The 109,657-nt window shown below is 64.4% G+C and carries 84 protein-coding genes, 1 pseudogene and 1 riboswitch (2 of these 86 only partly in view); of the genes and pseudogenes, 40 read left to right on the top strand and 45 right to left on the bottom strand.

The window, feature by feature from the left end:
- The 3 genes from edd to zwf all read right to left on the bottom strand — a co-directional run.
- Positions 1–738 carry the 5' portion of a phosphogluconate dehydratase gene (gene edd / locus IM816_RS00515; protein WP_250339351.1) on the bottom strand. Its footprint begins 1,074 nt before the window's first position, so only the first 738 of its 1,812 coding nucleotides appear in the window; the start codon lies at positions 736–738; the stop codon falls past the left edge of the window.
- Positions 739–861: 123 nt separating this feature from the next.
- Entirely contained in the window at positions 862–1,563 is a 702-nt protein-coding gene (gene pgl, locus IM816_RS00520; protein WP_250339352.1) for a 6-phosphogluconolactonase, read from the bottom strand.
- Positions 1,560–3,032 (bottom strand): glucose-6-phosphate dehydrogenase, encoded by a 1,473-nt coding sequence (gene zwf / locus IM816_RS00525; RefSeq protein ID WP_250339353.1) that lies wholly within the window; start codon positions 3,030–3,032, stop codon positions 1,560–1,562. Before zwf ends, pgl begins: the two co-directional genes overlap by 4 nt.
- A gap of 236 nt (positions 3,033–3,268) precedes the next feature.
- Here zwf and IM816_RS00530 point away from each other — a divergent pair, with 236 nt between their 5' ends.
- Genes IM816_RS00530 through nagA form a run of 3 tightly spaced genes read left to right on the top strand, consistent with a single transcriptional unit; the run spans position 3,269 to position 6,238 of the window.
- Positions 3,269–4,021, top strand: coding sequence for a GntR family transcriptional regulator (locus IM816_RS00530; protein WP_072323298.1), 753 nt, complete (start codon positions 3,269–3,271; stop codon positions 4,019–4,021).
- A gap of 14 nt (positions 4,022–4,035) precedes the next feature.
- Positions 4,036–5,070: an SIS domain-containing protein gene (locus IM816_RS00535; protein ID WP_250339354.1), complete on the top strand. Its 1,035-nt coding sequence runs from the start codon at positions 4,036–4,038 to the stop codon at positions 5,068–5,070.
- Between the two features lie 22 nt (positions 5,071–5,092).
- Positions 5,093–6,238, top strand: a complete 1,146-nt coding sequence (gene nagA / locus IM816_RS00540; RefSeq protein WP_250339355.1) for an N-acetylglucosamine-6-phosphate deacetylase — start codon at positions 5,093–5,095, stop codon at positions 6,236–6,238.
- A gap of 275 nt (positions 6,239–6,513) precedes the next feature.
- On the opposite strand, the gene IM816_RS00545 is transcribed toward nagA, so the two are convergent.
- Entirely contained in the window at positions 6,514–9,537 is a 3,024-nt protein-coding gene (locus IM816_RS00545) for a TonB-dependent receptor (RefSeq protein WP_250339356.1), read from the bottom strand.
- A gap of 249 nt (positions 9,538–9,786) precedes the next feature.
- A riboswitch (cobalamin riboswitch) is annotated at positions 9,787–10,024 on the top strand.
- A 136-nt stretch (positions 10,025–10,160) separates the two neighbouring features.
- Between IM816_RS00545 and IM816_RS00550 the strand changes: the two genes are divergently transcribed.
- Positions 10,161–12,041 (top strand): TonB-dependent receptor domain-containing protein, encoded by a 1,881-nt coding sequence (locus tag IM816_RS00550; protein ID WP_250339357.1) that lies wholly within the window; start codon positions 10,161–10,163, stop codon positions 12,039–12,041.
- Positions 12,042–12,157: 116 nt separating this feature from the next.
- Entirely contained in the window at positions 12,158–15,346 is a 3,189-nt protein-coding gene (locus IM816_RS00555) for an efflux RND transporter permease subunit (protein ID WP_250339358.1), read from the top strand.
- 7 nt (positions 15,347–15,353) lie between these two features.
- On the opposite strand, the gene IM816_RS00560 is transcribed toward IM816_RS00555, so the two are convergent.
- Positions 15,354–16,283 (bottom strand): LysR family transcriptional regulator, encoded by a 930-nt coding sequence (locus IM816_RS00560; protein WP_250339359.1) that lies wholly within the window; start codon positions 16,281–16,283, stop codon positions 15,354–15,356.
- Positions 16,284–16,393: 110 nt separating this feature from the next.
- On the opposite strand from IM816_RS00560, the gene IM816_RS00565 reads away from it, so the two are divergent.
- The gene (locus IM816_RS00565) at positions 16,394–17,170 is read left to right on the top strand and encodes an SDR family NAD(P)-dependent oxidoreductase (RefSeq protein WP_250340662.1); all 777 of its coding nucleotides are present in this window, start codon (positions 16,394–16,396) and stop codon (positions 17,168–17,170) included.
- A gap of 20 nt (positions 17,171–17,190) precedes the next feature.
- Here the strand turns inward: IM816_RS00565 and IM816_RS00570 are convergent, their stop codons facing one another.
- On the bottom strand, positions 17,191–17,967 hold the full coding sequence (locus IM816_RS00570) for a DODA-type extradiol aromatic ring-opening family dioxygenase (protein WP_250339360.1): 777 nt from the start codon (positions 17,965–17,967) through the stop codon (positions 17,191–17,193).
- Between the two features lie 244 nt (positions 17,968–18,211).
- On the opposite strand from IM816_RS00570, the gene IM816_RS00575 reads away from it, so the two are divergent.
- Together IM816_RS00575 and IM816_RS00580 are read left to right on the top strand one after the other, a co-directional pair.
- The gene (locus tag IM816_RS00575) at positions 18,212–22,801 is read left to right on the top strand and encodes an RHS repeat domain-containing protein (RefSeq protein WP_250339361.1); all 4,590 of its coding nucleotides are present in this window, start codon (positions 18,212–18,214) and stop codon (positions 22,799–22,801) included.
- Positions 22,798–23,361: a hypothetical protein gene (locus IM816_RS00580; protein WP_250339362.1), complete on the top strand. Its 564-nt coding sequence runs from the start codon at positions 22,798–22,800 to the stop codon at positions 23,359–23,361. The genes IM816_RS00575 and IM816_RS00580 overlap by 4 nt, the downstream gene beginning before the upstream one ends.
- A gap of 191 nt (positions 23,362–23,552) precedes the next feature.
- On the opposite strand, the gene IM816_RS00585 is transcribed toward IM816_RS00580, so the two are convergent.
- Positions 23,553–23,882: a hypothetical protein gene (locus tag IM816_RS00585; protein WP_250339363.1), complete on the bottom strand. Its 330-nt coding sequence runs from the start codon at positions 23,880–23,882 to the stop codon at positions 23,553–23,555.
- Positions 23,883–24,445: 563 nt separating this feature from the next.
- On the opposite strand from IM816_RS00585, the gene IM816_RS00590 reads away from it, so the two are divergent.
- The 3 genes from IM816_RS00590 (at position 24,446) to IM816_RS00600 (ending at position 26,328) form a co-directional block, all read left to right on the top strand.
- Positions 24,446–24,739 carry a hypothetical protein gene (locus IM816_RS00590; RefSeq protein WP_250339364.1) on the top strand — a complete coding sequence of 98 codons (294 nt, stop codon included), beginning with the start codon at positions 24,446–24,448 and terminating at the stop codon, positions 24,737–24,739.
- Positions 24,727–25,128 (top strand): hypothetical protein, encoded by a 402-nt coding sequence (locus IM816_RS00595; RefSeq protein ID WP_250339365.1) that lies wholly within the window; start codon positions 24,727–24,729, stop codon positions 25,126–25,128. Before IM816_RS00590 ends, IM816_RS00595 begins: the two co-directional genes overlap by 13 nt.
- A gap of 864 nt (positions 25,129–25,992) precedes the next feature.
- Positions 25,993–26,328, top strand: a complete 336-nt coding sequence (locus IM816_RS00600; protein ID WP_250339366.1) for a hypothetical protein — start codon at positions 25,993–25,995, stop codon at positions 26,326–26,328.
- Positions 26,329–27,693: 1,365 nt separating this feature from the next.
- Here the strand turns inward: IM816_RS00600 and IM816_RS00605 are convergent.
- Complete coding sequence (locus IM816_RS00605) at positions 27,694–30,681, bottom strand: putative bifunctional diguanylate cyclase/phosphodiesterase (protein WP_250339367.1); 2,988 nt, start codon at positions 30,679–30,681, stop codon at positions 27,694–27,696.
- Positions 30,682–30,919: 238 nt separating this feature from the next.
- Between IM816_RS00605 and IM816_RS00610 the strand changes: the two genes are divergently transcribed.
- Positions 30,920–31,450: an acyloxyacyl hydrolase gene (locus IM816_RS00610; protein ID WP_072323285.1), complete on the top strand. Its 531-nt coding sequence runs from the start codon at positions 30,920–30,922 to the stop codon at positions 31,448–31,450.
- A 253-nt stretch (positions 31,451–31,703) separates the two neighbouring features.
- Here the strand turns inward: IM816_RS00610 and IM816_RS00615 are convergent, their stop codons facing one another.
- From IM816_RS00615 to IM816_RS00635, 5 genes are read right to left on the bottom strand one after another with little or no spacing between them, the layout of a single operon-like run.
- A complete protein-coding gene (locus IM816_RS00615) occupies positions 31,704–33,278 on the bottom strand; it encodes a DHA2 family efflux MFS transporter permease subunit (RefSeq protein WP_425602598.1) in 1,575 nt (524 codons plus the stop codon).
- 57 nt (positions 33,279–33,335) lie between these two features.
- Positions 33,336–34,547, bottom strand: a complete 1,212-nt coding sequence (locus IM816_RS00620; RefSeq protein WP_250339369.1) for an HlyD/EmrA/EmrK family protein — start codon at positions 34,545–34,547, stop codon at positions 33,336–33,338.
- 24 nt (positions 34,548–34,571) lie between these two features.
- Positions 34,572–36,032 (bottom strand): efflux transporter outer membrane subunit, encoded by a 1,461-nt coding sequence (locus tag IM816_RS00625; RefSeq protein WP_250339370.1) that lies wholly within the window; start codon positions 36,030–36,032, stop codon positions 34,572–34,574.
- Between the two features lie 22 nt (positions 36,033–36,054).
- The gene (locus tag IM816_RS00630) at positions 36,055–36,513 is read right to left on the bottom strand and encodes a MarR family winged helix-turn-helix transcriptional regulator (RefSeq protein WP_072323281.1); all 459 of its coding nucleotides are present in this window, start codon (positions 36,511–36,513) and stop codon (positions 36,055–36,057) included.
- A gap of 59 nt (positions 36,514–36,572) precedes the next feature.
- A complete protein-coding gene (locus tag IM816_RS00635) occupies positions 36,573–36,827 on the bottom strand; it encodes a hypothetical protein (protein WP_072323280.1) in 255 nt (84 codons plus the stop codon).
- A gap of 138 nt (positions 36,828–36,965) precedes the next feature.
- Here IM816_RS00635 and IM816_RS00640 point away from each other — a divergent pair, with 138 nt between their 5' ends.
- On the top strand, positions 36,966–37,757 hold the full coding sequence (locus IM816_RS00640) for an AraC family transcriptional regulator (RefSeq protein WP_218184760.1): 792 nt from the start codon (positions 36,966–36,968) through the stop codon (positions 37,755–37,757).
- 25 nt (positions 37,758–37,782) lie between these two features.
- On the opposite strand, the gene IM816_RS00645 is transcribed toward IM816_RS00640, so the two are convergent.
- The 4 genes from IM816_RS00645 to IM816_RS00660 form a co-directional block, all read right to left on the bottom strand.
- Complete coding sequence (locus IM816_RS00645) at positions 37,783–38,112, bottom strand: hypothetical protein (RefSeq protein WP_250339371.1); 330 nt, start codon at positions 38,110–38,112, stop codon at positions 37,783–37,785.
- A 145-nt stretch (positions 38,113–38,257) separates the two neighbouring features.
- Entirely contained in the window at positions 38,258–38,956 is a 699-nt protein-coding gene (locus IM816_RS00650; RefSeq protein ID WP_250339372.1) for a response regulator, read from the bottom strand.
- Positions 38,953–41,604, bottom strand: coding sequence for a sensor histidine kinase (locus tag IM816_RS00655; protein ID WP_250339373.1), 2,652 nt, complete (start codon positions 41,602–41,604; stop codon positions 38,953–38,955). Before IM816_RS00655 ends, IM816_RS00650 begins: the two co-directional genes overlap by 4 nt.
- A gap of 192 nt (positions 41,605–41,796) precedes the next feature.
- Entirely contained in the window at positions 41,797–44,214 is a 2,418-nt protein-coding gene (locus IM816_RS00660) for a S9 family peptidase (protein ID WP_250339374.1), read from the bottom strand.
- A 127-nt stretch (positions 44,215–44,341) separates the two neighbouring features.
- On the opposite strand from IM816_RS00660, the gene IM816_RS00665 reads away from it, so the two are divergent.
- Positions 44,342–46,444: a prolyl oligopeptidase family serine peptidase gene (locus tag IM816_RS00665; protein WP_250339375.1), complete on the top strand. Its 2,103-nt coding sequence runs from the start codon at positions 44,342–44,344 to the stop codon at positions 46,442–46,444.
- A 27-nt stretch (positions 46,445–46,471) separates the two neighbouring features.
- Here the strand turns inward: IM816_RS00665 and IM816_RS00670 are convergent, their stop codons facing one another.
- Both IM816_RS00670 and ligD read right to left on the bottom strand, forming a co-directional pair.
- Positions 46,472–47,377, bottom strand: coding sequence for a 1-acylglycerol-3-phosphate O-acyltransferase, YihG family (locus IM816_RS00670; RefSeq protein WP_250339376.1), 906 nt, complete (start codon positions 47,375–47,377; stop codon positions 46,472–46,474).
- 76 nt (positions 47,378–47,453) lie between these two features.
- Complete coding sequence (gene ligD, locus IM816_RS00675; protein ID WP_250339377.1) at positions 47,454–50,018, bottom strand: DNA ligase D; 2,565 nt, start codon at positions 50,016–50,018, stop codon at positions 47,454–47,456.
- 137 nt (positions 50,019–50,155) lie between these two features.
- Between ligD and IM816_RS00680 the strand changes: the two genes are divergently transcribed.
- From IM816_RS00680 to IM816_RS00700, 5 genes are all read left to right on the top strand, one after another.
- Complete coding sequence (locus IM816_RS00680; RefSeq protein ID WP_250339378.1) at positions 50,156–51,094, top strand: fimbrial protein; 939 nt, start codon at positions 50,156–50,158, stop codon at positions 51,092–51,094.
- Positions 51,095–51,141: 47 nt separating this feature from the next.
- On the top strand, positions 51,142–51,762 hold the full coding sequence (locus IM816_RS00685) for a hypothetical protein (RefSeq protein WP_250339379.1): 621 nt from the start codon (positions 51,142–51,144) through the stop codon (positions 51,760–51,762).
- On the top strand, positions 51,759–53,201 hold the full coding sequence (locus IM816_RS00690) for a S8 family serine peptidase (protein ID WP_250339380.1): 1,443 nt from the start codon (positions 51,759–51,761) through the stop codon (positions 53,199–53,201). Before IM816_RS00685 ends, IM816_RS00690 begins: the two co-directional genes overlap by 4 nt.
- A gap of 90 nt (positions 53,202–53,291) precedes the next feature.
- Positions 53,292–54,977: a copper resistance system multicopper oxidase gene (locus IM816_RS00695; protein ID WP_250339381.1), complete on the top strand. Its 1,686-nt coding sequence runs from the start codon at positions 53,292–53,294 to the stop codon at positions 54,975–54,977.
- Positions 54,974–55,897, top strand: a complete 924-nt coding sequence (locus tag IM816_RS00700; RefSeq protein ID WP_250339382.1) for a copper resistance protein B — start codon at positions 54,974–54,976, stop codon at positions 55,895–55,897. Before IM816_RS00695 ends, IM816_RS00700 begins: the two co-directional genes overlap by 4 nt.
- A gap of 96 nt (positions 55,898–55,993) precedes the next feature.
- Here IM816_RS00700 and IM816_RS00705 read toward each other — a convergent pair whose 3' ends face one another.
- The gene (locus IM816_RS00705; protein ID WP_250339383.1) at positions 55,994–57,544 is read right to left on the bottom strand and encodes an MFS transporter; all 1,551 of its coding nucleotides are present in this window, start codon (positions 57,542–57,544) and stop codon (positions 55,994–55,996) included.
- Between the two features lie 122 nt (positions 57,545–57,666).
- Here IM816_RS00705 and IM816_RS00710 point away from each other — a divergent pair, with 122 nt between their 5' ends.
- Complete coding sequence (locus tag IM816_RS00710; RefSeq protein WP_250339384.1) at positions 57,667–59,133, top strand: alpha-L-fucosidase; 1,467 nt, start codon at positions 57,667–57,669, stop codon at positions 59,131–59,133.
- Positions 59,134–59,212: 79 nt separating this feature from the next.
- A complete protein-coding gene (locus IM816_RS00715; RefSeq protein WP_072323265.1) occupies positions 59,213–59,479 on the top strand; it encodes a DksA/TraR family C4-type zinc finger protein in 267 nt (88 codons plus the stop codon).
- A 73-nt stretch (positions 59,480–59,552) separates the two neighbouring features.
- On the opposite strand, the gene IM816_RS00720 is transcribed toward IM816_RS00715, so the two are convergent.
- Positions 59,553–60,455: a LysR substrate-binding domain-containing protein gene (locus IM816_RS00720; protein ID WP_250339385.1), complete on the bottom strand. Its 903-nt coding sequence runs from the start codon at positions 60,453–60,455 to the stop codon at positions 59,553–59,555.
- Between the two features lie 208 nt (positions 60,456–60,663).
- Between IM816_RS00720 and IM816_RS00725 the strand changes: the two genes are divergently transcribed.
- Positions 60,664–60,948 (top strand): hypothetical protein, encoded by a 285-nt coding sequence (locus IM816_RS00725; protein ID WP_250339386.1) that lies wholly within the window; start codon positions 60,664–60,666, stop codon positions 60,946–60,948.
- A 35-nt stretch (positions 60,949–60,983) separates the two neighbouring features.
- Here the strand turns inward: IM816_RS00725 and IM816_RS00730 are convergent, their stop codons facing one another.
- The 7 genes and pseudogenes from IM816_RS00730 to IM816_RS00760 all read right to left on the bottom strand — a co-directional run bounded on the left by IM816_RS00730 (position 60,984) and on the right by IM816_RS00760 (position 67,274).
- Complete coding sequence (locus IM816_RS00730) at positions 60,984–61,856, bottom strand: hypothetical protein (RefSeq protein ID WP_250339387.1); 873 nt, start codon at positions 61,854–61,856, stop codon at positions 60,984–60,986.
- A gap of 119 nt (positions 61,857–61,975) precedes the next feature.
- Positions 61,976–62,395, bottom strand: coding sequence for a VOC family protein (locus IM816_RS00735; RefSeq protein WP_250339388.1), 420 nt, complete (start codon positions 62,393–62,395; stop codon positions 61,976–61,978).
- A gap of 30 nt (positions 62,396–62,425) precedes the next feature.
- Positions 62,426–63,217, bottom strand: a complete 792-nt coding sequence (locus IM816_RS00740; protein WP_250339389.1) for a helix-turn-helix domain-containing protein — start codon at positions 63,215–63,217, stop codon at positions 62,426–62,428.
- Positions 63,218–63,351: 134 nt separating this feature from the next.
- Positions 63,352–63,699 carry a hypothetical protein gene (locus IM816_RS00745; protein ID WP_250339390.1) on the bottom strand — a complete coding sequence of 116 codons (348 nt, stop codon included), beginning with the start codon at positions 63,697–63,699 and terminating at the stop codon, positions 63,352–63,354.
- A gap of 247 nt (positions 63,700–63,946) precedes the next feature.
- A complete protein-coding gene (locus IM816_RS00750) occupies positions 63,947–65,026 on the bottom strand; it encodes an alpha/beta fold hydrolase (protein WP_250339391.1) in 1,080 nt (359 codons plus the stop codon).
- A gap of 123 nt (positions 65,027–65,149) precedes the next feature.
- Positions 65,150–65,384 (bottom strand): annotated as a pseudogene (locus tag IM816_RS00755) (NUDIX hydrolase); the annotation flags it as partial.
- Positions 65,385–65,531: 147 nt separating this feature from the next.
- Positions 65,532–67,274: a sensor domain-containing diguanylate cyclase gene (locus IM816_RS00760; protein ID WP_250339392.1), complete on the bottom strand. Its 1,743-nt coding sequence runs from the start codon at positions 67,272–67,274 to the stop codon at positions 65,532–65,534.
- A gap of 29 nt (positions 67,275–67,303) precedes the next feature.
- Here IM816_RS00760 and IM816_RS00765 point away from each other — a divergent pair, with 29 nt between their 5' ends.
- From IM816_RS00765 to IM816_RS00785, 5 genes are all read left to right on the top strand, one after another.
- Entirely contained in the window at positions 67,304–68,527 is a 1,224-nt protein-coding gene (locus tag IM816_RS00765) for an alpha/beta hydrolase (protein WP_250339393.1), read from the top strand.
- 311 nt (positions 68,528–68,838) lie between these two features.
- Positions 68,839–72,576, top strand: a complete 3,738-nt coding sequence (locus IM816_RS00770) for a YobI family P-loop NTPase (protein WP_250339394.1) — start codon at positions 68,839–68,841, stop codon at positions 72,574–72,576.
- A gap of 616 nt (positions 72,577–73,192) precedes the next feature.
- On the top strand, positions 73,193–74,200 hold the full coding sequence (locus tag IM816_RS00775; RefSeq protein WP_250339395.1) for a two-component system sensor histidine kinase NtrB: 1,008 nt from the start codon (positions 73,193–73,195) through the stop codon (positions 74,198–74,200).
- Positions 74,197–75,582 (top strand): nitrogen regulation protein NR(I), encoded by a 1,386-nt coding sequence (ntrC, locus tag IM816_RS00780; protein ID WP_250339396.1) that lies wholly within the window; start codon positions 74,197–74,199, stop codon positions 75,580–75,582. Before IM816_RS00775 ends, ntrC begins: the two co-directional genes overlap by 4 nt.
- A gap of 4 nt (positions 75,583–75,586) precedes the next feature.
- Positions 75,587–76,042, top strand: a complete 456-nt coding sequence (locus IM816_RS00785) for a GNAT family N-acetyltransferase (RefSeq protein WP_250339397.1) — start codon at positions 75,587–75,589, stop codon at positions 76,040–76,042.
- Between the two features lie 14 nt (positions 76,043–76,056).
- On the opposite strand, the gene IM816_RS00790 is transcribed toward IM816_RS00785, so the two are convergent.
- Both IM816_RS00790 and IM816_RS00795 read right to left on the bottom strand, forming a co-directional pair.
- Complete coding sequence (locus IM816_RS00790; protein WP_250339398.1) at positions 76,057–78,552, bottom strand: EAL domain-containing protein; 2,496 nt, start codon at positions 78,550–78,552, stop codon at positions 76,057–76,059.
- A 78-nt stretch (positions 78,553–78,630) separates the two neighbouring features.
- Positions 78,631–79,758 carry a hypothetical protein gene (locus IM816_RS00795; RefSeq protein ID WP_250339399.1) on the bottom strand — a complete coding sequence of 376 codons (1,128 nt, stop codon included), beginning with the start codon at positions 79,756–79,758 and terminating at the stop codon, positions 78,631–78,633.
- 186 nt (positions 79,759–79,944) lie between these two features.
- Between IM816_RS00795 and IM816_RS00800 the strand changes: the two genes are divergently transcribed.
- Positions 79,945–81,231 (top strand): acetyl-CoA C-acetyltransferase, encoded by a 1,287-nt coding sequence (locus IM816_RS00800; RefSeq protein WP_250339400.1) that lies wholly within the window; start codon positions 79,945–79,947, stop codon positions 81,229–81,231.
- A gap of 40 nt (positions 81,232–81,271) precedes the next feature.
- Complete coding sequence (locus tag IM816_RS00805) at positions 81,272–81,829, top strand: energy transducer TonB (RefSeq protein ID WP_250339401.1); 558 nt, start codon at positions 81,272–81,274, stop codon at positions 81,827–81,829.
- A gap of 3 nt (positions 81,830–81,832) precedes the next feature.
- Here the strand turns inward: IM816_RS00805 and IM816_RS00810 are convergent, their stop codons facing one another.
- The 5 genes from IM816_RS00810 to IM816_RS00830 all read right to left on the bottom strand — a co-directional run bounded on the left by IM816_RS00810 (position 81,833) and on the right by IM816_RS00830 (position 85,827).
- Positions 81,833–83,770 (bottom strand): phospholipase D family protein, encoded by a 1,938-nt coding sequence (locus IM816_RS00810; RefSeq protein ID WP_250339402.1) that lies wholly within the window; start codon positions 83,768–83,770, stop codon positions 81,833–81,835.
- A 61-nt stretch (positions 83,771–83,831) separates the two neighbouring features.
- Positions 83,832–84,386, bottom strand: coding sequence for a YceI family protein (locus IM816_RS00815; protein WP_250339403.1), 555 nt, complete (start codon positions 84,384–84,386; stop codon positions 83,832–83,834).
- 9 nt (positions 84,387–84,395) lie between these two features.
- Positions 84,396–84,866 (bottom strand): SixA phosphatase family protein, encoded by a 471-nt coding sequence (locus tag IM816_RS00820; protein WP_072323244.1) that lies wholly within the window; start codon positions 84,864–84,866, stop codon positions 84,396–84,398.
- 61 nt (positions 84,867–84,927) lie between these two features.
- Positions 84,928–85,560 (bottom strand): nucleotide-binding protein, encoded by a 633-nt coding sequence (locus IM816_RS00825; RefSeq protein WP_072323243.1) that lies wholly within the window; start codon positions 85,558–85,560, stop codon positions 84,928–84,930.
- A 69-nt stretch (positions 85,561–85,629) separates the two neighbouring features.
- On the bottom strand, positions 85,630–85,827 hold the full coding sequence (locus IM816_RS00830) for an antitermination protein NusB (protein WP_072323242.1): 198 nt from the start codon (positions 85,825–85,827) through the stop codon (positions 85,630–85,632).
- 161 nt (positions 85,828–85,988) lie between these two features.
- Between IM816_RS00830 and IM816_RS00835 the strand changes: the two genes are divergently transcribed.
- Positions 85,989–87,071: a trypsin-like serine peptidase gene (locus IM816_RS00835; protein WP_250339404.1), complete on the top strand. Its 1,083-nt coding sequence runs from the start codon at positions 85,989–85,991 to the stop codon at positions 87,069–87,071.
- 113 nt (positions 87,072–87,184) lie between these two features.
- Positions 87,185–88,201: a hypothetical protein gene (locus IM816_RS00840; RefSeq protein WP_250339405.1), complete on the top strand. Its 1,017-nt coding sequence runs from the start codon at positions 87,185–87,187 to the stop codon at positions 88,199–88,201.
- Positions 88,202–88,313: 112 nt separating this feature from the next.
- Here IM816_RS00840 and IM816_RS00845 read toward each other — a convergent pair whose 3' ends face one another.
- A complete protein-coding gene (locus IM816_RS00845) occupies positions 88,314–88,799 on the bottom strand; it encodes a hypothetical protein (protein ID WP_250339406.1) in 486 nt (161 codons plus the stop codon).
- A gap of 395 nt (positions 88,800–89,194) precedes the next feature.
- On the bottom strand, positions 89,195–90,052 hold the full coding sequence (speE, locus tag IM816_RS00850) for a polyamine aminopropyltransferase (protein WP_072323238.1): 858 nt from the start codon (positions 90,050–90,052) through the stop codon (positions 89,195–89,197).
- Between the two features lie 315 nt (positions 90,053–90,367).
- Here speE and speA point away from each other — a divergent pair, with 315 nt between their 5' ends.
- The gene (gene speA, locus IM816_RS00855) at positions 90,368–92,257 is read left to right on the top strand and encodes an arginine decarboxylase (protein ID WP_250339407.1); all 1,890 of its coding nucleotides are present in this window, start codon (positions 90,368–90,370) and stop codon (positions 92,255–92,257) included.
- Positions 92,258–92,328: 71 nt separating this feature from the next.
- Entirely contained in the window at positions 92,329–93,189 is an 861-nt protein-coding gene (locus IM816_RS00860) for an NAD(P)-dependent oxidoreductase (protein ID WP_250339408.1), read from the top strand.
- Positions 93,190–93,788: 599 nt separating this feature from the next.
- Here the strand turns inward: IM816_RS00860 and IM816_RS00865 are convergent.
- The 3 genes from IM816_RS00865 to radC all read right to left on the bottom strand — a co-directional run bounded on the left by IM816_RS00865 (position 93,789) and on the right by radC (position 97,355).
- Positions 93,789–94,529 (bottom strand): SPOR domain-containing protein, encoded by a 741-nt coding sequence (locus tag IM816_RS00865; RefSeq protein ID WP_072323235.1) that lies wholly within the window; start codon positions 94,527–94,529, stop codon positions 93,789–93,791.
- Positions 94,529–96,217 (bottom strand): arginine--tRNA ligase, encoded by a 1,689-nt coding sequence (gene argS, locus IM816_RS00870; RefSeq protein ID WP_072323234.1) that lies wholly within the window; start codon positions 96,215–96,217, stop codon positions 94,529–94,531. Before argS ends, IM816_RS00865 begins: the two co-directional genes overlap by 1 nt.
- Positions 96,218–96,665: 448 nt before the next feature.
- On the bottom strand, positions 96,666–97,355 hold the full coding sequence (gene radC, locus IM816_RS00875; RefSeq protein WP_250340663.1) for a RadC family protein: 690 nt from the start codon (positions 97,353–97,355) through the stop codon (positions 96,666–96,668).
- 220 nt (positions 97,356–97,575) lie between these two features.
- Between radC and coaBC the strand changes: the two genes are divergently transcribed.
- From coaBC to IM816_RS00890, 3 genes are read left to right on the top strand one after another with little or no spacing between them, the layout of a single operon-like run.
- Entirely contained in the window at positions 97,576–98,787 is a 1,212-nt protein-coding gene (gene coaBC, locus IM816_RS00880) for a bifunctional phosphopantothenoylcysteine decarboxylase/phosphopantothenate--cysteine ligase CoaBC (protein WP_072323233.1), read from the top strand.
- Positions 98,784–99,239, top strand: coding sequence for a dUTP diphosphatase (gene dut / locus IM816_RS00885; RefSeq protein ID WP_250339409.1), 456 nt, complete (start codon positions 98,784–98,786; stop codon positions 99,237–99,239). Before coaBC ends, dut begins: the two co-directional genes overlap by 4 nt.
- Positions 99,240–99,293: 54 nt before the next feature.
- Positions 99,294–101,594 carry a phosphomannomutase/phosphoglucomutase gene (locus IM816_RS00890; RefSeq protein ID WP_250339410.1) on the top strand — a complete coding sequence of 767 codons (2,301 nt, stop codon included), beginning with the start codon at positions 99,294–99,296 and terminating at the stop codon, positions 101,592–101,594.
- Between the two features lie 8 nt (positions 101,595–101,602).
- On the opposite strand, the gene IM816_RS00895 is transcribed toward IM816_RS00890, so the two are convergent.
- The 3 genes from IM816_RS00895 to IM816_RS00905 form a co-directional block, all read right to left on the bottom strand.
- Positions 101,603–102,250 carry a DUF4124 domain-containing protein gene (locus IM816_RS00895; RefSeq protein ID WP_072323230.1) on the bottom strand — a complete coding sequence of 216 codons (648 nt, stop codon included), beginning with the start codon at positions 102,248–102,250 and terminating at the stop codon, positions 101,603–101,605.
- 98 nt (positions 102,251–102,348) lie between these two features.
- Positions 102,349–102,996: an orotate phosphoribosyltransferase gene (gene pyrE, locus IM816_RS00900; protein WP_250339411.1), complete on the bottom strand. Its 648-nt coding sequence runs from the start codon at positions 102,994–102,996 to the stop codon at positions 102,349–102,351.
- 12 nt (positions 102,997–103,008) lie between these two features.
- The gene (locus IM816_RS00905) at positions 103,009–103,509 is read right to left on the bottom strand and encodes a GNAT family N-acetyltransferase (protein WP_250339412.1); all 501 of its coding nucleotides are present in this window, start codon (positions 103,507–103,509) and stop codon (positions 103,009–103,011) included.
- 115 nt (positions 103,510–103,624) lie between these two features.
- Between IM816_RS00905 and IM816_RS00910 the strand changes: the two genes are divergently transcribed.
- The 3 genes from IM816_RS00910 to IM816_RS00920 all read left to right on the top strand — a co-directional run bounded on the left by IM816_RS00910 (position 103,625) and on the right by IM816_RS00920 (position 106,093).
- Positions 103,625–104,395: an exodeoxyribonuclease III gene (locus IM816_RS00910; RefSeq protein WP_072323227.1), complete on the top strand. Its 771-nt coding sequence runs from the start codon at positions 103,625–103,627 to the stop codon at positions 104,393–104,395.
- Positions 104,392–105,696: an AmpG family muropeptide MFS transporter gene (locus tag IM816_RS00915; protein ID WP_250339413.1), complete on the top strand. Its 1,305-nt coding sequence runs from the start codon at positions 104,392–104,394 to the stop codon at positions 105,694–105,696. Before IM816_RS00910 ends, IM816_RS00915 begins: the two co-directional genes overlap by 4 nt.
- A gap of 103 nt (positions 105,697–105,799) precedes the next feature.
- Positions 105,800–106,093, top strand: a complete 294-nt coding sequence (locus IM816_RS00920; protein WP_250339414.1) for a hypothetical protein — start codon at positions 105,800–105,802, stop codon at positions 106,091–106,093.
- A 178-nt stretch (positions 106,094–106,271) separates the two neighbouring features.
- Here IM816_RS00920 and IM816_RS00925 read toward each other — a convergent pair whose 3' ends face one another.
- Complete coding sequence (locus IM816_RS00925; protein WP_425602599.1) at positions 106,272–107,390, bottom strand: anhydro-N-acetylmuramic acid kinase; 1,119 nt, start codon at positions 107,388–107,390, stop codon at positions 106,272–106,274.
- A 3-nt stretch (positions 107,391–107,393) separates the two neighbouring features.
- Positions 107,394–108,851, bottom strand: a complete 1,458-nt coding sequence (locus IM816_RS00930) for an OapA family protein (protein WP_250339415.1) — start codon at positions 108,849–108,851, stop codon at positions 107,394–107,396.
- Between the two features lie 179 nt (positions 108,852–109,030).
- Between IM816_RS00930 and tyrS the strand changes: the two genes are divergently transcribed.
- Positions 109,031–109,657 carry the 5' portion of a tyrosine--tRNA ligase gene (tyrS, locus tag IM816_RS00935; RefSeq protein WP_250339416.1) on the top strand. The gene runs 579 nt beyond the window's last position, so only the first 627 of its 1,206 coding nucleotides appear in the window; its start codon is at positions 109,031–109,033; its stop codon lies beyond the right edge, outside the window.

The following is a 109,657-nucleotide window of genomic DNA, read 5'->3' on the forward strand; positions in this document are numbered from 1 at the left end:
CGCGCCGGGCAGATGCAGACCCATGATCTCCATCAGCATCTGGTTCGAGTTCGCGGTGCCGTAGAACGTGCAGGTGCCCGCGCCGTGGTACGAGCGCGCCTCGGCTTCCAGCAGTTCCGCACGCGTGGCCTTGCCGGCGGCGAAGGCCTGGCGAACCTTGGACTTCTCTTCGTTCGGGATGCCGGACGGCATCGGGCCGGACGGGACGAATGCGCCGGCAAGATGCCCGAAGCTCAGTGCGCCAATCAGCATGCCCGGAACGATCTTGTCGCAGATGCCGAGGTACAGCGCGCCTTCGTACATGTCGTGCGAGAGCGACACGGCCGTGGCCATGGCAATGAGGTCGCGCGAGAACAGCGACAGCTCCATGCCGGGGCGGCCTTGCGTCACGCCATCGCACATCGCCGGGACACCGCCGGCTACCTGAGCGGTGGCACCCAGCGCGCGCGCCGTCTGCCGGATCAACTCGGGATAGCGCTCATACGGCTGGTGGGCCGAAAGCATGTCGTTGTATGAAGTGACGATGGCGAGGTTGGCCGCGTGGCCATTGCGCAGCGCGTCCTTGTCGTTTTCCGCACAGGCGGCGAATCCATGGGCGAGGTTGCCGCACGACAAGTGGTGACGCTTGGCGCCCTTGCCGCGCGCGGCGTCGATCTTGGCGAGGTAGGCGGCACGCGAGGCGCGGCTGCGCTCGACGATGCGCTCGGTCACTTCGGCGAGGACGGGGTGAAGGGTCATGGCATGTTCCTGAGGCTTTGACCGCGCCGGACCCCACTCGGGGTCACGGCTTTCGGAAGGATCGCCGGCCCTTGCCGGACGACCCGTTGCCGCGCGTTGTCCGCGCGGCGTGGGGCATGGATGCTACGGCGCCCAGTAGACCTCGACGGGCACCTTCGACTGCTTCAGCACGGCGGCGATCGGGAAATCCGCACCCGCCTCGGCCTGGGCGAGCAGGTCTTTCTTGTCCTGCCCTTCGATGTGCAGGTAAAGCGTGCGCGTATCGAGCACCTTCGGCAGCGTGAGCGTGATGCGCGGTTCGCCCGCACCGCCCGCGCGCATCGAGATCACGGTCGCCTTGCCGTTCGGATCGAGCGCTGCGGCGAGGTTGTCGCCGCCCGGGAAGAACGATGCCGTATGCCCGTCCGGTCCCATGCCGAGGATCAACGCATCGAACGGAAGGCCGAGCGCATCGATGCGTGCGCCGACGTCGGCAAGCGCGGCATCCACGTCGTCCTTGTGCGCACGGTCGAACAGCGGCAGGAACGCGGCGGTGTGCGCCTCGTGATGCAGCAGATGCTCGCCCACCAGCCGCGCGTTGGAGCGGTCGCTGTCGGTATCCACCCAACGCTCATCCACGAGGGTGATGGTGACCTTCGACCAGTCGATCTCCTGTTCGGCGAGCAGCGCGAACATCATCTTCGGCGTGCTGCCACCGGATACGGCGAGCGTGGCTTTGCCGCGCGCTGCAATGGCGTCGTCCAGCTTGCTGGCGACATCGCGTGCGAGCTTGTCGGCGAGGGTCGGCTTGTCGGCGAATTCATGGCGTACGAGTTTGGCGTTCATGCAGCGTCCTCGGCCCAGGTGCGGCCATCGCGTTCAATGAGCGCCACGGCGGCGCTCGGGCCCCAGGTGCCGGCGGTGTACGGCTTCGGCGTATCGCCGCTGGCCTCCCAGGCATCCAGGATCGGGCCGGCCCAGTTCCATGCCGCCTCGACTTCGTCGCGGCGCATGAACAGGGTCGGGTTGCCGCGTACGACGTCGAGGATCAGTCGTTCGTAGGCGTCGGGCTGTTGCACGCCGAACGCAGCGGCAAAGCTCATGTCCAGCGGCACGTGGCGCAGGCGCAGGCCGCCGGGGCCCGGGTGCTTGATCGTCAGCCACAGCTTCACGCCTTCGTCCGGCTGCAGGCGCAAGGTCAGGCGATTCGGCAGGAGCGGACCGCTGGAGAGGTCGAAGATCGAATGCGGCAGCGCGCGGAACGTGACCACGATTTCCGACACGCGGCTCGGCAGCCGCTTGCCCGTGCGCAGGTAGAACGGCACGCCGGCCCAGCGCCAGTTGCCGATCTCCGCCTTGAGGGCGACGAAGGTTTCGGTCCGGGACTGGTCGCTACCCAGTTCGTCGAGGTAGCCGGGCACGCTCTGGCCTTCCGCCGCACCGGCGCGGTACTGGCCGCGAACCGTGAGTTGCGCGGCGTTGGCGCTATCGATCGGACGCAGCGAGCGCAGCACCTTGAGCTTCTCGTCGCGCACCGCATCCGGCGCGAGCGACGACGGTGGCTCCATGGCGAGCATGCAAAGCAACTGGAGAATGTGGTTCTGGACCATGTCGCGCAGGGCGCCGGCACGGTCGTAATAGCCGGCGCGGTGACCGACGCCGACCGTCTCGGCCACGGTGATCTGCACGTGGTCGATGTGCTGCGCATTCCACAGCGGCTCGAACAAGGCGTTGCCGAAGCGCAGCGCAAGCAGGTTCTGCACCGTCTCCTTGCCGAGGTAGTGATCGATCCGGTAGGTCTGCGACTCGCCGAAGACCTTCGCCACGGCGTCGTTGATGGCGTTGGCGCTTTCCAGGTCGCGGCCGATGGGCTTTTCCAGCACCACGCGGGAGCGCTCGCCGTTCAAGCCCAGCGAGCCGAGGCGCTGGCAGATGTCGGTGAAGATGTCCGGCGAGGTCGAGAGATAGAACACGCGGATGTGGGTGGGTTGTTCCGCCATCAACGCCGCGAATTCGTCCCAGCCGTCGGCCTTGCGCGCGTCCAGCGAGCGGTAGCCGATCATGCGGATGAAGGCATCCAATTGGGCCGGCACCACATGCGAGACGCCCTTCTCGACGGCCGCGCGGACCTGTTCGCGATAGGCGGCATCGTCCAGGCCCTCGCGGGCCACGCCGACGATGCGGCTGGACGGCTGGATCTGTCCATCGACGAAGCGGTGGTACATGGCAGGTAGCAGCTTGCGGACGGCGAGGTCGCCGGTGCCGCCAAAAATGACCAGATCGAACGGTTCGATCGGCAGGAGGGGAGCGCTCACGGGAGTGGCCTCTTGAGGGATCGGTGGAGTCCGGTCGATCGTACCAGTGACATACCAGGAGGTACCAGCCCCGTACCACTGGCTGCGGCGTTGCGCCCCGTTTTACGGATCGGTAACACCCAGAAAACGTCCGTATGACCGTTTTGGATCGTGCAAACGAGCGTTTGAACTTCCCGGTGGTCTGGCCGGTCTTGCACAGGGTTGCCGCAGTGGTCGTGGATTGGTATCTTCGGCGGATGGAAAACGCCCTCGTCGCCGAGTACCAGCGCCTTCAACACGATCCGGCTTCCCGGCAGCCGCTGGCGTACATGCGCCTGCGCCGTGCCATCCGCAACGTGATCGAAAAGGGCGAGGTCCAGGTCGGCCACGCGCTGCCCAGCGAGCGCGATCTCGCCCGGGCGCTCACCCTGTCCCGGGTGACGGTGCGCAAGGCGATCGGCGGTCTTGTCGAGGACGGCCTGCTTACCCAGCGCCACGGCGCCGGCACCTTCGTGTCCGAGCGCATCGTGAAGCCGCTCTCGCGCATGACCAGTTTTACGGAAGACCTGCGGGCACGCGGACTCAACCCGCGCTCGGAGTTCTTCGAGAAGGCCATTGGCGAGGTCACGCCCGAGGAATCCATGGCGATGAATCTCTCGCCGGGCACCCAGGTGGTCCGCCTGCATCGCCTGCGCTACGCAGGCGACGAGCCGCTCGCCATCGAGCGAAGCGCGGTGCCGCTGGATCTCCTGCCCGATCCGCATCTTGTGGAGGATTCCCTCTACGACGCCTTGGACAAGCTCGGCAACCGCCCGCGACGCGCCCTGCAGCGTCTGCGCGCCGTGGTGCTCGGGCCTGCGCAGACGCGTCTGCTTCGTCTCGGGGCCGGCAGTGCCGGCCTGAACATCGAGCGGCGCAGCTTCCTCGACGATGGCCGCATCGTCGAATTCACCTGCTCCTGGTATCGCGGCGACATCTACGACTTCGTCGCCGAACTGCAGAGCGACTGACGAGCCTCATCATCATGACGATCCAGCCGCAAGACACCCTGATGTTCCGCGAAGCGCACGAGACCGCCGCGGTCGTGGAACGGCAGTTGGCCGACAACGAGGCCGTGGTCAGCGCGCTGGCCGAGCGTCTGCGCGCCAACCCGCCGCGCATGATCATCACCTGCGCGCGCGGCAGTTCCGATCACGCCGCGATGTACGCGAAGTATGTTTTCGAGACCCAGCTCGGCGTGGTGACGGCGTCGGCATCACCGTCGGTGACGTCGATCTATCACGCGCAGCAGCGTCTCGATGGCGCGCTGTATATCGCCGTATCGCAGTCGGGCAAGAGTCCCGATCTGGTGCGCAACGCGGAGGCCGCCAAGAAGGCGGGTGCGTATGTCGTCGCGCTGGTCAACGTCGTCGACTCGCCGCTGGCTGCGATCGCGGATGTCGTGGTGCCGCTGCATGCCGGTCCTGAGAAAAGCGTGGCTGCGACGAAGAGCTACCTCGGTGCGCTTGCCGCTATCCTGCATATCGCTGCGCGCTGGAGCGGCAGCGCCGAGATCGGCGACGCTCTCGCTGCGTTGCCTGCGCAGTTGCGCGGCGGGTGGGACGCCGACTGGAGCGCGCTCACCGATGGTCTCGTCGATGCACATAACCTTTTCGTCGTCGGTCGTGGCTTTGGCTTCGCCGGCGCGCTCGAAGCCGCACTCAAGTTCAAGGAAACCTGCGGCCTGCATGCCGAGGCTTTCAGTTCTGCGGAAGTGAAGCACGGCCCGATGGCGCTGGTCGGTCCCGACTTCCCGGTGCTGTTCTTTGCGCAGAACGACGACACGCTCCCGGGTGTGCTCGACGTCGCTGCCGAATTCCGCAAGCGCGGCGCGAAGGTGTGGATCGCCGCCCCGGGTGCCAGCGGTGAAGGCGTGTTGCCTCTCGTCGCCACCGCGCCGATCAGCGCACCGCTCGTCACGGTGCAGAGCTTCTATCGCGCCACCGCCGCGCTGGCATTGAAGCGCGGCTTCAATCCCGACGTTCCGCCGCACCTGAACAAGGTGACGGAAACGGTGTGACGCCGCATTCCAAGGACATTCCATGACCATCGCCCTCGTCAACGGCCGCGTACTTACCGACAACGGATTCCAGGGCGGCTTTGCCGTGCTGGTCGATGGCGGCACGATCACCGGCCTCGCCCTGCCTTCCGATCCGCGTGTACGCGCTGCCGAGCGTCACGACCTCGGTGGGCAAACGTTGCTCCCGGGCTTCATCGATTGCCAGGTCAACGGCGGTGGCGGCGTGTTGTTCAACGATGCGCCCACCGTCGAAGTGATCCGCACCATCGGCGAAGCGCATGCGCGCTTCGGTACCACTGGCTTCCTGCCCACGCTGATCAGCGACGATCCCGACGTGATGGCGAAGGCCATCGATGCCGTGAACGCGGCGGTGGAGCAGGGCGTGCCGGGCGTTCTCGGCATTCATCTCGAAGGCCCGTTCATCGCACCGGAGCGCAAGGGCGTGCACGATGCGGCCAAGTTCCGCGTCGCGGGTGCGGACGACGTCGCCATGATCGCGCGCCGCCACGGCGGCGTGACCTTGCTCACGCTGGCGCCGGAACGCGCCTCGGACGACGTCCTCGCGCAGCTCGTCGCCAATGGCGTAATCGTGGCGGCAGGACATACCGCTGCCGATTACGACACCACGCGTCATGCGCTCGGCAGCGGCGTCCGTGGCTTCACTCATCTGTTCAACGCCATGACACCCTTCACCAGCCGCGAACCCGGCGTGGTCGGTGCGGCGCTCGAAGATGCGGCGAGTTGGTGCGGTCTGATCGTGGATGGTCACCACGTGCATCCCGCCTCACTGCGTGTGGCGATCGCGGCGAAGGCACGCGAGAAGATGATGCTGGTCACCGACGCCATGCCGCCGGTCGGTTCCGACAATCCGAACTTCGTGTTGAAGGGCGAGACGATCACGGTACGCGATGGCGTCTGCCAGACGGCTGACGGTACGCTCGCCGGTTCGGCGCTCGACATGGCGACCGCCGTGCGCAACACGGTGCAGATGGTCGGCGTGTCGTATGACGAAGCCGCTCGCATGGCTTCCACCTATCCTGCCGCGTTCCTCGGCCTGGGCAGCACCCACGGCCACGTCGCCGCCGGCTACCGCGCCGATTTCGTGGTGATGGACGACGCTTACCAGGTCACCGAAACCTGGATCGGCGGCACGAAGGTCTTCGGCTAAACCACACGGAAGCTGCCCCGGCGGCGATGAAGCTCGCCGGTGGGAGCCAGCCTGCTGGCGATAGCAACTTGCCTCGCCGCCACACCGCTTCGTTGGCTTTTCGCCGCCAGGGTGGCTCCCACAAAAAAAGGCCGGCGCTCCGCGCCGGCCTTGATAGGGAGATCGCCGGTGGGAGCCAGCCTGCTGGCGATGGCAACTTGCCTCGCTGCCACACCGCTTCGTTGGCTTATCGCCACCAGGGTGGCTCCCACCTGTGCTGTTTTGTGTCCTTCGTCTTAGAGCGAGAAGTCGTAACGCACGCCAAGCCGCAGGTAGCGCGGGTTCTGGAACGCGATCGGACGGCGGTAGTCGTCGCTGACCACCGGCACACCGTTCTGCACCGTACCGGTCTCGCCCACGTCGATCTGACCGACGGGACGCTGGCTGCCGACGACGTTGAACACCGTGGCAGAGAACGCCAGTGGCTGGTTCTGGCCTGCCCACATCGGGCGGTACTCGGCGTTGAGATCGAGGTTCCATGTGTACGGCAAGCGGCCCTTCGACCCGCGCGGCGACGGCTGGAAACCGCACTCGAAGTACGAGGCGCCGTATTGGATCGCATCGACCGGATCTAGGCCGATGCAGTTCTTCGGACGCCCCGTCGCAACGGCCAGGTTGCCGCCGAACAACCATTCCTGCGTGGCCTGCCAGTAACCGTACGCCTTCAACTGGTGCGTGCGGTCGTTCGGCAGCGGACCGTTCGCGTACTGCATGATTTCCGGCGCGTCCCAGTCCTGCGTCACCGACGGATCGAGCTGGCCGATGTCCGACTTCAACTGGCCTTCCGAGTTGCCGTAGCTGCGCGAGAAGGTGTAGTCGATGCGGCCGTACCAATCGTCCGCGAAGTGATGTTCCAGATAGAGATCGAGCGAGTAATAGCTGCGCTTCAGATCCGGGAACGGCACATTGCCCGGCGGCGGGGAAGTGAAGTCGTCCTTGGTCAGCTTGAACGGCACGTACTGGCCGCCGCCCACGTCCACGAGGAAGGTGTTCGACTTGCCCGGATTGAACAGATAGCAGCCGGGCAGCGACGCGTTGCTGATGTCGATGCCGTTGCGCGCGGCATACGACTCGAACGGGCGCGAATCGCAGAAGTCGTCGATCGAGCTCTTCAGCTTGCGGTACGTAGCCTTCGCACCGAAGCTCCAGTTCTCGTTGATGGCCTTGTCGAAGCCGAGGATGTATTCGTCCTGGTAATACGCGTCGATGCCCTTCGCGGCCACGGTCTTCGGATCGGGCGTCGTGCCGTCCTCGCCGTTGAGGTACGCGCGGCTGCCGAGCTGGGTCAGGCCGGTCGGCTCGCCGTTGGCAGCCACGCCGCTATAGGTGTAGTACTCGCTGTAGTACGTGGATGCCGACGCGCCGCGGATCGCGACGTTGGACGGAATGGCGAGGTGATAGCGGCCGGCGTTCGCGTAGATCTTGAACGTGGAGTCGCCGAACACGTCCCAGGTCGCACCGAGGCGTGGCGCAAGCTGATGACGCTGCTTCACATAGGTCTCGCCGTCGCCATTCAAGTTCTTGAACTGCTCGTTGCGCAGGCCGAGGTACACCATCCAGCGATCGGTGACCTGCCAGTGGTCTTCGATGTACTGCGCTTCCTGTTCGGTCTTCACGCTTGCGCCGGTTTCGAAGAGACGCTTTTCCGCGACGTACGTGGTACCGGGCGGCGGCACGATGTCGGGACGGCCCGTGACTGTGCCCGCATTGCGATAGACCCAGCGGTAGCCGCCTTCGTAGATGTTGCCGGAGGTCGATTCGAGCGTCTGGTTGTCCACACCGACGCGCAGATCGTGATCGCCCGCGCGGTATTCCACGTCGAGACGCCAGCCGTGCGTCTTGTCCTTGGCACCGGCATTCAGCACCGTGCCGTTGACGAGGCCGCAGCCGGTAATCGGATTGGCGATGCCGCGACGGTTGTCCGTGATCCACGGGCAGTTCGACGAACCGGCGTAGCCAAGATCGCGCTCGTGCTTCGTGGTGGTGTGACCGTACAGCGCGTTGATGGTCAGGTCGTCGGTGATGTAGCCCGTGTACTTGCCGATGTAGACGTCACCGCCCGGTGCCGAGCCCGCGCCCGCATCGAAGTTCTTGAGATTGTCGGTGCCGAGATACGCACCGCGGCTGCGCGTGTCGTAGTCGTACGCGTAGACGCTGCGTTCGGTGTTGGTCTTGTCGCCGATGCCGGTGACTTCGAGCAGATGGTTGTCGGTGATGTTCCAGTCGATCTTGCCCATCCACTTCGTGGCCTTCTGCGTCTGGTTCGTACGCTGCGGGGCCAGAATGCTGCTGGTGGACTTGGTATCGGTGCGGGTGAAGTCGCCCGCAGCGAACAGGAACAGCTTGTCCTTGATCAGCGGACCGCTGATGTAGGCGGTGTACTGGGTGTCGCTGCGCTCGTTGTCGCCGCGGTTCTGGTACAGCTGGCCGTTGGTGCGATAGATATTGCGTGGCGACTGGCGTGCGCCGTTCGGCTGGATGTACATGCCGACGCCGCCCTTCCAGGTGTTGCCGCCGCGCTTGGTCACGATGTTGATCACGCCGCCAGTCGAGCGACCGTATTCCGCACCGTAACCACCGGTGAAGATCTGTTGCTGGTCGATCGCGTCGTAGGGCAGGCTGGTGAAGCCCAGGCCGGTGAGCGCGTTGGTCACCGCATAGCCGTTGATGTAGTACTGGTTCTCGGACGCCGACGAACCGCCGAACGAGGCGACGTTACCGTAGCGGCTGTCGCCGGAAATGACGCCCGGCGCGAGCAGCGCGGCCGCTGTCACGTCGCGTGCGAGAGGCAGCTTCTGCAACTGTTCCGAGGTAAGTACGGTGCGCGAGTCGACCTGGGACACGTCGATCGCGGGGAGGACGTTGCCGGTGACCTGCACGCCTTCCAGGTTCTGCGCGGAAGTTGCAGAAGCAGTCGCTGCGCCGCCGAAGGACACGTCCACGCCGCCGCCGAGGTTCACCTGCACGTTGTCGCGGCTTTCCGCGACCTGACCGCCGCGCTGGACCGATACCTTGTAGCGGCCGACCGGCAGCGAGCTGGCGCGGTAGCGCCCATCGGCATCCACGCCGACGTCGCGGGTCAGACCCGTATCCAGGTTTTCGAGATGGACGACGGCGCCGTCCGGCTGCGCGACGCGGCCGAACACGACACCGGAAGCATTGGACTGGGCGAGCACGGCGCCACTGGCGAAGCAGAAGGCGAGGGCGGTGCACAAGGCGGTGCGCCGAATGGCGCCATTGCGAACGTTGGAGGCCTGCATGTGTTTGTCTCCCCGAGGAAAAGCAAGAAAGCCGGCTGCGAAGGTGCGAGCCGAGCTCCGGCGGTATTGCTGTCTCATCGCCCCGCTCCACCGGTCCCCCCGGACGCGGCTTCGTAGGCCATGCCTCCCGTTGCGCCATACCGCGCGCCCGACAGCAATTCCTTTCGCTTGTAATCGAATTATTTTGCGATGGTCAACCCTGTGTTAAGCAAAAATTAAATTTGTCGTGACAAACAAGCACTTGCCGGCTACCATCCGCCCCGTTCGGGTGTCCGCGCCGACGGTGGTTGGCGTGGATTAAACGGGAAGCCGGTGCGTTCTTTCGTAGGACAAGGCCGGCACTGCCCCCGCAACGGTATGCGTCCAGGCGGGCATTGCCCGTTCGCGGACTCGGTAAGACGCCACTGCGCGAGCGGGAAGGCACCGGGTCCGGCCATCGTCGATGGCTGACGCGAGTCCGGAGACCGGCCCGATGTCGACCCGCCACCCCGGCGGGCGTCCCTGTTTCGATCGATTCGCGGAGGGCGGATCCGGACAGCCGCCGGGTTCCCTCCCGTTTGCCGTTCGTCGCACGTCCTCCGATTGCCTGCATGAGCCGCTTTGCGGCGAAAGGAAGACGTTCCATGAAGAAGACCCTGCTCGCGGCGGCGCTTTTGTCCACGATGACGATGGCCCATGCCGCCGACGCGCCCGACCGGCTCGATCCGGTGGTGGTGACCGCCAACCGTGCACCCACGCCGCTGGACGAGGTGCTGGCACCGGTCACCCTCATCACCCGCGAGGACATCGAGCGGCTGCAGCCGGTGAGCGTGCAGGATCTTCTCGTTGGCCTGCCCGGCGTGGCGATCGCGAACACCGGCGGCATCGGCCAGCAGACCTCGTTGTTCATGCGCGGCACCAATTCGTCGCACACGCTGGTGCTGGTGGACGGCGTGCGCGTCGGCACGGTGGGTGCCGGTCTGCCAGCCTATGAGCAGCTTCCCGTGGAGCAGATCGACCACATCGAGATCGTGCGCGGTCCGCGTTCGACACTGTATGGATCTGACGCCATTGGCGGCGTTATCCAGATCTTCACCCGCCACGGCCAGACCGGTGAGGCGCCGACCCCGACGCTGTCCGTCACGGGCGGTAGCCACGGCTATACCGCGGGGCAGGCCGGCATTTCCGGTGGCGGCCAGCACGGCTGGTACAACGCCAGCCTTGGCGGGCAATACACGGCCGGGATCAACGCTTGCCGCGTCGGCGCCGCGGAGGCCATGGCGGGCTGCTTCACCGACGAGCCGGATCACGATGCCTCGCGCATGTATAACGGCGCCTTGTCGGGCGGCTATCGCTGGGACGATGGCACCGAGCTCACCGGTAGCTGGCTGCGCAGCAAGGGCGACATCGAGTACGACGGCGACTTCCAGAACTTCACGCGCCGCTCCCAGCAGGTGGCCGGTGGGAAGCTGGCTTTCGACGTGATGCCGGCGTGGCGCATGTCGCTCGCGCTCGGCCAGAACCAGGACCGCGCCGACAATTACCTCAATGGCGCCGACAAGACGCTCGACTTCGTGAACTACGGCGTGGACAAGGCGCGGGTGGGCTATCTCTACTCCAAGCGCAATCAGGCGTCCTGGCAGAACGACGTGACCCTCGCCGCAGGCCAGACCCTGACGGCCGGTGTCGACTACCAGCAGGAAACGTTGAAGAGCGATACCGACTACCTGGCCGACTCGCGCAACAACACAGGCATCTTCGCCCTGTACCAGGGTCTGTTTGGCGCCCACGAACTCCAGCTTTCGGTCCGTCACGACCACAACACCCAGTTCGGCAACCACACCACCGGTTCGGCGGCCTATGGTTTCCGCTTCGACAACGGCATGAAGCTCACGGCGTCCTATGGCACCGCCTTCCACGCGCCAACCTTTAATGACGAGTTCTATCCGTACGGCGCGCCCGTCAATCTGAATCCGGAAACCTCGCGTACTGCCGAGATCGGGCTGTCTGCGCGTCCCGGGATCTGGAACTGGGCGGTGAACGCCTACCAGGCCACCGTGAACGACCTCATCGGCTTCGATGCCAACTTCCTGCCGATCAACGTGAGCAAGGCACGCATCCGTGGCATCGAGGGGCAGGTGGGTGCGGACGTCGATGGCTGGCATGTGCGCGGCTACGTCACGCTCCAACAGCCGAAGAACCGCGACGGCGGAAGCCAGGACGGCAACCTGCTCGCGCGTCGCCCGGAACGCACCGCCCGCGTGGACCTGGACAAGGACCTGGGCGCATTCACGCTGGGCGGCTCGCTCAACGCGGCCGGCCACAGCTTCGACGACGCCGCCAACACGCGCCGGCTGGGCGGTTACGCCACCGCCGACCTCCGCGCGACATGGCACGTCGATGCCGACTGGAGCGTGCAGGGCCGCGTCGCCAACCTCGCCGACAAGCGCTACGAGACGGCGGCCTATTACAACCAGCTGGGTCGCACCTACTATCTGACCCTGCGCTACGCGCCCGCACACTGAAACCGGGAACCCCTGTCTTCCGGCAGGGGCCCCACTAAAGGCACACGCGACGAAACGCGCGGGACGTCATAAAGTCCGCGGGCGCGGGGTACCTTCCCGCGAACACAGGACGTGCCGTGAACTTTTTTGCTCCCTTCATCCGCCGGCCCATCGGTACCTCGCTGCTTGCCGCGGGGCTGACCCTGGCCGGTGCCATCGCCTATATGTTGCTGGGCGTTGCCGCGTTGCCTTCGATCGAGGTGCCGGCGGTGTTTGTCCAGACGCAGATGCCTGGCGCCAGCGCGCAGACGATGGCGTCCACCGTGATCGCGCCCCTTGAGCGACACCTGGGGCAGATCCCGGGCGTGGACCAGATGTACTCGAACAGTACGGAAGGCGCAGGGTTCGTACGTATCCGCTTCGATATGAACCGCTCGACGGACGCTGCCGCGCGCGACGTGCAGGCCGCCATCAACGCCGCCGCCGCGGATTTGCCGGCCGGCATGCCGTCGCCGCCGCAGTACTTCAAGTTCGATACGGGCCAGATCCCCGTCCTGCTCGTCGCGCTTACCTCGAAAACGATGCCACCCGACAAGCTCTACGACGTGGTCGACACGCTGATCCGGCCGGCGGTCGCGCAGATCGACGGCGTATCGCGCGTGCAGATCTTCGGCGGTACGCCGCACGCGGTCCGTATCGAGTTGGATACCAACGCCCTTTCGTCGAAGGGGCTCACCGCAAACGACGTGTCGAATGCACTGCAGGCCGCCAATGTGAACTCGCCGCAGGGTGTGCTCTCCGACGGCGACTCACAGATGACGGTGATCGCCAACGACGGCCTGCGCAGCCCCGAGGACTTCGGCAAGATCCTCATCGCCGTACGCAACAACGTCCCGGTGCGGCTCTCCGACATCGCCAAGGTGTACAGCGGCCAGCAGGACCAATACCAGAAGGCGTGGTTCCAGGGCGAGCGCTCGGTCACCATGCAGATCAGCAAGCGGCCGGAAGCCAACTCGATTGCCACGGCGGAAGCCATCCGCCAGGCGTTGCCGCGGTTCCGCTCGCTGCTGCCCGCCGATGCGGAAGTCACGCCCATCTTCGATCTCACCCAGACCACGCAGTCGGCACTGCACGAGGTCAAAGTGGCCTTGATGATCAGTATCGTCATGGTCGTGCTGGTGATGCTGGTGTTTCTGCGCCGGATGGGGCCGACAATGATCGCCACGCTCAGCGTGCCGTTGTCGCTCGCGGGCGCGTTCGTGGTGATGTGGTCGCTGGGGTACACGCTGAACACGCTGTCGCTCATGGCGCTGGTGCTGTGCATCGGCTTCGTCGTGGACGACGCCATCGTGGTCATCGAGAACATCGTTCGCCACATGGAAAATGGCGCGAAGCCTATGGAGGCCGCGCTGGAAGGTGTGCGCGAGATCGGCTTCACGGTGATCTCCATCACGCTGTCGCTCGTGGCCGTATTCGCGCCGTTGCTGTTCGGCAACAACATGATCACCAAGCTGCTGCGCGAGTTCTCCGTAACGCTTGCCGCGGCGGTGCTTATTTCCGCGGTGGTGTCGCTGACGCTGACTCCCGCGTTGTGCGCGCATTACCTGAAACACGACGCACCGGACCGCAAGCCCTCGCGCTGGGAGCTGGCGCTGGAACGTTTCGACCGCGGCTTTCTTCGCCTGTACCAGCGCGGGCTCGACTGGGCGATGCGGCATCGCCGCCTGATGCGCTGGCAGCCGTTGATTCTGCTCGTGGCGACCGTGGTGCTCGCCATCGCCGTGGTGAAGACGGCCGGCGGCAACTTCATGCCCGACGAAGACACGGGCATGCTGCAGTTGCAGGTCAGCGCGGATGCGAACATCTCTCCCGATGAGATGACCCGGCGCCTGCTCCAGGTGGCCGAGGTCCTGCAGAAGGACAGCACGGTTGCCGATGTGTCCACCATTCTCGGCGGTGACAACGGCGGCGCCGTGGGCAATCAGGGCCTGATGTTCGTGGACCTGAAACCCAAGGGCAGCGGTCCCGGCGAACGCCGGGAATCGCTGAAGGAGATCATGGATCGGCTCGGCAAGGAGTACGAGAAGATCTCCAACGTGCAGGTCTTCATGAACCCCGTGCAGTTCCTCGGCGGCGGAGGCGGCAACAGCAACCGCGGGCAGTACTCGTTCCAGTTGATCAGCACCAGTGGCGAAGATCTCCAACCATGGACGCTGAAACTCGTACGTCAGATGCGCAAGATGAAGGAGTTCCGTGACGTCGGCAGCGACTTCGACATCGTTGGCAAGCAACAGATGGTGAAGGTAGACCGCGACGCCGCGGGTCGTCTCCAAATCGGCATGGGCATGATCGATTCCGCGTTGTTCAACGCCTTCGGCCAACGCCAGGTGTCGATCATCTATTCCGATATCAACCAGTACTGGGTGGTGCTGACCGCTGCCGCGGCGCAGACCCTCAGCCCTGATGCCTTGCTCAACACCTACGTAAAGAACGAGGTGGGCAAGATGATTCCGCTGTCCGCGGTGGCGAAGATCGCACCCGTGGCGGTACCCAGCGCAGTCACGCACCAGAACCAGTTGGAGTCGGCAGACATCACGTACAACCTCGCGCCGAAGATCACGGCGGACAAGGGCAATACGCTGGTAGAGCAGGCGGTGCGCGCCATCAACCTGCCCGAAGGTATCCGGATGGATTTCACAGGCGCCAACCAGCGCCTGCGCGATGCGCAATCCAACGGCATGGTGCTGCTGATCGGTGCGATTCTCGCGGTGTACATCGTGCTCGGCATTCTCTACGAGAGCCTCGGTCACCCGCTGACGATCATCTCCACGCTGCCGGCGGCGGGCGCGGGCGCGTTCCTGGCGATGCTCATCACGCAGACGCAGCTCACGCTAATGGCGATCATCGCTGTGTTGCTGTTGATCGGCATCGTGAAGAAGAACGCGATCCTCATGGTCGATTTCGCCCTGGTGGCGCAGCGGGAGCAGGGCATGTCGCCGGTGGAGGCGATTCGCCAGGCCGCGCTGGTGCGCTTCCGCCCGATCACGATGACGACGCTCGTGGCGATGGGTGCGGCGTTGCCGCTCGCCATCGGCTTCGGCGTCGGTTCGGAAATGCGTCGCCCGCTCGGTATCGCCATCGTCGGCGGGTTGCTGGTGTCGCAGTTGCTCACGCTGCTGAGCACGCCGGCCATCTATCTGTGGAATCACGACCGCAAGGAACGCAAATACCGCCGCAAGCTCAAGCGCCGGTACAAGCGCTGGTTGAAGATTCGCAAGGCGCGCGAGAAAGCGCGGGCTGGATCGCTCACGCCCCGCCACGCGTGATGTTTCGCTAGGCGGCTTTCGTCGGTATCTCGATGCCGGCCGCCTGCGCCGGCAAGGCCTCCGAGATCCAATCCAGGAACGCGCGCAGTCGCGCGTTGTTCCGCCGCTCCGGTGGGTAGACCAGAAACACCGGAAGCGGCGGCGGCTGCATATCGGGCAGCAGCGAGACAAGTTGGCCGCTTTTCACGTAAGGGTCGGTGCTGAAGGCCAGCGTCTGCGCCAGGCCCAGGCCAGCCAGTACGGAAGCGGTGTGAGCGTTGCTCTCGTTCACCTGGACGGCGGCTGGCGCGTCGATCGACACGTCCTGGTCATCGACACGAAAGCGCAGCGGCAACGCACGACCGGTTCGTGCAGAGAAGTAACCGATCACGTCGTGCCCGTCGCGCAGGATATCGTCCGGCGTTGTGGGCGCGCCGCGTTGCGCGAGATACGCGGGCGATGCGGTAAACGCCCAGCGCAGCGAGGCGATCTGCCGCGTGACCAGGCTGGGGTCGTCGCCCGTGCTGCGGATGGCGCAGTCGATGCCCTCGCTTACGAGGTCCACGGTGCGATCGGTAACGCCCAACTGCACCCGGATCCCGGGATAGCGCGCGCGGAACTCGGGCAGCACCGGCAGGATGAGCCCTGCGGCGACGGAACCGCCGGTATCCACGCGCAGATTGCCGGTGGGCAAACCCCGCCCGGCGTTCAGCGCGGTCTCGAAATCATCCAGGTCGGCCAGCCAGCGTCGCGTGTGCTCGTAGTACGCAGCGCCTTCGGCCGTCACCGTCACGCGCCGGGTGGTGCGGTCCAGCAGGCGCACGCCCAGATCACGTTCGAGGCCCTGGATCAACTTGGTGACCGTCGACTTGGGCATTTGCAGCGCGTCAGCGGCCCTTCCGAAGCCGCCGGTTTCCACCAGGCGGTCGAAAACCCGGATGGCGAGGAGGCGATCCATGATTGTTTCTTCCTATGAATGAAGAAATCGAAAGCAGATTATTTATCCACCAGTCGCGAATAACTAGAGTGGCGTCCATCGGCCGCGCCGCGGCCTCCCCGGAGATTCCCATGACTTCCCTCGACACCAGCAAGATCCATGCGACCCGCCACGCCGGCAAGATCGCCCTTGTGACCGGCGGCAGTTCGGGCCTTGGCCTCGCCACCGCCGAACGCCTGATGCGCGAAGGCGCTACCGTGTACATCACCGGCCGCCGCCAGGCCGAGCTGGACGCTGTGGCCGCGCGCCTGGGTGTGACCGCGATCCAGGGCGACATTGCCAACATGCAGGATCTCGATCGCATCTTCGCCACCATCCGCGAAAAGAGTGGTCGCCTGGACATCCTCTTCGCCAATGCGGGCGGCGGCGAGTTCGCGCCGCTCGGCCAGATCACCGAAGCGCAGTTCGACAAGTACTTCGACATCAACGTCAAAGGCACGCTGTTCACGGTGCAGAAGGCGATCGAATTGATGGGCCCGGGTTCGGCGATCGTGCTGAACGGCTCCATGGTGTCGATCAAGGGTGCGCCCGCCTTTGGCGTCTATGCGGCGACGAAAGCCGCGGTGCGCTCCTTCGCTCGCACCTGGTCCAACGACCTCAAGGGACGCAACATCCGCGTCAACGTGGTCGCGCCGGGCACGGTGGTCACCCCAGGTTACAAGAGCGAGCTGGGCATGAGCGACCAGCAGATCGCCGAGTACTCGGACTATGTGGCGAGCGTGACGCCGCTGGGCCGCACCGGCGAGCCGGACGAAGTCGCGAAGGCGGTGTCGTTCCTGGCCTCCGACGACGCCAGCTACATCACCGGCGTAGAGCTCTTCGTGGACGGCGGTCAGGCGCAGATCTGATGGCGCACTCGGGGCGTCGCTTACGCGACGCCCCAGGCGAAGCAGTCCATCGACAGCACGCCGTAGGTAATACCGCCGTCGATCGCCATGGGCACGTCGCCCATCCCGGCGCCGGCGGCTACCAGCAACGGCAGGAAGTGTTCCTCGGTCGGATGGGCGCGCAAGGCGCTCGGGGCGTTGGTTCGATAATCCAGCAGCGCATCCACATCGCCCGCCATTACGGCCTTGCGTACCCAGCCAGCGAATTCACGGGCATAAGCTGCTACGTCACCATCGCGCCGCACCTCGTGCAGGTTGTGCGTGAGGCTACCCGAGCCCATAACGACGATGCCGCGCTCGCGCAACCCAGCCAGCACACGCCCCAGGCGCAACGCACCGCGCGTGTCGAGGTTGTGCGGCATGGACACCTGGATGACCGGCGTATCGGCATCCGGCCGCAGGTAACGTAGCGGCACCCACGCGCCATGGTCGAGACCGCGCTCGGTATCCACCATCGCGACGAAACCGCCATCGATCAGCAGCGCCGCCACTTCCGAGGCAAGACTCGCAGAACCGGGCGCGGGGTAGGTGAGGCTGTACAGCGGCGGGGGAAACCCACCGAAGTCATGCATCGTCGACGGCCACGCCGCGCCGGTCACACGAATGCCGCAGGTCTGCCAATGCGGCGAAACCACCACGATGGCCGTGGCACTCGCCAATCGCTCGCCAAGCTCGGTCAAGCGTGAGCCGAGCAGGCCCGGCTCAAGGGCGAAGGTGGGGGCTCCGTGAGAAACGAAGATCGCGGGGGCGCGGAACATGGCATCACCGGGTGGGGAACGTGGCACGTGCCACTACGGCGAATGTAGGCGCCTCAGGCGGTGCGTTAAATCGTCGTACGGCGAACGCATTGGCGCTGGTGGTGAACGACGGGGCATCGGGCCCGCTTTCGCCTCCCCATCGATTGCGAAACATCGTGCGTACTTTTCAGAATAATCCCGTATCTACCCGCGACATCGACCTCTACCTTGGCCCGCTCATCGACTGCCGGCCAGGAAGGACATCATGTCGCACCATCGTCTGCCACGTTCGCGGCACCGCGCGCTCACCCTCGCGGTCAGCCTAGCGTTGATTACCGGTAGCGCCTGGGGCCAAGAGCCGGAGCCGTTGCTGTTCCCTGCCTTTGTCGATGGACACCTTGTGCCCACGCCCGATGGGCCGGAACACCATGAAGGCGACCAGCTCGCAGCCGACGCACACGTCGCGGCAGAGCAGTGGTGTGCCAGGCAACCGTCGCTTTCTCGCTGTGACTACGTCACCCATGCAATGCGTGAGATTCCGGGCAAGGCCGAGCGGAACAGCGCCTATTCGGTCCTGGATATAACGCTACTTACGGAGGATTTCACGGGCTCTCGCGTCCGGACCATTAACGGCGATATCGTGATCGTCCGCAGTTGCCCGGTGGAGGCCACGCTCGTCAGCGATATCGGCGTCTATTACAGCAACCGCGATCGCTACTCCGGCGGAAATCCCGTGGCCTGCGTCTCGCCCGACGCGTTGCCCAAACCAGATAGCCTGGGCATTCCCGAAGAAAGCGGCGCCAACCAGTGCCCAATCGGTAACAGCCCGGTCGTCGGTAATCCGATCAATCCGCTCACTATGAGCAAGATCGAACAGGTGGTGGACTACCAGGGACCGGAAGCATCGGGTCTGGTGTTTGCTCGTACTTATCACAGTGGCGCCTTCCCCCTCGGGTGGACGTCCCCTATGGTTGGCGCGCGCTATCCCGCAGGCGCACGCATCGGTGCTCGCTGGCGGCATAGCTTCGATCGTGCGTTCGTGCGGCGCCCTTACTACGACACGAGTGGCCTTGCCTATGGAACGGCGTTGTACCTGCTGCGGGAGGATGGCCGTGAAACGCGTTTCGTTAAACAGGGCGATGGATTCGTGCCGACGGAAGGCGAGCGAGGCAAGCTGCGTGAACATCCCGAAGGGGGCTGGGTCTACACTTGGCCCGACCTGACCGAGGAGCGTTATGACGACCGCGGTCGCTTGCGTTCGCGTACCGATGCGAACGGCAACGTGCTGACGCTGCGCTACGACGACATCACCGTCGGCATCGGTCTGAAGGCAACGGTGCTCGTCAGTGTCACGGATCGGCAGGGGCGTGAGCTTCGCCTGAGCTACGATCGCCTGGGTCGCGTCGAAACGGTCGATACCCCCGACGGACGACTCAACTACAGCTACAGCGGCGACATACTTGAAGGCCTCGACGCCGACCTAGTGAAAGTCGGTTATCCCGATGGACACGACGTGCAGTACCGCTACGACGAACCGGGCCTGGGTGGAAAGCCGAATCACAAGCTCACGGGCATCATCGGTAAGGATGGACGGCGCTTTGCCACATTCCGGTACGACAGCCAGAACCGAGCCGTCGGCTCAGCACATGGCGACGATACGGAACGCACCGACCTGGACCCTGGCGCTGATCGTATCCGCATCATTCGCCCGGGCCAGCCTTACGCGTACCTGTTCCCAACCTACATCAACGGCACCATACGTCTCGGAAAGCGCCAAGAGGACGTACGCAATGAGACCGTGACGCGCAACTTCGATTATCTGGGTGGCGGCCTCGTCACCCTTCAGACTGACTACAGCGGTATACCCACCACTTACCAATACGACCGCAAGCGTCATTTGGAAATCGAGCGTACCGAAGCGGAAGGTACGCCCGTGCAGCGCACGATCGCCACGCGCTGGCATGCCCTCTTCGACAAGCCGACGCGCATCGACAACGGCAGCCAGTGGACCACCTTCGAGTACGACGACAAGGGCAACCTCATCGAGGAACGGCAAGGCGGCGCGGCCGATGCGGGTCAGGCCGGCAGCGAGCCATGGCCCGAGGAGCGCATTACTCGATTCGGTTACGACGCGGCCGGGCGACTCCTGACTATTGATGGTCCTCTCGCCGGTGAGGCAGACATTACACGGTATGCCTATCGCATGACCGACGATGCTGGCTGCGCCACGGGTGCCTCGTGTGCCTGGCGAGAAGGCGACCTGCATACGATCACCGATCCGCTCGGTCATGTCCAAACCGTGCTGGCCTACGATGCCGCTGGCCGGGTACTTGCCAGCACCGACACCAATGGTGTCCGTACTGAACGCACCTATGACGCGATGGGTCGCCCGCTCACGGTGACCGTGCGTGCGCGCCGCGATGGTAAGCCCTCGGCGCAGGACATCATCACCCGCACGACGTATACGGCCAACGGTGACGTGCACACGCTCACCGACCCTGACGGCGGCACGCTTACACATCGTTACAACGCGGCGCGTCGATTGATCGGACTGGTCGATACGGTGGGCAGAAAGCGCAACATCGAGCGCGACGCGCAAGGCTGGATTGCTCGCGACGCGTTTCTTCGTGTGGACGGTACCGAAGATCTGGAACGCGAATTCACATACGACAGCCGCGGTATTCCAAAGCGGATTCAATACTCTGGCTACCCGATCGACTACGAAGTCGATGCCAACGGGCGTCTTTTGCAGGCGAATGTCACAGCCAACGGCCCGCTTCTGAGACGGGATGCTCGTGGGCGAGTCGATCGCATTACCCAGGACGCGCAGCCGGAAGCGACGGTCGTGCGGCTCGAATACGACGGCACGGATCAAGTAAAGACGGTGGTGGACCCCAAGGGTCTGTCCACGGGCTATCTGCGTAATGGTCTCGGCGACCTGCTGTGGCAACGCAGCCCCGACACGGGCGACACGGCATTCGAGCATGATGTCGCCGGGCAGCCGGTGCGTGAAACACCAGCCGATGCACGAACCACCGAACGTACGTACGACGTGGCAGGCCGCTTGACCACCGTGACCTACAGCGATGGCGCAAGCGTTACGTATGCCTACGATCAACCCGACACGACATGCGTGACCGATGCAACGTATGCAGTGGGGCGTTTGAGCAAGGCAACAGATCGCGACGGCCACACCAGCTTCTGCTACGACTTTGCAGGACGGGTCGTGCAAAAGACTCAGGTGACCCGCGGGATTCGGCTCGACTTGCGCTATGCCTATACGCCGGCCGGCCGCCTCTCGTCCATGATCTACCCTGACGGGCGTATGGTCAGCTATACACGTGACGCCGCGGGACAAGTGACCGAGGTCAGCACGAAGATGCCGCTTGCCGCTGCGCAGCCCCTACTGAATGACGTGCAGTACGACGCCCTCGGGCAGACGTTGCGCTGGACAGCTGGTGCGCGAACGTTGATGCGCAGCTACGATTCGCTGGGTCTCGTCACCGGCGTGCATGATCTTCATGCGGGCGGGCTCAATCTCACTCTCGGCTACCTGAATAGCGAGATCAACTCCATCACAGTCGGCCTGGTTCCGGGTTTCATGTTCGCCGATGGCGCATCGCGCCTGACGATGGCGAGTTGGCTCGGTCTGCCGGCCGTCATGCATCAGTACAGCTACGACACCACCGGAAATCGCCTGAACTGGAATACGGGCGCGTTTCAGAAGCGTCGCTTCGATTACGCCACGGACAGCCACAGACTAGTAATGGCCGCCGAGGTACCGCGAGAATACGATGCGAAGGGCAACACCACGCGCATCGGCGAGCGTGAGTTCATCTACGACGCCAGCGGGCGCATGAGCCAGGCCAAGGTCAATGGCGTAGTAGAAATGAATTACGTCTACAACCCGTTCGGTCAGCAAATCGCCAAGTACATCGCCGGTCAGACCACTGTTTCACTGCACGACGAAGCGGGCCACTGGCTGGGCGACTACGACGGCGCAGGCCGTCCGATCCGTCAAGTAGCGTGGCTAGGCGACATGCCGATCGTGGCATTCGACGGCGATGCCATCCGCGACATCCAGCCCGATCACCTCGGCACGCCACGTGTGGTTATCGATCGTGCCACCGACAAGCCCATCTGGGCCTGGTCCATCGTCGGCGACGCGTTCGGCAGCGATGCCCCCAACGAAGACCCCGACGGCGACGGCACGCGATACGTCTTCGACATGCGTTTCTCCGGCCAACGCTTCGACGCCGTCACCGGCCTCCACCAGAACGGCTGGCGCGACTACGACCCACTCAGCGGCCGATACGTGCAAAGCGATCCGATTGGTTTGGCGGGCGGCATATCGACGTATGCGTATGTGGGGAGCAATCCGTATTTGCGGGTTGATCCGCGAGGGCTGGATGACTCGCAGTGTATGTTCAATCCATCAGCATGCGGATGGAAAAAGGCGCCCCAGGAATCCAACATAAGCATCGGCGCTGGTGCCTGGGGGAATCTCTTTGCAGGTTACGGAAGTGCTGAAGTCGGTCTCGCAGTGGATAGCACCGGAAATGTTTGTGTTTACTACCAAGTATGCCGTGGTGGAATTGTTGGGTTGCCGGTGCAGGGCGAAGCAGGTATCGCTCTCGGTGCGGGAACGGGTCGAATAGGAGTTGGGACGCAGACGTCTTATGGCACGACGATCATAGGGGGAGCCGGGGTGGCAGGCGGTGGCACGCTTCTTCGCAGTGCAGACGGCTTCTCAGGGTCAAGGAGCATCCTTGCTGTTGGTGGAAGCCCCGAAGGATGCGTGGCGGGCGCGGCGGCGGTTCAATGCACCACCGAGTATTTCAGGTGTCGAAAATGAAGGTGCCGCTCAGTGTGGCTATGTCGTTGATCCTGCCGCTGATCTTGTTGATATTTGTGAGCGCATTCATTCTCTGTCTTGGCGCGGAGTGGACCGAGGGTGTTCTAGCGGCATGTTTCACCCTGCTGGCCTCGATATTCGTTCCCTGCAGCCTCCTGGCAATGACCGGACGAATTCTTGACGATCGAAGGGAATCGTTGGAACAGGTATCGCTCTGCTCAAATGGTTCATTTCCGGAGCCCCTACTACGAGGCATATACAATGGCTGTGCCGGATTGCTCTGCGCCTCCACGGGTGTGCTAATAGTCGCCGCAGTGTTTTATTGGTCAGGTCGCGCGGAGATCTCATTCTTCTCGGTGCGCGGTATCGTGAACGACCCACTTCCCGTGTTGCTTGCCGCATGTATTGCAGGGTTCGCTTTTTCGGTCGTGTTATCTCGGCTCTGGTCGCCAAAAGTAGGACAGCTTGAAAGACTGCCACTCATATGCGCGGCCATTTTCTTGCTGACCGGCATCTTGAGCGCGGTCTTGTCTCTGATGTCCTCGTCAGGAGATCAATGAATGGAGTTCTTTCTCTCTACCCGCATAGCGCTGGCTAACTAGCAATGCGATTGCTCTCGATACTTGACGTTGCCTTGGAGGGTGACGGCTGGAAATTCCATATGCAGTCGCGGGAATTGCTAGTGAGTTCTGCGAGGCGCAACAAAATAGCGAGCAAATACTTTCGTGTTTTCGATAGGACTATGCGGCGCTTAACCGGCCTTGGCTGCTGCGTGCTTATGGCACTGACGATAGGGATCGATGGAGGCAATTCCGGGTTTGAGATAGGAGCTACAGCCCTCTGTCGGGCTTGGGTTCGATAGCTGCGCTGGTTGATGGATAACATGGAAGGAACGCTCGTGAAGCCAAATGTCCATAGGGCAAAACAGCAGGCAAATTGTCTTGTACGCCGCGTCGCCAGGTGGATTGCTGGCTTCGTTGCCCTGATGGTCCTCCTCTTCTGCGTTATCGGTTGGGCCGTTAACCACATGCCCTCTTCCGGAGAGATCAAGCGCTTCGTGGCGGGGCATGACGTTGTCCACGCGAGGGTCGGGCCTATTAAAGCTGACGACGTCGTCATTCACTCGTTGACGGAGTTCTCGACAAGTGGGGAACTTTCCGTGCATGCGGTGGCCGTTGCTACAGGATCGCAAGGGCAGGTTCGCGTCGCTATCGATGGGATCAGATCAGCTTCAGACGACCCTATTCGTATGGCATTGAGAGGGATTCAACCGGTCCATTGCCATTTGGTCTTCGTCTGCTCAGACGTTGAGCGCTGACCTGGGCAACGAGCCGGCTACAGCATCTACTCGTGCGTGGTGCACAAGAACCATGCGTGTGCGTCAAATCAAATGTGAATTTAGCGGATCGTGAGCTTGCGATTCAGAGAATGTTTTGATGCTAGTGCGAAGAAACGCGCCGCCGACCGGCCATTGCAGGATACAAAGTCGGGCCTTGGTGTCTGGGGTTGATCCTTCAAGCCCAAGAGCATCGGTGTTCGACTAGTTGCTTCGCCTGGCGTCGATTTTGGAGGTTACTCAAACTGGCCGTGACTAAAGGTAGTACGCAAAAGTGGTCGACCATCGCCATAACATGGACCGTTCTTGTGTTCGCGGGCATCAAGCTTTCGTTCCACCTTGACCCTCTTCACCACCCATCGAAAGAGGCCTTCTGCAGCGATCCACGTGTCATATCGGTATGGCCGGACGCAAATCCAGATGAACTGAAAACCTTCAAGTGGAAGGAGTACGGTGATCCCGATGAAGCCGGGATCCGCTTATCCGAGTATTGGTTTGAAGCGGATACACCGACGGGAGTACTGCAGGGCATCGTGAGGACAAAGAAAAGAGGTAAGGTGGTCGTTGAAGAGCCTACGGTGAAGAGCATATGGACGTACTGAGCCAGCTACATGACGTCTCCAATGGCGCCCTAGGACGGCATTACAGCGGAGCTCACGTCCATCGGGAAGACCGATGCGGGCTTGGCATGGTGAGGATCGAACTGCCCGCGACATGGGTTCTGGGGTTCTTCGGTAGTTTCTACGCACTATGTATTTACATGTATTTGAGCGATTGGTATCGCTGGCAAGATCAAGTCAAGGAGCAACCTCAGCCCACCATTGCCTCACTAAAACATCCGCTTGCCGAGGTTCCATTTGCCGAGCAAACGACGATAACCAGTGGCTTGGACCGTGACGCCAATGTCTCCGTAAATGGCCATTTCAAGAGCGAAATGGTGCCGCAGCGTATGGTGGACCTATTCAAGTCACAACTCGCCCAGAAGGGTTAGCGGCTGACGCAAGAGACCATCCGCGGCAAGACCCTGCTCAAGTTTTGTAAGGGAGGTGTCGCGGCGAGCATTCAGCCCGAGGCTACAGCAGGTGGATCAATGCATCTCGTGATGCGGTTCTCACACCGCAAGGCGATCATGCGAACCCGGGCAAGTGGCGATCGTGATATTCGTTGGAATCATCATGGCAGCCGCTCTGTTGGTGATCTCGGCCATCAACAAGAAGCGTCACCCATGCGCGCTGTTGGGGCTGTTATTGCTCGTTGCCATCGTCGGAGCGGTCGTCTATTTGACGGGTGACGGGAAAGACCGCTGCCTGGATGCAGGGGGAGCTTGGTCACAGGGGGGCAAATCATGTGCATTCAGATGACTAACGAGATCGAGTTCTATGATCCCAAATCTCAGGCTAGCATCGTTCTACCGGATATTGATCACGTTGTGCGACCAACGAGTTCGGATCGCGTGACTGTTCCTTCGAGGGTTACGCGGCACCGCAGTACGGATGGCGAAGAACTGATTCGGTATGCGCGAATAAGGGCGGAGAGCTGAGCGTGCAAACGTACCTTCTTTACGGCGTCGAAACGTGTTGTGCAAGCCTGGCGGTAGCGACGTGCTGCTTCTCTGCCGAGCGATTGGCGCATGGCGTGCTTTTGGATTGGAAGATGTTGGGCGGTCTCCGCATTCCATCGGCTGTGTCGATTGGCGGTTCGACCGCAGGCGTCTTAATGAGCGTCAACATCGCATGTCTTCTCCTGTCTGTGGCGATCGCAGCCAGGAGTGGTGGGTTACTCAAGGACGTAGGGCTGCTGGTATCCCTGCTTTGCGTTCAAGGAGTCCTTAGTGCCGTCCTAATGGAATGTTTGAGTGGATAAGGCTATGGCGCTAATACGGTGTCTTCCTGCGCAGGTTGCATGCTTCTTTGTCGCGGTGGGACTTCTATCCTTCGACAGAATCATTGTGCTCGCTCTGCGGCCGAATTCTTTGTTGGCTACGCCGAACTCAGGTTATTTTGTCGGCGCATCGGTGGAAAACCTGTGGCTGACGCTGGCCTATGGCTTCGTCGCGACTGTCATCTCGGCCAGTCTTGTGCTGCGAACACGAAAGAGCGGACGATTCTTCGTCAGGTCGCTTGCCGCAACTTTCTCGGTTGCCATATGTGTGTTCGCTTTCGCAATCACGATCGCATTTATGCGTCCCTAAGGCGCCGGCGTGTTCCCGAGATCTATGGCAACACCACACGCATCGGCGTACGCGACTTCGTCTACGACGCCAGGTCCGACGTCGCCCCAGATAACGCGGCGGGGTCGGCCCTAGCGACAGGTTTCTGCAATCTGGGCGTCTCGTTTCAGGTTCTCGAGAACAACCATAAGACGATTGATACGGGATTTTCTTGGTGATTGAGATAGCGAACAAGCTAGGCATAGCTCTCTTCTTGGTTATATTTTCCACCGCGCTTTATATGACAACCGCTGACTGGATTCGTGGGCAAAATATGCGGCGCCCGACAGTGGTCGAGCTAAGGGAAGTGCTCAGAAAATTACCTTTTTCGGAGTCTGCAACGATATCGAAGTCGTTCGACAAGGACGTGTCCGTGGTTGTGAGAGCGAAGTTCGCAATGCCATTGTCTCTGGCTGGGGTTGTCGCAACGTTCAAATCTGAGATGCCGGAATCTGGCTGGCTGTTGACTGACGAGAGAGACCATCCATACGTGTCCCTGACGTACTGCCGTGATGGAGTTGCCGCTGTGATTGAGCCCACTCCTAGTGAGCAAGGTACGACGGCATATATGACTGTCAAGTGGACTTATCAAACGGGTAGTCCGGACTATTGCGCTTGATTTTCCCGGCCGCTGCGTGCATGCAGGCTTCCACGATCAGGGTTGCATTTATGCGCCTTAGGTCGCCGCGGTATTCATGGTCGACATGTGGGGAGCGGGTTCCGCCGTGAGACCTTGGGCATTATTATTTTTGAAGATCACGCTGCTCTTGCTCATCGGGTGTTCGACGCAAGATGACGAAGTTGCGCGAATACCCTCGCCGGATCGCCTATCCGAGGCGGTCGTATTGGAACAGGGCGGCGGTGCCACGACCTCTTTCTTCTACGTCGTATGCCTGGTGGAGAGGAATCATGTGTGCCGACCGTCCGAACGAGTGGCAACGCTGTATGGCGCCGCGCGAAACGCTAGCGCTTACGGTGTGAACGTCCGTTGGCAAGACGGCCAGCATCTAGTGATCGAATACGCCAGCGCTAAAAGGGCAGAGCTGGTCGGGGATGAGCCCAGTCGCGGGCCTAAGGTTGCAGTGCAGTTGAGGCCTGGTGTTGTTGATGTAACTGCGCCGCCTGGTTCGATGATGCGGCAGAGGGCCTCGAAGCTCTCCACCGAGCGGCTCAACCACTGATGGTTGCCCTGGTCACTAGCCGGTAGCCCCGGCGCCCGTTTCATGTCCGAACGCGATCTGCATCATGCTTGGAGTAGCTGCGGCGGTGGACGTCGGCCGCATTGAAGCGATATGCACGGGTATGATCGGCGAACAATGCAGCAGGTGATGCTCCTGCGCCGTAGCATCAACTCAAAGGCGAACCCAGCGAATCATAAGCCTGCGCTACCACCGCATACCGACCATGCAACTCCTCGATCGGCACAGGTCGCGAGAAGAAGTAGCCCTGCATCGCATTGCAACCCTCGGCTAGCAGCCAGTGGCGTTGCCGGTCGGTTTCGACGCCTTCGGCGACGATTTCCAGGCTGAGGCTGCGGGCGAGGAAGATGATGGAGCGGCAGATCGACGCGTCGACTTCGTCTTGCAAAAGGGTGGAGGTGAAGTGGCGGTCGATCTTGATCTTGTCCAGCGGTAGCCGCGAGAGGTAGGTCAGGTTGGAGTAGCCGGTGCCGAAGTCGTCCAGCGCGATGCTGACGCCCATGGCGCGCAGTTCGTGCAACGTGCGGATGGCGCGCTCCGGTTCGTGCATGAACGCGCTTTCGGTGAGTTCGAGTTCCAGTGCCGAGGCGCTGGCGCCGGTTTCCGCGAGCGCCTGACGCACCTCGGCCACGAGATCGGTATGCACCAGTTGCTGCGCCGATACGTTGATCGCGATACGGCAGTGGGGGCCGATGGTTTCGAGAAGCAGGCGCTGGTGGCGGCATGCTTCGCGCAATACCCATTGCCCGACCTGCACGATCGCGCCGGTTTCTTCCAGCAACGGGACGAGACGATCGTTGCGCACGAGGTCGCCAGGTGCCGACGGCCAGCGCAACAAGGCTTCCACACCATTTACTCGCCCGTCGCTGCCCGAGTGCTGGGTCTGCCACGCGAGTGCCAGTTCGTTGTCGAGGTTTGTACCGGCGAGCCGCGTGAGCACGGTCAGTCGCGCCATGGCTGTCGCATGCATTTCCGCGGAGTAGCAGCGCCACGTATGTCGCCCCGAGCGCTTGGCGTCGTACATGGCCGTGTCGGCGTTGCGGATCAACGTATCCGCGTCGGCGCCATCGCGCGTCGCGAAGGCGACGCCGATGCTGCACTTCAAGCGCTGCAGCGTACCGGCTACTTCCAGCGGTTCCTCGATCGCGCGCTGGATGCGCGGCAGGATGTCGATGGCTTTTGCCGGCGAGCCCTCGAAAGGCAGCATGGCGACGAATTCATCGCCGCCAAATCGACCCACTTGTCCGGCACCGCCCAGCGCATCGCCGAGGCGCAGCGTCACGTCACGCAGTACCTGATCGCCCAGTGCATGGCCTAGCGCGTCGTTGATGACCTTGAAATGGTCCAGATCCACGAACAGCACCATCAGCCCCGTGCCGTCGACCGATGCGGCGGCCACCAGTTCGTCGAGCCGTTCGCGGAGGGCGCGGCGGTTCGGCAGTCCGGTCAGTTCGTCGTGGGTGGCTTGATGGTTAAGGCGCTCTTCGTAGCGGCGCTGGTCGGTCACGTCGCGCACGATGACGAGCGTGCCGAGTCCGCGCGGATCGCGGTACTCCGACAATGCCAGCTCGGCCTCGAAGGGCATGCCGCGCTCGGGATTCAGCCACGCCATGAGGCTGGTGCCTTCCGCGGTACCGCGCCGGACGGCGTTCAGCGCATCGGCATCGAGATAGTCCGCGGCGGCGCGGCCCACGAGCGTGGACTGCCCGTCGCCCAGACGTTCCTCTGCGAGCAGGTTGGCGTACTCGATCAGGTCGTTGCGCACGACCACGAGCGGCAAGGGCATCCGCGCCAGCAACTGCCGATAGGCCGCTTCGCTCGCGGCCAGATCGCGGTCGGTGTCCTGCAGACGTTGCCGCGTTTCGTGCAGGGCGGTGATCTCGCTGATGGTCCCCGCGAGGACCGCGTGGCCTTCTTCGTTGGTGATGCGCGACGCGCGCAGGTTGACGCGTACCTCGCGGCCGTCGGGGCGGCAAAGCCGATGTTCGCACTCGTACGGCCCATCGCCGAGTTTGAACAGGTCGAGCCATGCCACGATGGCGGGCTGATCATCCGGATGCACCAGCTTGTAATAGGTGCCGTGGCGTCCGCCCATGCGCTCCGGCGGCAGTCCGGTGATCTCATGGACCTGCCCAGACCAGCCGATGGTGCCGTTGGCGAGGTCGGCCTCCCAAAGGCCGATGTGCCCCGAGCGCTGCACGTCGCCCAGATGCCGCGCGCTGCGCGAAAGGGCGTCCAGGAGCCGGCCCTGACGGCGGTAGGCGCGCTCGAAGACCGCGGCGCATCCGTTGAGCAAGAGCACGAGAGCAAGGGTCGCCAGCATCGACGGCTGCGCCTGACGCAGCCACTCGTCACGGATGCTGGCGCAGTCCAGGCTCACTAGCGCGGCATAAGGGTGGTGATCCGATGCCGCCCACGAATAGAGGCGCTCGTCGTCGTCGTAGCCACCCGTGGTGCCGGCGTCGGGCGGCGGAAGAATCCAGGGCGTAACGATGTCGTCGCGGTTGCTGACGAACAGACGCCCGTCCAGCGAAAACACGCTCATGGCGGCGCTGGCGCCCAGCATGGAGTGCCGCATGCCATCGCGTACGCGCTCCGCGTCCACGAGCGTGCCGAAGGTTGCAGGGACCGGCACGCGAGAATCGACCAGCACGCGGAGCGAAGAGGGCGTGCGGCCCTCGGCAGGCGCCACGCCGACGCGAACTCGTGCGCCCAGCGCCAGGTGCCGAGGTAAGGCGACCACGTCGCGCCAGTTGAGCAGGGGCCCATTGGTCAAGGCCATGACGCCGCCGTCGGAGTCGAGTGCCACGAAGCTCGGCAGCTCGGGGTGCCGTGCCTGTACTTCGGCAAGGCGCGTGTGCAACAGCCCGGTGTCGGGGCTGTCCACGACGTTGCGCAGGGCCAGTAGCGGCCCCAGGCTCGCGTCGACGTATTGATCGATGAGACGTACCGTTCCCGCGACCGATGCCGCCGTCTGCCGCCGTGCGCTGCCGAGCATGCGCTGGTAGCCGTCGTATTGGAGGATGGCCACAAGCGCCACGACGCCCACGGACAACGCGACGGAAACGGACCAGGTCGCCAGGCGCACGTGGCGGGCGCGGATCTTCGTCGCTCCCTTGAACGTCTCGCCTTTCACGTCTCCTGTCCTCCGCCGCATTGACCCGAATGCCCGCCCGTACGCTGACAGGTCTGTGGGTTCTTAACGGCAGCGACCCGGGCGGCTTGAACGATGCGCCTTCACGGCAGGGGCCGCCAAGCCTTTCCGGCATGACCCAGAAAAAAATATGGCGCCGGCCTCTTTATTCACGCTCGCTGGACACTATTTACCGAACGATCCAGTTCATAAACGCCCCACTACAAGGACTACCCCCTCCATGCGATCGTCCCTCGCACTCGGCGCCCTCGCGGCCGCCTTACTTGCCGCTGTCAGTGTCCCCGCCGCCGCCCAAACCCACATCGAAGTGCAGGGCGGCCGCAGCTACATGGACAGCTACGGCACCAACGCTTTCTTCGTCGAGGCCGTATTCGACCCGCGCGCCATGGGCCAGAGCCGGTTCACCTGGTCGCCGGACGTGTCCCTGGGCTACATCGAGGGGCGTGACATTGGTCGGTATCGCGACTCGCACCCCGGCGTGACCAACGACGTCTGGGTGGGCGCCCTTGGCGCGCGCCTGCACTACGGTAGCGACGGCGACTGGTACCACCCGTTCTTCTTCAGCTTCCAGGTCGCGGGCACGGCCGGCGGCCGCACCCAGGCCCTGTCCAGTGGCTACGAGTTCGTCAGCACGCTCGGCTGGCAGTACAAGAACGTGAGCTTCCAGGTCCGCCACATCTCCAACGGCAGCTTCAAGGAGCCCAACCGCGGCGAGACGATGGCCCTGGTCGGTATCGGCTTCGACATCTGATCTGGTCCTTGGAAACGAAAAAGCCGGCGCTGTGAGGCGCCGGCTTTTTTTGTGGGTTTGAGAAAAGGCTTAAGGTCTTGCTGTTCTGTGGGAGCCGCCGCGGCGGTGAAGGGGCTTGCTGGTGGGAGCCACCCTGGTGGCGATGGATTTGCCTCACCGCTACACCGCTTCGTTGGCTTTTCGCCAGCAGGCTGGCTCCCACCTTCCCTCTGTTGGCTTCTCGCCGCCATGGCAGCTCCCACAACGCTCTTTCTCAGTGCCCCGAGGCCGCCGGTCCCGCCTTCGCCGCAAACGGTGGCTTCGCCAGCCACACCACGAAGATCAGCGCCATGAAGACGTAGCCGAGCATGTGGAAGACCTCGTTGAACGAGATCTGGTAGCCCTGCTGCGTGATCATCTGGTTCACCGCTGCCGCCGCGTATTGCGAGTCGCCGTGGCCGATCTGCGTCAGCGCCTGCTGTGCCGTCGGATTGAAGGGCGTGATGTTTTCCGCCAGCCGTTCGTGATGCACGATCGCGCGCCGATCCCATAGGAACGTGGTGAGCGAGGCCGCGAAGCTGCCGCCCAGCGTACGCAGGAACGTCGCCAGACCCGACCCCGCCGCGATCTCGCGCGGCTGCAGGTCGGACAGCAGGATGCTCAGCACGGGCATGAAGAACAACGCCACGCCGAGGCCCTGGATCAACTGCACCATCGCCACGCTGAAGAAGTCGATGTCGAGGAAGAACTCCGAGCGCATGAAGCAGGTGGCACCCATGACGATGAACGCGCCCGACGCCAGTACGCGCAGATCGAACTTGTGCGCGTAGCGGCCCACGAACGGCGTGAGGATCACCGGCAGGATGCCGAGCGGCGCGGCCGCAAAGCCGGCCCACGTGGACGTATAACCCACGTTGCGCTGCAACCACTGCGGCACGAGCAGACCGATCGCAAAGAACGCCGCGTACGCCAACACCAGACACAGTGTGCCCATGGCGAAGTTTCGGTGGCGGAACAGCTTGAGATTGACGATCGGGTCCTTGTCGGTCAGCTCCCAGATCAGGAACACCAGCAGGCCGATGGCCGCGATGATCGCGGTCACGACGATGAACGTGGAGGAGAACCAGTCTTCGTCATTGCCCTTGTCGAGCACGACCTGCAACGCACCCACGCCGATGACCAGGGTGATGAGGCCCACATAGTCGACCTTCGGCCGCTCGGTGGTCTCCGGGCGTCCCTTCATCTGGTTGGCCACGACGAAGCTGGCGAAGATGCCGATCGGCACGTTGATGAAGAAGATCCACGGCCAGGTGTAGTTGTCGGTGATCCAGCCGCCGAGGATCGGGCCGGCGATCGGCGCAACCACGGTCACCATCGCCAGCAGCGCGAGTGCCATGCCGCGTTTGGCCGGTGGATAGATCGAGATCAGCAGGCTCTGCGTGATCGGATACATCGGACCCGCCACCGCGCCCTGGATCGCGCGGAACAGAATCAGCATGCTCATGCTTTGCGCAATGCCGCACAGGAACGACGCCAGCGAGAACAGCAGGGTCGCCCAGACGAACAGCTTGGTCTCACCGAAGCGACGGGTCAGGAAGCCCGTAAGCGGCAGCGCGATGGCGTTGCTCACCGCGAACGAGGTGATGACCCAGGTGCTCTGGTTGGAACTGACGCCGAGGTTGCCGGCGATGGTCGGCAGCGACACGTTCGCGATGGTGGTGTCCAGCACCTGCATGAAGGTCGCGAGCGAGAGGCCGACCGTGGACAGCGCCAGATTGGGCGGTCGAAATTCGGTGCTCATGGATAAGCCTGGTCTTTGAGGGAGGGACCGGGACGGGGAGGCGGCCATCGTCGGTACTACCGTCGATGACCGCCGCCCGCTCCCACGGCGAGGGAGGCCGTTCCCTTACTTCGGAGCTTTCTGCTGGTCGCCGTCACCGACCGACGCGTTCTCGTGAATCACGCGTTCGATGTCCTTGTCGGCATCGGCAAGCTGCTTGTCGTAGACGGTGGTGGAGAACTCCGGCTGCGTCGGTGCCTGCTTCGCCAGCAGCGGGCCGCTCTGGTCGTGCAGCGACACCGTGACCTTGGTCGACAGACCCAGGCGCAACGGCTTCTCGTCCAGCTGCTTCGGATCGGTGAAGACCACGCGCACCGGCACACGCTGCACGATCTTGATCCAGTTGCCCGTGGCGTTCTGCGCCGGCAGGAGCGAGAACGCGCTGCCGCTGCCCACGCCGAGGCTGCGGACTTTCGCCTTGTAGACGACATCGCTGCCGTAGACGTCGGCGGTCACGTCCACCGGCTGGCCGATGCGCATATGGGTGAGCTGGGTTTCCTTGAAGTTCGCGTCGATCCAGACTTCATGGAGCGGCACCACCGCCATCAACGCGGCGCCCGGCTGCACACGCTGACCCACTTGCACGGTGCGCTTGGCGACGTAACCGTCTACCGGAGCGAGCAGCGTGGTCCGCACGTCATCGAGATATGCGGAGCGCAGCTTGGCGGCCGCGGCGCGCACGTCGGGATGGGACGCGACGACGGTGTCGTCGACCAGCACCTTGCTGCTGCTGTACGACTGCTTCGCGGACGCGAGGTTGCTTTCGGCGGAGGTGAGGGTGTCCAGTGCATGCGACAGTTCCTCGGCCGAGATGGCACCCGACTTCGCGAGGTCGCGACGACGGTTGTAGTCGGCACGGGCACGATCCACCGCGGTCTGACGCACCGCCACATCGGCCTGCGCCGAGGTCACGTTGTTGTACAGGCCGCGTACGCGACGCACGGTATTGGCGAGGTTCGCGCGCGCGCTTTCCAGGGCGACTTGCGCGTCGCTCGGATCGAGCTTCACCAGCACGTCGCCCTGGTGGACGAGGTCGCCGTCATCCGCGCCGATCGAGGTCACGGTGCCCGCGATCTGCGGCGTGATCTGCACGACGTTGCCGTTGACGTAGGCATCGTCGGTGTCCTCGTACCAGCGACCGTCGACGAAGTACCAGACGGTCCAGCCGATGCCGGCGAGGATGATGACGAGCAACAGGAGCTTGAGGAAGAAGCCGCGACGGCTCTTCGGTGGCGGCGCCACGACGGCGCCGGCAGGGGCGGTGGTTTCTTGGGACATCGTTAGCTGCCTCGGGACGTGTTCTTAGTTATGGGCCGGCGTGGCGGCGGCGACCGGTTGGTCGTCTGCCTCGGGGCGGAAACCGCCGCCGAGCGCCTGGATCAGTTGGACGGAGGTATCGACCTGCTGCGCGCGGAGCGCGGCCATGCGCTGCTCGGCCTGGAGCAGTTGCTGGCGCACGATGAGCGATTCCAGATAGCTGCCGACGCCCGCCTTGTAGCGCTGCTGCGAAAGGTCATAGGCCTGCTGCGCGGCGTCCTGCGCGCGCTGCTGCGCCTGGATCTGCGTACCCAGCGAGTCGAGCGCCGAAAGGTCGTCGGCCACTTCGTTGACCGCACCGACGAGCACCTTGTTGTACTGAGCCACGGCCAGGTCGTAGTCGGCGTCCTTACCGGCGAGGTTCGCGCGCAGGCGACCGCCGTCGAAGATCGGAAGGCTGAAGGCCGGCAGCACCTGCCAGAAGCGTGCGCGCGAGGAGAACAGGTTCTCCGAGCCGCCAGCCACTTGTGCCGCGAGGATGCCGAGGCTCACGTTCGGCAGAAACTCTGTCTTTGCGGCCGCGATGTTCTTCGACGCGGCTTCGACCCGCCAGCGCGCGGCGACGAGGTCGGCGCGGTGTCCGAGCAGGTCGGCCGGCAGGTTCGCCGGCACGCTCACGGCCGACGGCGCCAGCACGGCCGGTCGGCCGATGTCCAAGCCGCGGTCGGGGCCCTTGCCGAGCAGCACGCTGAGCGCGCTGCGCGATGAATCGATCGCACGCTGCGCCACGGCCATTTCACGCTCCGCCGTGGCGAGCTCGGAATCCGCCTGCTTGACCTGGATCTGGTTGTCCACACCGGCAGCCACACGCTGACGGGTGAGATCACGCGACGCACGGCTACGATCCAGTTCGGCCTTGGCGACGTCCATCTGCGTGAACGCATAGCCGAGCTGCACGTAGGCACGCGCCACGTTGGTGGAGATTTCGATGCGCGCGGCGCGCGCGTCGATTTCGCTGGCGCGCTGTGCGCCGACGGCGGCTTCCCACGCGTCGCGCTTGCCGCCCCACAGATCGAGATCCCAGCTGAAATTGCCGTAGCCGTACTTCGTCCAGCTGAAGTGGTTACCGAGCGGCGCCGGGAACAGCGTGCCTGGCAGGTGCGCGCCTGCAACGCCGCCACCGACCGCGAGGGTCGGATCGCGGGCGGCGTCAGCGGAGCCGGTCTGCGCCTGCGCCTGACGCACGCGTGCGTCGGCAGCGGCGAGGTCCGGGTTGTCCTTTAGCGCCTCTTCGATCAGCGCGCTGAGCTGGCTGTCGCCAAGCCCGGTCCACCAATCGGCCGCGGGCCAGTTGGCCGGCGAGACCTGCGCCTTGGCCAGGCTGCGCTCGGCATGAAGGGTGGACGGATCGGCGAGTCGGCCCTGCGGATCCAGTCCACGGCTGGTCACACAGCCGGAAAGGATCAATGCGGCTCCGACGGCCGCCACAAGAGTGTGCAGACGCATGCGTTTTGCCTCGAGGTCTAGATCAATCTTTGTCGCGGAGCGAGACGAGCACGCGCTCCAGGTAGTCGTGCAGTCGCTCGCGCTCTTCAGCGGACAGGTCGCGCTGGGCGCGTTCGAGCGTCGCTACATTGCTTTCGTACAGGTGCCGCCACAGTGCCTCGCCCGCCTCGGTCAGTTCGATGCGCAGGGCGCGGCGGTCCTGTTCGTGCGGCTGGCGGCGGAGATAGCCCTTGGCTTCGAGTTGATCGAGCTGCCGGGTCATGGCGCCGCCGTCCAGGTCCACGGACCGGGCCAGTTCGGTGGCGGACATGGGACCGAGAAGGGCGAGCCGCTTGAGCATGTGGAACTGCGTGAAGCGGAGGTCGGCACCTTGCGCGGCGAGGTCAGACTCGATCGCCCTGACGATCTCGCCACGGACGAGGCCGATCAGGGAGCCGAGGCTGTCCCTGCCGTCGGGTGTGGGGCAGGCGGGATTGTTCATGCCGCATATTCTATTGCCCTAAATATAGTTGTCAAGGCAAATATGCGTCGAGCATATATTCAACTCGGTATAGCTTCTTCGTCGGCTAGCAGGGCGGCCAGTGCGGAGTCGCGCACATCGAACAGTTCGAAGACGCCGAGCGCGCGCAGCGTGGGTAGCTGCGCCAGGAGACGCGGTTCGAGGTGGCGTACCTGCTCTTCCGGCGTGCTTGGGTCCAGCATGGCGTGGGCGCAGGCCACGAAGGTGACCAGGGCCTCGCCGGCCTCCGTGCCTTCCGAGAGGTCGCTGTAGTCGTAAGTGACGAGACGGATCATGGGGACTTCTCCGGCGTCGAGGTCCGCAGTGCCGAGGTCAATCGCCACTCAGGACATTGTTTGGGACTGCAAATGTTAGCCATGGAAGCTATCGGCCTGATATCGTTATCGGGCCAAGTTATGTCGAGGAACGGCCAAATGCTGGACGAACGCATGCGTGCCCTGCTTGATAGCGAGGACGATCCGCCGCTGATCGCCTACGAGGCACGGGGCGAGCTGCCGCTGGAAGAAATCGACTGGCACAGCCACCTGCGCGGGCAGTTCTTCTACGTGGAACAGGGGTTGGTGATCACGCGTACCGAGCACGGTTCGTGGTTGCTTCCGCCGCATAGAGCGGGTTGGATGCCACCGGGCGTGCGGCACACGGTGAGCATCGCGGGCCCCAGTCATGCCTGGGGTGTGTTCATCGCACCGTGCGCGGCGGAAGGTTTGCCCGACCGGCCCTGCGTCGTGGGGGTCAACGACCTCTTCCGCGCCATCATCAAGCGCGCAGCGACCTGGCCGGTGGACGCGGCACGCGAGCCGGAGAAGGATCGCCTGTTCGCGGTGCTGCTGGATGAAATGCGGCGCGCGCCGGTGGAGGGGCTGCATCTGCCCATGCCCGTCGATCGCCGCCTGCGGCGCATCGCCATGGCGATGTTCGAGCGTCCGGACGATACGCGCGGTATCGAGGAGTGGGCCAGTTGGGCCGGCATGTCCGTGCGCACCCTCACCCGGTTGTTTCGCCAGGAGACGCAATGCAGCGTCGCGCAGTGGCGGCAACAAGCCCGGCTCGCCTGCGCGCTGGAGCGCCTGGCCCACGGCGAATCGGTATCCGTGGTCGCGGATGCGCTCGGGTATGCCACGCCCAGTGCGTTCGTGGCGATGTTTCGCAAGGCCTTCGGCGATTCGCCGGGCAGGTACCTCGCGCGGCAGGCCGCCGGTGCCTGAGGCGCATGGTCTTGGCCGCGCGCCGCTAGCGCGGCTTGCACATCCATAGCGTCTCGAACGTATAGGCGTCCCCGCTGCGCCGCTCGATCACATCGAGGGAGATACGCCCGTATCGCCATTCGCCGTGTACGCCCGGAGCACTGGCGTCGTAGCAGGATCGTTGCAGTTCGTACTCGCCCGTCTTCGGGTGGGTCATCCCGCGTTCTTCCTCCGCGCATTGCGCTATCGCTTCGATGTAGGTGGGGAGCTGGCGCTCTCCAGCGACGAAGTGTTCGTTGGCGCAATTCAGGCTGCCCATGTCCGGGGGAGACACGGTGGCGACCATCCAGGCGATGACGGGAAAACGATGATGCATCGCGGTGCTCCTCTTGATGAAGAGCGGCGAGGCTGCGCGGACGCGGCGCAGAAGGATATCGGACAATTCCGAGAATTGCGGCGAACCGCTCGAGGCGTGACGAGCATCACGTCCGAGCGTTCGAAGATGAAGACGGAGTGAGGACTCAGGTGGCCGGAAAACGGTAGCCGACACCCGGTTCGGTCTTCAGCCATCGCGGCGTCGTGGGATCGTCGCCGAGCTTTTGGCGCAGCTTGCCCATGACGATGCGCAGGTAATGCGTGTCCTGCGTGTGCGTAGCACCCCAGACCTCGCGAAGCATCTGCTGTTGCGTGACCACCCGGCCGGGATGTCGCACCAACAGCGCCAGCACGGCGAACTCCTTGCGGGTAAGCGTGACGGGTCGGCCGTCCACCGTGACGTCGCGGCGCGCGAGGTCGATGGAGAGGCGATCGTCGTCGTAGCGCAGCGACGCATCGGCCTGCCCGCTCTTTGCGCCTTGACGCAACAGAGCGCGCAGGCGCGCCATCAGCTCCTGGATACCGAAGGGTTTGGTCACGTAATCGTTTGCGCCGTTGTCCAGCGCCTTGACCTTCTCGGTTTCCGCATCGCGTACCGAAAGCATCAGAACCGGCACTTCGCTCCACTGGCGAAGTTCACGCAGCACGTCGTGGCCTTCCATGTCCGGCAGTCCTAGATCGAGGATGACGAGGTCTGGCGACTGCGTGGCGGCGAGGCCCAGGCCTTCACCGCCCGTCGCGGCCAACAGCACGTGGTATCCCTCGGCGCGCAGACCGATGTCGAGGAAGCGGCGAATCTGCGCTTCGTCGTCGATCACCAGAACTCGGGGTGTCGCAGGGGTCATCGTTCATCCGGCGTCGCCGGCAGTGGCAACGAAATACGGATGGTGGTGCCTCCGCCGACATGCGGCAAGGCCTCCACGCTTCCGCCATGGGCACCGATCATGCCGCGGCAGATCGCCAATCCCAGGCCGGTGCCCTGGCCACCGCGGTCGCCGCGCGACACCGAATAGAACATGTCGAAGATCCGCGCACGCTCGTCTTCGGGAATGCCCGGGCCCCGGTCGGCGACGTCGATGAGCAAGCGCTCGGCCTCCGATCGCACCGTGACTCGCACGGCCTCGCCCGGCGGGGAGAAACGCGCCGCGTTCTCCAGGATGTTGAACAGCGCCTGCTCGATCAGGGCCGGGTGCACGTGGAGAAGCAGGGTCTTCGCCGGCAATTGCACGTCCAGGCGCACATCGGGAAACAGCTTGTGCGCCCGGCCGACGGCGGCGGTTACCACTTCGCCTGCATCTACCCAGTCGCGCTTCAGGGTCAACGTGCCGTGGCCCAGTCGGGTCATGTCGAGCAGGTTCTGGATGTAGCGGTCCAGTCGCTGCCCTTCGCCGAGGATCGCGTTCAGCAGCTCGTGGCGCTCGTTCTCGGGCAATTGCGTTTCGTAGCTGAGCAAGGTGCCCGCGGAGCCGATCATCGACGCGAGCGGCGAGCGCAGGTCGTGCGACACCGACGACAGCAACGCGTTGCGCAGCCGCTCGGTTTCGCCTTGCACGCGTGCGCTTTCCAGCTCGGAGGCAAGGCGCGCACGCTCCAGCGCCTGACTGATGTCGAGGACCATCGCCTGCGCGAGACTGCGACGGTCCGCATCCGGCTCGCGATCGACGGGGAAGCGCAGCGCCACGACGCCTGCGCGGCGCGCTTCGCTGCCCAGAGGCAGCATCCAGCACGACGCGCCATGCAACGTATCCGTACTGCGACCGGCCGGCTCTGCGTGCGCATCGCTCCAGTCCGCTGCTGCGAGATCCTGGGTGGACAGCGCGAACGTCGCCGGCACCGATGCCGACGTGACGAGCCGTTCGACGGCGTCGCGCGCGAGCACGGCCACCTCGGCGTCGAGTGCGCGCGCCAGTGCATGCGCCGCGACCGTGCGCACGCCATCGGCGTCGGCCGCCGTCGCGAGTTGTTGTCCCAGTGTGACCAGTACGCGACCGCGTACCTGTGCAGCGCGCAACGACGCGACCTGGCCGGCCAGACGCGTCGCCAGACGGCTGCACACGAGTGCGGCGACGAGGAACAACACAACGGCAAGCACGTCATCGGCATTCGCGATCGCAAACGTGTAACGCGGCGGAGCGAAGAAGAAGTTGTAGCCGAGAAAACTGAGCAGTGCGGCATACACGGCCACCGCCATCCGCGTGCGCACGGCGACAAAGAGCACGGAGGTCAGGAAGATCAGCGACAGGTTCGCCACGGACAGGAAACGGTCCGCCACGAACGACAAACCCATGGCGCATGCGGTCGTGAACGTGGCAAAGCCGTAATCCCGCCACGGCATCGGCTGCATGCTGGCGCGCAGTTGGCGGCGGGCCTTGGCCCGCTCCGCGGGCGTGGCGATGATCGTCAACTCGAGATGCGCGCCCCGGCGCAACAGTTGCTGGGTCAGCGAGTAACCCAGCCGTCGTGCGATGGGGCGCTCGCGGGTCCGGCCCACCACGATCTGGCCGACGCCTTCGCGGTCTGCCCAGGTCAGCAGTTCATCGGCCACCGCATGGCCGCGAAGCGTGACGGCTTCGCCACCGAGACGTCGTGCCAGGCGCATGGCGCTGTCCACGCGCTCGCGTCGCTCGGGGTCGACACCGCCACGATCCACGAAGAGCACGCTCCACGGCGCGCCGCGCCGCTCGGCGATACGCCGGGTCACGCGCACGAGGTATTCGCTTTGCCCCGCGCCATCGATGGCCGCCATCACGCGGCGACGCACCGGCATGGCATCGCCACGCGCCAGCATGTGCCCGCGCAGATCGTGCTCCACGTGCGCGGCCACGGTTTCCACCGCCAGCTCGCGCAGCGCCGCCAGGTTGCTCGGCGAGAAGAAGGCGTCCAACGCGACCGCAGCGGTCTCGGGCACATAGACCTTGCCCTGGCGCAGTCGCGCGATGAGTTCGCGCGGCGGAAGATCGACGAGCACGATGTCGCGTGCGCGATCGAGGAACGCATCGGGCACCGTTTCCCGCACCGCGACGCCCGTAATGCGCCGTACCTGATCGTTGAGGCTTTCCAGGTGCTGCACGTTGAGCGCCGTGTAGACCTCGATGTCCGCGGCGAGCAGTTCGGCGATGTCCTGCCAGCGCAGCGCGTGGCGTCCCCCGGGCAGGTTGGTGTGCGCCAGCTCATCGACGAGGATGACGGCCGGCTTGCGCGCCAGCGCCGCTTCCAGGTCGAACTCGCGGAATTCACGCCCGGCATATTGCACGGCGCGCGTCGGCAACACTTCCATCCCTTCCAGCAGGGCTGCGGTTTCGGGGCGCCCGTGCGTTTCGACCAGGCCAACGACCACGTCCACGCCTTGCCGGCGCAGGTCGCGCGCCGCCGAGAGCATGGCGAAGGTCTTGCCGACGCCTGGCGCCGCGCCAAGGAAGACCTTCAGGCGTTGGCCTTCGTCCTGCACCGCGTGGAGCAGGGCGTCTGCGCGGGCTTCGCGGGCATCGTTCATCGGGAAGGCCGGGGTCGGGATGGAGAGAGGGTATCGGAACGCGCGCAAGAGCAGAACGGACCCCGCTCATGCGAATGCGATCCGTCGAGGTAAACGGACTGCATTGTTGGGCACGGCGCATAGCGGCCGCGTATCGTGCCGCGGCCGGGGCGTAACGTTTGCGTAAATTCTGCGGTAGACCCGCCTCGCGGGTCAGCGCGAGGCAGGCTTCTCCAGCGTGTCGCGGAACAGTTCGTCGATGCGCCGGTATTCGTCGTACCAGGAATCCGGGTGGACGAAGCCGTGCCGTTCCATCGGGTACAGCGACATCCAGAAGTTCTTCTTGTGCAGTTCGATGAAGCGCTGGTACAGGCGGATCGAATCGCTGGCGAGCACGTTGTCGTCGATGAGCCCGTGCTCGATCAGCAGCGGATCGCTCAGCGCCTCGGCATAGCGGATGGGCGAGCTGGTCTTGTACGCATCGGGGTCGAGCTGCGGGTCGTTGAGGATGTTCGACGTGTATTCGTGGTTGTAGCTGGTCCAGTCAGTCACCGGGCGCAGCGCGGCACCGGCGGCAAACTCACCCGGCGCGCGCAGCAACGCCATCAACGTCATGAAGCCGCCGTAGCTGCCGCCGTACACACCGACGCGCTTCGGATCGACGCCTTGGTTCGCCACCAGCCAGGCCTTGCCGTCCAGTAGATCTTCCAGTTCCGGATGCCCCATCTGCCGGTAGATGGCCGTGCGCCAGTCGCGGCCGTAGCCCTTGGACGCGCGGTAATCCATGTCGAGCACCACGTAGCCCCGCTGCACGAGCAGGTTATGGAACATCTGTTCGCGGAAGTACGCGGGATAGGAAAGATGTACGTTCTGCAGGTAGCCGGCCCCGTGGATGAAGATCACGGCCGGTCGCGACGCTGATGCAGTCGCCTTGCCCCCACTGTAGAACTTGGCCCAGATCGTGCCGGCACCGTGCTGTGAGGGCACCTCGACGATGGCGGGGGCGATCCATTCGCGCGCCTTGTACGCCGGCTTCCGCGTATCGGTGAGGTCGTGGACCGCATGCGTGCCGACGTCGACCGTGGCGAGTTGCGACGGCACGTAAGGCGACGAATGCAGCACGGCCAAACGATCGCCATCGGGCGACAGCGTGAAGTCGTCCAGGCCTTCGAAGCGCGTGATACGTGTGAGTTCGCCACTGCTTACCGGCACGCTGTAGATGTCGTAGCTGTACGGCGCCACCTTGTTGGTGCGCACGAAGAAGCGCGAGCCGTCCGGGCTGAGCACGGGGTGATCGACTTCGAAGTGCCCGGAGGTGAGGGCGGTGGGCTTGCCGCCGAGCGGCCGGGTGTAAAGCTGCGCGTAGCCTGACTCTTCGCTCAGGTACCACAGCGTGCGGCCGTCGCGCAGCCAACCGAAATCGTTGCCGTCCCAGTTGATCCAGGCCTTGTCCGTGAGGCGGTGCTGGCTGACCAGCGCGTGCCGGTCGAGGTCCACGCTGGCGATCCAGCGGTCCTTGTTGTCGATGGCGCGAAGCTGCACCGCCACCTCGTGGCTGTCGTCGCTCCAGACGATGCCCGGGCTGTACTCACCGTTGACGATGATGGGGCGCGTCTTCGGGGCGGCGAGCGCATCGGCCTGATCCGTCTTGCCGTCCTTGCGCAGCGCGGTAACGGTTTTCGCGCGGATATCCGCCAGCGGGTCGTCCGTGATGCCCGGCAAGGTTTTGGTGTCGAGCGGGTAGCTCGCGTGCGTCGTGAGGTCGAGCAGGCGGAGGGATTGCGGTGCGGGATCGTTGCGGCCGACGTAGCTGCGCGTGGCTTCCGTTTCCGCGTAGCCGGAATCCGTCACGTAATGGGTGAGATCGGCCACCTTGCCCGTATCCGCGTCCTTGGCCTGCGTCACCACGATCAACCAGCGGCCGTCAGGCGACAGCGAGGTATCGGCGATGGAGACCTTCGCACCGAGCCAGAAGGGCTTGGGCGCGCGACCGGGGTCGGCAGCCGCCAGCGCATCGGCGTCGGCGGTCATGGCGTCCTCGTCCGCCCGCAGCGTGCGCAGCGTCTTGAACAGTGCTTGCTGGTCGTCCGCGAGCTCGTCCTTCTTCTTCTTCGCCTTGGGATCGTCTTTTTCCTGCAGATCCGCGGCGCGCGACACGGGGCCGCCCGCCACGGGATAGACGAACCAGTCGTTGTCCGCGCGGAAGGTCAGCAATCGGCCATCGAGCGAGAAGCGCGGATCGCGCTCCTTGGCTGCGGTACGCGTCACCTGCACGGTGCTGCCACTCGCAAGGTCGCGGAGGAAGATGTCGCCATGGCGAACGAATGCCGCGTGGCGATGCGCGCGGTCGAAGACCGGCTTGCCGCCGTCTGCCGTGGCCGCCGCGGCCGGATCGAGACGCTGGGGCGTGCCGCCGCCTGCCGGTACCCGCCAGAGATCGCGCACCGGACTGCCGTCCTGCTTCAGCGCGTAATAGACCTGGTTGCCATCGACGCTCCAGTAAGCATCTTCCACCGGGGCGCCGATCCAATCGGGGTTGGCCATGATCGTTTCCATGTCCAACGGCGGCGGAGCCGCCAGCGCGGGCAGGCTGGCGAGGGCGGTAAGCAGGGCAGTGACAAGGACGCGCATCGGCATTTCCGGCGGGACAAATCGGTCGAGCATAGCGCTCGGTCACGGCCGAATCTAACCAACCGTCGGCACCGTCGCTCGGTCGCCGCCTTTGCTACCCTCGGGAATCCTCCACGGGAGTTCACCCATGCGCGTCCTCGTTCCCCGCCTTCTCGCTGCGAGCCTGTTCCTCGCCTTTGCCGCCCAAGCGGCCACGACGCCCCCGCCCGCCACACCGAAACGGGTCGTTTCCGAGACGCTGGCCGGCCAGCCGGTGAACGATCCGTACCGCTGGCTGGAAAATCCCGAAGCGGCGGACGTGAAGCAGTGGATCGACGCGCAGAACGCCTATACCGAGGCGACGATCGGTGCGATGCCACTGGGCAAGGCTCTGAGTGCCCGTATTCGCGAGTTGTCCATCACGTCCACTACGCGTTCCTCACCCACGCTTGCCGGCGGCACCTTGTTCTACTTCGAGAACACGCCGCCGCAGCCGCAACCGTTGCTCGTGGCGAAGGCCTGGCCCGACGGTCCGACGCGCACGCTGGTGGACCTCAACAAGGGCGACGGAAGCACCGCCGTCACGGCGTACTGGCCTTCACCGAGCGGCCGTTATCTGGCCTACGGTACGGCCGAGGGCGGCAGCGAACTGACCACCATCCATATTCTCGATACGACCACGGGTAAACCGCTGGGCGACGAGTTGCCCTTTGCGGGCGGCGGTACCACGCCACAGGCGCTGGCCTGGGATGCCGACGAGAAGGGCGTGACGTATGCGCGCTTCGATGCGCCGACGCAGGGGAAACTGCTGCGCGAGTTCGACGCCTATCTCGCCCATCACGTCATCGGCCAGCCTGCCGCGAAAGACACCGTGGTCTTCGGCAAGGGCTACTCGCAGGTAGCGGAATACATCCTCAAGGAAAGCCCGGGCGGCAAGGCCACGGCGTTGCTCGCGAACGAAGGCGATGGCGGTCCGGCGGAGGTCTACCTGCGCGAGGGCACCTCGGCCTTCAAGCGCGTGCTCGGTCACGAGGCCGACGTGCGCGAAGCGAGTTGGGTGGGCGACCGTCTTTACGTAGTGAGCTTTGCAGGCGCTCCGCGCGGCAAGATCGTCGCCTTGGGCGCCGACGGCAAGGCGGTCGACGTGCTGCCGCAGGGCGAAGGCGCCATCCAGCACGTGACGGCGCTGGGCGATGGCTTCCTCGTCGTCCGCAGTGCCGGTCCGGACTGGTGGGCGGATCAGTACGACGCCAAGGCCGGCTTCGTGCGCCGTGTGCCGCTGCCCGCCACGGGCATCACGATTGGCGGCGTCGCGGCGGAAAAAGGCCAGGGCAAGGCGTTGATCAGCTATACCGGCTGGACCCAGCCCACGCGCTGGGTGGAATACGACGGCAGCAACGGCTCGATGAAGACGATCTTCGAGGTGAAGCCGGCCGCCGACTATTCGAAGGTGCGCGTGACGCGAGTGGACGGTACCTCGAAGGACGGCAGCAAGATTCCGGTGACGGTGATCTCGATGGATGGCGTGACGCCGAATGGCAAGCGTCCGACCATCCTCTACAGCTACGGCGGTTTCGGCATCCCCGTCACCCCGGGCTTCATCGGTGCCAATCTCGCCTGGCTGGAACGCGGCGGCGTGCTGGCGTACGCCAACATCCGCGGCGGCAACGAGTTCGGCGAGGCGTGGCACGAGCAGGGGCAGAAGACCCGCAAGCAGAACGTGTTCGATGATTTCTATGCCGCGTCGCAGGCATTGATCGACACGCATTGGACCGACACGAAGCACCTCGGCATCCTGGGCGGCAGCAATGGCGGCCTGCTGATGGGCGCCGCGCTGACGCAGCATCCGGAACAGTACCGCGCCGTGGTCGGCGCCGTGGGCATCTATGACGTCCCGCGCCACGAGACCGCCTTTGCGAACGGTCCTTACAACGTGAGCGAATACGGCAGCGTGACCGATCCCGCCATCGCCAAGGCGATGCTGGCCTACTCGCCCCTGCACAACGTGAAGAAGGGCACGAAGTATCCGGCTGTGCTGCTGACCACCGGCGCCAACGATCCGCGTGTGGCGCCCTGGCAGTCGCGCAAGTTCGCTGCTGCGCTGCAGGACGCGAGCACGTCGGGACAGCCGGTACTGCTGCTCACGCGGATGAATGCCGGCCACGGCATCGGTGCGCCCTTCAGTCAGCGCGTCGGCAATGCGGCGTTGTCGATGACCTTCTTCGCCACCGAACTCGGGCTGGGCGAGTGACCGGCGTCGCGTCCGCTGCCAGGCCGCTCAGCGGCTGGTGGCGGGCGCGGCCAGCATCGCGGTGATGCGTGCGTCCTTCTCGGCCCAGAGGTCGTTGACCCAGGCCTGGAAGCGCTCGCGGAACGCTGCATCGCCTTCGTAATCGCCGCGCAGTGCCGGCAGGATGGGCAGGCGACGCACATGGACGCGGATCTCGCGGATACGCCCCGCGATCATGTCCATCATGGTGCCGGAGCCGTCGGGGTAGACGATGGTGACGTCGAGCATGTGGCGGATCGCATCGCCCATGGCATCGATCACGAAGGCCACACCACCGGCTTTTGGCCGCAACAGATGCGTGTACGGGGAGCCCTGGGCATCGTGCTTGGCTCGGGTGAACCGCGTGCCCTCGGTGAAGTTCATCACCGACACCGGGAGGTGACGGAACTTCTCGCAGGCGCGCCGCGTCGCTTCGCGGTCCTTGCCACGCAGCTCCGGCCGCGCTTCCAGTTGCTGGCGCGAATGCCGCTTCATGAACGGGAAATCGAGTGCCCACCACGCCGGACCCAGCAGCGGCACCCAGATCAGCTCGCTTTTCAGGAAGAAGCGCATGAACGGGATGCGCCGGTTGAACACCTTCTGCAGGGCCGGGATATCGACCCAGCTCTGGTGGTTGCATACGACCAGATAATTCTCACGCGGGCCGAGGCCTTCGAGACCTTCCACTTGCCAGCGGGTTCGAGTGAAGGCGTCGAACAGCCAGCCGTTCACGCTCAACCAGCTCTCCGCGATCCCCACCAAGGCGGCGCCGATACCGCGCCGAATGGCTGCCACGGGAATCGCGAGGCGCAGCAGCGTCAGCGCGAACAGCGGCAACACGTGGAGCAGCGTGTTGACCAGCAGCACGACGCAGACGAGGGGAACGCGCAGGAAAGCGGGAAGGGAGGCGAACATCGGTGGCAACCCGGCGAAATCCGGTGAGTTTACAGGCTGTGTCGGCCGCCAGCCGACATGGGACGGCGACAGACTGTCACGCGCCGAGCTTTTCACTGACCGAAGCCAGGTCCTGGCGGACCTCGTCGATCCCTTCCCAAGGGTCTTTCTTGAGGCGGGCCAGCCGCTTCGGCAGGCTACGCAGGTCGAAGGCATTGCCGGATTTCACCTTGCCCAGCTCTTCCCAGCGCAGGGGCACGGCCACCGGGGCGCCCGGCCGCGAGCGGAGCGAATACGACGCCACGGCCGTCGCGCCCCGGCCATTTCGCAGGTAATCGACATAGATCTTGCCGCGCCGAAATCGCTTCGTGGCCGTGGCGACGAATTCCAGGGGGTGAAGCGCCGCCATCGCCTCGGCGAAGCCACGCGCGAAGGTTTTCACCGTGTCCCAGTCGGCGCCGGGGTTGAGTGGTACGACCACGTGCAAGCCCTTGCCGCCGGTGGTGCGCACGAAGGACACGAGGCCCAGTTCGTCGAGCAGACCGCGCACCATGCGCGCTGCGGCCACCACGCGCCGCCAGTCCACGTCTTCCCCGGGATCGAGGTCGAAGACCACGCGGTCGGCGATATCGGGAGAACCTACGTGCGAACCCCAGGGATGGAATTCCACCGCGCCGAACTGCACGAGTTCGATGAGACCGGCTTCGTCGCGCGGATAGAGGTATACCGCCTGCGCGCCGGTTTCCTCCTTGAGCTTGGCAGTGCCGACGTGTTCGAGTCCCGCCATGACGTGCTTCTGGAAAAAGCACGGCGAGCCTATGCCGCCAGGGCAACGGATGGTGGACGTGGGTCGATCCGCGATCGGTGGCAGCAACCACGGCATCACGGCGCGGTAGTAATCCACCACGTCCTGCTTGGTGATGCCGTCGTCGGGGAAGACGACACGATCGGGATGCGTGATGACCACCGCGCTCGCATCGGCGGGAGCGACTTTTGCGGACGCCTTCGTTGCACGCGTCTTCTTTCGGGCCGAAGGAGCGGACGGCGCCCGATCCGAATCGCGAAGGTCGTCGGGCGACTTGTCGGTACGAAGGGCTTTCAGGCTCGGCTGGCGCAGCAAATCCTTGTTGCCGATGCCGCGGTAATAGACCTCCGCGACCGCCGTTGGCGCTACCCAAAGCGCACCGCGCAGGGTTGGGTCCACGGCGTCGATACGCACGGTGGGCTTCTTCGAACCCTGCTTCGTCAGCGTCTCGCCGAGTTCGCGCAACATCTCGTCGGTGAATCCCGTGCCGACGCGCCCCACGTAGATCCAGCCATCATTGCCATCCGGCTTCGCCAGCAGCAGCGAGCCGAATGCAAGGCGTGAACCTTTCGCGGGCGTATAGCCGACGACAGCGAATTCGTCGCTTTCGAGGCGCTTTATCTTCTGCCAGTCGTCACCGCGCCCGCTGCGGTAGGCACCATTCGCGCGCTTGGCGATGATGCCTTCGAGCTTCTGATCCATCGCCATGGCGAACACGTCGTCACCATGGCCGACGTTGTGCGCGCTGTAGGCAAGGTGCTTCGGCGCGTGTGCCAGCAAGCGTTCCAGTAATGCCTTGCGATCGACGAGCGACGCGCGCGAGAGGTCGTAGCCTTGGAGATAGGGCATATCGAAGAGCATGTATACGAGCGGCGCCTGTGCTTCACCCGACAACGTGCGCTGCAGGGCATTGAAGTCGCTTCGGCCAGACGCATCGAGCGCGATCAGTTCGCCGTCGAGGCGCGCGCTGTCCAGGCCAAGACCCTTGATCGCTTGCACGATCTCAGGAATGCGATCGTTCCAGGGCAGGGCGTTGCGCGACCAAAGCAAGACCTCCCCATCGGCGATACCCGTGAGAATGCGGTAGCCATCCCATTTCACTTCGTGCACCCACTCCTCGCCTTTGGGCGGCGTCTCGCGGAGGCGGGCGAGTTGCGGAGGGAAAAAAGCATTATCGGCCTTCGCCTTGCGCGCGCGCGGTACGGCAGCGGCGGCCTTTGTCAGCGATGCGGCCGACATCCGTCGTGTCTTCGACGTCGGCGGCGCCTTCTTGCGCGACGTGGACTTCTTTGCGGCCGCGCGAAGCCGCGACGTGGTCGCCGCCCGGCGCGTGCTCTCGCGCATCTTCGCGTCGAGCAGGTCGTCTGCCTCGACATCACTGGCGTAAGCGTCTTCCGCCTTGATGAGGAACCAGGCGGGTTGGCGCTCCTTCTTAGCGCCTCGCACGAGATGCCAGCTGCCTTTCAGGCGATCGCCGAACAACTCGAACGTGAGATGGCCCTTGCGCAATTGCGCTTCGGGGTCGCCTTGCGTCGCCCACACGCCGCGATCGAAGAGATCGACGTGACCTTTGCCGTAGCCTTCCTCGATGTCGCCTTCGAAGTTGGCATAAGACACGGGGTGGTCTTCGACTTCCACGGCGAGTCGTTTCACTTTCGGGTCGTAACTGGGCCCTTTCGGCACCGCCCAACTGCGCAACACGTCACCGACCTGAAGACGAAAGTCGAAGTGTCGCCGCGACGCGTGGTGCAACTGCACCACGAAGATCGATCGCCTGCCCGTTCGCGCAGAGTCCTCCGGGGCGGGCTCACGGGTCTTTGCGAAGTTCCGCTTGCGTCGGTAGTCCTGCAGGCTCATGGCGGGATGGTTGGCGAGGAAGAGTGAACGTGCCGTAGAGCGTAAGCGAGCGCCGTCAGGGCACTTTCAGATTGGTTCGTATGGGACTGCATCACCGCCCCGCGCACAATCATGTCCCTCCCTTCCGAGGACCGATCATGAAGTCACGTACCGCGGCCCGCCTTGTGGCCGCCGCCTTCGCGCTGTCGTTTGCCTGCACGTCGCAAGCCAAGGGCTGCCTGACGCACCCGGCCATCAACTCACCACAGACGGTGTCCTTCGGCGTCATTCGGGTGCCGTCGGCGGCGGCAGACGGTGTGGTGCTCGCAGAGCGATCCACCACAGGCAGCACGGGTGAGTTCACCTGCCACGACCCTACACGCATCTCCAACCTTGGCATCTTTCAGACCCCGAGCGCCCTCGGCGATCACATTTATGAGACCAACGTACCCGGCGTCGGCGTGCGCATCTATTTTCGCCACAAGTATTACGGCGATGTCCCCGCACCCGACTACCTGAAGATCGGCTGGCTCATCAAGGATGAACTTCGCGGAGCGAGCGTGCAGTTGATCAAGACCGGGCCCATCGAGCGCGGCGGCACGCTGCATACCGGCAGGCTTGCGCATGCGGGATACGACGGAAAAGTGCAGGCATGGGCGGATCTGGTCGATGCGCGCATCGAGCCCGAGTTGCCGACCTGCGTCATTCAATCGCGCAGTGTGCAATTCGATCTCGGCAAGGTGGACGGCGCCGATCTCGCCGCCCGCGGTCATAGCGCATGGGTTGCCGCGCCATTGGTCGTGTCCGAATGCAAGCATGCGACCGCGCTGCGGCTGACCTTCAACGGCGAAGCGGATCTGGATGCGCCATCACTGTTCAGGCTTAACGGCTTCGACGCTGCTCGTGGCGTCGCCGTGGAGCTGCGGAGCAGCGAGTTGGACCTGCCACTCGTTCCGAACGAGACGCGTCCTATCGAGCTGCGCGCCTGGCAGAGCCTCCATCAGCATGAGTTCCGCGCTCGCTACAGAGTCACCGACAGCACGCTGACGCCGGGCCCGGCGAACGCGCACATCACCGTGAACGTGGCCTACCGGTGATGTACCACGAAGGCCACTTTCCACCCGAGCCATCCACAAGGACGCCCATGTCTCGACCTCGTTGTACGTACAGCGCAGCCGCGCTTCTTTTCTTCGCTTCCGGACAATGCTACGCATCGTATTGCCTGACCCATCCGACCCAAGGTGCACAGCAATCGATCTCGTTCGGTGTGGTCAAGGTTCCCGACGGCGTGCCGCCCGGTACCGTGATAGCCGAGCGTAGGGGCGCCCCGAACGTTCGGTATCTGGCGACGTGTATCTATCCCTGGCGAACCTCGAAAGTGCACCTCTTTACAAAGCCTAGCCCATTGGGGGACGGCATCTACGAAACCAACGTGAAGGGCATCGGTATCCGTACATCCTTCAACTACTACAACTCCGGTGAAGCCGTAGCCCCCGAAGACCTACACGTAAAGTGGGCTTTGAAATCGAATGTCGGCGCAGCAAAAGTCGAGCTGATCGTGACCGGGCCTTTGGAGAGCGATGGAGAACTGCAAAGCGGACGGCTGGCGACGGCAGGATTCGACGGCTTCGCCCAGGCGGAGGTCACGCTGAGCGCCACGCGCATCGTTCGCAAGAGGCTGGTCTGCCAGTTCCTCACGCCGGAAACCAAGGCGCGACAGAGCAAAGCCCTATCCCCGCGCACTACCGTCCAGGAGGTCCTGTGAAACTCAAGTCCGGCATTATTTTCCTGGCTGTGAACCTTGCTCTCGGTATCACCGTCGCGAACGCAGGCGGCGTCGAATTTTCCGCTGCCGTGGGCGAGTCGTATCAGTCTGTCGTCGTCAAAATGCGTGAAGGTGCGATGGCTCACGACGCTGCACGGGTCCATAGCGCGCTGAATAACGTCCTGTCTTCCATGTCCTGGCAACCGTTGGATGTCGCCCCATTATTCGGAGCGACGACAGCGGCTCCCTCGGAAGACCGAGATGATCCGCGTGGCCTCCGGCGCTACTACCGCATTGTGTTATCGGAAGACGTGGCAGCCGATGCCGATCGCATCAATAGCCTGATGGTCGCGCTGGCGGCGCGCGATGACGTCGAGTTGGTCTACCCGGACCTGCGCGGCATCGTCGCCGATACGCCGTCTTCGTCGAGATCACGACAGCCCCGTCTGACTTCATTGAATGTGCAAAGTTCGGACTACAGCTACCTTCAGGACTACCTCTACGCGTCGGATGCGATGAGCGAGGGAAACCGGCTTGGGGGTGTAGATTTTCACTATGCAAGCCGGAAACCGGGCGGTCAGGGAGAAGCCGTCAAGGTCGTCATCATGGACCGCGGCGGCTGGGACTTCGATCATCCTGACTTGCGCACGGCGGCTCGGAAATTCGGCCCGTATGTGATCGACCGCACGGGCACGGCGACCGCTGGCATCATCGCCGGAACAAACGATGGTTCGGGAGTGACGGGCATTGCGAACAAGGCGTCGGTCGCCCATGCCTCGGTCAACATCGAAAACTTCATGGACATGTCGGGCTACCTCAAACGTGGGGATGTACTGGCGATTACCTACTCCGCTGCGGCGACGCCCATTGCTGGCTGTGTGACCGGTTGCACGCTGCCCATGGAATACATGCCAGCCTGGTTTGATGCCATCAGGGATCTGACGGATCGGGGCGTGGTGGTCGTTGAGAGTGCAGGCGATAGCGGTATCGATCTCGATCACCCAGACTTTCGTGGAAGGTTCGATCGCGCGAAGAATGATTCCGGTGCCATTTTGGCCGGTGGTCTTTGCGCCTCGGATGGGAGGCGTTCGCCCGCGAGCAACTACGGCGCGCGCGTTGACAGCTCGAGTTGGAGTTGCGACAACGTGGTCACCGCCACCTTCGGCTTGGGAACCATTGGCGGCGGGGAGACACTCGGCTATACGGACACGCACGGCGGTACGGTTGCAGCGGCGGCCATCGTGGCGGGCGCCGCTGCAAGTGCTTCCGGCTATGCGCTTGCGACTCATCTGCCGTTGACCGGTATCGATGTCCGCAAGTTGCTCACCATGACGGGCACCGCACCTGAAGGCGGAGAGGCGGCGATTGTCGGCACGCAACCCGACCTGAAGGGCGCGTTTGTCGCCATCGATGAGTGCGAGGCCGAACTGAGCAAGTAAGCGCCAAGCCGCCTGGAGCCCTGTCGAGAGTTGTCGCGCGCCTGGACGGCTCGTTACTCTCGTGGCCCCGAGATATCGATTCTTCACTTCATGCGCGACATCGACGAGCCGTCTCTTCTTCTGCCACGCCGGCGATTCGTCCAGGGATTGACGATCGCTGGCGTCGGCTTGGGTCTTGGACTCGTTCGTCCCGCGCGAGCGACGTTACCGATGCCTGCCGTGCAAGACGTGGGCGGTCCCGAAGCGCACCTCACGATTCGCGAGGCGGCGGTGGATTTCACCGGCCGGTCGCGCCGGGCGGTGACCGTCAATGGCGGCGTCCCCGGTCCCACCTTGCGCTGGCGCGAAGGCGAGACCGTCGCGCTGCACGTGCATAACCAGCTTGCTACGGCGTCATCGATTCACTGGCATGGGCTGGTCGTTCCTGCGGACCAGGATGGCGTCCCAGGCATCAGCTTTGCCGGGATTCCCGACGGGAAGACGTTTACCTACCGCTTTCCCGTCCGGCAATCGGGTACCTACTGGTACCACGCGCACAGCCGCTTTCAGGAGCAAAGCGGTCTTTACGGCGCGATCGTGATCGAGCCCAAGGGCGGCGAGCGCCACGCCGCGGATCGCGACTACGTGCTGCTCATCAGCGACTGGAGCGACGAAGACCCCGAGCGCATCTATGCGTCGTTGCGATCACGCAGTGACGTCTACAACATGGGCCAGCCCACCCTGGCGGATCTCGTTCGCGACGTGCGTGCGAACGGCATGCCCGCCGCCTTGGACAAGCGGCGCATGTGGAACCGCATGCGCATGAATCCGACGGATCTCGCAGACGTCTCGGCGACGACCTATACCTATTTGATCAACGGCACCTCCCCCGCCGGCAACTGGACGGGTCTCTTCCGTCCGGGCGAGCGGGTGCGTCTTCGCGTCATCAATGGGTCGGCCAACTCGATCTTCGATCTCCGTATTCCCGGCCTTCGCCTGCGCGTTATCGCTGCGGATGGGCAGGACGTCGAACCGGTCGACGTGGACGAGCTGCGCCTGTCCGCCGCTGAGACCTACGACCTGCTGGTGGAGCCGCGAGAGGATCGGGCGTATACGATCGTCGCGCAGTCGATCGATCGGTCCGGTTATGCGCGTGCCACGCTCGCGCCGCGTCTCGGCATGACGGCGCCCGTTCCCGCACTCGATCCGCGCCCGCGGTTGTCGATGCGCGACATGATGGGCGCCATGGCCGGCGACGCGGACGCCGGACCGATGACCATGGCTCACCACGCACGCACGGAATACGGCCCCGGCGTGGACATGCGCGTGGACATGCCGCGCACGAACCTCGACGATCCCGGCGTAGGACTGCGCGAGCGCACGCACCGCGTGCTCACTTATGCCGACCTGCGAACCCTCGGCGGCCCGCTGGACGATCGCGAACCGGGGCGGACCATCGAGCTGCATCTGACAGGCAACATGGAGCGCTACGCGTGGTCGTTCGACGGCGTGAAGTATTCATCCGCCACGCCCGTGCACTTCCGCCAGGGCGAGCGGCTGCGGATCCGCCTCGTCAACGACACGATGATGAATCACCCCATTCACCTGCACGGCATGTGGAGCGAGGTCGAATCACCCGACGGAAGCTTCCAGGTGCGCAAGCACACGGTCAACGTGCAGCCCGCGCAGCAGGTGAGTTATGCCGTCACCGCCGACAACCCGGGACATTGGGCCTTCCACTGTCACATGCTTTTCCACATGGAAGCGGGCATGTTCCGCGAAGTGGTGGTGTCGTGAACTGGCGCGCGCTCATCGTTTGGCTGGTCCTCGCCGGGCCCGGTATTGCCAGCGCGCAGTCGATGTCCGGTATGGATCATGCGGCCATGGGTCACGGCGACGTACCGGCTTCGACCCCGGCGCAAGACGAACACGCTCAACCGGCGCATGCCGATGCCCACGACGACGCCCCGATGTCGATGGGCGCCATGCAGGGCGGTGCAGCGCCAGCAAACGCGCGCAGTCCAGACTGGTCCGATGGCGTCGTACCGTCCAGCATGGAAGGTATGACGATGATGGACATGGACGACCGCTCGTCCGTTGCCAATCTGCTGCTCGATAACCTGGAGAGCTTCGCTGGCAAAGGCAGCCACGGTCAGTCGTGGGAGGCCGATGGCTGGTACGGCAACGATACCGACAAACTTTGGCTGCGCAGCGAAGGCGAGCGCACGGGCAATCGTCCGCAGGACGGCGATGTCGAGGCCTTCTGGAACCATGCCGTGGCGGCGTTCTGGGACACGCAGCTCGGTGTGCGCCGTGACTTCGGCGAAGGCCCGGCACGGACCTGGGCTGCCGCTGGCATTCAGGGGCTGGCACCCTACTGGTTCGAAGTCGAGGCGACGCTGTACGCCGGTGCGGGCGGCCGCACGGCCGCACGAGCGCGAGTGGAGTACGAACTGCGATTGACGCAGCGTCTGATCCTGCAGCCGGAGCTTGAGATTAATGCGTACGGCAAGGCCGATCCGTTGCGCGATATCGGTGCGGGGCTATCCAGCGTGGATGGCGGTTTGCGTCTGCGTTATGAAATCCGTCGATCGTTCGCCCCCTATGTCGGCGTGACTTGGGAACACCTGACAGGCGGCACGGCGGATCTCGCGAAGGACGCGGGCCGACGCATCACGGATCGCCGCTGGGTGGCCGGCATTCGCCTCTGGTTCTGAACACGCAGCATCTGGCCCAAGACGTGATGCGGCGGACAGGCGACAACGGAACACGAGCGTGCAATAGACAAGCGCGGCGCTAGCGCTGCGTCGCTACTATCTCGCCGCGATCGGTCGATCCGGACGCAGGGTAGTGGCAGCGATGACGGCCGAGAGCGCGGCTAACGCGGCAGAAACCAGCATCACGACACGAAACCCCGCCACGAACGATACGCCGATCGCCTCGTGCGCTTGTGGATCGCCGATCTGGATACCTGCCAGTTTCGCTCTCTGTGCGCCGATCTCGCGAACGACGTCGCCGGGTAACGTGAGTGCCGCCAGCCGCGCATCGAGTGTGTCATTGAAGACCACGGTGAGGACGACGCCGAAGACAGCGATGGCGAGCAGGCCCGCGGTGCGCGAGACCGCATTGTTCACGCCGGACGCCGTGCCAGCATGTTGTGGCGGCAAAGCATTCATCACCGTCGTCGTGAGCGGCGCGACCACGATGCTCATGCCGAGCCCCAGAACGCAACTCGCGGGGAAGAACGTCGTCCAGTAGTTGCCATCGACGCCCGGCAGCGCATACAGCGCGAAGCCTGCGCCCGCGACCACCGGTCCGATCATCAGCGGCAGCCGCGCGCCGACGCGATCCACAAGCCGCCCCGTCCAGCGCGACAGCGCAAACATGATGAGGATCGTCGGAAGCAGTGAGGCGCCTGCCGCTGTGGCGCCATAGCCGTGCACCTGAATGAGATTGAGCGGAATGAAAAAGAGGCTGCCGCCGAGCGCGGCGTAGAGCAGAAGCGTCAGCGCATTGGCCGACGCGAATTCGCGATGGCGAAACAACGACAGCGGCAGCATCGGCGAGATCGATCGCCGTTCGACGACAACGAACGCGACCAACGCCACGACGCCGCCGACGGCTGCCACCAGCACCGAAGGCGCCAGCCACCCACGCGTCGGTGCTTCGATCAAGGCAAACACGACCCCGGCCAGACCGAGCGTCGCCAGCACCGCGCCCGCGATATCGAGCTGGCCTGTCTGCGCGCCGCGGCTCTCCGGCATGCGCCACAGGCAGATCGCTACCAATGCGACGCCCAACGGCACGTTGATCAGGAACGCCCAATGCCACGACACGTGCTCCACCAGATAACCACCGATCACGGGGCCGGCCGCAGCCGTGATGCCACTGAAAGCGGACCACGTACCGATGGCCGCTCCGCGGCGCGTCTTCGGGTACGCACTGCTGATAAGAGCGAGACTCCCCGGCACGAGTAGCGCGGCACCCAATCCTTGCCATGCACGAGCACCGATGAGCGTGCCTGCGGAGGTTGAGACGGCACAAGCAAGCGAGGCCAGCGTGAAGACGGCCGCACCGATCACGAACACGCGACGCCGGCCGTAGCGATCGCCCAGCACACCACCAACGAGCAGCAGCGCAGAGAGCAGCAGCGCATAAGCTTCCATCACCCACTGCGCGTCCGCGGTGGTCGCGTCGAGTGCGCGCTGAATCGCTGGCAGCGCCACATTCACGATGGTGCCATCGACGAAGGCCATGCCCGATCCCACGATCGCTGCGACCAGCGTCCACCGCCTCGACGACTCGCTGCAGGCAACGGCGTCGTCCTCAGCGTTCTCGCCGTGCAGGATAGGGGAGCCGGTCATAGGCGGAGGCTACTCGCTCGGGCGCACCGCTGTCTTGTACATCCGAGGCGTGACGATATCGCGTTGACAGGCCAGGACCATCCGGCGACATTCGAGGATCACACGACGTGGGGAGCGGGGCATTGAATCGACGTGAATTCACGAAGGCCTTGGCGGCCGCGGGTGCTCTCGGCAGCAGCTTGTGGCCGGGGGCGCGAGCCTTTGCAGCATCATCGGCCGCACCAGCTACGCCGAAGTCGCACGTCGTCGTCGATCCCGAACGGCTGTTGGCGTTGCAACAGGCTTTTCTCGACCTGCGCTTCGGCATGTTCATCCACTTGAACATGGCGACCTTCGAGGAGCGCGAATGGGGCGACCCCACGTTGTCGCCGACGCTGTTCGATCCGAAACGCCTCGATACCGATCAATGGGCGCGCGCGGCCAAGTCCGCCAACATGGGTTATGCCTGCCTCACCACCAAGCACCACGATGGGTTCTGCCTCTGGCCGACGAAGACGGGCAGCGCCAACGTCATGCAGTCGTCGTTTCCACACGACGTGGTGCGCCGCTATGTGGATTCCTTCCGCAAGGCCGGTCTCAAGGTGTGTCTGTACTTTTCCATTCTCGATCTGCGCCAGGACATTCGTGCGCGCACCGTCACGCCGGAGAAGATCGCCCTCATCAAGGCGCAGCTCACCGAATTGCTGACCCAGTACGGACCGCTGACGGCGCTGATCCTCGATGGCTGGAATGCCTCGTGGTCGCGCATTTCGTATGCGGAGCTTGCGTATCGCGAGATCTACGATCTGGTGAAGTCGTTGCAGCCCGACTGCCTGCTCACCGATCACAACGCGGGCAGCTACCCAGGCACGGCGCTGTACTACACGGACATCAAGCAGTACGAGCAACACGCCGGCCAGAAGATCCCTCCGAACAGCCCCGTGCCATCGCAATCGGGAACCACCTTGCAGAGCGACTGGTTCTGGAAGAAGGCGTATCCCACGGCGGAACTGGCATCGGCGAAGACGATCGTCGAAGAGTGGCTGAAGCCGTTCAACGATAACCACTGCAATCTCATCCTCAACGTCGCGCCCAACCGCGATGGACGCTTCGACGACAACGCCGTGGCCCGGCTGGCCGAGATCGGCCAGCTCTGGAAGAACCCCGGTCCCGCACCGAAGATCGGCCGCTCGGTCACCATCACCACACCGGACCTTGCGGCTGGCCGGCCTGCCTGGGCCAGCGCAAGCGACGAAGCGGTCGGTCCCGACCAGGCCTTCGACGATAACTTCCGCACCTACTGGCTTGCCGATCGCGGCAAGGAAGACGCATGGATCGAGGTGCGCTTCGATGCACCCGTGTCGTTCAACACGGTGTCGATCGTGGAGCCGCTGCATGTCGAAGACTACGGCGACACGAGCCGCATCGCGTCGTACGCGGTCGAGGTGGAGCGCGATGGCCGCTGGATCGCCCTCGCCTCCGGCACAACGCCTGCGCCCTATCAGTTCCATGAGCTGCCGCGCAGCGTTGCCCAACGGGTCCGCCTGAGGCTGAGCGGCCGTCAGCCGGGCATCACGGAATTCGGGCTCTACGACGAACCTCGCGCCTGAAACACGCCCCCATCACGACTTGGGAACCCGGGACTTGCCACCATTTTTAGGTATCGGGGCAACGCCCGGGAGGTGAACCATGGCGACCGGATGGGCGGGCGACACCGCCGTACAGGATCAGATCGACGCCACCATCGAGGACGCGGTCAAGCGCGCGCGCAGCCAGCTCGCCAAAGGGCCGAGCCTGGAGCGCTGTGAGGAATGCGACAAGCCAATACCGGAAGCACGGCGCAAGGCCGTGCCCGGGGTCAGGCTTTGCGTGGCCTGCCAGGAAGCGGCGGACCGCGATGCCGCCGCTTTCAGTGGCTACAACCGCCGCGGCAGCAAGGACAGTCAGCTCCGCTGATGTGTCGCGGGGGTGCGTCGGGTCGTCCGCGAGCGCGATGTCGATAGCGTGCCGCATAGCCGCCAGGGCGGCCTCAGCCGTCGAAGCCGTTCTCCCCGATGGCCTCGACCAGATAGGACACGAACGACGCGATCCGGGCCGAGATGGCTGTATTGCGGTAGTACACCGCATTGATCGGTTGGCGGAACGCTACCGTCTGCTCCGGTAGCACCTGGACAAGCCGCTCCGCCTCACGATCGACGCGCGTCATGAAGTCGGACAGGCAGACGATGCCATTCCCCTCCAGCGCGAGCTGGCGCAGGGTCTCGCCGCTGGACGACCCGATCGTCGGCTTGATGTGGACCGGTTGGCCCTGCCCATCCAGCAGAGGCCATTCGTTGAGCGAGTCGGGTTCGGTGAAGCCCAACAGGCTGTGCTTGGCGAGGTCCGCCACATGCTTCGGCGTGCCATGGCGACGCAGGTAATCTGGACTGGCGAGGCAACGGATCTGGCTCGTCGCGATCGGACGCGCGTGCAGGGTGGAGTCCTTTAACCGCCCGATCCTCAGGGCCACATCGGTACGGCGCTCCAGCAGGTCGATGTAACCCTCGCTGCTTTGCAACTCCAGCGCCACATCGGGGTATCGCTCCCGATATCCGGCAATCAACGGCACCACCACGTGCAGCATGAACGGCGATGCGGCATCGACACGAAGCCGCCCGGCAGGCCGGGCGCGGCGCGAGGCCATCTGCTCCTCGGCACTTTCCACCGCGGCCATGATGTCACGGGCGCGCTCGAGGAACACCTCGCCCTCGTCGGTGAGTTCGAGGCGCCGCGTGGTTCGCCGCAGCAGCGTGGTGTTGAGCTTCTGTTCCAGCCTGCCCAATGTGCGGCTCGCCGCCGATACGGTCTGGTCGAGTTGCTGGGCCGCGCTGGTGATCGACCCCGTATCGACCACGGCAATGAAGTTCTGAATTTCGTCGAGCGTGATGTTCATCGTTGCGCACAGGCCAAGTATGTGTCGCTTATATCCCGCTTCGAGCGCAAGGATAAAGGCGAGACCACCCCATCCCAGAGCATTACGCAATTTTTACATGCGCTCGGTCCGTCCGTGAGAGGCTGGTCTTAGAGAACGATGCGGGCCAGTCGAGTGCCAGCATCCACGGGGAATTCGCCCTGGCCTCTGGTCAGATGGAGAATTCCCTATGAATACCCTGCCCCATGCACGCAGGTTCCGCGTGCCTTGCACCGACCGTACCGGTCTTGCCTTGATTGCCGAGGTCACCGCCACGCGCGAGCACACCAGTTGGTTCTGGCATGCCGTTTTCCCAGGCACCGGGGTGCCTCCGGCGGAGATCCTCGGCGCATCGCGTTCGTTCGACGAGATTGCCACCGACATCTGCAAACGCGTAAGCACGCTGCAGGCGGTGGGCGCGGTGATCGAAGAGAGCGGGGAAGCGGACCTCGATGGCCTGAGCGCGAACGGCTGAAGCAAGCGGAATCGCCGCAACCATCCGAGCGCTAGTCAGCCCCGCCGGCCCGCCAACCAGAACGCGAGATTCCTGACGTAGCGGTGGGTCGAACGCAGCGCTTCCGGATGGCGACGCATGCCGTCGCCCGGCGCCTCGGAGACGAAGGAGGGGCACCCGGCCGCCGTGTCCCAGTTGTAATCGACGAAATGATGAAAGGTCGATTCCGCGATGGCAGGGCCGCCTGCGTCGGAAGGCTCGAACGCGACGACAAGATTGAAATCCCGCCCGCTGATCTTGCTACGCCCTTTCAGAATCACGCGGCTACTCGCATCCCCGGCCGGTGCATCGACCGCGCCCTCGTGCGGATGGGATGGCAGGAACGCAATGACGCCGGACGGCGACTCGGGATCGCGCAGCACCGGATGCACGTCGCCGACCGCGTCCACCTGCTGGAAGTCGCCGTTGGCACCGGAGTGATAGTTCGGCCAGGAAATATCGGCGGTCGCCATGTCGTCACGACACTGCCGACTCGCATCGGGATCCAGGTTGTGCGTGTGGAAGTGATGGGCCGCGCCGATACCGGCCAGCCCGCAGATGGAACTGCCAAGGTCCATATGGTCGCGCGTCACCATCAGCCCGCCGCCACGACGGCGGAACTCGCTCAACCCGGCGCAGTCGTCGGCGGTCAGACCGTTGCCGGTGTCGACTGCGAACAGCCATACCTGTCGAACATCGCTGTCGGGAAGCGTAGAGAGCACCGGGTCGGGCGCGCCGAGTGCTGCGCGGTTTCGCGCTGTGACCCGGAAGGCCGCTGCGCCGTCCTCATCGACAAGGCTCTCCAGGAACGCTTTCAGAAGGCTGAAACGACCGATGTGCCAGTCGTCGCTGTCGCCTTCGATGGTGGTTTGCAGGAGGATGTGTTGCATGGGCATGGCCTTGAGGGACGTGATCCAGTCCAATCTAAGCAGGCCATCGTTTCGCTGGCTTGTACATAGGACGCGGCGTCGATCGCCTCTTGCGACCCAGCGACGCGCCCATCTTTCTGTCAGCCACCCATCGGCGAACAGATCTCGACGACGATGCCGTTCAGGTCACGCACGTGACCGACGCGCTGGCCCCAGGGCTTTTCCTCCATGGGACGGATGACCGATGCGCCATGTTTCACAGCATGCGCGTATGCCGCGTCGGGCGCGTCGGTGACAAACGCGATTTCCATCGGTGGGGCGAGCTTGGTCGGCGTCGCGTTATCGATCGTCAGCCCATTGGCTGTCGCCATGGACTCGTGCGCGAAGGCCAGTGCGGTCATGCCGGTTTCGAGTTCGGCGTACATGCCGGACTCGTGCAGAAAACGGCAATGCAGGCCAAACGCCGCTTCGTAGAAGGCGACGGCTGCCGGAACGTCAGGAACGTAAAGAATGGTGTAGCCGAAGCGCATGGCGGGCTCCCCGTGAAGGTCAGCCCGCATGGTAAGCGCCGCTCGACGGCGACGCTTGAATCAATCGGCCAACGATCCGAGCGGCATCGTCACGAGGGTGACGGGTAGTCGCTGCCCCGGGGTGAAGCCACCGAAGCGTTGGCATTCGCGCGTCAGGTGGGCCTGGTCGCTGTAGCCGCAGGCGGCGGCAACGTCGGCCAGCATGGGGGCGGGTTTCGCGCTCATGAGTCGCATGGCCTTATGGAAACGCAGTATGCCGGCGAATGTCTTCGGCGGCAGGCCGATCGCTTGTCGCACGTGACGGCGCAAGGTGCGCTCAGGCGTGCCCGTTATCGATGCCAGTTCGCTGATCGCGACCGTGCCTGCACTGTGATGCAGTCGTTCGATAGCGATGCGCGCTGCGTCCGGCAAGGCGGCCGCCATCGCGGCACGTCGCAGCGCAAGGGCACGAAATGCGTCGCGTATCTGCGGCAAGCCGCGCGCCTGCATGAGATCACCCAAGTCATCGCCGAGCGCAGTGAGCACGTCATCGCCGCGCAGCGCGGCATCGGCCACACGCGAGGGTACGACGCCCAGGCAGGCACCGAATCCAGGCGAGTAGCGCGCGCCGATAAACCATTGATCCTTTTCCACGGGAAGGCGGCTCGGTCGACTCGATGCACCAATAATCGCGACCGAGACCACTCGCTCCTCGCCAGCCACCGTAACGTCGCAGCGCGCAACGAGGTCCAGGCGCCCGTCTGGCAACACCACGTAGGTTCCGGGCGAAAGGATCGATGTCTCCCACAACGCTTCGATGACCGCGTCTGGAGCATCGTCGCAGGCAGGTTGTTCAATGTAGCGATAGCGCATGCGCGACCTGGGTGGCTGAATGCACGAAGCTTAGCTTTGGACGATTCATCTGTCCCGCAACAATCGTCGCCGATGGTTCCTTTGCTAACTGCCCAGGCCGCGCATGGCATGGTTCAAACCATCGCGTGGAAGACTCAATGCTTCTGACGATGAATATCCGAGCTGTTCCGGTTGAGCGACTTGTTGAGATTGTGCTGCTCGCGCTTGGTCAGGTGACCATTGTGCGCTGCCTCGTCACGACTCTCGCGCTGCGCGATATTGGCATCGCGGGTTTCGTCGCGCGCTGCCTGCCGGGCATTCATCGTGCCATTGGCTTCGCCGTTCGCGACCCGATCCTGCTGGTTATCCAATCGCTGATTGACCTCGTTCACTCGCGGGTGCCCCGGCACCGGCGTGGCGTCCTGCGCGAAAGCCGGGCTCGCAGAGACAAGGGCAGTGCCAAGAATCATGCCAAATACGGCGAATGCAGATCGGGTCGTCATCGGTCGGTGCCTCGTGTGGCGTGGATGGTAGGCGCGTAACGAGGTATATCCCTGCCGGTTGACGAGAGGACCAACTATCCAGCGGCGCGGTTAAGGTGCCGGTTATGACGCGCGGCAGCATCGTAGGCGCCCATGGTCGAGTGGGGTCGGCCCGAAAGCGGGGCAGCTTTTTGGACGATCGCGGCGTTGCAATCTATTGTCCGAAATCGAAGTGACGCGGATGCTCGACGTTAAGTACGACGGCCGGTCATTTGTCCCGTATCAACGGCAGTACGCGCTCGCGAAGCACCTTGTACTCGGCATCCACCACTGCCTGGTTCGGGTCGTGGCCGGACTGTTCCAGCAGCACCCAACCTTTCTGCGGTGCAGTGATCGACTCGTAATAACGGCGGGCCAGTTCCGGGGGCGCCAGCAAATCATGTGCGCCTTCGACGAAGAACACGGGGATGGCGAAGTCCGTGCCCAACTTGGGCAGGTTCACTTGTGACAGCATGCCGTCGCCATGCATGCCAACGAAGTTGAGGAACGAGTAGTCCTCGCCGGCTTCGTAGTCGGCTTCCGCTTTATTCGTCGTATAGGCGGGAGCGCGGCGCCAGCTATCGGGCGGCGGCACGGTGACCTTTGCATCGTACTTGCGAATGATCCGGCGGACCTTGCCGAAGCTGCGTGGGTCGGTCCACGGCGGTGACCCGACCTGTGTGAGTACCGAGAGGGAATCCTTGTCGTTTGCGGCGGTCGCCAGAGCAACGAGCTTCTTGTAGCTCTCCGCCTGGGCTTCCTCGGAATTGACGATCTGGGACGTGCCCACGTAAGCGTAGAAAAGCTCCGGGTGTGACTTCGCCATGTAGACGGCGAGAATCGAACCCCACGAGCTACCCCACAGGATGACCTTCCGCTTTCCATAGCGCTTGGCGAGGTAAGCGGCCAGTTCGTTGCCGTCCTGGGTCATCCGCTCGATGGTCAGCTTCTCGTCGGGAGCCGGTGGGCTGCGCCCGTAGGTCATGCCGGCGCCGCGTTGATCCCACTGGACAACGATGAAGTCGCGGTATCCATCACCGTAGATGCTGTCGGAAAGGCCACTGAGCGGATTACCGGGGCCGCCACTGATGAAGAGTAGAACGGGATTGGCGCAGCTATCTCCCTTGGCTGTCACCCATTGCTCGATGCCTCCGATGACGACGTAGCCCGACTCGTCCACCTTCGAGGGTTTGCCCTTGCACGATGGCGAGAGGCTAACGGCGCTCCCCTTGGGCGCTTCGGCACAGACCGCAAGAGAAGGCCCCACCGCCATCGCCAGCCCGAAGACCAGCGCGATCCACTTCGTCATCCGATGTCCCCTGTGTCGCGGCCGACCGCGCGTTCCGTCGGACAGTGCCTGATTGCCGCGGCGCTGTCATGCGCCTTGTGGCGATCGCATCCCGCTTCTACCTCCCGTGCATCGGCCGGGGGACTACCGAGGGAAAAGATGCAGGGCGGCATATTGAAGAAGCATGATGGTCTTGCCGTCGCGGATCGTTCCCGAAGCGATCATGCCAAGCGCCTCGTCGATATCGACTTCCATCACGGCGATGTCCTCACCCTCGTCTGCGTTGCCGCCGCCAGCGGTGGTGCGGTCGCCGGGTTCGTATTCGCACACGAAGAAGTGCAGGCGTTCGGTGACCGACCCCCGGGCTCATGAAGGCATCGCCGAGGTGGATGAAACGGACGATGTGTTGGCGCCGTACTATGCGGCCGGGCTTTCGATCGTTACTTTGTCAGGAGTGCGTTCGGCTTAGAGCGCAAATAATGACGGAGACGGCGCTGTAGTCGTCGGTCCACCGTCACCGCGAATGCTACTGAGCCGCGCGCCTCTTGAGCCGCTGTGCATAAAGCACCTCATCTGCGCGAGCAACGACAACGGCCACGGGCTCTCTGGGCTCAGCCTTTGCCCACCCGGTACTCACGCCAATGCCTCGCTGCGCCGCTTTGGTCTGAATGTCGGCGCTCAATGCCGGCAGGCGAAGCGGGTCACTGACCACCAGCAGAAACTCGTCGCCGCCTAAACGCACCACCGCGTCCTCGTTACGGCAACAGTCGCTGAGAAGCGTCGCTGTGGCGATGAGGATTTCGTCGCCACGTGCATGCCCGAAGGAGTCGTTGATGGCCTTGAAGTGGTCCAGATCCAAAACCACGCATCCCCATCGGCGACCGTTCGCGACCCACTGCTCCAACTGTTCCAGATAGCGGCGATTGAACGCCTTGGTAAGCGGATCGCGGGTAGACCACTCGACCAACAGGCGTTGATAGCGATGTTCTTCGGTGATGTCCTGGGCACTGCCGAGGACATAGGGGCCCTCGGTGCTGTCCTCTCTCAGGTTTTGGTATCGCCAATAGCGTTGGCCGCCATCTGCCGCTTCCAACTCCATCACACCCGCGTCCATACCTTGTGTGGCGATTCGTTGCAGATAGTCGGCGAACCCAGCCCGCCGCCGCGCAGGCATAAACTCCGTCAGCGAGCGGCCCAGCATCTGGTGGACGGCATAACCGAGCGAGTTCGCAGCGGCCGGGTTGACGGACAGGAGGACGCCCTCCAGGTCATGCGTGCAGATCAGGCTCAAGGAATACTCGAAAAGTTGCCGAAAACGTCGCTCGCTGGCCTGCAGCGCTTCGAGCGCGCGCCGCCGATCGGTGACGTCCTGTATGGCACCGGCCAGGCGCACCGGCCGTCCGTCTTTCGTTTCCCGCGCACCGACGGTACGCACCCAGATGCGCCGACCTCGTGCGGTCACGAGCGGGAGCTCCAGATCCCACGGTTCGCCTTCGGCCAGACATCGTTCGACGGCCTTCTGAATGACAAGACGTGCCCCCGGCGGGTAGAACGACAAAGCCTCGTCAAGCGGCGGAACGTAGTCGGCGGGTACCTCATGGATCGCACACGTCTGCTCCGACCAGCGCAACGCATGCGTGACCAGGTCGAGTTCCCACCCGCCGACACGCGACAGCTTCCCGGTGCGCTGCAGGAACTGCTGGCGCTCGCGCAATTCGGTTTCGAGCGCCTGCGAGGTCGTCGCCAGTCGACGAGCCTCCGCGGCTTCGTGCTCCGCCCGGTCACGCTGCTCCATCAATTCCAGGCGGCTCTCCAGGGCCAACGACGCAGCCTGGGCCAAGCGAGCCAGCGCCTCCCGTTGCCCATCCGTCAGCGTGCCTGGTACTGGGCCAAGCACGCACAGTGATCCGACGGTCGCGCCGTTACTGGTTCGGATGGGGAAGCCCGCGTACGCGCGGATGCCCGGTTCGCCCGTCACCATCGGGTTGTTGGCGAAACGTGGGTCCGTCCGGGCGTCATGTACCTCCACGGGCCGGCTATCGGTCACCACGTGGTGGCAGAACGCCACGTCGCGCGGGGTCGAGGACACGCCCGGCAAACCGTGGTTGGCCTTGAACCACTGCCGATGCTGGTCCATCAGGCTCAGTAGGGACATCGGCATGCCGGTGATCGCTGCAGCCGCCTGGACCAGGGCGTCGAAGAGCGCTTCCGGCGCCGTGTCCAGCACGCGCAGTTCGTGGAGTCGCCGCAGTCGTTCGTTCTCGTTCAAAGGCTACGCGCGCTCAGACGATAGGAGTGATGAACGTCGCAGCAGACAGCCCGTCGGTCAAGCGCCGAGTTAAGCATACGTGCGCGCACCAAATGACACCTCAGTTCGCAGTTCCTTCCGACAAGGCCTTTCGCCTGCTTCACGGTGTTGCGGGTGGTACCGGGTTCTATAAGCTTGGCGGTATGAATACCGAATCCACAGACGATTTGCACGGCACGCTTCAGCTTGAGCCCAGGCAGATACCGCTTCCAGCCTCGATCAGTCCAGCCGCCAGGGCTTGGATGGGCAAACAGATCACCAGTGAAGGTGTCGCTCGTCATGCATTGATGAGCTTGCCCGAAGTGACGGACCACTCAGGATGGAAGCGTCTGCAAGCCATGTCGGCTGCGCTATATGCAGAAATGCTCGCGGGCAAGCACGGCGCAGCAGGTGCCCCGTTGCAAACCATCCGCGAGGGGGCGACGACGATGCACGTTGCCCTGCCTTCCCATCCGAAGAGCGACGCCGTGTATCTCGATGTGCATGGCGGCGCTTTGGTGTTCGGGGAAGGCGAGCCCTGCCGCGTAGGTGCTCAGCAGCAAGCGGAGCTGCATCGCCTGGTTTGCTATGCGGTCGATTATCGCGTGCCTCCGGACCACCCCTATCCGGCTGCTCTCGAAGACTGTCTCACAGCGTATCGATTTCTCCTGGCGCGGTACCCCGCGGAGGCCATCGTCGTAGGTGGCCGATCTGCTGGCGGCAACCTTGCAGTAGCCATGTTGCATAGAGCACGCGATGAAGGCTTGCCGATGCCATCCGGACTGGTGTTGCTGTCGCCGGAAGTCGACTTGACCGAATCGGGCGACAGTTTCCAAACGAACCGCGACCTGGACGTCGTACTGCCCCGTTCACTGATGAAGCAGAATCTCCTCTACGCGGCCGGTCACGATCTGGCGCACCCTTCTCTGTCGCCTCTATTCGGCACGTTCGAAGACTTTCCTCCGACGTTCATTCAGTCGGGGACAAGAGACTTGCTGCTGTCCAACGCAGTGCGGCTCCATCGCGCACTACGGCAAGCCAAGGTCGCTGCGGAGCTGCACATATTCGAGGGTATGCCGCATGGAGGGTTCGGGGGCGGCACGCCTGAAGACGACGACTTGGCGGGAGAACTCACAAGCTTTGTTGATGGCTGCCTTGCGCTCAAGAAAACAGAAGAAGATGAGCGGGAACCTAGCTTGAAGGTGTGGCGCGAAATCTGCCGTCCCGTCATTTAAAGTGTGGGAACCAGAGTCGCAAATTCTGTAAGAATAGGCCGCTCGAACCCTGAGGCGTACGGTGCGGTAGTCAGCTCGTTCTGCTAGCTATCCGCACGTTGCTCGGCTACCGGGGTGCGCTATGCGGCGCAATGGTCAAGGTAGTCCCCGGCCGGAGCGATGTTCTGCTCGTAGGCACAGGTTAGACTCACATTGCCGCCGGCACGAGGCGGTTCAAAGGGGATCACATTGGACGTTACATTTCGTCTGGGAGAGGCATGTCAGCTTTGCATCGGCTTGCAGCGTAGAGAGATGCAAGCCGAGGTGCACGTATGAGTGCGGTGCGCTTTCCGTTGACGACTCGATTGAGAGCGGCGTGGAAGCTTTTGCTGGCCGCCGTGGAGTGGCTCACTGCCACAGTGGACTACAGCGACGCTCTTGAGCCACTAACGCCCATCCTTCTCGATCCGGCCGCGTCCGAAGGCTACGAGCGTGAGCTGGCCGTGGCGCTTACCAACCCACTAGTGCGCAACGTCGCCATTACCGGCGGCTATGGGGCAGGCAAGAGCAGCCTGATCCGAACGTTCAAAGAACATCATCCCGGACTAACATACGCTTCCGTGTCGCTGGCGACCTTCCGGAAAGACCGCGTCGTCGCGTCCACCGCGGACGAGTCTGATCACGCGAGCGCCGAAGAGCCGAAGGTCAACGTCGCTGAACTCATTGAGCGCATCGAAGAGACGATCGTTCAGCAGCTGCTATACGCGGTTCCGGCAAAGAAGCTGCCGCGCAGTCGTTTGAAGCGCATCGTGCAGGCCTCTCGCGGGCGGGCGGCGTTTGCGACGCTATTGATCCTTTTGGGCGCAGTGGCGGCTTCGCGCCTATATCTGCCCTTTGCCCACCCTTCAAAGGATGTGCAGCCCGATTGGCTGATGAGTGCACTGGCATGGGTGCCTGCCACGTCCGCGCTCTTAGTTGCCCTAGCGGTGGCTACGGCTTTAATTTACGCGATCGCCAGATCACTTTCGCTCCTCAATATTGACGGTTGGTCAATTAAGGGCGGTAAAGTGGAAACGGTGCATCACGGCTCGGTGCTTCACAAGAACGTAGATGAGATCCTCTATTGCTTTCAGAACAGTTCAATCGACGTAGTCATCGTCGAAGACCTCGATCGGTTCGGCGTACAGGACGTGTTCTTCCGGCTTAGAGAAATCAACGCGATCATCAACGAGGCGCCACAAATCACGCGTCCGGTGCGATTCGTCTATGCCCTTAACGACGAACTGTTTGCCGGAAGTGAGAAGACAAAATTCTTCGACGTGGTGGTGCCCGTCGTGCCGGTTATCAACAAAGAAAACTCGCACGCGAAGATGATCGAATTGCTTCGAAAGCGCAAGTTCGGTGGCGAGACCTATGCCAGCAAGTTGAATGCGGAGCTAGTCGAAACAGTGTGCTATCGCATCGATGACATGCGCCTTGTAAAAAACATTGTCAACGAATTTCACATATTCGCACGCATCATGCTCAAGACGATCCGGCTTGATTGGGACAAGTTGTTTGCGATGATCGTGATCAAGAATGTTCATTCTGATCAGTACTGGGGTCTGAGTAAGCGTCAAGGGTTCGTCTACGAGCTGGTCGCCGGCTATGCGGAATGGCGAAGCAAGCAGGTGGCTGTTGTACGAGCTGAGATGGCCGTCCTCGAGAATAGGCTTACGAAGAAGAATGAGGATGTGGCGCGGAGCATTCTAGAACTACGGATAATTGCCTGGTATCACCTTCAGAGCCGAGCCAATACCACCACGGCGGCGACACTCATTCAGAAAGAAGGCTCGAACTTCAGCCTGCCCGACTTTCTTACGGATGCCGTCTTCGACAGCTTTGCAGAGTCCACTGCAGCCCAATACCTTCTGCACCAGAACGGAGCAAGAATTAGCCAGGCGTTACGCTTGTCCGACACCCTCCAGGAGATGGATTATTCGGCGCGACTCGCCGCCATCAGCATCGATGATGAAGCCACCCGGGCGGACCTGACATCGAAGGCGCGATACTGCGACGACCTGCAACGTATGCCACTCGCGCAGGGCATGCGATCGGGCTATCAAGAGAGCTACGCTGAGAGACTCGCAAGCTACGAAACGATCAAGTATCTCTTAGTCGCCGGCCATTTGGATCAGGATTATCCCGACTATATTGGGCACTTCTACGGTCATACTATCGGTCGCGAAGATATGAATCTCCTTTTGGCGCTCCGTCAAGGGGATGAGTGCGACGTTGACACGCCCATTGAAGAGCCTGCAAGGCTACTGAAAAAGCTTCGCTTGGAAAATATCGACCAGGGTCGCGGCATCATGACGGACCTTATTGGCTATCTGTGTCAGTCGTACGTATCGGACGTTCAAGGCGCTTACTCTCCGTACCTTCAGAGGGTATTGCATGACGGTGGTGAGTACATTGATCGCTTCGCGCAAGTTGTGAATCGGCTAATTGCACGCGGTGATGGACATAGCCTCGCCCGGGCGATGTTTGACCTTAAATCGACGTTGTTTGCCGCTGTACTGAACGGGGCCTCATTTCCCGATCAAGCAGCAGAGCAAGCATTCATTACCACGACCCTGGACACCCTCAGCCTTAATGAGGTAAGGCGCCTAGGGGAGGACGGTGGGTCGATAAGAAATGCTGTCGAAGCGCTCACCGACGTTTCTCTGTTGGTCCCCAAGCTCACTCGGCCGGCCGGGGGTTGGCTATGGATCAAGGCGGCTACAATCCGATTCTATAACCTAGGTCCGGCAACTAATAAGGACGTCTTGGCTTCGCTGATTGCATCGAATTCCCTGTCTCCGTCGTTGAAAATGCTGCGCCTGATCGCGTCGAAGGCGGAGGTGTCATTCGACGACGCTTACTCCATCGCGTTGCGCGACGTGCTTGTCACTGGCATTGACGGTGTTGATAACTTTGTGAAAAGACACGCGGAAGACATCGTACGTACGCTGCTCAGTCAGCCAGGCGATCTCGTGGAGGATTCCGCATCGGCCCTACTTGCCTTACACATGATTGAAAGCAACGTCGATCTTTCTGTCGCCTACTTTGATCGAACAAAATGCACGTTTGCCTCGCTGGAGCAGCTGCCAGTGAGGCTCTGGCTCGCGGCTATACAATCCGACCGGATTACTGACCGACCTGACGCGCTACGTCGTCTTGAGGCTGTTATGGAAGCTTCGGAGTCATCAGATCAAGTCGACATAGATCAAGTCGACATTCGAGCGGTGCTTTCGGCATACGCTGCCATGCATGTAAACGATCTGTTTAAAAGCCTTTGGCGACATGACGTAAGTGACCGGCGTCTCCAGTCATGGATACTCACAGAGGCAAATCTCGCGGATGGCGTCGCTGCGAAGCTGCTCTCAACCACGTTGATCGAGGACCCTAGCCTGCTTACGGAGGAGGTGACCGATTCAAGACTTCAGACGCTTGCTGCACTTGAGTGCCTTGTGCTTTCGCCGGAGCTTTGGGCAGTCGTGCTCGACCGATCCCCAAGTGTGCAGGTCAACTATCTTTCGCCGCATTGGGATAAGGTCCGCCACTCGCAAATTGAGGATTCAATTCCGTTTGATACTATCGAACGGCTATACGTTGGCGGAATTGTTGACGTTGAGGATGCCGTCCGCATTCTTTCCAACGTCGACGAAACGGTAATTGCCGCCTCACCGACGGCTCCAGTGGTCTTTGCGCGACTTGCAAGGGATGCATCCGTCGCGCGTGTGAGCTTCCCAAAAGTGCTTTCGCGGTCCGTATCGCGCTTGATGTCGTCGGACACACTCTCACCGGACGAGTTGCGGTACCTTTTGACACAGGGCATTCCCGAAATGACGTGGGGCGAGATTGCCGCAGTGCTTCAGCGCATTGGCGGTGGCTTGGCGCAATTGCATCCAGGGCGTACCTTTGTCGTGGCATTGGAACCTGGTGTCGCCGAGATTCTGGTGGCTCTCGACAAGCGCGGCTATCTATCCTCTTCGCCGGAGCTAGAAGAGGGCCACGCTAGGGGACGCATGCGTCGAAAGGTTATTTGACCGACGCAACGCACGAGTTGCCGCCCTGCCTCATCGCCGAGATACATTGGGCGCCACATCATCTGAGCTGGTGTCCAATTCCAGGGCGCTCAGCACGGTTTCAGTTGTGCTCCCCTCTGCTTCGAAACCGTGTCCTGCCGATCTCCGATGGTCCCCGGGAACAGATCGAAGGCGCGCATGAGAACCTATTCGGGTGACGCTTGTCGGCAGCGCTATACCTACGCTGTCGAATCAGGTCCGATGTACTCGGATGCCTCTCTTACGACGTGAGGCACCCGTTCTTCGACAGTTCTCGCGTTGCTTCATCCAACGTGACATGGCGACATGGTTGTAGCTATTGATAGCGATAACCTGCGTCCGCGCCGCCAAATGATGCGTATCCCACGGATCTCATGAGTGCGGAACAACAAGGACCGGGGAGTCCGACTTGGTGCTACTTTGCCCTGCGTCTGTCATCAGCGCAGCGCGATACGGTTTTAACTGATTGACGTATTGGACAGTTTTGTCCCGCGTACGCCGTAGTCGGGCAGGTGCGATCCATCAATGCAGATTTGCCCACCGAGTCGTCAAACGCCACCCAATTGCACCCCGCCCCCCAACTCCCTACATTGGTGCAATGCATGCACCCGAACAGATCGATTTGCTGACGTTGCTGGGCACGGGTTTGGCCGTGCTTGGGTCGGATGGCCGCGTGCTGTGGCTCAATCCGGCGCTGGGCGAAATGCTGGATGTGGGGCCGCGGACGGCGGTGGGGCAGGACTTTTCGGTGCTGTTGCGAGCGCCTGGTTTCGCGGCGCAGCTGGCACGGACCGTGGCGGAGCGGCATGCCTTCAATCTGCGTGGCGCGACCTTCGGCGTGGCGCGCGGGCGGGAATTGTTGGCGGATCTCACGCTGCAATCGATCGATGGCGATCGGGTGCTGGTCGAGGTGCATCCGCTGGCGTCCGATCTCGCTACGGCGGGTACGCCGTTGTCAGCGACCTTGCGAGGTTTCGCGCATGAGGTGAAGAACCCACTGGCCGGCTTGCGCGGGGCGGCGCAGTTGCTTGAGCGTCGCGTTGCGGATGACGATCTCCGGCAATTGGCGGGGATGGTGATTGCCGAGGCGGATCGGTTGGCGGCGCTGGCGGATGGTCTGTTGCGTCACGGCGGCGTCGCTCGGCTCGCACCCGTCAACGTGCATGAATTGCTGGAACGGCTGGAAAGCATCGTCGCTGCCGAAGCCGACGCGCCGGTAGTACGCCACGATTACGACCCGAGTCTCCCCGATACGATCGGCGATGCCGACCGTTTGCTGCAGGTGTTGCTCAACCTCACGCGCAATGCCATCGAAGCGGGAGCTGGCACGCTGATCCTGCGCACGCGCGTCGAACATGGTGCGCGACTCGGCGACCGTACCGTGCGTGCGGCATTGCGCGTGGACGTAATGGACGACGGCCCCGGCGTGCCGGACGACCTGCGCGACACCTTGTTTCAGCCGCTGGTCTCGGGGCGTGCGGACGGCACGGGCCTCGGCCTTGCGCTGTCGCGCGAGATCGCCATCGAGCACGGCGGCGACCTGCGCTGCACGAGCCGGCCTGGCGAAACGATCTTCTCGCTTTACCTTCCCATGGAGCGGTCATGACCGAGATATGGATTGCCGACGACGATCGCGGCGTTCGCTTCGTGCTTGCGGAGGCCTTGCGTGATGCAGGCCATACCGTGCGCGAGTTCAGTGCGGGCGATGCCGTGCGTGCGGCGTTGACCGAGGGTCGGCCCGGGCTGCTCGTCACGGACGTTCGCATGCCGGGTGAGGATGGTCTGCGTTTGCTCGAAGATCTGACCCGGCGAAACATCGGCCCGGTCATCGTCATGAGTGCGTTTACCGACGTCGCGACGACCGCCGCCGCGTATCGCGCGGGTGCGGCGGACTATCTGGCGAAGCCCTTCGATCTCGATCACGCGGTGGAAACCGTGGAGCGTGCGCTTGCCGCAGCACGCGAAGAGGTCGTGGTTCCGGCGCAACGTCCGGACGCACACGCGTTGCTCGGCGAAAGCGTGGCGATGCGCGAAGTGTTTCGCCTTATCGGGCGCGTGGCCGCGAGCGATCTCAATGTGTTGATCACCGGCGAGACGGGCACGGGCAAGGAATTGGTGGCTCGCGCGCTGCACGACGAAAGCGCGCGGCGCGGTAAACCGTATGTTGCGTTGAATACCGCAGCCATTCCGTCGGAGTTGTTGGAGAGCGAGCTGTTCGGCCACGAAGCGGGCGCCTTCACGGGCGCCACGCGCCGGCACGCCGGACGCTTCGAACAGGCCGAAGGCGGCACGTTGTTCCTGGACGAAATCGGCGATATGCCGTTGGCCTTACAGACGCGCTTGCTGCGCGTCCTGGCGGGCGGCGAGTTCTATCGCGTGGGCGGCCGTGAGTTGATGCACGGCAACGTACGCATCATCGCCGCCACGCATCAGGATCTCGATGAGCGCGTCGCTGCCGGGCAGTTCCGTGCGGACCTCAAGCATCGCTTGGATGTGGTGCGAATTGCCTTGCCGCCATTGCGCGAACGGCGCGGCGACGTGCCGCTGCTGGCGAAGCACTTCCTGGCGCAGGCGGCGGCGGAATTGCACCTGCCGCCGAAGCGCTTCTCCCGTGGCGCGATGAAGCTGATCGAGCAGCGCGACTACCCAGGCAACGTACGGGAACTGGAAAACCTCTGCCGCCGTCTCGCGGTCATCGCGCCCGGTCCGGAAATTCAGCCGGGCGACCTCGGCGCATTGCCATCCCGTACTTCGCGCGGCAGCGATTGGACGGATGCATTGCGCCTTTGGGCGCAGGATGCCCTGGCGCAGGGCGAGGAAGATATTCACGCACGTGCTCGCGATGCGCTGGACAAGACCTTGCTGCAGGCCGCGCTGCTCGCCAACGAGGGCCATCGCCAACACGCCGCCGCGGCGCTCGGCGTCGGCCGCAACACGCTTACTCGCAAACTCGGTGCGTCGCGCAAGCGTCGCCCCTCCAACGGATAACGCCATGTCTCTTGAGATTCGCCGCGCGGCACCCGACGACGCCGACGCCATCGCCGGTTGGAACATCGCCATGGCCTGGGAGACCGAGCAAAAGCGTCTCGATCCGGACACCATCGGACGCGGCGTACGTGCGGTGTTCGACGAACCGCGGCGTGGGTTTTATCTCGTGGCGGAGTGGGAGGGCGTAGCCGTGGGCTGCCTGCTCGTCACTTACGAGTGGAGCGATTGGCGCTGCGGCGATTTCTGGTGGGTGCAGAGCGTCTACGTTGCGCCGGAAGCGCGGCGCCACGGGGTGTTCCGCGGTATGTACGCGCACGTCAAGGCGATGGCTGAGGGCGCGGGTGCGGTGGGGCTACGCCTGTACGTGGAGCTGGAGAACGCGCGTGCCCAGGCGACCTATGCGGGCCTTGGCATGGAACGCTGCCATTACTACATGTACGAGGCGCCGCTCGGCGGTTGAATCGCCATCGTGTTTCAGTCGAGCGCGACGCGTGGATCGCCCATGTCCACCACGGAGATGCGTTCCTCGAATTCGCGGGCAGGCATGGCCTTGCCGAACAGGAAGCCCTGCATCTGCGAGCACCCGACCGAACCGAGGAAGGTAGCCTGGTCCATGCTCTCCACGCCTTCCGCAAGCACCTGTTTGTTCATGCCCTTGCCCATGGTGACGACGGCGCTGACGATGGCCGCACTGTCGTTGTCCCAGGCCACGTCGCGAATGAAGGCGCGATCAATCTTCAAGGTGTCGACGGGGAAATGCTTGAGGTACGACAGGCTGCAATAGCCGGTGCCGAAGTCGTCGAGGCTGAGTGTGACGCCCAGCGCCTTGATCTTGTGCAGCAGCTCGACGATGTGGTCGCCGCCCTCCATGACAGTGCGCTCGGTGACTTCCAGTTCGAGCAAGGTGGGGTGGAGTTTCGTCTCGGCGAGAATCGCCTGCAGCGAATCGAGAAAGCGCGTGTGCTGAAACTGCAGGGCCGACACGTTCACCGAGACCGACAGTGGTCGGTACAGGCGTGTCCATATCTCCGCCTGGCGGCAGGCTTCTCGCAATGCCCATTCGCCGATGGTCACGATGAGGCCGCAGTCTTCCGCCACGGGCACGAATTCCTCGGGCGTGTAGACGTCCTCGCCATTCACTTGCCAGCGGAGCAACGCCTCGGCGCCGACGATGGTGCCCAACTCCACATCCACCTTTGGCTGGTAGTAGAGGGTTAGCTCGTTGCGTGCCAGCGCTTTGCGCAGCGCCACCTCGGTGCGTACGCGTGCCGTGCTGCGTTCGTTCATGCTTGGGTTGAAGAAGCGGTAGCCATTGCGGCCCTGCATCTTCGCTTCGTACATCGCGGTATCGGCGTTGCGCAGCAGCGACTCGGCATCGTCGGCGTCATCCGGATACACGCTGATGCCGATGCTGAAGCTGATCGTCATGGGTGACTTGTCGGGACCGAGGCCAACGGCCTGACTGCAGGCGGCCAGCACCTTTTCAGCCACGTCGCGCGCATCGCCCGCGCTGTCGATGTGTGGCAGAAGCACGACGAATTCATCACCGCCCAGGCGGCTCACGGTGTCGTCGCTGCGCACGGCGCCGCGAACGCGCCGCGCTACTTCCTGCAGCAGCGTATCGCCGGTGGCGTGACCGAGCGAATCGTTGATTTGCTTGAAATGATCGATGTCGACGAACAGCAGCGCGGCACGTTGGTTGCGCCGTGCGGCCACCGATACGGCGAACTCCATGCGTGATGTGAGTAGCGCGCGATTGGGCAGGCCGGTCAGTGTGTCGTGGTGCGCCAGGTGCGCCATCTTGAGCGCCAGCGCGCGCGTCTCGCTTACATCGTGGAACACCACCACGCCGCCGACCACGTTGCCGGCGTGATCGTGGATCGGCGCGGCGGAATCCTCGATCGGGCTGTCGAAACCGTTGCGATGCACGAGGATGGCATCGGTGGTAAGGCCGACGATGCTGTTCTTGCTGACCGCCATGATGAGCGGGTTGGGAATCGGTTGGCGGGTGAGCGGATCGCGCAGGTGAAAGATGTCGTCCATCGGGCGGCCCACGGCCTCGTGACTCGACCAGCCGGTCATCGCTTCGGCGATGGGGTTGAGAGAGGTCACGATGAGCTTGGTATCGGTAGTGATGACCGCGTCGCCGATCGACTTGAGCGTGACTTCCGCCAGCTCGCGTTCGCGGAACAGGGCATCCTCGAAGGCCTTGCGTTCGCTGATGTCCTGCATCTGCGAAATGAAATAGAGCGGCTCACCGTGTTCGTCGCGCACCAGGGATGCACTCAACTCGGCGTGCACGATATGCCCGTCGCGATGCAGGTAGCGTTTTTCCATGTGGTACGAGAGCTGCTCGCCCGTGAGCAGTTTCTCGACCAAGGCGAGATCCGCGGCGAGATCGTCGGGATGTGTGATGTCCTGGAAGGTGACGGACATCAGCTCCCTTTCCGGATAGCCGAGCATCGCGCACAGCGCGTCGTTCACCTGCAACCAGCGGCCGTCCGGCAGGACCAGCGCCATGCCGATCGCGGCATAGCGAAACGCCTGAGCGAAGCGTCGCTCGCTCTCGCGAAGGCGCGCTTCGAGCTGGCGGCGGCCGGAGATGTCGGCGAGAAGAATCGCGACACCGCGCACGGCGTCGAGCTGGTCGAGATCCGGGGAGAATGTGGCCTGCGCATAGTGAATGCCCTCGCTGTCGCGGAGGGCGCGGTCGGCCACCTTGGCGGTGCCGGCGAGCGCGGCCGTAAGCGCGGGCTCGATCTGCGCATAGAGGTCGGCGCCGATCACCTCGTCCACCCGCTGGCCCACGATGTCCGTGTCGGCCATGTTCATCCAGGCGAGGTAGGCGGGGCTGGCGTAGCGGTAGCGCATCGTCGTATCGACGTAGGCGATCATCGCCGGTGCGCGTTCAAGCAGATAAGCGGACCAGTCGGAGGGAGAACCGTTGGTGGGTGGAGGAGATGAGCGCATGCGGCCGCCGGAATGACCTGGGGTCACTGTAATCGCTCACCTCGTCCGCGTATATCGAACGATTCGTGAAAGTGGGGCTCAGTGCAGTGCGGGTGCGGGGGCGGACAGGGCGCCGTCGGCGTCGAGGAGCAGACGTCCCAGCGCGTGCAACTCGCTCGCCGTGCCATATCGCTCCGCCAGTGCGTCGAGCAGCGGGGCCAGCGCGTCCGGTGCCAGCGGGTAACCGTGCGCCAGGACCCGGGCCTTACCGGGCGCCGGCTGCGCGACGGTGATGGCGGCCATGCCAAGGCCCGCCGCTTCATGGGCGTAGAGCATGGGCGTGGACAGGGTCGGATCGGCGTCGGCCACGGCTTCGACCAGATACCCAGCGGTGCTCGCGGGTTGACCTTCCAGGTGCAGCGGCACGTGGTGCGCCGCCAGCAAGGCGGCGTACTGGCGCAGCTCGAAAAGCGTGCCGGCGAACTCATGCACGGGGTTGTCGCGCTGGGTGCCCGCGCGGGCGAACCAGGCGGACGGGCCCGGAATGCCGACGCGGCCTTCGGCGTAATGCAGGGGCAGGCCGCGCGATCCGAGGGCCGTCTCTTCCTGGTACGGCGTCAGTAGCGCGGCTTCGAGCATCGTCCACAGCGGCGCCAGGTTCACGTGCTCGTACTGCACGCAGGTAAGGGCCAGCAGATCGTCGCGGCTGAGGTAGCGGGCATGCTCGAGGCGCATGCCGAGGGTTCGCATGAGGAAGTCGGCCGTGGCCGTGCCGGCCTCGCCGCGGCCCACCAGCTCCACTTCCATGCGGGCGGTCAGCTCCTCGGCCAGGTCGGCGGGCGCCAGGATCATCCACGGCAGCAGGCGCATCGGGCCGCCGACGTAGGCCCGGTCGGGCACCAGCGGCTGGGCGGGCATGCGCCCTTCGTGGGTGCCAAAGGCCACCACGCCACCGGCCGTGGTCACCCGCGGCACGCGCCGGGCCAGTTCGTCCAGGGTGGCAAACACGGGGAAACCGGGGCGAAGGAGTTCGACGCCGTCGAACAGCGCACCGGCGACGGCCAGGCGGGAGGCTTCGACCCCAGGCAACAGCGCGCGAAGATCGTCGGCCATAAGGCCGGCCAGGATCTGCGCTTCGTCCCGGGTGAGTTCCAGCCTTTCAGGCGGTTCGCCCCCGGCCAGTTCCAGCGCCAGGACGGCGGGGCAGGCGATCAGCGACTCGTTCACGCAGGTTTTTCCGAACGGCAAAGGAACGCAATTCTACCATCCGGGCAGTTCGGGCTTTCGCCGGGCCGGGATGCGGGTTAGCCTTGCCGACACGCGTTCGTCGGCGATCGTCGGCGTCCGCGACCCCTTCGTCTTCGCATTTGGCTGCCTGCGGGCATCCCTTCGGTCTGGATCTTTTGTCAAAGCATGGATAAGACGCAAAAGCGCGTGGGTGTGGTCGGCGGTGTCCGCATTCCCTTCTGCCGCAATAACACGGCCTACGCCGACGTCGGCAACTTCGGCATGTCGGTCAAGGTGCTGGGTTCCCTGGTCGAGAAATTCGGTCTGCACGGGGTGGAACTGGGCGAGGTCGCCATGGGCGCCGTCATCCGTCATTCGTCGGACTGGAATCTCGCCCGCGAGGCGCTGCTCTCGTCGGGCCTGGCCCCGACCACGCCGGGCATCACGACCGCGCGGGCCTGCGGCACCTCGCTCGACAACGCCATCCTCATCGCGAACAAGATCGCCACGGGGCAGATCGACGCCGGCATTGCCGGCGGTTCGGACACCACCAGCGACGTGCCCATCGTCTACGGACAGAAGTTCCGCAAGCGTCTGCTGGCGCTGAACCGTGCAAAGACGCTGAAAGAGAAGCTGCAGGTCGCTACCCGCGGTTTCTCGCTCAAGGAACTCAAGCCGTCCTTCCCGGGCGTGGCCGAGCCGCGCACCGGCAAGTCCATGGGCGATCACTGCGAGCTGATGGCCAAGGAGTGGAAGGTCGGGCGCGTGGCGCAGGACGAACTGGCGCTGGCCAGCCATCATAAGCTCGCCGCGGCCTACGACGCCGGCTTCTTCGACGACCTGATCGTGCCGTTCCGCGGCTTGAAGCGCGACGGCTTCCTGCGCCCGGACACCACGCTGGAGAAGCTGGCGTCGCTCAAGCCGGCGTTCGACCGGGCGTCCGGGCAGGGCACCCTCACCGCGGGCAACTCCACCGGTCTTTCCGATGGCGCCGCGGCCGTGCTGCTCGCCAGCGACGAATGGGCCGCCGCACGCGGCCTGTCCATCCAGGCGTATCTCACTCATGCGCAGGTCTCGGCGGTGGACTTCGTCCACGGCGAAGGCCTGCTGATGGCGCCGACGGTGGCCGTCCCCCGCATGCTGGCGCAGGCCGGGCTCACCCTCGGCGATTTCGACTTCTACGAGATCCATGAAGCGTTCGCGGCCCAGGTGCTCTGCACGCTGCGTGCATGGGAGAGCGAGGACTATTGCCGCAACCGGCTGGGCCTTTCCGCCCCGCTGGGATCGATCGATCCGGCGAAGCTCAACGTCAACGGCTCCAGCCTCGCGACCGGCCATCCGTTTGCGGCGACGGGCGCCCGCATCGTCGCCACCCTGGCGAAGATGCTCGAGCAGAAGGGATCGGGCCGCGGCCTGATCTCCATCTGTACGGCAGGCGGCATGGGCGTCACGGCGATCCTCGAACGTCCCTGATCGGAAGGAGACGGCGCTCCGGCGCCGTTCGCGCTACGTCATGCTTGCACTACGCACCAGTACATCCCTCAGTGCCCTTGCCCTCGTGCTCGGCATCGCCTGCACCAGTTGGCTGACCGCACTTACCTACGAGCGCGCGCCCATGACGCGGCGCCTGGCCGAGGTCACGTTGCCTACGGCGGCGCCGGCGCTGGTCTCGAAGACGGTGTCGCAGATCGCGCCGTCGCCGAAGCCTGCGTCCAACACGTCGCATCCCGTGGCGTCATCGCGCACGCGGGCATCCGCTGCGCCGACGCGTACCTCGATCTCGCAAGCACCGCAGCCCGCGGCGCCGTCCCTGGTACCGGTCTTCATGCCGTCGCCGCGCTACCCGATGTCGGCCCTGCGCGCCCGGCGCGAGGGTCAGGTGGTGCTGAGCGTGACGGTCACGCCCGAGGGCGAGGTGGCTGGCGTCAGCGTGGGTCGCTCCAGCGGCGACGACGCGCTCGACCGGGCGGCCGAGGAAGCGGTTCGTGGTTGGCGCTTCGCCGCGGCGGGCAACCGCCCCGCGCACTACACCGCCGACCTGCCCATCAACTTCGAACTGACCGGTCGTTGATCGCTACAGAATGCCGGCGGCCGACGAGCCGAAGGCTGTGATCATCCGCGTGTAGATGAGTTTCAGCGACACGTCCACCTCGGGGAAGTCGCCCACGGCCTCGTAGCATTCGAAGAAGCGTGGATCGCTCCAGCGCATGGGGATGCAGCCCGGCTTGATTTCGTAGCTGGTGGCGTAGCGGAACGGCCAGAGATCGAAGAACGGCAGGCGCTCGGAAACGTCGCCGATGAACTCGTTGACCGACGAAAGCACCGGAATCGACTTCTGCCGCGGTGCGATGGTCCATGCATTGGCCGGCTGAGTGTCCTGCATGATCGAATCGCGCAGCCGGTCGGCGAAGCGCTTGTCGTACACGATCACACCGGACTCCGTGTTGTAGTGGTCCGAGCGCGGATCGAAGTTGTGCGTGCCGACCATGGCGAACGTGTCGTCGACCACGATCGACTTCGCATGGAGGCCGAAACGCACACCCGCGGTGAGCAACGGCGCCGGTCGGTTGCGCGGGCCGCGGCTGGCGCGGCTGCCGATGAAACCGATCGTATCCGACGGTGGCCACATGCCGCTGACCTCGGCGTGGCTGCCTGGGCGGCGTTCGCGGCCTCGGCGGCGCGCCGTGGCCGGTTCGCTCAGTGGCGGCGTTGCCACGTCGTTCGAATGACCTTCCAGCGCATCCGCATCGCCGTTGGCGGGATGCGGCTTCATTTCATAGATCTCGAAGCCGTAGTCGGTGAGATAGCGCTTGCGGTGCTTGTAGGACATCGCATAGACGGCGAACGCATCCGTCGACGCGAGCGAGTTGGTGGAGACCACCACGCGCGGCGGGTCCGGTTGCTGGCGCAAGGCGCTGAAGATCTTCTTGGCCGGTTTGCTCATCACCAGGTAGGGCGTCTGCAACACGATCTCGCTTTTGGCGTTGCGCACCAGCCCCATGATGTGTCGCGTGAGCGCACGCACTTCGCGACGCTTCGGCTCGTCCGTCTTGCCGGGCAGGTCGGACAGGTATTCCACGCGATTCAGGCGCAGGGTGGCCCGGCCAAGGTGCTCGTCGATCCAGGCGGGGTCGGTGGCGTTGGCGATCGTCTGCGCCACGCGCTCCGGATGCGTGTACTGGGGCGGATTCCAGTGCCTGGGATCGTCGGTGTCGGCGAGCAGCTCGCGGTTCACGTCGCGCAGATGGGTCAGCGGCGCGGAGCGCTTGTGGTTCCAGAACTGGTCGAAGCTGGCGCCCATCGCCTTCGCGGCGGGGCCGCCCACCATCACGTCGCGGTCGACGTAGTCGAAGCTGTCGTCCCAGTCGAAGTAGCGGTCCTCGTAGTTACGCCCGCCCGTGATGCCGATCAGGTCGTCCACCACGATCAGCTTGTTGTGCATGCGCTGGTTGAACTTGTAGAAGCAGCAGACGATGCCGGCCGCGAATTCCAGCGGCGGGGTGCGCGCGGCATGGAAGGTCGGGTTGTACAGCCGGATCTCCATGTGATCGCTCGCGCGGGCGAGGGCAGCCAGCAGGCCGGGATCGCGGAACGAGAACAGCTGGTCGGCAAGAATCCTCACATGGACGCCGCGGCGCGCGGCCTGGATCAGCTCGTCGAGCATGAGCTTGCCCGCGTCGTCCTGCTCCCAGATGTAGGTCTGCACGTCGATGGACTGGCGCGCCGCGCGAATCAGATTGATGCGCGCGGCCATGGCGCTCTCGCCATCCTCAAGCAACGTGGCGACGTGCACGGGCCGCGCGGCAGTGGAGGCGGCATCGGCTTCCAGGGCGGCGTCGATCAGCGGCGAGGGCGTGGCGCAGTGGGACGCATCGCTGGCGTCGCAGGTAGCCTGCCGATCGATCGTCAGAGTCACCACGGCATCGGCTTTGTGGATGCGTGCCGGCGACACCGAGCAGCCGGCTGCGGCGAGCGTGGCGATGAGAAGGAGAGGGGCAAGGAGGCGGCGCATGCCGCGGATCATAGGGGACGGCCGCCAACGCCACGTGAGTCCGTCCCCACGGGGCGGTGGATCAGGGCGGGATAAGCACGATCGCCATACCCAGGTTCACGCGGTCGGAGAGGGCGCCGCGGCGGCCCCTCATCTCGAAATCCGTACGGTCGATCATGCCCTGCAATTGCAGCACGCAGCCTGCCAGGGCCTGCGGAGGGCAACGGTTCGCCTGCAGATGGAAGGTGACCGGCTGGGTCACACCCCGCAGCGTGAGCTTGCCCTTCACGTCGCCGCCCTCGCTCAGCAGATGGAGCGGGGTCGGCGACGATTCGAAGTGGATGCTCGGAAAGCGCTTGGCATCGAAGAACTCGGGCGCCAGCACCCAACGGCGCAGGCGGGAGGATTCCATCTTGATGCTTTCGGTATCGATGTCGGCGCGAACGATCGCCGACTGGGTGGAGGGATCGATGGCGATGTCGCCACGAATGCCCTCGAAGCTGCCGGTGACCGTACTGACCCAGAGCAGCCGCACGCTGAACTGAGCGCGCGAACGCTGGGGATCGATGCGCAGGTCGGCGGCGGTGACAGGCGCCGCCGCCAGAAGCACGACGATCGCCGACAGCAGGTGGCGCATCCGCGGGGCTCAGTTAGGAGGGGACCAGAAGATGTCCAGCTTGGCCTTGCCTGGCTCAAGCGGCCCGTCGAAGTGAAGGCGGGCCATGCCGGCGGGAGGCATGCCGCGGTAGTCCTCGGAGCGGCCTTCGACGAGAAACGCGACCAGCTGCTCGATGCCGGGGTTGTGGCCGACCAGCACCACGCGTTCCGCGTCAGCATGCTTGTCGAGCAGGTCGTAGAGCATGCCGACGGTGGCGTCGTAGATCTCGTCGATATAAAGCGGTTCGATCTGGCCCAGTGCGAGGGCGGCGGTTTCCTTGGTGCGCTCGGCGGGCGAGCAAAGGACGCGGTCGTAGGAGACGTGGTGAGAGGCAAGCCATTCGCCAGCGGCGCGGGCTTCGTTGCGACCGTGTTCGGTCAGACGTCGCTCGCGATCGTCCTTGCCGTCCTTGCCGTGCGGGGTCGCTTCGGCATGGCGTAACAGGATGAGTTCGTGCATGGGTACGGTCTCTCCGCTGGGCCACCTTCGTGGCGTGATCGCTGACGCGTTGCCACCTGGCTCAGGTACTGCGCTTGATCCAGCGCAGCAGCTTGGCCCAGTCCTCCTGGTGACCGCGCACGTTTTCCGAGTGGTAGTCGAAGATGCCTTTACCGAGCGCCGTGAGCAAGACGTACGCTTGCGAGTCGCGAAGTTCCGCGACCACAGGAAATGGCGCGCGTTCGGCCAGTTCGGCGAGCGCCGATTGGCTGGCGTTGGTCCAGGGCTTGAGTCGGTTGCCCACCAGGCCGACCGGCAGCTTGCCGCGCTTGATCCGGTTGATGCCCTTGAGCACGGTAAGAAAGTCGAGCGTGGCGTCGAGGTCGAAGTGCGACGGCAGCACCGGCACGAGGATCACGTCCGCGTGTTCCAGGTACGGCTCGAGGTCTTTCTCGTCCACGCCCGCGGGCGTGTCCACGATCACCCGCTGCACGTCGCCTGGCAGCCGGTCGAAAGCACGTCGGCTACCCTCGATGGCCGTAACGGCCGGAACGTTTTCCGGACGTCGCGCCACCCAGCGCAGGCTGGAATGTTGTCGGTCGGCGTCGATGACGGCGGTCTGCTTGCCCGACTGGGCCCAATGGGTTGCCAGCTGGGTCACCAGCGTCGTCTTGCCGCAACCACCCTTGCTGCTTGCCACGAGCGTCGTAAGCATCCGCGCGCACCTGCCTGGGGAGGGCTCCTAGCCTACACATCCGGCGAGCGGCGGTCCAAGCCTGCGACGTTAGAACAGTTTCGCTCTGACCTTGGGCAGGATGACGAGGATCAGCGTCGCCAGGGGGCCGAGGAAGAGCGACAGTAACCACCAGAGCAGGCCGCTGCGGTTCTTGCCCTGGGCAAGCCCGGCATTGATCAGCGTGAGCGTGCCCCAGCCGACGAAGAAGCCGGCGCGCTCGCTGGCGATGAGGGCGAATTGGTCCACGATAAGCTCCCGTTCTGCCGCAGGATTTGGATAGGTACGACCATCGTCGATGGCGGCCCCCGGTCCTCGATAGTAACCGAGTTGGCAAACCAGTGACCTTGGACCATCATCCGCGCCCTCGCGATGTCCGCGAGGACGCGACCATGCAATGTGGTTCGCGCTTGGATGACACGTCGTCGAAGGTCTATGACCTCGACGTCTTCTCAGGAGAGAAACGCATGCCCCCTGCTTATCCTCGTATCTCGGTGCTCACGCGCCGCGCGATCGCTTGCGCGGTGCTGACGACGGCTTTTACGTCCTATGGTTCGGTAGCCAGCCCGGTTCAAGAAGAGCCTGCCGCCAGCCCTTGGCAAGACCGACTGGAGACCTTGCGCTACTGGACCCCGAAGCGCATGCGCGAGGCCGCGGTCCTTTCCAGCAGTTCGACCGGCAAGCCCATCGAACCGCCGGTGACGCCCGGTGGTGACGAAATCGGCTACGCGCCTGTGCCCTTGCCGTATGCGAGGTCCATGCCGACCCGTGTGACGGGTCAGTTGTTCTTTCATGACCCGTTGCGAAAGGAGGATGGGCACTGCTCAGCGTCCGTCGTTCAATCGGCGAGTCGGCGGTTGATCCTGACCGCAGCGCATTGCGTGGTTTCCGTGACGATCGAGCCGCCCCTCATGTGGAACGAGCACCTGATGTTCGTGCCGGCCTACGACGGAACACGTCCGCCCAGCGACAGCGCCTACGCACCGTACGGGGCCTGGCCGATTACCCGCGTTTATGTCTCGGCGGTCGGGAAGCAGAACCCTGTCACGCTCTTGCGGACGGACTACGACGTGGCAGTCGCCGGTGTATTCGACGACGCCGGCCCGATCGAAGATGTCGTTTGCGGCGGATTGATGCCGCGCCTGTCGAATCCGGACGATCCGATCACGTTCCCGAAGGTCAGGGTTGTCGGTTATCCCAGTGCCGCGGCTTATTCCGGGGCGGAGCAGTTCCATTGCGAAAGCTCCACGATGCTTTCCATCACGCCGAGCGGTATCAGGCTGCCGCAGTGCGGATTGGCAAGCGGTAACAGCGGCGGACCCGTGATGGTCGTGGACGACAACGAAGGCAACCTTGTTCAGGTGGCGGCCGTGGTGCACAACACGTTCGAGCAATCTCGGTTGCTTCCTTACGTCTATCCTGCGCTCGAAGCCATGGCCAACAGCGAGCATCGCCGAGGGTTGCCCGCCGCGCCGACCTCGCCCTGCCCCTGAGCCAAGCGGCTGCGCCTGCTGTCCGCAGGCGGTGGGCGCAGCTTCCGTTCATGGTCGAGCCGTATCCTTGTCGTTTTATTTCACGGAGATGGTCCATGCGGGGATGTCGCCTCTTGACCCTGGCCCTCGTGGGCTTGCTGTCGGTACCCGCCATGGCCGCCACGCCGTGGCCGGGTCCCACGAAGGCGCCGGCCAAAGCGCCTTTGGCGCAGAAGGACCAGACCAAGGCTCTGCTCCAGTTTCAGAAGGATCTCGCCAGCGTGCTGGCCCTGCGTACGGAGTCCGAGCCGCTTCTCGGTGCCGCGTTGCTTGCCCGTCCGCTGACCAATCCTCCCGAAGTGCTCAGCTACCACGCACTCCTCGAGCGCGCGTCGCGTAATGCCGACGCGGGTCCGCAGGTGACCTGGGCCCGCTTGGCCGACTGCGACGCCAAAGCCGGCAACTGCCCGAACACCGAGGCTCTCGACGCCCTGGAAAAGCAGGCGCCTGACAACGCCGCCGTCTGGCTGCTCAAGCTCGGTGTCGACGAACACAATGGCGCGAGCGATGCTGTGCGCGCCGACCTGGCCCGCGCGGCTGGCGCCAAGCTGTACGACGATTACCTCGGCGCCAGCCTCAAGGCGCTTGCAAACTCGGTGAGCCAGCTCCCGCCGCCGGCAGACACCTTTAATCCCCTGCAGGGCGCCGGCGCGGCGGGTGTGCAGATGGTGATCGTGTTCGGTCTGGCCAGCGGGCAACCGCTGCCGGGATTCCAGGCGACGGCGAAGTACTGCGAGGAAAACAAGACCGACGCGGGTGTCACCGCGGACTGTCTCAAGCTGGCGAAGGTGCTCGAGTGGGGCAGCAGCCCGCTGGGCCGCTCGCTCGGCCTGCACCTGCGCGAGACCCTCTCACCCGACAGCTCGGATCAGCAGTCGGCGAAGAACGCCCGCCTCAACCTGATCTGGCAGATGCAGCGTTTCGCTCAGCTCAATATGCAGGCACAGGGCGACAAGGCCACCGCACAGAAACTGCTGGCGCTCGCTCGCAGTGGCGGCACGGAAATGAGCGTGATCCTCGCCTCGCTGCGTGCCTACGGCATTCCGCCGGAAGCGCCTGCGGGTTGGGAGCCGGCGAAGGTCGAGAAGTAGAAGAGGTAGACAAGAAGAAAAGTCGCTCGTGTATTTTCGTGCGACGTGAAGCTTGGAAACAAGGAAAGCCCGGCTTCGGTGGATGCTGGGCTTTCGTTATTGGAACCTCGCGCTACTCCTTGTGCGCGGGCGTCGGATCGACATTCAGTTGGATGTCGCCACAGGCGAGCGCACCTTCGAGTCGAATTTTGACGAAGCTTTCTGCGAACGATTTTTCAAAGAGGTAAGGGCCTTTCTCATTCGAGTCCCAGCTGTACTTCCAGATCACTTTTCCATCGGCTCCCATGAGCGACACCCCTGCCGCGAAGGCAGCGATACGAAACTTGAGGGAGCTTGCGGGTGCAGCCAAGTCGATGACGGCTGCGCGCTTGTCGGGTCCTGGGCCAGGAACAATGGTGTTTACATTGTTCAGTACATACTTTCCGTGGGGAAATCCCGTTAACTCCTCCCAGCTCACCATCCAGCCACCGTCACTTGCAGCGATCGTTCCGACGCCGTCTGGGAGGTCTTGGGGCACCCTGATCGATTGGTACTCCATCCGACTAAAGCGGACGACGGTCGCTGACGCTTGGCTATGGTGGGGTGCTTTGTGGTCCATGACGGGCCTCCTCCTTGGCTAAATCGATGCTTGGCGCGGACGGCACGAGGCCTCATGACGCCAAGATGCAATGCCTGGCAGCTGTGGCGACCAAGCCTGCTGCGATTATCGAGGTCGTTCCTGTTCGCTCATATCGGTCATGCGTTGTAAGCGCATGGTGCGCGGAAACAGCAAAGAACAGCGCCGCGCTCTGCGACGGTTGGGATGATGGTTCGTGGCGTCATGAATGGAGTCGTCGGGAGCTTTGCGTTCGAGCCACGGTCAACGTCGCGAGACGACATAAAAAATGCCCTCGGCATGACCGAGGGCATCAGGTGCAGCGGTGTTGGCGTCTTGGGTCAGACGAGGTCTGAGCCCGCTGCCTGTACGTTCAAGTCACCAGCAGCGGAGCCGCTTCAATCGCCCAGCTGCTCGCGCATGAATTCCGGCTGCGCCAGCGCGCCCTTGTGCACGTCGGCGTTGTAGTACTTGGTGGCGAAGTTCTTGCTGATTGCACCGCGCTCGCGGAAACCCGACAGGTCGCCATCCTTGCGCGCCATGGTGCAGCTCCACCAGCCGGTGGGGTAGCACGGCTGCGGGAACGGGAGGGTACGCACCGCCTTGAAGCCCGAGGTGCGCATGGCCGAGCGCATGGCCTTGATGAGTTCGATGTGCGCCAGCGGCGACTCGGACTGCTGCACCAGGATGCCGCCATGGCGGAGCGCCTTGTAGCAGCTGCCGTAGAACGCGGCGTTGAACAGGCCTTCGGCCGGGCCCACCGGGTCGGTGGAGTCCACGATGATGAGGTCGATCGATTCCGGCTCGGCCTCGGCCATGTACTTGATGCCGTCGATGAACAGGAGTTCGGCGCGCGGGTCGTTGTTGGCGTCGCACAGCTCGGGGAAGTACTGCTCGGCAAGGCGGGTCACGCGCTCGTCGATCTCGACCTGCGTGGCCTTTTCCACTTCCTCGTGCTTGAGCACTTCGCGCAGCGTGCCGCAGTCGCCGCCACCGATGATGACGACGCGCTTGGCGCGGGCGTGAGTGAACAGCGCCGGGTGGGTCATCATCTCGTGGTACAGAAAGTTGTCGCGGCTGGTGAGCATCACGCAGCCGTCGATCACCATGAGGTTGCCCCAGTCGGTGGTCTGGTAGATCTCGATGGTCTGGAACGGGGTCTTCTCGGCGTGCAACAGGCGCTCGACGCGGAAACCGATGGAAGAGCCCGAAGCCTGGTGGGCTTCGGTAAACCAGCTGAGCTGCTGCTGCGACATGACGCTTTCCTGAAGACGAGTAGGGGACTAAACCGGGGATTGTACCGGCTCTGGGCCGGGATGCGGCCCAGCCCCGGCCGGAGCTGGCTGTAGGGCTTTCCCGACGGGGAGACGGCGATACCCGGATGTCACATCGCGCCGCTACAATAGGCGGCCTGCCGCCGGCCGTCCCGGCCGCGCAGCCAAAGTCTGGTCGGCCCCGCGGCGTGCGAGGCTCCCGGCCGCCAGGCCCGCTTCAGGTCAAGGTTCGCCGCTGCGACTGTTCCGCGCCCCCTGACGGGGACACGACACAATCACTTGGAGATCGTCACCCCCATGACGAACTGGACCACCGATCGCGCGAAGCTGACCTACGCGATCCCGCATTGGAGCAACGGCTACGTCGACGTAGCCGACAACGGCCACCTGCTGATCCGCCCCCGTGGCGACGGCGGCCCGGCGCTCGACCTGCCGGCGATCGTCGACCGCGCGCGGGCCGAAGGCCTCCGCCTGCCGCTGCTCGTACGCTTCCCCGACATCCTGGCCGACCGCCTTGCGCGGCTGCAGCAGGCGTTCGCCAAGGCGATCGACGACGCCGACTACGCGGGCTCTTACACCGCGATCTACCCGATCAAGGTGAACCAGCAGCGCGGCGTCGTCAGCGAACTGGTCGCCGCGGGCGAGCAGGGCTTCGGGCTTGAAGCCGGCTCCAAGCCCGAGTTGATGGCGGTGCTGGCGCATGCCCGGCCCGGCAGCATGGTCGTGTGCAACGGCTACAAGGACCGCGAATACGTCCGTCTTGCCCTCATCGGCCTCAAGCTGGGCCTGCGCGTGCACATCGTGATCGAGAAGCTGTCCGAACTCGATCACGTGTTCGCCGAGGCGAAGGCGCTGGACGTGGAGCCCCTGCTGGGCGTGCGCGTGCGTCTGGCCTCGATCGGCGCGGGCAAGTGGCAGAACACCGGTGGCGACAAGGGCAAGTTCGGCCTGAGCCCCGGCCAGGTGCTCGAGCTGATCGAGCGGCTGGACGCCGCGGGTCTGAAGCACACGCTGAAGCTGCAGCATTTCCACATGGGTTCGCAGATCTCGAACGTGCGCGACATCGCGGCGGGCATGCGCGAGGCCGTGCGTTACTTCGTGGAACTGCATCGTTTGGGCGTGCCGATCGACGTCGTGGACGTCGGCGGTGGCCTCGGCGTGGACTACGAGGGTACGCGCTCGCGCAGCTACAACTCGATCAATTACAGCCTGGGCCAGTACGCGGCGAGCATCGTGCAGCCGCTGGCCGAGGCCGTGGCCGAGCACGGGATGAAGGCGCCTACGATCTTCACCGAATCCGGCCGCGCCATGACCGCTCACCACGCGGTGATGGTGGTCAACGTGAGCGAAGTGGAGCCGGTGCCGCAGGGCGCCATTCCGCCGGAGCGCCCGGGCGAGCCCGCCGTGCTTCGCCACCTGCGCGACACCCACGCCGAACTCGATCATCGCCCCGCGCTGGAGCTTTTCCACGAGGCGCAGCATCACTTCGCCGAAGGTCAGGCTCTTTATGCGCTGGGGCAACTCGACCTGCGCGACCGCGCGCGTCTCGATGAACTGTTCTATGCCATCGCCAACGCGGTGCGGCCGCGCCTGCTTCCGGCCGAGCGCGCGCACCGTCAGGCGCTGGACGACCTGGACGAAAAGCTCGTCGACAAGTACTTCGTGAATTTCTCGGTCTTCGAGTCGGTGCCGGACATCTGGGCGATCGATCAGATCTTCCCGATCGTGCCGATCGCGCGTCTCGACGAGGAACCGCTGCGACGCGGCGTGATCGCCGACCTCACCTGCGACTCGGACGGCCGGATCGACCATTACGTGGACGCGGAAGGCGTGGACGTGAGCCTGCCGTTGCATGCGCTCAAAGAAGACGAATCCTACCGGCTCGGCATCTTCATGGTCGGCGCGTACCAGGAAACCCTGGGCGACATCCACAACCTGTTCGGCGACACCGACGCGGTGAACGTACGCGCCACGGCCGACGGCTACGAGTTCGCGCACATCCGTCGCGGCGATACGACGGACCTGATGCTCGACTACGTGGGCTACGACCTCAAGGCGTTGCGGAAGTCGTATGCGGATCGCCTCGCCGCCGCCGGTATCGTCGGCGCAGAAGCGGACACGCTTTACACGACGCTGGACAACGGCCTCACCGGCTACACCTACCTCGCCGAGAACGCGGGGCGCTGAGAAGAGGCGCGGTGCACCTTGTGCACCGCGCCGTCTCGTATGTTTCCACGCAGCATCCATCAGGCACGGCCATGACCCTCAAGACAGCATTCATCGGACTCGGCGCGATGGGCGCGCCCATGGCCGGTCATCTCCACGCCAAGGGCCTGCTCCAGGCCGTGGGCAATCGCTCGCAGGCGAAAGCCGATGCATTGGCGGCAGAGTTGGGTGTCGCGGCACCGTCTCTCGCCGAGATCGCGGCGTCCTGCGACGTCATCGTGCTTTGTGTGAGCGCCGATGCGGACGTCATCGGCGTGGTCAACGCGCTCGCGCCGTCGCTGAAGCAAGGCGCCACGGTCATCGATCACTCGACCGTCGCCCCGGCCACCGCGAAGAAGGCGGCGAGTCTGCTGGCGGACGTCGGCGCTGCGTTTCTGGATGCGCCGGTGTCGGGCGGTGTCGAGGGCGCGAAGAACGGCAAGCTCTCGATCATGGTCGGGGGCGACGCTGCCGTGCTCGAGCATGTGCGGCCGGTGCTGGAAGCCTACGGCGCGCGCATCACGCCCATGGGGGACGTCGGTAGCGGCCAGGCCACCAAGGCCGTGAATCAGGTACTGGTCGCGGGCATCGCGCAGGCGGTAACCGAAGGCCTCGCCCTGGGCGAAGCGCTCGGACTCGATCCGGAAAAGCTGATTCCCACCTTGTCTGCCGGCGCGGCCGGCAACTGGTTTCTCGACAAGCGTGGCGCCACGATGCTGCGAGACGAGTTCGCCGTCGGCTTCAAGCTCGCCCTGCTGCACAAGGATCTCGGCATCGTGCGCGGCATGGCCGACGAAGCCGGCACCGATCGCACCATCATCGAACGGTCGCTGGCCGACTTCGCCGAGTTGATGGCGCGAGGCTATGGCGACGACGACATCTCGGCCTTGATTCGGCTCAAGCGAAAGAGCTGATCGCGGCGCTCGTGTAGAAGCCGCCATGGCGGCGAGGGGGTGGGGTCTCACCGCTACCGCTACACCGCTCCGTCGGCTTCTCGCCGCCATGGCGGCTCCCACAGTCAGAATTCAGCACGAGGGGCGGCTGTTGGTGGGAGCCAGCCTGCTGGCGATGGGGGCTTGCCTCGCCGCTACACCGCTTCGTTGGCTTCTCGCCGCCAGGCGGCTCCCACAATCAGAATTCAGCACGAGGGACGGCTGTTGGTGGGAGCCAGCCTGCTGGCGATAGGGGCTTGCCTCGCCGCTACACCGCTTCGTTAGCTTCTCGCCGCCATGGCGGCTCCCACAATCAGAATTCAGCACGAGGGACGGCTGTTGGTGGGAGCCAGCCTGCTGGCGATAGGGCTTGCCTCGCCGCTACACCGCTTCGTTAGCTTCTCGCCGCCATGGCGGCTCCCACAATCAGAATTCAGCACGAGGGACGGCTGTTGGTGGGAGCCAGCCTGCTGGCGATAGGGCTTGCCTCGCCGCTGTGGGAGCCGCCATGGCGGCGAGGAAATGCACCTCACTCCCGCACGCTTTGTTGGCTTATCGCCGCTGCCACAGGTGTCCGACGACTAGCTGCCTTCTTTCAGTGCGATCGCGCTGATGCCGGCCGACTGCAGGCGCTGCTTCGTGCTTTCCAGTTCCGTGGCCGATTTGAACGGCCCCAGACGCACGCGGTTGTAAGTCTGCGCACCCACCTTCACCGACTGCACGTTGGCGACAAAGCCTTGGAGTGCCAGCTTCGCCTTGAGTGCCTCGGCGTCGCTCGCACTTGGGAACGCACCCACCTGAAGCAGGTAACCCGACCCGGCGGAAGCGGCGGCCGGTGCCGGTTGCGCTGGCACCGCGGTCACCGTCTGCGTGGTGGCCTTCGGCAGGTTGGCCGCTGCGGCGTTGGCCTGGGCCTGCTGCTGAGCCACCGCTGCCTGCTGGGCCTGAGCCTGCTGCTGGGCCGCCTGCTGCTGTTGCTGTTTCTGTTGAGCCTCCGCGCTGGCCTGCGCACGAATCTCCGCATCCGGAATGCGTACTTCCTTCTCCGAAAGCACGGAGTAGAAATCGTACGAGGGCTTCTTCGGCTTTTCCGGCTCGGCCTGGTCTACGACGCCCGGGTCGCTGCTCTTCTGCGCCGTGGCGTTGGGATTCGGTTCGGGGCCGTCGTGCTGGCGCATCATCGGCATCCAGGCACCGCGCATGGCGAACGCCATGAGCAGGGCGCCCGCAAGAATACCGATCAACGCCCAGCTCCAGCCCGGCATACCGCTGGAGCCGTTGCGGACGGCCTGGCGACCTTTGCCCTTCTTGCGTGTTGCCATTACATGCTCTCCGGGGCGGAAATGCCCAGCAGATCAAGACCGTTCTTGAGCACCTGCTGCGTTGCGGCCACGAGGGCCAGGCGTGCATCGCGCAGCTCGGCGTCGTCGACGATCCACTTGTGCTCGTGATAGTAGCTGTGAAGCGCGCCAGCGAGCTCGCGCAGGTATTGCGCGATCAGGTGCGGTTCGAGGTTGGCGGCAGCCGATTCCACGATCTCGGGGTACCGCGAGAGTTCCACCATCAAGATGGATTCGTGCTCGGTATCGAGGCGGTCGAGCTTCGACAGGCCGTGGCCTCGATCGGTGGTGAGGCCACGGTCGGCGAGCTCACGGAAGACACGACACGCGCGGGCGTGGGCGTACTGGATGTAGTACACCGGATTGTCGTTGCTCTGCGAGCGAGCGAGGTCGATGTCGAAGACCAGCTGCGAATCGGCTTTCCGCGCGATGAGGAAGTAACGCGTCGCGTCGCGCCCGGCTTCGTCGATGAGATCGCGCAACGTGACGTAGGAGCCGGCGCGCTTGGAGATCTTCACTTCCTCGCCGCCGCGCATCACCGTCACCATCTGGTGCAGCACGTACTCCGGCCAGTTCTTCGGAATGCCGGCATCGAGGGCCTGCAGGCCGGCTTTCACGCGAGCGAGCGAGCCATGGTGGTCCGAGCCCAGCTCGGTGATGGCGCGCTCGTAGCCGCGCTGCCACTTCGTGCGGTGATAGGCCACGTCCGGGAGGAAATAGGTGTAGGTGCCGTCGGACTTGCGCATGACGCGGTCCTTGTCGTCACCGAAATCGGTCGAGCGCAGCCAGAGTGCGCCGCCCTCTTCATAAGTGTGACCATGGGCGACCAGTTCGCGCACGGTCTCCTCGACCTTGCCCTCGGTGTAGAGGGAGGACTCCAGGTAATAGACGTCGAAGTCGACGCCGAACGCCTTGAGGTCGAGGTCCTGCTCGTGCCGCAGGTAGGCCACGGCGAAGCGGCGCACGTCGTCCAGATTGTCCGCATCGCCCGTGGCGGTGACGGTCTCGCCGTCGGCCTCCACGGACTCCTTCGCAAGGAAGGCGCGCGCGACCTCGGCGATGTAATCGCCCCGGTAGCCTGATTCCGGCCAGCCCGGCTCGTCCGGCGCGATGCCCTTGGCGCGCGCCTGAGTGGACAGGGCGAGGTTGGCGATCTGGACGCCTGCGTCGTTGTAGTAGAACTCGCGGAACACCTTCCAGCCGGCGGCGCCGAGAAGCCGGGCGAGGCTGTCGCCGATCGCCGCGGCACGGCCATGGCCTACGTGCAACGGACCGGTGGGGTTGGCCGAGACGAACTCCACGCCCGCCGTGCGGCCCGCGCCATCCTTGTTGTGGCCGTAGCGGTCGCCCTCGCCGAGCGCACGCACGATCTCGGCGTGGAACGCGGCAGGGGCGAGGAAGAAGTTGATGAAGCCCGGTCCGGCGATCTCCACCTTGCCGACCATCGGCGACGCCGGCAGCGCCTCGACCAGATCGGTCGCGATGTCGCGCGGCTTACGGCCCGCGGCTTTCGACATCATCATGGCGACGTTGGTGGCGAAGTCCCCGTGCTCGCGGCTGCGGGTGCGCTCGATGACGAACACAGGCGCGACGAAGTCGGACGGCAGTTTGCCTGACTCCCGCAACGCTCCGATGGCCTGCAGGACGAGTTGTTTCAGCTCTTGTTTCACGGGATGGGCGGCGCGGATATGGAACCGGCAATCGTAGCAGAAGGGGTGGATCGACCGTCTCCACGTATCCACAGCCTGTGGATAACTCTGTGGGCAATAAGGGGGACTCAGGCGTTTCCCTGGCGTTCGTCGTTGATGAAACCACTCCGTAACAGAGGGATTTCAATTAAATCATGTACTTGGATGAGTGACCTGCGCGCGGACAGCAACTGTGACGCCCAAGTGGCAAAAAGGCCCGGTGTGCATAAGTCGGGACAGCCGCGCCGTCACCGGGCTTGCGGATGCGCGTCACGGCCCTGTCATCGCCCCGCGTCACACTTCCCTTCGTGCCAGGTGTCTCCCCGGCCCGGCGGCACAACGGGTTACCTGCCCCCTCCCTCGAAGGTGACCCAGACGGCGCGAGCGGCACTCGCGCCGTTTTTTTTTGCGTGGCCGCCTTGGGGGGGGGCTACGCCACCAGCATCCCGCGCTCCGCCATGGAGAACGGGTCGCCCTGCCCGATGATCAGGTGGTCGAGCACCCGGATGTCCATCAGAGCGAGCGCATTGACCAGGGTGAGAGTGATGTCGCGGTCGGCGCGGCTAGGCTCGGCGATGCCCGAAGGGTGATTGTGGGCAAGGATCACCGCGCTCGCGTGGTGGCGCAGGCAAGCGCGGACCACTTCGCGCGGATAGACGCTGGCGCCGTCGATCGTACCCCTGAACAATTCTTCGTAGGCAAGCACGCGGTGCCGCGTGTCGAGAAACAGGCAGGCAAAGACTTCGGTACGCAGGTGACGCATCCGTGCGCGGAGGTATTCGGCGCTGTCGCGAGGGTTCTGGATGCACGGAAGCTGGACCAGCCCCTCGCCGAGGGCTCGCCGCGCCAACTCCAGGGTGGCAATCAGGCGAGCGCGCTTGACCGGCCCCACGCCGCTGACCCGCGGAAGATCGTCTGGTTCGGCGAGCAGCCGTCCAAGGCTGCCGGCCCCGGCGAGGAGTGCGCGGCCTGTCGCGACGGCATCGCATCCCATGCTTCCGTTGCCGAGCAGCACGGCCAGCAGTTCCGCGTCGGACAAGGCGGCGGCGCCGTGCGCGTAGAGGCGTTCGCGCGGGCGCTCGTGAGCGGCCCATGTTCGGATCGGCTGCGGGTGATACATCGCGGGGGATGCCGGTGCTTCGCGGACGGCAGCGGATTCGTCGGACGCGCGCTTCATATGCTCACCTCACGTGGATGCCCGCATGGGAAGCGCGGCGCGACCTACAATTTAGGGTTGCGGTGGGTGGCGTGACGATAGAACGATTCTGAAAAATCGCGCGCGCGGTGGGTCGCGGGTTTTCCGTTAAGCTTATGACCCTTCCGAACAGCGCCGTGTCGTCATGAGCCTTCGCCAGCGTCGCATCCTGATTGGCGTTACCGGAGGTATCGCTGCCTACAAGACCTGCGAACTGGTGCGCCGTCTGCGTGACCTCGACGCCGAGGTGCGCGTGGTGATGACCGAGGGCGCCACGCATTTCGTCACGCCCACCACGTTCCAGGCGCTTTCCGGTCAGCCGGTGCGCGTCAGCCTGTGGGACGAACACGGCGAAGCGGCGATGGGTCATATCGAACTCGCTCGCTGGGCCGAACGCGTGCTCATTGCCCCGGCCAGTGCCGATACGATCGCGCGGCTGGCGCACGGCTTGGCGGACGATCTGCTCTCGACGGTCGTGCTGGCGACCGCGGCACCGGTTTACGTGGCGCCCGCGATGAATCAGCAGATGTGGGCGAACCTCGCCGTGCAGGCGAACGTGGGCACGCTGCGAGTGCGCGGCATCGGCGTGCTTGGCCCGGCGGACGGCGATCAGGCCTGTGGCGACATCGGATCGGGCCGCATGCTGGAGCCGCACGAACTGCGCGACATCCTTGTGGCCTCGTTCGGCGAGCAGCCGCTGCGCGGCCGCACGGTGGTGGTCAGTGCCGGCCCGACGTACGAGGACATCGATCCGGTGCGCTTTATCGGCAATCGCAGCTCCGGTCGCATGGGGTTCGCCGTGGCTGCCGCGGCGCGCGATGCCGGCGCCGACGTCACGCTGATTGCCGGCCCGGTGAGCCTTCCCACGCCGCCGGGTATTCGGCGGGTGGACGTGCGCAGCGCTCGGCAGATGCACGACGCCGTGCTGGCTGCCGCAGAGCATGCCGACATCTACGTCGGTGCCGCGGCGGTGGGCGACTATCGACCGGATGTCGAGGCGGCGCACAAGTTGAAGAAGGCGGATGGCGCGCCGCTGCGCATCGAACTCATCGAGAACCCCGACATCATCGCCACGCTGTCGACCCGACCATCGCGTCCGTTCCTGGTCGGCTTCGCGGCGGAAACGCGCGAACTGGCCGGTTACGCGCAGGACAAGCTACGTCGCAAGCGTATAGACATGATCGCGGCCAACGAGGTCGGCGAAGGCAAGGGATTCGAAGTGGCGAACAACGCGCTGCACCTGTATTGGCCCGATGGCGACGCCACCCTCCCGGAGATGCCGAAGACGGAGCTGGCCCGCCGGCTCGTCGCATGCATCGCCGAACGATTCCTTTCCGGCACCGGACGCACCTCTTGATCGATATCGAACTGAAGATTCTCGACCCGCGCCTGGGCGACAGCATTCCGTTGCCCGAGCCTGCGACGGCGGGCAGCGCGGGCATGGACCTGCGCGCCGCCGTGAACGAACCGACGACGCTCGCCCCGGGACAGAGTCTGCTGGTACCGACCGGCATGGCCATTCACATCGGCGATCCGGCATGGTGTGCGCTCATCGTCCCGCGGTCGGGGCTCGGCCATAAGCAAGGCCTCGTGATGGGCAATCTGGTCGGCGTGATCGACGCCGATTACCAGGGTCCGTTGATGATTTCGTGCTGGAATCGCGGTAACGCCGACGTGACCATCGCGCCGGGCGACCGGATTGCGCAATTATTGCTGGTACCGGTGGGACGGGCGCGTTTGCGCGTGGTCGACGGATTCACCCCCTCGCAGCGGGGCGAGGGAGGATTCGGCTCCACGGGTGTTGGCTGATTCTCCGAGGGATAAAGGGGCACCATGGCTCGGAAAGAGGGAGGGGCGGGACGTATGTCCCGGGTCGATCTGCGACGTCTGCTGCCCCTCGCCGGGGCGACGTTGCTGCTCGTGGCGGGCGCGTTCTGCGCGTGGCAGGCATGGCTGATCGCCGACGAGGGCAGCGCGGCCGAGCGTACGCGTGAAGCCCAGCGCCAGGCGGTACGCGAGCTGAGCGACCTCGTGGCGACGAAGCGCCAGGGCCTGCATCGGGTGCTCGGCGACGCCGGCATGGCGGCCGGCATCGAGGACCGCACGGCCGCCGCGGAACGCCTGCGCGCGGCCCTGCCCGGCGCGCGCAACGTGGAGGTCTACAGCGGCGGGCTCGATGAAGTGGTGCGCGCCAACTACCGGGACTTCGGCTATGCGAAGGCTGCGCAGTTGATGGCGGCACTGGGCTCGGAAGGTTCCCCGCCCGCGTCCACGTCGCTGCACGGCGGCGAGCGTCGGTTGACCATCGTCGAGCCGGTGAACGTCGATGGCTCGGTGCACGACTGGATCTGGGTCGAGTATCCCTTTGACGAGGTTGCCGCTCGTTTCGACGGCCTCTCTCCCGGCGCGGGTCGTATCGAGCTGCGTCAGGGCGACGGTCGCGACAGCCTGTCACTGCTTTCGAAGGGATCGCGGTCGGCCGACCTGGAGCCCGAAGGCCAGCGCGTGACGGGCACCACGTTGTTCGTCTTCGCGGCGATGCCGCAGGCTTTCATCGTCATTCCCCATTCGGAGGTGTTGGCTGTACTGCTGACGCTCGTCGGTCTTGGCGGCGGCGCGCTCTTGCTTTGGGCGTCGCAACGGCGCACGGCGGTCGAGCCGGAGGCCGTGCCCGACGAAGACGTGCTGCTGGCAGACGTCGTTCGCGCACCCAAGCTTCCACCCCCGCCGGCCGCACTTGCCCCGCCACCGCCCACGCCCGCGCCGCGTGCGCCGACCGCCGTGGATCGGGCGATCTTCCGTGCTTACGACATCCGCGGCGTGGTGGGGACAGCGCTCACGGCCGACGTGGCCCATCGCATCGGCCAGGCGGTGGGTGCGTGCATGCTCGAGCGCGACCTTCGCGAGATCGTGGTCGGCCGCGACGGGCGGTTGTCAGGTCCCGAACTCGCGAATGCGTTGTCCGACGGCCTGCGTGCGGCGGGCATCGACGTGATCGACCTCGGCATGGTGCCGACGCCGCTGGTCTACTTCGCGGCGTATCACTTTGGTACGGGATGCGGCGTTGCGGTCACCGGTAGCCACAATCCGTCGGACCATAACGGCTTCAAGATCGTCATCGGTGGCGAGACCCTCGCGGAGGAGGCCATCGCCGATCTCTATCGGCGCATCGCCGGAGATCGGTTGCCCTCCGACGGCGGCGGCACGTGGCGCGAGCAGTCGATCGTGGACGCCTACGTGTCGCGCGTGGCCGGCGACGTCGCTGCGGAGCGCCGCCTGAAGGTGGTGGTCGACGCTGGCAACGGCGCTGCGGGTGCTGTCGCGCCACGCGTGCTGGAGGACATCGGTTGCGAGGTGATCCCTCTCTACTGCGATGTGGACGGTCATTTTCCCAATCACCACCCGGACCCGTCCGATCCACGCAACCTTGCGGACCTCATCGCGGCGGTGCACACGATCGGCGCGGACATCGGCGTGGCATTCGACGGCGATGGCGACCGGCTCGGTGTCGTGACCCAGGCCGGCGAGATCATCTACCCCGACCGCCTGCTGATGCTGTTCGCCCAGGACGTGCTGGCGCGCAATCCGGGCGCTACGGTGATCTACGACGTGAAGTGCACCGGCCATCTACGCCCGGTGATCCAGCAAGCGGCGGGCGTGCCCTTGATGTGGCGTACCGGGCATTCGCTGATCAAGGCGAAGATGCGCGAGACCGGCGCGGCGCTGGCGGGTGAAATGAGCGGCCACTTCTTCTTTGCCGACAACAACCGCTGGTATGGCTTCGACGACGGTATCTACGCCGCCGCTCGACTGCTCGAAATCGTGGCGGGCGACCTGGAAGAACGCTCCGTCACCGAGTTGTTCGACAGCCTGCCCAAGAGCGTGTCCACCCCGGAGCTTCGCCTACCCATGGCCGAAGGCGACCACCTGCGCTTCATGGACGCATTCCGCGCCTCGGCCACGTTCGAGGATGCGCGGGTGACGACGATCGACGGCATCCGCGCGGATTGGCCGGACGGATGGGGTCTCGTGCGGGCGTCGAATACGTCGCCTGCGCTGATCTTCCGTTTCGATGCCGACAACGGGCGCTCGCTCGAGCGGGTCAAGCAGACGTTCCGCGAACGCCTGCTGGCCGTGGACAGCCACCTGGTGCTGCCCTTCTAGGGCAGCACTCAGTTCCCCGGGTTCGCCGCGGCCGCCTTGAGTTCGCGGTAGTGGCGCAGTTGCGCGTCCGTGTTGGCCCGCGCGGCTTCCTTGGCCGCCTGCTGGCGCTGTAGCGTCGCGCGCAGGGAGGCCACCGTATTGCGCTGCTCCGCGATGCGATCGTTGAGGTACTTGGGCACCGGCTGCTTGGCGCGTTCCATGTCGCCCGCGCGAGTGAGCAGATCCGCCAGGGCCTTCTCCTGGCCTTGCAGGTTCAGCCGCGTGGTTCGCGCCGCCTGCTCGAAGTTGTCCAGTTCCGCGTTCTTGGCGGCGGCGAAGGAGGCTTCATCGGGGTAGGCGTTCAACATCTGCGCGTCCTCGCGCTGACGCTGCTGCCGTGCCTGTTCCTCTGCCGCGCGCTGGTCGGCCAGCGCCTTGGCGGCTGCGCGTTCTTCGGGCGTCAGCTGGCGGTCCACATGGCGCACCACGACTCCCGCCGGATTGACGACGTCGTAGCCCACCTTCATCGCGTCGGACGTGAGGCTATCGCTGAAATAGGACTGCCCGGAGGCGTCCTTCCAGCGGTAACGGTAGCCATTGCTGTTGGTGTTCTGGGCCAGCGCGGTCGTGCCTATGCACAAGGCCGCCCCCGCCAGGATCAATCGCGCTGCTCGCATGCTTTCCCCTCCTGTGGGCGGAGTATAGCCAGCGGACGAGGAACCATCGCGCATGGCCGGGAGGTTAGCCCGGCCACGTGACGCAGTCGCGGTTTCGCTCAGGTCGACACGCCGTATTCCTCGCGGTAGGCGAGCAGTCGGCGGTGCTCCGCTGCCAAAGCGGGGTTTTCGCCGGCATAGGCGAGCACGTCGGCCAGGCTCGCGATCGCGATGACGGGAATGCCGAACTGCGCCGACACCTCCTGCGCAGCCGACAACTCGCCCTGGCCGCGCTCCTGTCGGTCCAGTGCAATCAGCACGCCCGCCGGCTCGGCGCCCTGCGCCCGGATGAGTTCGAGCGATTCGCGCACGGCCGTGCCGGCGGTCATCACGTCGTCCACGATCAGCACGCGGCCGCGCAACGGGGCGCCGACGAGGGTGCCGCCCTCGCCATGGCTTTTCGCTTCCTTGCGGTTATAGGCCCAGGGCACGTCGCGGCCCTGCGTATCGGCGAGCGCGATGGCGGTGGCCGCGGCGAGGGCGATGCCCTTGTAGGCCGGGCCGAACAGCATGTCGAACGGCACGCCGGAGCGCGTGGCGGCTTCGGCATAGGCGCGCCCGAGTCGGCCCAGGGCCGCACCGGAGTCGATCCGGCCCATGTTGAAGAAGTAAGGACTGCTGCGGCCGGACTTCAGCGTGAATTCGCCGAAGCGGAGAACGTCGCGGGCGAGGGTGAGTTCAATGAATTCGCGCTGGTAATCGTGCACGGGCCGTCTCGTCTAGGGATGGGAAGAAGGCAGCGGGTACCAGAGCATGTGCTGCGGTCCCGCACTGCCGCCATGGTACAACTCGCCGCTGTCGCAGTATCCGGCGCGCTGGTACGCGCGCACCGCGGCGGCATTACGCACGTTGACCGTGAGCAGGATGCGCGTGCGATCGGGGTGGCGGCGCGCCACCTCGTCATGGATCGCGGCGAGCGCGGCCGCGCCCAGCCCCTGGCCTTGCCGGGTGGCGTCGATCAGAAAACTGCGCAGGGCCACGGCGCCCGTTGCCAACGGATGGTCGCCGAGCGCATGGGCATGGCGATCGATCCGTACGTAACCGACGGGATCGTCCCCGTGCAGCAAGGCAAACGCTTCGCTGCCCGGGCACACGGCGACGTCGGCCAGGGAATCGGCGACATGGCCGACGAAGGCGACCTGGTCGGGATGAACGGCAAGGGCTAGCACGGCAGGACGCAGCGCGTCGTCGACCGGCAGCACGCGAATCGTGGGAGGCATGCGCCCATTGTAGAGGACGCACGGTTGAGGGGCCGCGGCGAGAGTCCGCAGCGGTCTGGGAGACATCGGCTGCGGGTTATGATGGCGGATCGTCGAACGTCATCTGCAAGGTCCCATGCGCATTATTTCGCTGAATGCCAACGGCATCCGCTCCGCCGCCACCAAGGGCTTCTTCGAGTGGCTGCGCAAGCAGGACGCCGACGTCGTCTGCCTGCAGGAAACCAAGGCCCAGGAGGCGCAGCTCACCGATCCCATGTTCCGTCCCGATGGGCATCACTGCTTCTATCACGACGCTCGCAGCAAGAAGGGCTACAGCGGTGTGGCCATCTATTCGAAGCGTGAGCCGGACGAAGTGCGCGTGTCGCTGGGTCGGGAGGACTTCGACTGCGAGGGCCGCTACATCGAGGCCCGCTACGGCAACCTCAGCGTCGTGTCCTTCTACATCCCGTCCGGGTCGTCGGGCGACGAACGTCAGCAGTACAAGTTCCGGATCATGGAATGGCTGACGCCGATCCTGCGCGAGTGGGCGACGAGCGGCCGCGATTACGTGTTGTGTGGCGATTGGAACATCGTGCACACGAAAAACGACATCAAGAACTGGACGTCGAATCAGAAGAACTCGGGTTGCCTGCCCGAGGAACGCGCCTGGCTTGACCTCCTCTTCAAGGAGATCGGCTGGGTCGACAGTTTCCGTGCGATCAAGCCCGATGCGGTGGAGTACACCTGGTGGTCGAACCGCGGCCAGGCGCGGGCGAACAACGTCGGTTGGCGCATCGACTACCAGATCGTGACCCCAGGCCTTCGCGATCGCTTGCGCGGCTGCTCGATCTATCGCGACGAGCGTTTCTCGGACCACGCCCCGTTCACCGTGGACTACGCCGAGTGAGCGAGCCGACAGGCGCGGTTCGCTACAAGGGCTTGCGCGGCGTTGTGGCGGCGTTCGCCCAGCCTGGCGCCGTCATCATGCTGTTCTTCGGCCTGGCCTCGGGCCTGCCGTTCCTGCTGGTGGGCAACACGCTCTCGGCATGGCTTCGGGAGTCCGGCGTGGACTACGGGGCGATCGGCATCGCCAGCTACGTGACCTTTGCCTATAACTTCAAGTTTCTCTGGTCGCCCGCCGTCGATCGGTTCAAGTTGCCGCTATTCGGTCGGCTTGGCCTGCGTCGGGGTTGGATGATGTTCGCCCTGGTGCTGCTGGCGGCCGGCCTGCTCGGCATGGCCGCCATGCCGCCGACAGCCTCACTGCTGCGCTTCATGGCGATGACGCTGGTGGCCGCACTGGCCGGTGCCACCATCGACATCGTGGTAGACGCTTACCGCGTGGAGATCGCGCCGCAGGAAGCGCAGGGTGCGCTGGCCGCGACCTATACGCTGGGTTACCGCCTCGGGTTGATCGCCGGTGGCGCAGGCATCCTCCTCCTCGCCGACGCGCTGGGCTGGCAGGCAGGCTATCTCGCCATCTGCGGGTTGCTCATCATTCCCATCGTTGCCGTGCTGGTCGCCCGCGAGCCCGAGCACCGCGTGCGCGAGCGCGTGCCGCTTCGGGTTGCCGTGCAGGAAGGCTTCGTCGAGCCCTTCCGCGACTTTCTTTCGCGCTATGGCCTTGGCCTTGCGCTGGGGCTGCTGCTGTTCGTGGCGCTGTTCCGTCTGCCCGACCAGATGCTTGGCGTGATGGCGTATCCGTTCTATCAGGATGCCGGGTTCAGCAAGACCCAGATCGCCGAGGTGTCGAAGGTCTATGGCGTCATCATCGGCATCGCTGGGGCGCTGCTCGGTGGCTGGGCCGTGACACGCTTCGAGATGCGCCGTTTGCTGGCGATCTCGGCGGTCGGCGTCGCGCTGTCGAACATGCTTTACCTGATCATGGCGAACCACCCCGGTCAGACCTGGGCATTCGTTGCCACGCTGTCCGGCGACAACTTCGCCCAGGGGTTCGCGGGTCCGGTTCTTGTCGCCTTCATGTCAGGTCTGGTCAACCGCAGCTTTACGGCCACGCAGTACGCCTTGCTGAGCGCGCTGGCAAACCTGCCCGGCAAGTTGCTCGGCGGGTTCTCCGGCTTTCTCGTCAAGAGCGACGGGTACCCCTCGCTGTTCGTTGTCAGCACGATATCCATCGTGCCGACGCTGATCGTGCTGGCAGTGCTGTGGCGACGGATGCCGGTGCCGGCACATAGCCGGACGGACTAATGACCTCGGCCGGACGGACGAGCTTCGTCGCTTGCCAAAACTGTGTAAGATCGCCGCCACAGGGGGCATGCGCGAGGAGGTTACGCACGTGCCGGATATAGTGGTGAGACATATCGACGAGCAGATGGCGGAGCGCATCAAGACGCTTGCGCGCGAACGCCGCTGGTCGATCAACGAGGTGATCCTGCACGCGTTGCGCTACGGGCTCGGCTTGAGCCCGGGTGACGTGTTCAACGAGCTTTTGCTCGAACCAGGCGATATCGCGCGCCTCACCGGCGCATGGGATGCGGAAGAGCAGGCCGCGTTTCAGGATGCGCTGTCCGCCCTGGCGCAGGCCTCGCCTTCTGCGCTGGCCGATGTCGTCCCGCGCCCTGCGAAGACTTCCGAGACTTTCTGATCGTTGTGGAAGCCGCGTTTGGTGACCTCCTGTGGGAGCCGCCTGTGGGAGCCGCTATAGCGGCGAGGGTAACCTCGCGGCTACACCGCTTCGCCAGGACTCGACCTTGCGGCTACACCGCTTCGTTGGCTTCTCGCCGCCATGGCGGCTCCCACAAGGATGGCGGTTCTACCGGCGCTCACGGCGCTGCGTAGAGGGCGCCAAGCAACCGCAGGCCACGGGCACCAGTCACCGCGGGTAGATTCCCAGGCTCACCGCGCAGGCGGCGGTACGCGAGCCACGCGAATGCCATGGCCTCCATGGCGTCGGGATCGATGCCGAAGGCCGAGCTGGTGTGCAGCGGCCGGCCTTCCAGTCGACTGGCGATCGCCTGCATCAATGCGGTGTTATGCACCCCGCCACCGCAGGCGACGACATCGATGGCGTCACCTGCATGAAGTGCAATGGCGTCGGCCACCGAGTGAGCGCTGACGGCCAGTAGCGTCGCCTGCACGTCTTCCGGCGAAAGCTCGGCCACGCGCGAATGCATGTCGAGCCATGCCAGGTGGAAATGCTCGCGCCCGGTGCTCTTCGGCGGCGGCAGTGCGAAATAGGCGTCGTCCAGGAGCTCGGCAAGCAACGCGTCGTCGATACGGCCGGATGCCGCGAAGTGGCCGTCGCGGTCGAAGGCTTCGCCGCGATGGCGCAGGCACCAGGCATCCATGAGGCCATTGGCCGGGCCTGTATCGAAGCCGGTGATCGCACCCGACGCGTCCAGACGCGTGACGTTGGCGATGCCACCCAGGTTCAAGACCACGCGGGCGCCATGCTCCGGGCGGAGCACGGTGGCGTGGAAGGCCGGTACGAGAGGAGCGCCTTGTCCGCCCGCCGCGACGTCGGCGCGACGGAAGTCGGCGACCGTGGCGATGCCCGTGCATTCCGCGATGACGGAGGGATCGCCCACTTGCAGGGTGAAAGGGTAGTCGCCGCTAGGGCGATGGCGGATCGTTTGTCCGTGCGAGCCGATGGCGATCACGTCGCGCGAAGACACGCCAGCTGACGCGAGCAGTGCGCTGGCCGCATTCGCAAAGGCGCGACCGATGGCGACGTCCAGTCGACCGTAGGCGTCGAGGTCGAGGCGGATCTCGTCCTGCGCCACGGCCAGGACCTGGCGACGGAGGTGATCGTCCCAAGGATGCGTCGCGGCCGCGCGCAGCGCGGGGCGGCCGTTGTCGAAGTGGACCAGCGCAGCGTCGATGCCGTCTGCGCTGGTGCCCGAAATAAGGCCGAGGTAGAGGCCGTCCATGCCCTGGGTCATGGGTCAGTCGTTGTCTTGCTTGCCGGTGTCCGTGCGGGCCAGCTTGACGTTGCTGTCGACTTGATTGAGTCGCGCCAGTTGTGGCCCAACCACTTCCTTCTTGAACTTCGCGAGCTGCGCCGCCGGCAACGGTTCGGGCTTGGGCAGGGTGACCGTCTGCGGATCGCGCTGCACGTTGTTGACGCGGAATTCGTAATGCAGGTGCGGGCCGGTGGCGAGGCCGGTCATGCCGACGTAGCCGATGGTGCTGCCCTGGCTCACGCGCTGGCCGACGCGCAAGTTCGCAAAGCGCGACATGTGCCCGTAGGCCGTGCTGATGGTGGCGTTGTGCTGGATGACCACGAAGTTGCCGTAGCCGTTCATCCAGCCGCGGAACTTGACCACACCGTCGCCCGCCGCGTGAATGGGCGTGCCGGTGGGCGCGGCATAATCGACGCCCTTGTGCGCGCGCATCTTGCCGAGGATGGGATGCATGCGACCGGCGCTGAACTGCGACGAGATGCGGGTGAAGTCGACGGGGATGCGCAGGAACGAGCCGGTAAGCGGACGACCTTCCTCGCTGAAGTAGCTGACCTTGCCGTCGCTGTTCTTGAAGCGGTACGCGGTATAGCGCTTGCCCTGGTTCACGAACTCGGCGGCAACGATGTCGCCTTCGCGCAGGAACGCGCCATCGCTGTACACGTCGTCATAGATGACGGTGAAGTTGTCGCCGACGCGCAGGTCCTGCACGAAGTCGATATCGAACTTGAACACTTCGGCGAGCTTCAACACCATCGCGTTGCTCATGCCGGCCTTGGATGCGGCACCGAACAACGAGCTGTCGATCTCGCCGTGGGCGATGTGCTCGCGACGCTGCACGTCGCGCTTCTGCGTGGTGAGCTGCGGCGATGCACCGTCGAGACGCAACGTGGCGATGCTGGCTTCGTCCTGATCGAAGCGCACGCCCTTGAGGACGTGGTCGCCGCCGATAAGGAACTGGAATTCCTGGCCCGGCTTGATCTGGTGGAAGGCCTTCGAACCGCCCGCGCCGTCGATGACGTGCTGCAGGTCGGTCATGCTGAGACCCTGGGCAAGGAAAATGTCGGCGAGGGTCTGGCCAGGCTGCACCTGGACCGTCTGCCACGTCTCCACAGGGGCAAGCGGCTTGATGCTGGCGGGATCGATCTTCGGTACGGCCAGCGGGACAACGGCGTGGATCGGTGGCGTGGCGCTGGTGACCGTCTGCTTCTTCATCGCGCCGGCCCAGGCCGGAATCACGAGCGCCGACAGAATGACCAGGAGGAACGCGGTGCCGGCGAGGATCCACCGTTCGCGTGTCCAGCTCAGCGGTTCCGCGGACGCATTGCGACTGAAGGACCAATGAGCGGCGCGACTATCATAGAAGTGCGAATGACGGCGCTGCGCCTTGCGCCGGATGGCCTGCTTGCGTGCGTCATGCGCTCCGCGGTTCACATCACCCATTGTCTTTCTTGTATCCGCTCGCCCCGACTTGTCGCGTACCATAGCGGCCCTGTGCAAAGGCCGTCAACGCCTTTCCCATCAAGGCTTTGCATCGCTTCTTGCGGTTAACGCACAATTAACCCCACGGCGTCTTCACATACGAATGTGAAGGCCGAAGACCCATTCGAATGAGAGAACGCATGAACGAGCTGGACCAGGCCCTGGCGCTGATCGCCCGCGGCGCCGACGAGATCATCAAGAAGGACGACCTCGAGGCGCGTCTCAAGCTGGGGCGCCCGCTGCGCATCAAGGCGGGCTTCGACCCGACGGCGCCGGACCTGCATCTGGGCCATACGGTGTTGCTCAACAAGATGCGCCAGTTCCAGGACCTGGGTCACCAGGTCATCTTCCTGATCGGTGACTTCACGGGAATGATCGGCGATCCGACCGGCAAGAACGTGACGCGCAAGCCGCTGACCCGCGAGGACGTGCTGGCCAACGCGGAAACCTACGCCGAGCAGGTCTACAAGGTGCTCGACCGCGACAAGACGGAGCTTCGCTTCAATTCCGAGTGGTTCGGCAAGATGGGCGCGGCGGACATGATCCGCCTCGCCGCGCAGCACACGGTGGCGCGCATGCTCGAGCGCGACGATTTCGCCAAGCGTTACAAGTCGGAGCAGCCGATCGCGATCCACGAGTTCCTCTACCCCCTGGTGCAGGGGTATGACTCGGTGGCCCTCGAATGTGACGTGGAACTCGGCGGCACGGACCAGAAGTTCAACCTGCTGATGGGGCGTGCCCTGCAGGAGCACCACGGCCAGCCGCCG

Source organism: Luteibacter flocculans (assembly GCF_023612255.1).
Classification (GTDB): domain Bacteria; phylum Pseudomonadota; class Gammaproteobacteria; order Xanthomonadales; family Rhodanobacteraceae; genus Luteibacter; species Luteibacter flocculans.

What these genes read in the sequence shown, in the direction of transcription:
- IM816_RS00775 (WP_250339395.1), top strand. Translation starts at nt 73,193, where the DNA reads ATGCATGCACCCGAACAGATCGATTTGCTGACGTTGCTGGGCACGGGT.
- IM816_RS00660 (WP_250339374.1), bottom strand. Translation starts at nt 44,214, where the DNA reads ATGCGCGTCCTTGTCACTGCCCTGCTTACCGCCCTCGCCAGCCTGCCC.
- IM816_RS00705 (WP_250339383.1), bottom strand. Translation starts at nt 57,544, where the DNA reads ATGACCGGCTCCCCTATCCTGCACGGCGAGAACGCTGAGGACGACGCC.
- IM816_RS00790 (WP_250339398.1), bottom strand. Translation starts at nt 78,552, where the DNA reads ATGCGCTCATCTCCTCCACCCACCAACGGTTCTCCCTCCGACTGGTCC.
- IM816_RS00580 (WP_250339362.1), top strand. Translation starts at nt 22,798, where the DNA reads ATGAAGGTGCCGCTCAGTGTGGCTATGTCGTTGATCCTGCCGCTGATC.
- IM816_RS00910 (WP_072323227.1), top strand. Translation starts at nt 103,625, where the DNA reads ATGCGCATTATTTCGCTGAATGCCAACGGCATCCGCTCCGCCGCCACC.
- IM816_RS00905 (WP_250339412.1), bottom strand. Translation starts at nt 103,509, where the DNA reads ATGCCTCCCACGATTCGCGTGCTGCCGGTCGACGACGCGCTGCGTCCT.
- IM816_RS00715 (WP_072323265.1), top strand. Translation starts at nt 59,213, where the DNA reads ATGGCGACCGGATGGGCGGGCGACACCGCCGTACAGGATCAGATCGAC.
- IM816_RS00610 (WP_072323285.1), top strand. Translation starts at nt 30,920, where the DNA reads ATGCGATCGTCCCTCGCACTCGGCGCCCTCGCGGCCGCCTTACTTGCC.
- IM816_RS00655 (WP_250339373.1), bottom strand. Translation starts at nt 41,604, where the DNA reads ATGAACGATGCCCGCGAAGCCCGCGCAGACGCCCTGCTCCACGCGGTG.
- IM816_RS00825 (WP_072323243.1), bottom strand. Translation starts at nt 85,560, where the DNA reads ATGCTTACGACGCTCGTGGCAAGCAGCAAGGGTGGTTGCGGCAAGACG.
- IM816_RS00575 (WP_250339361.1), top strand. Translation starts at nt 18,212, where the DNA reads ATGTCGCACCATCGTCTGCCACGTTCGCGGCACCGCGCGCTCACCCTC.
- IM816_RS00800 (WP_250339400.1), top strand. Translation starts at nt 79,945, where the DNA reads ATGGATAAGACGCAAAAGCGCGTGGGTGTGGTCGGCGGTGTCCGCATT.
- speE (WP_072323238.1), bottom strand. Translation starts at nt 90,052, where the DNA reads ATGTCGCAGCAGCAGCTCAGCTGGTTTACCGAAGCCCACCAGGCTTCG.
- IM816_RS00565 (WP_250340662.1), top strand. Translation starts at nt 16,394, where the DNA reads ATGACTTCCCTCGACACCAGCAAGATCCATGCGACCCGCCACGCCGGC.
- IM816_RS00695 (WP_250339381.1), top strand. Translation starts at nt 53,292, where the DNA reads ATGCGCGACATCGACGAGCCGTCTCTTCTTCTGCCACGCCGGCGATTC.
- ntrC (WP_250339396.1), top strand. Translation starts at nt 74,197, where the DNA reads ATGACCGAGATATGGATTGCCGACGACGATCGCGGCGTTCGCTTCGTG.
- IM816_RS00630 (WP_072323281.1), bottom strand. Translation starts at nt 36,513, where the DNA reads ATGAACAATCCCGCCTGCCCCACACCCGACGGCAGGGACAGCCTCGGC.
- IM816_RS00595 (WP_250339365.1), top strand. Translation starts at nt 24,727, where the DNA reads ATGGACGTACTGAGCCAGCTACATGACGTCTCCAATGGCGCCCTAGGA.
- IM816_RS00895 (WP_072323230.1), bottom strand. Translation starts at nt 102,250, where the DNA reads ATGCGAGCAGCGCGATTGATCCTGGCGGGGGCGGCCTTGTGCATAGGC.
- IM816_RS00815 (WP_250339403.1), bottom strand. Translation starts at nt 84,386, where the DNA reads ATGCGCCACCTGCTGTCGGCGATCGTCGTGCTTCTGGCGGCGGCGCCT.
- IM816_RS00530 (WP_072323298.1), top strand. Translation starts at nt 3,269, where the DNA reads ATGGAAAACGCCCTCGTCGCCGAGTACCAGCGCCTTCAACACGATCCG.
- IM816_RS00925 (WP_425602599.1), bottom strand. Translation starts at nt 107,390, where the DNA reads ATGACCCAGGGCATGGACGGCCTCTACCTCGGCCTTATTTCGGGCACC.
- IM816_RS00810 (WP_250339402.1), bottom strand. Translation starts at nt 83,770, where the DNA reads ATGCGCCGCCTCCTTGCCCCTCTCCTTCTCATCGCCACGCTCGCCGCA.
- IM816_RS00635 (WP_072323280.1), bottom strand. Translation starts at nt 36,827, where the DNA reads ATGATCCGTCTCGTCACTTACGACTACAGCGACCTCTCGGAAGGCACG.
- IM816_RS00685 (WP_250339379.1), top strand. Translation starts at nt 51,142, where the DNA reads ATGTCTCGACCTCGTTGTACGTACAGCGCAGCCGCGCTTCTTTTCTTC.
- IM816_RS00725 (WP_250339386.1), top strand. Translation starts at nt 60,664, where the DNA reads ATGAATACCCTGCCCCATGCACGCAGGTTCCGCGTGCCTTGCACCGAC.
- radC (WP_250340663.1), bottom strand. Translation starts at nt 97,355, where the DNA reads ATGTATCACCCGCAGCCGATCCGAACATGGGCCGCTCACGAGCGCCCG.
- IM816_RS00740 (WP_250339389.1), bottom strand. Translation starts at nt 63,217, where the DNA reads ATGCGCTATCGCTACATTGAACAACCTGCCTGCGACGATGCTCCAGAC.
- IM816_RS00845 (WP_250339406.1), bottom strand. Translation starts at nt 88,799, where the DNA reads ATGGACCACAAAGCACCCCACCATAGCCAAGCGTCAGCGACCGTCGTC.
- IM816_RS00615 (WP_425602598.1), bottom strand. Translation starts at nt 33,278, where the DNA reads ATGGCCGCCTCCCCGTCCCGGTCCCTCCCTCAAAGACCAGGCTTATCC.
- IM816_RS00860 (WP_250339408.1), top strand. Translation starts at nt 92,329, where the DNA reads ATGACCCTCAAGACAGCATTCATCGGACTCGGCGCGATGGGCGCGCCC.
- IM816_RS00560 (WP_250339359.1), bottom strand. Translation starts at nt 16,283, where the DNA reads ATGGATCGCCTCCTCGCCATCCGGGTTTTCGACCGCCTGGTGGAAACC.
- IM816_RS00765 (WP_250339393.1), top strand. Translation starts at nt 67,304, where the DNA reads ATGAACGTCGCAGCAGACAGCCCGTCGGTCAAGCGCCGAGTTAAGCAT.
- IM816_RS00720 (WP_250339385.1), bottom strand. Translation starts at nt 60,455, where the DNA reads ATGAACATCACGCTCGACGAAATTCAGAACTTCATTGCCGTGGTCGAT.
- IM816_RS00820 (WP_072323244.1), bottom strand. Translation starts at nt 84,866, where the DNA reads ATGCACGAACTCATCCTGTTACGCCATGCCGAAGCGACCCCGCACGGC.
- IM816_RS00640 (WP_218184760.1), top strand. Translation starts at nt 36,966, where the DNA reads ATGCTGGACGAACGCATGCGTGCCCTGCTTGATAGCGAGGACGATCCG.
- coaBC (WP_072323233.1), top strand. Translation starts at nt 97,576, where the DNA reads ATGAGCCTTCGCCAGCGTCGCATCCTGATTGGCGTTACCGGAGGTATC.
- IM816_RS00785 (WP_250339397.1), top strand. Translation starts at nt 75,587, where the DNA reads ATGTCTCTTGAGATTCGCCGCGCGGCACCCGACGACGCCGACGCCATC.
- IM816_RS00930 (WP_250339415.1), bottom strand. Translation starts at nt 108,851, where the DNA reads ATGGGTGATGTGAACCGCGGAGCGCATGACGCACGCAAGCAGGCCATC.
- speA (WP_250339407.1), top strand. Translation starts at nt 90,368, where the DNA reads ATGACGAACTGGACCACCGATCGCGCGAAGCTGACCTACGCGATCCCG.
- IM816_RS00680 (WP_250339378.1), top strand. Translation starts at nt 50,156, where the DNA reads ATGAAGTCACGTACCGCGGCCCGCCTTGTGGCCGCCGCCTTCGCGCTG.
- IM816_RS00745 (WP_250339390.1), bottom strand. Translation starts at nt 63,699, where the DNA reads ATGACGACCCGATCTGCATTCGCCGTATTTGGCATGATTCTTGGCACT.
- pgl (WP_250339352.1), bottom strand. Translation starts at nt 1,563, where the DNA reads ATGAACGCCAAACTCGTACGCCATGAATTCGCCGACAAGCCGACCCTC.
- IM816_RS00735 (WP_250339388.1), bottom strand. Translation starts at nt 62,395, where the DNA reads ATGCGGGCTGACCTTCACGGGGAGCCCGCCATGCGCTTCGGCTACACC.
- IM816_RS00535 (WP_250339354.1), top strand. Translation starts at nt 4,036, where the DNA reads ATGACGATCCAGCCGCAAGACACCCTGATGTTCCGCGAAGCGCACGAG.
- IM816_RS00730 (WP_250339387.1), bottom strand. Translation starts at nt 61,856, where the DNA reads ATGCAACACATCCTCCTGCAAACCACCATCGAAGGCGACAGCGACGAC.
- IM816_RS00620 (WP_250339369.1), bottom strand. Translation starts at nt 34,547, where the DNA reads ATGTCCCAAGAAACCACCGCCCCTGCCGGCGCCGTCGTGGCGCCGCCA.
- ligD (WP_250339377.1), bottom strand. Translation starts at nt 50,018, where the DNA reads ATGAGCCTGCAGGACTACCGACGCAAGCGGAACTTCGCAAAGACCCGT.
- IM816_RS00645 (WP_250339371.1), bottom strand. Translation starts at nt 38,112, where the DNA reads ATGCATCATCGTTTTCCCGTCATCGCCTGGATGGTCGCCACCGTGTCT.
- IM816_RS00670 (WP_250339376.1), bottom strand. Translation starts at nt 47,377, where the DNA reads ATGTTCGCCTCCCTTCCCGCTTTCCTGCGCGTTCCCCTCGTCTGCGTC.
- IM816_RS00890 (WP_250339410.1), top strand. Translation starts at nt 99,294, where the DNA reads ATGTCCCGGGTCGATCTGCGACGTCTGCTGCCCCTCGCCGGGGCGACG.
- nagA (WP_250339355.1), top strand. Translation starts at nt 5,093, where the DNA reads ATGACCATCGCCCTCGTCAACGGCCGCGTACTTACCGACAACGGATTC.
- IM816_RS00650 (WP_250339372.1), bottom strand. Translation starts at nt 38,956, where the DNA reads ATGACCCCTGCGACACCCCGAGTTCTGGTGATCGACGACGAAGCGCAG.
- IM816_RS00665 (WP_250339375.1), top strand. Translation starts at nt 44,342, where the DNA reads ATGCGCGTCCTCGTTCCCCGCCTTCTCGCTGCGAGCCTGTTCCTCGCC.
- IM816_RS00805 (WP_250339401.1), top strand. Translation starts at nt 81,272, where the DNA reads ATGCTTGCACTACGCACCAGTACATCCCTCAGTGCCCTTGCCCTCGTG.
- IM816_RS00770 (WP_250339394.1), top strand. Translation starts at nt 68,839, where the DNA reads ATGAGTGCGGTGCGCTTTCCGTTGACGACTCGATTGAGAGCGGCGTGG.
- IM816_RS00625 (WP_250339370.1), bottom strand. Translation starts at nt 36,032, where the DNA reads ATGCGTCTGCACACTCTTGTGGCGGCCGTCGGAGCCGCATTGATCCTT.
- IM816_RS00570 (WP_250339360.1), bottom strand. Translation starts at nt 17,967, where the DNA reads ATGTTCCGCGCCCCCGCGATCTTCGTTTCTCACGGAGCCCCCACCTTC.
- IM816_RS00865 (WP_072323235.1), bottom strand. Translation starts at nt 94,529, where the DNA reads ATGGCAACACGCAAGAAGGGCAAAGGTCGCCAGGCCGTCCGCAACGGC.
- IM816_RS00750 (WP_250339391.1), bottom strand. Translation starts at nt 65,026, where the DNA reads ATGACGAAGTGGATCGCGCTGGTCTTCGGGCTGGCGATGGCGGTGGGG.
- IM816_RS00550 (WP_250339357.1), top strand. Translation starts at nt 10,161, where the DNA reads ATGAAGAAGACCCTGCTCGCGGCGGCGCTTTTGTCCACGATGACGATG.
- IM816_RS00545 (WP_250339356.1), bottom strand. Translation starts at nt 9,537, where the DNA reads ATGCAGGCCTCCAACGTTCGCAATGGCGCCATTCGGCGCACCGCCTTG.